The sequence below is a fragment of the Streptomyces sp. A0958 genome, assembly GCF_004795035.1.
GTDB lineage: Bacteria > Actinomycetota > Actinomycetes > Streptomycetales > Streptomycetaceae > Streptomyces.
In genome coordinates this window covers 1-110929 of the sequence record NZ_SSBK01000001.1, presented here as the reverse complement: position 1 = coordinate 110929, position 110929 = coordinate 1, and the positions used below count along the sequence as shown (strand labels likewise).

The following is a 110929-nucleotide window of genomic DNA, read 5'->3' as shown; positions in this document are numbered from 1 at the left end:
AGCAGACCGCGGACCTCACGGCCATGCTGCGGACGGCGGAAGGGATGTGGGTCGGCTGGCGTCGTATGGAACGAGCCGGACTCAAGCAGGCGCAGGAAGCGCGGCTACCGCTGTACGAGCGCACCCGCCGCTTCCGGGCGTACTCGTCGTGGCTCGTACCAGGCATGCTCCAGACGCAGCCGTACACCACGGCGGCACTTCACGCGATCCAAAAGCGGCGCGGGCTGGTGGACGACGTCGCGGGCGCGGTTGCCGCGCGAATGGACCGCCAGCACATCCTGTACACGGGCGACCGCCGGTTTGCGTTCCTGGTTGAAGAGTCGGTGTTGCGAGCCGGGATCGGCGGAGCCGAGGTCATGACCGGGCAACTGGGCCACCTTGTCTCAATCGCCTCACTTCCCAATGTCAGTCTGGGAGTCGTCCCCATGAAGCCCGATCGGGAACGCTGGCCGGCAGAAGGGTTCTGGATCTACGACACAGCGCAGGTCAACGTCGAATTGATCTCCGGCTACCTCACGATCACACAGCCGAGCGAGGTAGGCATGTACGCCGATACGTTCGCAGAACTGGCAGCACTGGCCGTCTACGGGGCGAACGCTCGTGCGTTGATCACCTCGGCCACGGGCGCAATCGGATAACTGGCGTGCAACCTTGTGCACGCCGCTGTGCGTTGGGATTCCCGTCTCCCTAGCGTAACTGTCAGCGATCCACGCCAGGGGGCGTCCCGGTGGGGCCGCCACCACGGAAACGTGGGCGTGACTCGCGCCCAACGCCACAGGTTGAACCAGTCGCAAGTGTTCAACGCTTGCCCTATCGAAAGGGTGCGCATGAAGCGAATCGTTGCCCGACTGTGGAAGCTCATTCGCGGCCCTCTGCAATGGCGCGTCCTGTGGTTCGCCCACGCGAAGTTCATGATCGGCGTGCGGCCAGCCCAGCGCCTCGCTCCAGAAGTAGCCGACCGCCTGGGTGCCGTCGCAGGCGACCGCCCCGATGAAGCCGGTGTCGGCGAGGAACTTGTTGCCGGCCTCGATCACGCAGAACTCGTTGCCGTCCGGATCGGCGAGGACGATGTGGCCGTCCTCCGGGGTCTGGCCGACGTCGATGTGCCGCGCGCCGAGTTCCAGTGCCCGGTCCACCGTCTCCCGCTGGGCCTCCGGGGTGGCGCTGGTCAGGTCGAAGTGCGCTTGGTTCTGGCGGGACTTGGGCTCCCGGCTCGGCGTGAAGCGGAGCCCGAAGCCGTGGGCGTCGGGGGCCAGGAGCCTGAACTCCGCGGCTGCGGGGCCCGGTTCGGGCTGTCCCCAGTTCAGCAGGTTGGCCCAGAAGCGGGCCAGGTCCGCCGGGTCGGTCGCGTGGAAGCCGATCGCTGACAGGTGGGGCGTCATGTTCCGTACGTCTCCGAATCGTTGGCGGGGCGCCCGCGCAGCCTAGGGACGGGGTGCGGGGGGCGCACCCCGTTTTTGGGGGTCTCCATGACCTCCTGGCGGGTGCAGCCGACGTTCAACGCGCCCCCGGGCGGAAAGAGGCGCGGAGAACACCCACCGCTCAGCCGTCGCAACCGTCGATGTCGTCGTCACACCCCTCCACCGCATCCCGGGCGATGGTGTCCAAGCGCCACAGGATCAGGCCCGTGCCGTCCTCGACCGGCTCGACCTGTGCGGTGAACGGCTCACCGGCGGGGATGTTGAACTGGTCGGCCTCCCGGTCTCCGCACTCGATCCCGTATGCCTGTTCCTGGTCGCGCCTCGACAACGTGAGGGTGAGTTCGTCGATCCCCTCCGCGTCGCAAGTGATACTGAGCAGGTACGGCCGATCACCGGGCGCCTTGTACTTCTTGCTCATACCACTCGCCGCGAACGCGCTCGCGGTGTCGACGAGTGCCGGACGCGCGTCGCTGTCGGTGGCCCGTCGCAGGGCCCGTCCCGCCCGCTGCATCGCGTCGTCCGGCTCCCAGGTCCGGCCGCCGTCACTCGGCAGCTTGCTCTGCTGACCTGCAGACGCCGATGAACGGTCCGGCGTGCCATCGGGCTCTTCCTTGCCCTCTGCGCAGCCTGCAGTCAGTGTGATCGTTGCGACGCAGACCGGAAAGAATTGACGTATACGCATGTATCCACCGTGGGTACAGGCCGGTGCTGGGGCCATCACCCCACCACCGGTCGCTCGCCTGGCCGGGTGGTTCGTCCCGTGCCGCAATCGGCCCGCCGTGGCAGTAGCGGCCGGACGGGTGGGCAGAAGTGAGCGCGTACCGGGTCTCGGCCGAGTGACCACGCCGAATACTCAAGCCGATGACAGTCGGCCCGGATACGCTGAGCCATGATGTTCCGCTCACGGTCGGACGCGTACCTCTCGCGAGGGAAAGCCGTCCGTCGCACCCACTCGATAGGTCCCCCATGCCCGGCCGTCTCCTCGAACTGCATGTCGAGAACTTCCGCAGCCTACGCGACGTGACCGTGCCGCTCGGTCCACTCACCGTGTTGGTGGGCCCGAACGGCGCAGGTAAGTCCAACGTACTGAAGGTGTTCGACTTCCTGGCCGACATCATCCGTACCGACCTCCAGCCGGCGCTCGACGCGCGTGGCGGATTCGACGAGGTGGCCTTCTGGGGCGGGAACAGGCCACCGACCTCCATGCGCATTCATCTCAAGGCGACATGGACGACCAACTCCACCCGAAACGCGCCGGACGAATACGACCTTACGATCCGCCGCCGCTCCCTGCGGTCGAAATCGTCGGGCGAGCGTTCGCCCTACTTCGCGCTCTCCCGGGAGGAGAGCTTCGCCTTCAAGCGCAGGCAGGGGCGCGGCCGACGCATCACCATCAAGGGTGAGGAGGCACGCATCCACGACGTACGGGCGGGCGAGAGCAAGGACAGCGGCAACTTCAGCATTCGGAGGCTGAGCAGCGGCTTGTCCACGCTCCCCCGTCTCGGGCCCGCCGACGGCGGCGACGAGGTGACCCGGGTCGCCGACCGGCTGTCGTCGTTTCGGGTCTTTGACGTGGACGTGGCTGCCGCCCGGCAACCGACCCGCCTGCGGGGTGCGGACTTCAGCACCCTCTCGCCGCACGCCGAGAACCTGGCCGGGTTCCTGATCCACCTGAGCGGCCGTGAGGAGACTTGGGACGATCTGGTCACCGATGCCCGTGAGGTTCTGCCGCAGCTGGAGAACATCGAGTTCGAAGAGGTCGGCGGGGCGACCGACCAGCTGACCGTCGTACTGCGCGAGCGCGGCCTGCGCCGTCTGACCCCGCTCGCCGACGCCTCCTACGGAACCGTCCGGCTTCTCGGGCTGCTCGCCCTGCTGTATGACCCGAATCCCCCGGCGTTCACCTGCATCGAAGAGATCGATCACGGGCTGCATCCGCAGGCGCTGGAACTCGTCGTGCAGCGATTGCGCGAGGCTGCTGAGCGAACCCAGTTCATCGTCGCCACCCACTCCCCCGCCCTGGTGAACCGGCTGCGCCCGGAAGAGTTCGTCGTGTGCGACCGCGTCGACGATGGGGCCTCGATCATCCCTGCGCTCACTGTCGGCGAGGTGAGGGACATCGTCGAAGAGTCCGGTGAACAACCGCTCGGGGAGCTCTGGTTCTCCGGTGTGCTGGGTGGAGACCTCACCGGGAGTGAGCTATGACGCCAAAGGGGCGGCAGGGAGGCGGGCGTGGGTCCCGGGCACAGGAACGGGGCGTCATCGTACTGGCCGGCGAGGACCGGAACGACTGCGAGATCCTCGCCGCGCTCATACGCGCGCATCGGCCCGACCTGAGCGATGCGGCCAAACTCGTCCGCATCAACGACCCGGTACGGCTGCGCCGGAAGTCCGGACCAAAGCTGGCGGCTGCCGTGGAAGCCCTGGTCGGCAAGGCTCGGGCCAAAGCGCGTCAGCAGCGGGCCGAGCTGCACGGCTTCGTCGTCCACGAAGACCTGGACGGCTACACCGACGTCCACTACGAGCGCATCCGCAGATCGCTGACCGACGAGCTCGCACGCCAGTGCCATGGGTTCCGGAGCGCGTTCGCACTCGCTGCCTGGGAGAGCGAGGGCTGGTTGCTGCTCTTCCCGGACGCCTTCCCTCACGTCCGCCCGCGCTGGAAGGTCCCCGCCCACCTGCTCGACAAGGACACCGGGCGTGTCAAAGACGCCAAGGAGGAGCTGAAACGAGGGCTTGGCCCGCCGGTCTTCCGGGAGAGCGACGGCCCAGCGGTCGCCCGCGAGGCCCAGCAACACGGGCTGATCCCCTCCCCACGTGGCACCAACCGCTCGTACGAGGACTTTGTCGGGGATCTCACCGGCTGGAACTGACGGCCGGCCCGTATCCCCCAGGCGGGAGCAGGACCTGGCCGTAATCACCTCGAACGGGCAGCTCTTATGAGCTCGGACTGTTTCCGCGCTCGGGTCCTACAGCCCCACGGTCTACCACCGGCTTCGCGAGCGGACGCCAGCGTTCCCGGCACCGGGTAGCCCCTCAGTCCAGCGACACCCGTGCCGTCACCGGCAGGTGGTCGCTGCCCGTCGCCGGGAGGGTGTGGATGCGGCCGACCGTGGCTCCGCGGGCCATCACCTGGTCGATCCTGGCCAGCGGGAAGGACGCCGGGAAGCTGAACGCGAAGCCGCGTTCCGAGACGTTGAGCCGGGAGGTCAGGGAGGTCAGGCCGCGGTCGTCCACCGTGGCGTTGAGGTCGCCCAGCACGATCACCGCGTCCGTCTCCTCGGCGGCCAGGGCGTTGCCCAGCAGGCGGGCGCTCTCGTCGCGTCGGGCGGAGGCGAGACCTCCGGGGCCGATCCGGATGGACGGCAGGTGGGCGACGTACGCGGCGACCTCGCCGTGCGGGGTGTGGGCGAGCGTGCGCAGGCCCCGGCTCCAGCCCTCCGTGATGTCCTTGGGCTTGATGTCGACCACCCGGGTGCCGGAGAGGCGGTGCCTGGACCAGATGCCGACCGTGCCCCGGACCTCGTGGAACGGGTAGTGCGGGGCGAGGACCTGCTCGTAGTGCGGCAGCGCCTGGGGGACCAGCTCCTCCAGCGCGATGAGGTCGGCGCCCGCGGCGTCCAGCGCTCGGGCCGTCCCCGCCGGGTCGGCGTTCACATCGCTGACGTTGTGCTGGACGACGACCAGGTCGCGCGGGCCCGGGTCCGGCGCCGGGAGGAGGAGGCCGCCGAACGCGTACGCCCAGGCCGTCACCGGCAGGAGCAGCGCCAGCAGTGCGAGGAGGGACCGGCGGAGCACGGCGAGGGTGAGCAGGGGGACGACGGCCAGGCCCAGCCAGGGCAGGAACGCCTCAAGGAGGCTGCCCAGGTGGCCGGGGGTGTTGGGCACCGCCCGGTGGGCGACGAGCAGGAGTGCCGTCAGGGCCGCCAGCGCGGCGAGGACCCTGCCCCGCCGCCATCTGCCGGAGCGGGGCCGGGCCGCCCGCCAACTGCCGGAGCGGGCCGGGGACCGCCGCCATCTGCCGGAGCGGGGCCGAGCCGCCCGCCAACTGCCGGAGCGGGCCGGGGACCGCCGCCATCTGCCGGAGCGGGGCCGAGCCGCCCGCCAACTGCCGGAGCGGGCCGGGGACCGCCGCCATCTGCCGGGGCGATCCCACGCCCGCCGGGAGACGACGGACCTCACCGCCGCAGCCGCACCGCTGACCGCCCGCTTCACCATGCGTCCCGCCCGTCCCTGCCGTTGCTCCCGAGGACGGGTCTACGGGTGCGCCCGGTTACCCCCGGCGCGGCGCAGCCTGGACCGTACGGCGCGCTGCGCGACCGGGCCGAGGTCGTCCAGCGCGGCGGCGAGCGCGGCGAGCTGGTCCAGCGCGGCCAGCGCCTGGCCGGCCCCGTCCGGGTCGACGCCCTCGTACAGCTCCAGGCCGACGAAGGCCGCGGAGGCCGCCTTCGCCAGGCCGGTCACGTCCACGAACCCGGCGAGCGGCGAGTCGGCCAGGACCCGGCCCAGCACCCGCTCGATCTCCTCGGTCCACAGCGTGAGGCCCGCGGCCGTGGCGGTCGCGAGGCGCGGCTGCGTCTGGCCGCCGACGAGCAACTGCCCCAGGACGGCGACCTGGCCGCCCGCGCGTTCGGAGGCGTTCAGCTCGCGGGCCACGGCGAGGAGTTCGCCCAGTGATCGCACCCGGCCCAGGCGTTCGCGGTAGGTGGCGAGCCGTTGCTCCGCCCCGTGGCGGCAGGCCGCGGCGAGCAGTTCGTCCACGGTGCCGAAGTGGTAGAAGACCAGCGCCTGGTTGACCCCGGCGGCAGCGGCGATGCTCCGCGCGGAGGTCTTGGCGATGCCCTGCTCGGTGAGCGCGGCGAGGGCGCCGGCGAGCAGCTTCGTGCGCGTGTCCTCGCCGGAGGGCGTCCGGCCGGAGGACGTACGGCCGGTGCCCGTCCGCTCCCCCTCGCTCACGCCCGTGCCTCCTCGCGTACCGGGCGCAGGTCAGGGCGTACGCCGTGCCCCTTGGCGTCCGCGTACTCGGCGGTGAACGAGCCCTCGTAGCCGAACAGCGGGCCGAAGCGGCGGTTGGTGACCGAGACCTGGATGCGGAAGCGGCCCGCCGCCTCGTCGAACGACTCCCTGACCACCGCGTCGCCCCCGATCAGATCCGGCACCCGGACGTCCACCGGGCCCTCGCGGAAGCGGTGTTCGCCGGAGCGGATGACCAGGGCGCCGGCCCCGTCCACCGCGAGGTGCAGGTCGGTGGCCAGGTGCTGATGCGTACCCAGGTAGTCCACCACACAGCCGCGCTCCGGGCTGTGGACCATCGTCGCGTCGAACCGCCGGGGCCCGTCCGGGAAGGCGAACGTCCTGACGAAGGTGACCGTCTCGCGGCCGAAGGAGTCCGTGAAGGGGACGTTCTCGATGGTGAACGGGACATCGCGGCCGGTGCGCGGGACGAGGATGTGGCGTATCCCGCCCAGCGCGAGGAACGGCCGCACCCAAGGGCCGCCGTGCCAGACCCGGTCCATCACCCCGCGCCCCGTACAGGCCTCGCCGCTGTCGAGGCCGACGGAGAAGCGGCGCCGTACGCGCGGGTGGAGGCGGTCGAAGTCGGCCACCAGGGCCTGCTGGAAGATCGAGGTCACGGGCGCTCCAGGCGGTGGAGAAGGGCGGGCGGTGCGGGGGTGGTGCGCTCGGGCGGGCGGCGCAGGCAGCGGGCGGCCGAGGGGGTGGAGGGCAGCGGTGGCAGGAGGACGGCGGCGAGCAGGACCGGTACGGCGGCGAGGGGGGCCGCCCACCCCGTCAGGGCGACTGCCGCCAGCCGGAACGCCACCTCCGCGAGGCCCCGCCGCAGCGCGCGCTCGGGCGTGATCCCGCGCTCGCACCACAGCCGCAGCCGGTCGAACGACCAGGCGGTGGCCCAGCCCATCAGCGGGCGGAAGACCAGGCGGTCGGCGAGCCGGCCGGGGCGGCCCCAGCGGGGCTCGTAGTCGTAGCCGGTGAGGAAGCGGATGCCGTCGTCCTCCGGGCCTCCCTCGCAGGGCACGTAGCGCCAGTAGCCCCGGCCCTCGGTGAGGAACGACAGCGGGTGCGCGCAGGCGAAGCGGAGGGCGGAGGTCCGGGTGCCGTCGGGGCGGTGCCGCTCACCGGCGCTGGTGCCGGTCCCGGCGACGAGGAGACCCGGCAGGACCCGTACCCCGTAGGTGAACCGCTGCGACTCCCCCTCCGCGCGGGGCAGGTACGCGATGTGCGTGAACCGCAGGTCCCAGCGCTGGTGCTGCGCCGGGTCCTGGGTGCGTTCCCAGACGCACTCCAGGCCGGCACGTATCCGCGCCTCGATGTACAGGCCACCGCCCACGTTCCCCCACCCCTCCAGCGGTTTGAGCATTCGCTCAAATCGCGGTGCAGCAGAGAGTAGAGGAGTTTGAGCGACTGCTCAAGTGGGTGGGTGGGCGGCTGCCGGCGCCGGTGTCTTCCCGCTCAGGCGCCGGCCGAACCACCACCAACGGCTCAGCGGTCCGGGAAGCGTTCCCCGCACGCGCCGCAGTACACCGGCGCCGACTCCTGGGACATCCGGCCGCACTCGGGGCAGACCCGGTCCAGCGCGCAGGGCGCCTCGCCGCCCTCCCGCACGGACACCGCCGGCTTGATCGCCAGCCCCGGGCGGCGGCGGTGCACCGTCAGATAGGCGAGGCCGTCCGGGCCCGCCGTCAGGGAGCGCCGGGAGGTGCGCGGCAGCCAGGTGGCCGTGGTCGGGGTCAGCGTCAGGGGCGTACCGCCGTCGCCGGGGACGAGGCGGCCGCCACCGGCGAGGACCACCAGGAGGACGTCGAGCACGTCCTCCTGGTGCTCCCCCACCTCCGCGCCCGGCGGCAGCCGCACCAGATTCGCGTCCAACTCCCTCCCCTGCCGGTCGAGTTGCCACAGCGCCCCGCGATCGTCGGGGGCTGCGGCGGCGAGCAGATCGTCCAGTACGGCCAGAACCTCGGGAGTGGCATTCACGAAGCCAGGCTACGACCGCGTGAGCTTAAGCTGTACGCCGCTGAACGAGGGAGACACCGTCATGGGGCGCCTGCCCGATGAGAAGTACCCGCCGATCGAGCCGTACGACCGGGGCATGCTGGACGTCGGCGACGGCGACCTCGTGTACTGGGAGGTGTGCGGCAACCCGGCCGGGAAGCCCGCCGCCGTCGTCCACGGCGGCCCGGGTTCGGGGTGCACCCAGCGGCCCCGGCAGTACTTCGACCCGGAGCGCTACCGCGTCGTCCTCTTCGACCAGCGGGGCTGCGGCCGCTCCACCCCGCACGCGAGCGACCCGGCCGTGGACCTGCGGCACAACACCACGGACCACCTGATCGCCGACATGGAACGCCTCCGCGTCCACCTCGGCATCGACCGGTGGCTGCTGTACGGGGGCTCCTGGGGCTCGACGCTGATCCTCGCGTACGCCGAGCGGCACCCGGAGCGGGTCACCGAGATCGTGATCCCGGCCGTCACGACGACCCGGCGCTCCGAGATCGACTGGCTGTACCGGGGCGCGGGCCGCTTCTTCCCCGAGGCGTGGGACCTCTTCCGGGCGGGCGTCCCGGAGGCCGCGAGCGACGCGACCCCGGACGTGCTCGCCGCGTACGCCCGGCGGACCGTGGACCCCGACCCGGCCGTACGGGCGCGGGCGACGGCCGACTGGTGCGCCTGGGAGGACGCGGTGCTCTCGCAGGAGGCGTACACGGGCCCGCCCCCGTACAGCGGCCGGCCCGGCCGGGCGCAGGAGGCGCTGGTGCGGATCTGCGCGCACTACTTCTCGCAGGGGGCGTGGCTGGAGGAGGGTCAGCTGATCCGGGACGCGGGGCGGCTGGCCGGGGTTCCGGGGGTGCTGGTGCACGGGCGGGGCGACATGGGCGGGCCGCTGGTCACCGCGTGGGAGCTGGCGAAGGCGTGGCCGGACGCGGAGCTGACGGTGATCGAGGACGCGGGCCACCTCGGCGGGGCGGCGACCAGCCAGGCGGTGCTGGCGGCGCTGGACCGGTTCGCGGGCGCGTAGAACGGGCTCCGGCGGATCATGACCGGGGCAGCGCTTGCTTCGAGCGCGCTCGAAGGAGTTGGCTTGGGGTCCATGAAGTACACGCAGCTCGGACGCACCGGACTCAAGGTAAGCCGCCTCGTCCTGGGGACGATGAACTTCGGCCCCCAGACCAACGAGAGCGACAGCCACACCCTCATGGACGCCGCCCTGGACGCGGGCGTCAACTTCTTCGACACCGCGAACGTCTACGGCTGGGGCGAGAACAAGGGCCGTACCGAGGAGATCCTCGGCACCTGGTTCGCGCAGGGCGGCGACCGCCGCGACAAGGTCGTGCTCGCCACCAAGGTCTACGGCAACATGGGCCCCGACGGCGAGGCCTGGCCCAACCACGACAAGCTCTCCGCCTTCAACATCCGCCGGGCCGTCGACGCCAGCCTGAAGCGGCTGCAGACGGACCACATCGATCTGTACCAGTTCCACCACGTCGACCGGTCGACCCCGATCGAGGAGATCTGGCAGGCCATCGACGTACTGATCCAGCAGGGCAAGATCCTCTACGCCGGTTCCTCGAACTTCGCCGGCTACAAGATCGCCCAGGCCAACGAGCGGGCCCGGCAGCGGGGCAGCTACGGGCTGGTCAGCGAGCAGTGCATCTACAACCTGATGGAGCGCGGCGCCGAGATGGAGGTCATCCCGGCCGCCCAGGAGTACGGCCTCGGGGTCATCCCCTGGTCGCCGCTGCACGGCGGGCTGCTCGGCGGCGCGATCCGCAAGGAGCGCGAGGGCGGCGGCGCCCGGTCCGTCTCGGGCCGCTCCGCCGACGCGCTGGCCGACCCGAAGGTGCGGGCCCAGGTCCAGGCGTACGAGGACCTGCTGGACAAGCACGGTCTGGAGCCCGGCGAGGCGGGCCTGGCCTGGCTGCTGACCCGCCCCGGCGTCACCGGCCCGATCACCGGCCCGCGCACGCGGGAGCAGCTCGACTCCGCGCTGCGTGCGGTGGAGCTGGAGCTGTCGGCGGAGGTGCTGGAGGCCCTGGAGGAGATCTTCCCCGGTCCGGGCCCGTCGCCGGAGAACTTCGCCTGGTAGGTCCGCCCCGGTAGGTCCGTGGGGCCGCCCCCGGTCAGGTCAGCCGAGGGCGGCCGCCACGGCGACGACGGCGAACATCAGCACGAGCACGGCCGCCATGATGCGGTTTCTGGTCTTCGGGTCCACCCGACGAGCGTAACCGGACCGGCATCCGTGAACGCGACGCGGCCCCGTCCCGGTACTCCGGGCGGGGCCGCGTCGGCTGCGTACGGGGGGCGGCGGGCGTCAGGCCGCCGTCGCCAGTCGTTCGCGCGGGACGAAGCGCACGTGCGGGCGGCCCGGGCGCAGGTCCACCTTCAGCCGCAGCCCGCCGACGCGGGCCAGGATCACGGCGACGCCGATCGCGGCCGCCAGGGACAGCGCACCGCCGACCACCATGCCGGTGCGGACGCCGTACGCGTCGCTGATCCAGCCGACGATCGGGGCGCCCACCGGCGTACCGCCGGCGAAGACCATCATGTACAGGCTCATCACCCGGCCGCGCATGGCCGGGTCGGCCGCCATCTGGACGCTGGTGTTGGCGCTGATGTTGGTCGTCAGGCCGATCATGCCGATCGGCACGAGCAGGATCGCGAACATCCATACGGACGGCGCGAGCGCCGCGACGATCTCCAGCAGGCCGAACACCGTACCGGCGCCGACCAGCATCCGCAGCCGCGAGGAGCGGCGGCGGGCGGCGAGCAGCGCGCCGGCCAGGGAACCGGCCGCCATGAGGATGTTGAAGAACGAGTACATCCCGGCGCCGCCGTGGAAGACCTCGTCCGCGAAGGCCGTCAGCCAGATCGGGAAGTTGAAGCCGAACGTGCCGACGAAGCCGACCAGGACGATCGGCCAGACCAGCTCGGGGCGGCCCGAGACGTAGCGCAGCCCCTCGCGGAGCTGGCCCTTGGCGCGCGGCACGACGACGGCCTTGTGCAGCTCGCTCGTCCGCATCATCATCAGGCCGACCAGCGGCGCGAGGAACGACAGGCCGTTGAACATGAAGGCCCAGCCGCTGCCGACCGTGGTGATCAGCACACCCGCGACGGCGGGCCCGATGAGCCGGGCGGACTGGAAGTTCGCCGAGTTCAGGCTGACCGCGTTGCGCAGCTGGGCGGGGCCGACCATCTCGGAGACGAAGGCCTGTCTGGCCGGGTTGTCCACGACGGTGACCATGCCGAGCAGGAATGCGATCAGGTAGACGTGCCACACCTGGACCACGCCGGAGAGCGTGAGTACCGCGAGCACGACACCGCAGGCACCGAGGGCCGCCTGGCTGACGAGCAGGAGCTTGCGCTTCGGCAGCCGGTCGGCGATGACGCCGCCGTACAGGCCGAAGAGAAGCATCGGGAGGAACTGGAGGGCCGTGGTGATGCCGACGGCGGCGGCGGACCCGGTGAGGCTCAGGACGAGCCAGTCCTGCGTGATGCGGGACATCCAGGTACCGGTGTTGGAGATCACGGCGCCCGTGGCGAACAGGCGGTAGTTGCGGATCTTCAGCGACGAGAAGGTCCCGCCGGGCTTGCTCTCGTGGGTGGAAGTCGGTGCGGGGGCGGAGTCTGCTCCGGGTCCCGTACTCAAAAGGGTTCGCCTCCTCGGCGTGGACATTGCGCTGGCTGACGGGGATGCGGCGGTGGGGGGCGGGGCACCGGGCGCTGCCCGGCACGTCCCCTTCCGCTACAGGTGGGCGAGCTTCTCCAGCACGGGCGCCGCGTTGCGCAGCGTCTCCCACTCGTCCTCGTCCAGGCCTTCGGCGAGGGTGGTCAGCCAGGCGTTCCGCTTGTCGCGGCTCTCGGCGAGCATGGCCTCGGCCTGCTCGGTCTGGCTGACCATCTTCTGACGACGGTCATCGGGGTGCGGTTCCAGCCTGACCAGACCCTTCGATTCCAGCAACGCGACGATGCGGGTCATCGACGGCGGCTGCACATGCTCCTTGCGGGCCAGCTCACCGGGGGTGGCGGAACCGCAACGGGCGAGTGTTCCGAGCACCGACATCTCGGTCGGGCTCAGCGACTCGTCGACGCGCTGGTGCTTGAGGCGCCGGCCGAGCAGCATGACGGCGGAACGAAGGGAGCTCACGGCGGCGGCACTGTCGCTGTCGTGGATCAGGTCAGGCATGTTTGTTAGCGTAACTCATTACCTACCCTAAATACCACTTGGTGGTACACGCGCGAGAGCCGGATCACAATCGATCACCCAAACGAGTGAGTGTGCGGCGGAAAATGACGCACGGCGGGCCCGCGGGACGTAACCCTGCTTGGCATGGGATCGACAGTGCTCAGCCTGCGCATAGACGGTGAGCTGCTCGACCGGCTCAAGCAGCACGCCGCCAAACGCGGAATGAGCGTCCAGGACTACGTGGTCCGGACGCTCATTCGTGACGATTTCGACGAGCGCTTCCAGGCGGCCGTCGACGAGACGGAGAAGTTCTACGGGACGGAGGGGTTCTCCGGCACGGAGGGGTTCTCCGGCACGGAGGGGTTCTCCGGGCCGGAGGGGTTCTCCGGGCCGGAGAAGTTCTGCCCGGCGGAGGGGGTGCCGGCCGAGGAGGTCACCTGACCTCCCGGGCCGGCCCCCGCGCCGCCCTTACGTGAGGCCGAGCGCCGGCATCATGTAGTAGAAGACGAAGACCGCCGACACCGCGTACATGGCCGCCGGCACCTCGCGACCGCGCCCGGAGGCCAGCCGCAGCACGCTGAACGCGATGAAGCCGATGCCGATGCCATTGGTGATCGAGTACGTGAACGGCATCATGACCATGGCGAGGAACGCCGGGATCGCGAGCGTGAAGTCGCTCCAGTCGATGTCCCGCACCGAGCCCGCGATGATCAGGAAGCCCACCGCCAGCAGGGCCGGAGTGGCCGCCTGCGAGGGGACCATGGTCGCCAGCGGCGTGAGGAACAGCGAGACCGTGAACAGCAGCCCCGTGACGATGCTCGCCAGGCCCGTACGGGCACCCTCGCCGACACCCGCCGTGGACTCCACGAAGCAGGTCGAGGCGGAGGAGGAGCTGGCGCCGCCCGCGGCGACGCCGATGCCGTCGACGAACAGCACCCGGTTGATGCCGGGGAAGTTGCCGTCCTTGTCGGTCAGCTTCGCCTCGTCGCCGACGCCGAGGATGGTGCCCATCGCGTCGAAGAAGCAGGACAGCAGCACGGTGAAGACGAACAGGATGCCGGTGAGGACGCCCACCTTGTGGAAGCCGCCGAACAGGCTGAAGTGACCGAGCAGCCCGAAGTCCGGGGTGGCGACCGGATTACCCGGCCACTCCGGCACGGTCAGCCCCCACGCCTCGCCCGGCAGGCCGGCGACCGCGTTGATGATCAGCGCGAGGACGGTCATCGTCACGATCGAGATCAGGATCGCGCCCGGCACCCTGCGGACGATCAGCACGAGGGTCAGCAGCGCGCCGAGGACGAAGATCAGGACCGGCCAGCCGTTGAGGTGGCCGTCGGCGCCCAGCTGGAGCGGGACCGTGGTCTCCGCCTTGTCCGGCATGCGCGAGACGAAGCCCGAGTCGACCAGGCCGATCAGCAGGATGAACAGGCCGATACCGATCGCGATGCCCTTGCGCAGCGAGCCCGGTACGGCGTTCATCACGCGTTCCCGCAACCCGGTCGCGACGAGCAGCATGACCACGATGCCCGCGAGGACGACCATGCCCATGGCATCGGGCCAGGTCATCCGGGGGGCGAGCTGGAGGGCGACGACGGTGTTGACGCCGAGCCCCGCGGCCAGCGCGATCGGCACGTTGCCGATGACACCCATGAGCAGGGTGGAGAACGCGGCGGATAGCACGGTTGCGGTGACCAGCTGGCCATGGTTGAGGTAGTGCTCGTTGATGTCCTTCGCGCTGCCCAGGATAATCGGGTTCAGCACGATGATGTAGGCCATCGCGAAGAAGGTCGCGAGTCCGCCGCGGATCTCGCGGGCTACCGACGACTTCCGCTCGGAGATCTTGAAGAAACGGTCCAGGCCGCCGGTGGGCCGAGGAGCCGGGGGAGGCGTGGCGTCGACCGGAGCGGTGGCCGAGGGGGACATGTATGACCTCAGTCGTACGTAGAGGGGATTAAAACTGGTCAGCCTTGGACGTTCACACGAATAATTCGAGCCAGTCTTGAGCAGATTCAGTATGAATACATGAGGCGAAGATCGCTATCTCCGCGCGTAGACCCTTGGGCCGACTGGCCCGGCGGCCCCTTCATACGCGCCGCATACACTGACGGCATGGCGAAGTGGACACCGAAGCACGAGGCACCGGAGCCCCTGGAGGGGCCCGTCGTCGCGACCATCACCGGCGGCACGATCCTCTGGTTCGTCCTCTTCCTGGTCCAGATCCCGTTCTACGGCTGGTTCGACGACCACGGGCACCTGTGGTGGGTGTGGACCTGCCTGGCGGGCGCGGGCCTCGGCCTGATCGGCATCTGGTACGTACGGGGACGCGACGCGGCCCTCAAGCGGGCTGCGGCGGAAGCGGAAGGCACCGGCTCCGGATCAGCGGAAGCGCCGGGCGCCACCGCCTGAGCGGGGACCTCCGCGCCTCTCCCGTACGACCAGGGGACCATCTCGCTCCTCCCCCGGTCTGATCTTCACACCCCCGGCGGGTGCGCCGGACGTTCCGCCCGTACCGTCTGAACCATGACTCAGCGGGCATCCGACCCCTCCGGAGAACAGCGAACCGGTCCCTCCGGGAGGCCGGCGGCGATCGACGCCGGGGCGGAGCTCGACCCGGTCCACCCGGTCGAGCTGCCGGACCCGCCCGCCGCAGGCGGGCTGACCTCGGCAGAGGTCGCCGAGCGGATCTCCCGGGGCGAGGTCAACGACGTACCGGTACGCTCCTCGCGGTCCCTGACCGAGATCGTCCGGGCCAACGTCTTCACCCGGTTCAACCTGATCATCGGCGTGCTCTGGCTGATCATGCTGTTCGTCGCGCCGATCCAGGACAGCCTGTTCGGCTTCGTGATCATCGCCAACACCGGCATCGGCATCGTGCAGGAGTGGCGGGCCAAGAAGACGCTGGACAGCCTGGCGGTCATCGGCGAGGCGAAGCCCACGGTCCGGCGCGACGGGACGGCGGCCGAGATCCACACCTCGGAGATCGTCCTCGGCGACCTGGTCGAGATGGGCCCGGGCGACAAGGTGGTCGTGGACGGCACGGTCGCCGAGGCGGACGGCCTGGAGGTCGACGAGTCCCTGCTCACCGGCGAGGCGGACCCGGTCGTCAAGCGGGCCGGCGACGCGGTGATGTCCGGGAGCTTCGTCGTCGCGGGGGGCGGGGCGTTCACCGCCACGAAGGTGGGGCGCGAGGCGTACGCCGCGCAGCTCGCCGAGGAGGCGTCCCGCTTCACGCTCGTACGGTCCGAGCTGCGCACCGGCATCTCCACGATCCTCAAGTACGTCACCTGGATGATGGTGCCGACCGCGATCGGCCTGGTCATCAGCCAGCTGGTGGTCAAGGACAACAACGTCAAGGACTCGATCGCCCGGACCGTCGGCGGCATCGTCCCGATGATCCCGGAGGGCCTGGTCCTGCTGACCTCGGTCGCCTTCGCGATCGGGGTCGTACGTCTCGGCCGCAAGCAGTGCCTCGTCCAGGAGCTGCCCGCCATCGAGGGCCTGGCCCGGGTCGACGTCGTCTGCCTGGACAAGACCGGCACGCTCACCGAGGGCGGCATGGACGTCAGCGAGGTCCGCGCGCTGAACGGCACCGACGAGCCGTACCTGCACCGCGTGCTGGGGGCCTTCGGCGCGTCCGAGCCCCGGCCCAACGCCAGCCTCCAGGCCATCATCGACGCCTACCCGGCCCCGGAGGACGGGGGCTGGGACGTCACGGGGACGCTGCCGTTCTCCTCCGCCCGCAAGTACAGCGGCGCCGCGTTCACGGAGGGCGGGGGCACGTCCTCCGCCTGGCTGCTCGGCGCCCCCGACGTGCTGCTGGCCGAGGACGACCCGGCCATGGCGGAGGTCGAGCAGCTCAACGAGCAGGGGCTGCGGGTGTTGCTGCTGGCCCGGGCGCGGGGCGAGCTCGACGCCCCGGACGCCGCCGAGGGGGCCGAGCCGGGCGCCCTGGTCGTCCTGGAGCAGCGGCTGCGGCCCGACGCCGGGCAGACCCTCGCCTACTTCGGTGAGCAGCGGGTCGCCACCAAGGTGATCTCCGGCGACAACGCCGTCTCGGTCGGCGCGGTCGCGGCCAAGCTCGGCATGCCGGGCGCCGAGCACGCCCTGGACGCGCGCCGAATGCCCACGGACAAGGACGAGATGGCCACCGCGATGGAGGAGAACGCGGTGTTCGGCCGCGTCACCCCGCAGCAGAAGCGGGAGATGGTCGCCGCCCTCCAGTCACGCGGCCACACCGTGGCGATGACCGGCGACGGGGTCAACGACGTCCTCGCGCTGAAGGACGCCGACATCGGGGTCTCGATGGGCTCGGGCTCCGAGGCGACGCGCGCGGTCGCCCAGATCGTGCTGCTGAACAACAGCTTCTCGACGCTGCCGTCCGTGGTCGCCGAGGGCCGCCGGGTGATCGGCAACATCACCCGGGTCGCGACCCTGTTCCTGACGAAGACCGTGTACTCGGTGCTGCTGGCCGTCCTGGTGGTCTGCTTCCAGGTCGAGTACCCGTTCCTGCCCCGCCATCTGACCCTGCTGTCCACGCTGACGATCGGCATCCCCGCGTTCTTCCTGGCGCTGGCCCCCAACAAGGAGCGCGCGCACCCGCACTTCGTGCGGCGCGTCATGCGGTACGCGGTGCCCTCGGGCGTCATCGCGGCCGCCGCGACCTTCGCGACGTATCTGATCGCCCGCCACCACTACGCCGGGGCGGGCGCCCTGGACGCGGAGACGAGCGCGGCGACGCTCACGCTGTTCCTGGTCTCGATGTGGGTCCTGGCGATCATCGCCCGCCCCTACACCTGGTGGCGGATCTGCCTGGTGGCCTCGATGGGCCTGGCCTTCCTGATCGTGCTCGTGGTGCCGTGGCTCCAGGACTTCTTCGCGCTGAAGCTGGTGGGCGCGCAGATGCCGTGGACGGCGGTGGCGATCGCGGTGGCCGCGTCGGCGGTCCTGGAGTACGCCTGGCGGCTGGTGGGCCGCCGCTTCCCGGTGTAGCGGCGGCACTCCCCCGGCGCGTCGCTCAGTCGAACCAGCGGTCCCGGGCCAGTTCCTCCGTGCGGGACGGGTCCTCCAGCAGGGCGGCGACCTCGAAGCGGCGGGGCCACTGGCCCGCCGCCCAGGCCAGGCCCGCCGCGACGCCCTCCAGCGTGGCGGCGTGCACCACGCCTTCCGGGGTGCGGCGCCAGTCCAGTTCGACGCCGCCCGCGCGCAGCTCGCCGTGCTCGACGTACGTGCCCGGGGTGCCGGCGCCCAGCAGGGCGCGGACCGGCTCGGGTACGTCGTGCTCCTCGCCGTCGCTCGTGACCTCGGCCTCGACGCTCTCGCCGAGCCGCCGCACCTGGAACAGCTCGGCCAGCTCCGCCGCGTGCGCCGGGGCCACGGGCAGCAGCGGCAGCCCCCCGGTGAGCGGCAGCAGGTCCGGCGCGTCCGCGATCACCGCGTCCGCCGCGTCGACCACCCGCACCTCGCCGTCCACGACCGCCCGCAACTCGTCCGGCAGCGTGACCTGTTCCGGGTCGAGCGCGGCCAGCGCCGTGTACAGGGCGTGCAGTTGTACGGGGCCGACCGGGCGGTCCTCGTCGGCGAGCCGGCCGAGGAGTTCGGCCGCGCCGCCCGGCTCGTCCAGGAGGGCGTCGAGCGAGGTCCGTACGCCCAGGGCGCGCAGCACCTCGGCGTCCTCGAAGCCGGTCGCGTCGACGGAGTCGTACAGGCCCGCCAGCCGGGGGTCGCCCCCGTCGGCACGCAGTCCGGCCGGGCGGCGGCCGCCGAGGACCGGGTGGCCGCGCAGCCACCAGGCGGTGTACGGGCGCACGGACCGCGTGGTGCCGTCCGGGAGCAGCACCCGCACCGGCTGGGTCAGGGCGTCGCGCAGCGGGGGGCGGGCGAGGAGGGCGAGGGCCTGGGGCCAGGCGTCGTCGTCCACGAGGTCGAGGTCGCGGACGGCGACGAGTTCGGTGGCGACGGGCGGCACGGGGCTGTCCGGCAGCTGGTCGAGGATGTCCTCGCACCACACGTCGACGGCGTCGAGCAGCCCGGCGTCGTCGGGTTCGGCGAAGTCGCCGTCGCGCGGCTCCAGTTCGTCCGGGTCCAGGACGACGTCGGTGGCGCGTACGAGGGCGAAGGTGGCGAGCACCCCGCAGGCGGTGAGCGGCTGCTCGCCCCAGCGTTCGGCCAACTCGACGTCGCACAGGGCGAGTTCTTCCTCGCGCATGACGGCGGCGAACGCGCTGCCGGGCAGCACCAGTTCACCGGCCGGGGCAGGTTCACCGTCCTCGTCGGGCAGCGCGAGCGCGCCGAGCCAGGGCTCGTCGCCCGGCTCCAGGCCAGCGTCCCGGACCAGGGTGAGCACGGTCTCGGCCAGCTCGTCGCCGTCGAGCGCGTCCTCGTCCCAGATCTCGCCCGCGTCCAGCGAACCGGCGACGGCGGCCCGCACCTGCGGGGTCGTCAGCACGGCGCGCGGGGTGGCGGGCAGGGCGCCCAGCTTCTCCAGGAGCGGATGCGCGGCGTCCGGGTGGGCGACCTTCAGCCCGAGCCGGGCGAGCCGGTCCAGGACCGGTCCTGTCAGCGCGTCCGGGAGCGGGAGGAGGACCTGCCGGGGCCCGATCGTGGTGCGGGGCAGGGCCGGGATCTGCGGGTCGGGCCCGGGGGACGCCGTACCGGCGAGCGGCACGGGCAGCCCGGACAGCCGGTCCGGGTCGACCCCGGCCAGGCTCTCGTAAAGCCGCCGCCACCAGGCCGGATCGCGCTCCAGACCGGCGAGGCGGTCGATCGCCTCGGTCAGCGGGACGCGGGCGACGCCGAGCGTGCGCAGTTCGACGCGCCGCTCCAGGCCGGCGGGCAGCAGGCAGGGCAGCACCTCGGCGAGCACCGCGACGGTCTGCGCGCCGACGCCCTCCACCACCTCGGCCTCGACCGGCCGCAGGGCGACGCCGTCCTTGCCGACGCCCTCCTCGCCGTCCCAGCCGTCCCACCGGTCCGGTTCGGCGGCCGGGTCGCGCGGGGCGGCCGGCTCCAGGAACGCCACGCGCGGCAGCCGCTCCAGGACCGCGCCCCGCAGCGCGCCGTCCAGCCCGCCCTGCCCGAGCGGCCCCGGCACCAGGGCGATCGTCGCGACGGACACCGGTTCCCAGGCGCCGAGCAGTTCCGCGTACGCGTCGGCCGCGCGCTCGACCAGGAAGTCGGTGAGCGGTCCGGGCGCCGGGTGCCTGCGGGTGGTGTCCAGCGGCAGCGAGGCGATGAGCAGCGCGGGCAGACCGAGCGGTTCGTCGGTGGGCGTCGGCGCGTGCACGACGGGGGCGGTACGGGGAGGGACCGGGGCGCCGTCCGCGTCCACCGGGACGGCCCAGGTCACCGACCAGTGCGGGCGCAGCCGTTCCTCCAGCGGACGGTCGGCGAGCAGGGCCGGCTCGACGGGGCCGTGGTGGGCGACGGTACGCCAGCGGTTCGTCCCGTGCGTGGAGTCCTCGATGTGCGTGTACGGGCCGTGCTGCGAGCGGCGCAGCGTCCGTACGGCCCCCGGGGTCTCCACGACGACCTCGTCGAGCCCGGCCAGGGTGAGCAGCAGCGCGTCGTCCACGGCGGCCAGCAGCCGGCCCACCAGGTCCTCGGCGACGCCGTCGCGCAGGGGCAGGACGACGACGGTGTCGTAGCCGTCGGGTGCGGTGCCCTCGGCGGGCAGCGGGAGCCGCAGCAGCGGTACGTGGCCGTCGCGGCGGCGCAGCTCGTCGCCCAGGCCGGGGCTGCCGACGGCCGCCGCACGGGCCAGCTCGCGGGCCTCGGCGAGGGACCAGCGCACGCCGCCGTGCCGGCCGACGACGGCCGGCTCGTCGCTCACCGCGAGCACGGCGGCGAACCCGACACCGAACCGGCCCACGGCCCCCTCGTGCCCCTCGCGCTTGGCGGAGGCGCGCAGCGTCGACAGCGACTCCACGCCGGTGGCGTCCAGCGGCGCGCCGGTGTTCGCGGCGGCGAGGACGGCGGGGGCGCCGTCGGCGGCCGGGTGCAGGGTGAGGCGGAGCCGGCCGGGGACGTGGGCGCGGGCGGCGGCGTCGGCGGCGTTCTGGGCCAGCTCCACGACGAGGCGGTCGCGGTAGCCGCCGAGCGCGAGGTCCTCCTCGGCGTTGGCGTCCTCACGGAAACGGGCGGGACCGGCGCCCCAGGCGTCGAGTACGCCGCGCCGCAGCCGCGCGGTGCCGAATGGGTCGGCGCCCTCGGTCGCATTGATGCCCACGCGCGTACTCCCTCTGCCGACTTCCAGTGTGCGCCCGAAGCTACCGGGTGCGCGGGGGTGCGGGTCGCGGCCCCCGGCGGTCCCCCCTGGGCGAACGGCCCCCACCCGAGGGCTCCCGTCCTCAAACGCCGGACGGGCCGGGGTTTCGCCGGCGCCCGGCCGCACTCATCGAGACCGGCCGGCCAAACCAAGCCCGTCCGGCGATTGAGGACGGAACCGGCACGCCGGAGCACGGCAAGCACAACCAAGCCCGTCCGGCGATTGAGGACGGAACCGGCACGCCGGAGCGCCCGAGGCCGCAGGGGCCCCGGGCCCAGGTCCGGCTAAGCGTGCCCCAGGTCCTCCGAGACCCCTTCGGCCTCCGCCTCCGCGCGCAGCGAATACTCATCCACCCGCATCGTGTCCAGCGCATGCGGCGCCGGCTTCGGCGGCGTCGGCATCACCGCCGCCTCCGAGTGCCCCCCGCACCCGTACGACAGCGACACCACATGCCCGTCCGCCGGGCTGAACTCGTTCGCGCACACCCCGAAGGCCTGGCGCAGCGAGCCCGCCAGCGGCATCAGGAAGGCGCACGACACGCACGAGGCCGGCGCCGCCTGCGCCATCGGCGTCTTCGCGCCGAACTCCTCGTCCCAGCGGTCGGCCGCCACGTGCAGCCCGTAACGGGACAGCACCCGCGCCCGCCGCACGCCCAGCTCGTCGGCCACCGCCGCGATCGACCCGCGGCGCGGCGGCTCCGGGCGCGTCGTCAGCTCCGCGTCCTCCACGTCGACGAGGTCGGCCAGCTCATCGGTGACCGCGGAGTTCGGCAGCGGCTCGTCCGCACCGGTGAACCCGGGCTCCAGGCGCAGGTCGTCCGCCTCGGTGGGCAGCAGGTCGCCCGGCCCCATGTCGCCCGGCCGCAGCCGCTCGCTCCACGGCACCCACTCCGGCGCGAGCAGCGCGTCGTCGCCCGGCAGCAGCACCGTCTCGTCCAGCGTGACGTTCTTCGCGCGGGAGGCCCTGGCGACCGTCACGGCCCAGCGCCAGCCCCGGTAGCCGGGGTCCTCGCACTCGAAGTAGTGCGTGACGACCCGGTCCCCCTCGGAGACCACGCCCGCATGCTCACCCACGACCCCTGGCGCGGCCGCCTCCTCGGCCGCCGCGCGGGCGAGGTCTACCGCCTCCGCGCACAAACGGTCGGGGACAGGGGTACGGGCGGTACGGGCCGTACGGCCTCGCGTCGTCGCAGCACTCACAGGTCTCGCTTCTCTCCTACGCCAGTCTCACGAGCGCGCCAGCACATCCATCGGTTTCGGCCATACGGTCGCGGACGGAGCGGACCTGGGGGCCGCGTCGACGTCCACACCCGTTGGGCCAGCCTCGGGCACGCCTTCCGCAATCCATTCTGCGGGATCGCCGAGAGGCGCGCGGCCGAGAACAACCGCCGGTGGCGCGCTACGCACGCTACCCTCTCCGCCGCTCCCCGCCCACCTGCCCGTCCCGAACGACGCCGTATCCGGCACGGTGACGCGCCTTCGCGAGGCCGCCTCCGCACCCGCGCCGCCCCCCTCCGCACCCCCCGCCACCTGGTCGATCACTGACCCGACGGGGCGGTCCCGCTCGCGCCCCGCCCCGATCCCGGTTCGCATCGCCCGGTCCTGGGGCACTATGACCAAGTGGCTTCTGCCAGGTCGCACGACGGTCCCGGCCCGCTCCGCAGGACGGGGCGGTCGATCGGCCGTGCCCTGAGGTCCCCGTTCACCGCCGCCGCCCGCTCCATCCGCAGGGCGACGCACGCGCACGGCGCCGGAGAGAGCGGCCTCGGCAAACTGATCGAGCTGCACGCGGTGAACGGCGCGGGCGACGTGATGATCACCGTCGCCCTCGCGTCCACCGTGTTCTTCTCCGTACCGACGGACCAGGCGCGCGGCCGGGTCGCGCTGTACCTCGCCGTGACGATGGCGCCGTTCATCCTGCTCGCCCCGGTCATCGGCCCGCTCCTGGACCGCCTGCCGCACGGCCGCCGCGCCGCGATGGCCGGTTCCATGCTGGCCCGCGCGCTGCTGGCGCTCACCATGTCGGGCGCGGTCGCCACCGGCGGCCTGGAGCTGTACCCGGCGGCGCTCGGCGTCCTGGTCTGCTCGAAGGCCTACGGGGTGGTGCGCAGCGCCGTCGTACCGCGGTTGCTGCCACCGCGCTTCTCGCTGGTGAAGGCGAACTCCCGGGTGACCCTCGCCGGACTGCTGGCCACCGGTGTCGCCGCGCCGATCGGGGCGGGGCTGCAGACCATCGGCCCGCCGTGGCCGCTGTACGGGGCGTGCGCGATCTTCGTCGGCGGCACGGTCCTCGCGTTCACGTTGCCGCCGAAGGTGGACTCGGCGAAGGGCGAGCGCAGGGCGCAGCTGGTGCCGCCGCACGGCGAGGGCGCGCCCCGGCCGCAGCCGCCGCGGTCCTCCTCCCGGCAGAGCGGGCCCAAGGAGCGGAAGAGGAAGGAGAACGGCGAGCGGCGTCCGGGGCTGCGGTCCGTCGGCCCGTCCGTCCTGCACGGGCTCCAGGCCAACGCCTCGCACCGGGCGCTCTCCGGCTTCCTGATCTTCTTCCTGGCGTTCATGCTGCGCGAGCACCCGCTGTCCGGGCAGAGCGCCGCGATCTCGCTGGGCATCGTCGGCGTCGCGGCCGGCGTGGGCAACGCGCTGGGCACGGCGGTGGGCTCCTGGCTCAGGGCCCGCGGCCCCGAGGTCATCATCGCCTCGGTGCTGGGCCTGGCCCTGGGCGTCGCCGTCCTTGCGGCCATCTTCTTCAGCACGGTCATGGTCGCCGCGCTCGCCGCGACGGCGGGCCTCACGCAGGCCCTGTCGAAGCTGTCGCTGGACGCGATGATCCAGCGCGACGTGCCGGAGGAGGTGCGGACCTCCGCGTTCGCCCGCTCCGAGACCCTGCTCCAGATGGCCTGGGTGGCCGGTGGCGCGATCGGGATCGCCCTCCCCCTCAACGGCGTACTGGGCATGTCGGTCGCCGCGGGCCTCCTCGCGCTCGGCGCGTCCACCTCCGTACGGGGGCTGCTGGGCGCCGCGCGGCGCGGCTCGCCGCACCCCCGCGTGGCGTGAGCCGGGGCGACCGATAGCCTTCGGCCCATGACCGTTGCGTTCTTCTCCGGTAAGGGCCGTCGAATCGGCGTCGCTCTTGGTGCCGTGTCCGCGGGACTCCTCGTCCTCTCCGCCTGCGACAAGCCGACGCCGCTCGCCACCGTGACGGTCGGCGACAACTCGGTGAGCACCGAGGCCGCCTGCTACAACGACGGCAAGGCCCTCAAGGAATCCGAGTACAAGAGCTGCCTCAACAAGGAGGCGGAGAAGACCGTCAAGGTCGCGATGGACGACAAGGTCCACTTCGGCGTCGACCCCACCATCGCGGACCACGGCTGGACGCTGTTCATCAACGGCCAGCAGGCCGAGCAGGAGCCGTACAAGAAGACGTACCGCTCCATCCCGGGCAGCGCCTTCTTCTCCAGCCAGACCGGCGAGACCGCGGACAAGACGCAGGTCAGCGTGGTGGAGACGAAGGGCAAGGACCTGGTCGGCATCTGGCACTTCGAACTGAAGAAGACCGACTGACCCCCTCCCGACCTCGAAGGACCCCTCTTCGTGCGTGTGCTCGTCGTGACCGCTGTCCCGGTGGAACGGGACGCGGTCACGCGTGCGTACGGGGATGCCTCCGCCCTGTCCGTGCGTACGGTGCCGGGTGCGGAGATCCACCGGGCGGGCCCGCTCGACGTGCTGGCGGGCGGTGCGGGACCGGCCGCGGCGGCGGCCTCGGCCGCGTACGCCCTGGCGGCGGAGCGCTACGACCTGGTGGTCTCGGCGGGCATCGGCGGCGGCTTCGTCCCGTCCGCCCCGCTCGGCTCGCTCGTCGTCGCGAGCGCGATCGTGGCCGCCGATCTGGGCGCGGACACCCCGGACGGCTTCCTGCCGGTGACGGCGCTCGGTTTCGGCCGCGACCGGTTCGCGCCGCCGCCCGCGCTGGTACGGGAGGCGGCCACCGCGACGGGCGCCCGGACCGGCGACGTCCTCACCGTCTCCACCGTCACCGGCAGCGCCGAACGCGCCGCCGCCCTCCTCGCCGCGCACCCCGGCGCCCTCGCCGAGGCCATGGAGGGCTTCGGAGTCGCGGAGGCGGCCGGCCTGCGGGGCGTGCCCGTCCTGGAGATCAGGGCCGTGTCGAACGCGGTCGGCCCGCGCGACCGCGCCGCCTGGCGCATCGGCGACGCGCTGTCCGCGCTGACCGAGGCGTTCGGGAAGCTCATACCCGTACTGGAAGGCTGGACCCGCCATGACCGAGACGACACCGGCAGCTGACGCGCTGCGCATCGCTTTCTCGCCGTGCCCGAACGACACGTTCGTCTTCGACGCCTGGGCGCACGGCAGGGTTCCCGACGCGCCCGCGCTCGACGTCACGTTCGCCGACATCGACCTCACCAACGGCATGGCCGAGCGCGGCGAGCTGGACGTGCTCAAGGTGTCGTACGCGGTGCTGCCCTGGGTCCTCGACGAGTACGCGCTGCTGCCGTGCGGCGGGGCGCTGGGCCGGGGCTGCGGCCCGCTGGTCCTCACGCGCGAGGCGGGCACGGACCTGACGGGCAAGACCGTGGCCGTACCGAGCGAGCGCTCGACGGCCTATCTGCTGTTCCGCCTCTGGGCGGCCGACGTGGTGCCGGGCGGGGCCGGCGAGATCGTCGTCCTGCCGTTCGACGAGATCATGCCGGCGGTCCGGGACGGCAAGGTGGACGCCGGTCTCGTCATCCACGAGGCGCGCTTCACGTACCAGAACTACGGCCTGCACAACCTGGCCGACATGGGCCGGCACTGGGAGGACACCACCGGCCTGCCGATCCCGCTCGGCGCGATCATCGCCAAGCGCTCCCTGGGCGCGGACACGCTGAAGCTGCTCGCCGAGTCGGTGCGTACGTCGGTCCGGATGGCCTGGGACGACCCGGAGGCGTCACGGCCGTACGTGCTGGAGCACGCCCAGGAGATGGACCCGTCCGTCGCGGACCAGCACATCGGTCTGTACGTCAACGAGTTCACCGCCGACCTGGGCGAGGACGGCTACGCGGCGATCCGCGGCCTGCTGACCCGCGCCGCCGCCGAGGGCCTGGTCCCGCCGCTCGGCCCGGACGCGCTGTCGTTCGTCTGACGTGTCCGGACACACCGGTGCGGTCGACGTCGCCCACGCGGAACGCGGGTGCGGGCGGCCCCGGTCGGGGCGTCCGCTCCCGCGCCGCGCCACGGCTCAGACGTCGAGCTGGTCCGCGACCGCCCTCAGCAGGCCGGCGATCTTGGCGCCTGCGGCCTTGTCGGGGTAGCGGCCGCGCTCCAGCATCGGCGTGATGTTCTCCAGCACGGTGGTCAGGTCCTGGACGATCGACGCCAGCTCGTCCGGTTTGCGGCGCTGGGCGGCCGCGACGGACGGGGTGGGATCGAGGATCACCACGGAAAGCGCCTGGTCGCCGCGCTGGCCGGCGACCACGCCGAATTCGACGCGCTGACCGGGCTTGAGAGCGTCGACCCCGGCCGGGAGCACGGACGAGTGCACGAAGACGTCGCTGCCGTCGTCGCGGGAGAGAAAGCCGAAGCCCTTCTCACTGTTGAACCACTTGACCTTGCCAGTCGGCAAAGCACGCACCCCATCTCAACCCGTATGCCGGAACAAAGCCCTCAGCAGGTCAGGCCGTCCTGTGGTCGTGCTCCCCTGCTGGCTGAAGCCTCCACAGGTGAAGTACCCCTCGTCAAGCCTGGTCATCCGGACTGTGTCCGGAAACGGCACCTGCTTCACCCGCAGGGCGCCCGGGCACGGTTTCGCCGCACCCGGCAACTACCCTGGCGGGGTGAGCACTCCATCTTCTGGCCCGGGTGACCGGCTCGTCCGGATCGGCGCGATCGTCTTCCTCGTCGGCGCCCTCTCCACCCTCGCCACCATGGCCCCCCTCTTCCTCGGCACCCACCCGCTGCCGTCCGTCTTCTGGTCCCTGTGCATGCTGATGGGCGTCGGTTTCCTGATCGCCGCGGCGGGCGTGGTGCGGTCGGTACGGGCGGGGGCGCGGGCGCGGGCAGCGGACTAGCCCGCGTACGTCTCCAGCCACGCCGGCAGCTCCGCGAGCGACGACAGGACGGTGTCCGCCCCCGCCGCACGGAGTGCGTCCGCGTCGCACGGGCCGGTCGTCACGCCCACCGAGACCGCGTTCGCCGCGCGGGCGCCGCGTACGTCGCCTATGTGGTCGCCCACGTAGACCGTGGCGCCGTGCTCGCGCAGGGCCACCGCCTTGCCCTCCGCCCAGAGGTCGCCCACGATCACGTCGGGTTCGATGCCCAGGTGCGACAGGTGCAGCTTGGCGTTCGGCTCGTACTTGGCGGTGACGACGACAGTCCGCCCGCCCCTCTCCCGGATCGCCTCGACCGCCTCCCGGGCGCCCGGCATGGCGAGCGTCGGGGTGATCGCGTAGGCCGGGTACATCTCCCGGTACCGGTCCGCCACCGCGGGCACCTCGGCGGACGGGAACCAGTTCGCCAGCTCCTCCTCCAGCGGCGGGCCGAGGCGGCTCACCACCAGGTCGGTGTCGATCACGGCGCCCGTCTCGGCGACGAGCGCCAGGTAGGCGGCCTTGATGCCGGGGCGGGAGTCGATGAGCGTCATGTCCAGGTCGAAGCCGACCGTGAGCGGATGCGGAGCCATGACGTCCATTGTGCCGGGTCGGCCTGCGGCCGGGGGGTGGGGCGGTTACGGGCCTCGGCTCGTCCGCGCACGTGAGCCCGGGTTCCCCCCGGCGGACGGTCCCGTCCTCGAACGCCGGACGGGCTGGGGCAGGTCGCCGGGCTACCCGCGCCTCGCTCGCCACACCAGGAACACCGCCGATGCCACCGCCGCCGTGCGAATCGTCACCGGCCATACGTCGCTCAGCGCGTCCGCCATGCCGTGTTCCGGGATGGGGGCGCCCCAGCGGCCCTCCATGCGGCCCCACAGCCAGACCGCGGCGCCCGCCGCGACCACTCCGGGCAGGCCCAGGGCGGCCCACTTCGCCTCCGCGCGGGACAGTTTGCGGGAGCCGTACGCGAGCAGCCAGCCGCCCCCCAGGGCCAGCAGTGAGCCCATCACCGCTCCGGTGACCAGCAGGGCCGCCGCCAGCAGGAGCAGGGGGTGGGAGAAACCCCGGCGGGAGGCGGGGGCCGCCGCCTCGGTGGAGCGGGAGCGGCGGGACACCTTCGGCAGCCATCGCCTCCGCCTCCGCTCCGGGAGCGCGGCCTCCTCGTCCTCCGGGACCTCGGACTCTTGGAACGCCTCCGGTTCCTCGTCCTCCGCTTCCTCCTCAGGCGCCGGAGGTCTCAGGAGTGCCGGGATCTCGATCCCGCCCCGGAAGCCGGGGACCTCCGTCCCCGCCCCGAACTCGTCGAACGGGCCCGGCTCGACGCGCCACCACTCCGTTTCGCCGCCGTCGGGACTCAGCTCGTCCGTGCCGGCCCGGTGCGGGGCGGAGGTCTGCGGCGGTGCCGGTGCCGGCTTCCGCTCCTGCGACGCGCCCTTGCGGAGGAGGTCCTTCCGGCGGAGCTTCGGCCGGCGGGGGCCCGGGATGCCGGTGGCCTCCGGCCGGTCCTCCTCCCGGGCCTGCGGCACCGGCGCCGCCACGCCCGTCCTCGACGCCGCCTCGACCAGTTCGTCCGGCGTGCCGAGCGCCCCGATGATGCGGCGTACCGCCCCGGGCGTGTCCGCCGCCTGCGCCCTGCGCTGCCGTTCGATCTCGCCCCGGAGCTCCGACACGAGCCGCATCCGGGTGCCCGAGGACAGCTGTTGCTGCTGTGCCAGGTCGCCGATCCGGCTCAGATAGTCGTAGACCAGCTGGTCGCTCTCGATCCCCACGCGATGGTTCCCCTCTACCGCCCTGCACCGACGGTAGCGCCCTCGCGGCTGTCCGGAGCGACTACCGTGGGGCGGATGGGGACGACCACACCACCGCGCACGCTCGCCGAGGCTCTGCGCGCCCGGGACGACGAGTCACTGGCCGGGCTGCTGCGGGCGCGGCCCGATCTCCTCTCCCCCGTGCCGGGCGACATCACCCAGCTCGCCACGCGGGCCGGCACCCGTGCGTCCGTGGTCCGCGCCCTGGAACACCTCGACCGGTTCGCCCTGCAGGCCGCCGAGGCGCTGGCGGTCGCGCCCGACCCCGCCCCGTACGCGACCCTGCTCGGCCTGCTCACCGGTGACGGGCAGGACGACGGCGAGCAGCGCGACGACGCGGGCGCCGCGATCGTGGCCGCGCTGCCCGGCGCCCTCGGGACCTTGCGCGAACAGGCCCTGGTGTGGGGCGAGGACGACCGGCTGCGCCTGGTGCGTACGGCCAGGGAGCTGCTGTCGCCGTCGCCGCAGCACCCCTCCCCCACCGGTCTCGGGCCGACCGTCGCCGAGGCCACCGCCGGTATGTCGCCGGGCCGGCTCCAGGAGATCCTGGCCGCCGCCGGGCTGCCCGCCACCCACGACCCGGTCTCCGCGGTGACCGCCCTGACCACGCTGTTCACCGACCGCACCCGGATGGGCGAACTCCTCGACACCGCCCCCATGGAGGCCCTGTCGGTACTCGACCGGCTCGTGTGGGGTCCGCCGTACGGGGAGGTGACGCCGAACCCGACCCCGCCCGTGAAGTGGCTGCGCGACCGGGGCCTCCTGCTGCCCGTCTCGACCCGCACCGTCGTGCTGCCCCGCGAGGCCGCGCTGCACCTGCGGGCCGGGCGCGCCCACCGGGTGCCCGAGCCGCGGCCGCCCGCCGTGGCCGCCGCCGCCGAACGCGATCCACAGGCTGTGGACAGCGCCGCGGCCGGCCAGGCGTTCCTGGCGGTCACCACCGTCGAGGAACTGCTCAAGACCTGGAACGGCGGCGGTCCCACCGTCCTGCGGGCCGGCGGGCTCAGCGTCCGCGAGCTGAAGAAGACCGCCACCGCGCTGGACGTCTCCGAACCCGTCGCCGCGTTCTGGGTCGAACTCGCCTACGCGGCCGGGCTGCTGGCCTCCGACGGCGAGACGGACGAGCGGTACGCGCCGACCCCCGCGTACGACGACTGGGCCGAGCTGCCCGCCCAGGACCGCTGGGTCTCCCTCGCCACCGCCTGGCTCACCGCCACCCGCACCTCCGGCCTGGTCGGCGGCCAGGACGCGAAGGGCCGGGCCCTGTCCGCCCTCGGCTCCGACCTCGACCGCTCCGCCGCGCCCGAGGTCCGCCACCGCGTCCTCGCCCTGCTCGCCGAGCTGCCCGCCGGCACCGCACCCGACCCCGAGACCGTGCTCGCCCGGCTCCGCTGGGAACGCCCGCTGCGCGGGGCCGCCGCGACCGCCGGGGACGCCATGGACCTGCGGTCCCGGCTCGCCCTGTGGACGCTGAACGAGTCCGAACTCCTCGGCATCACCGGGCGCGGCGCGCTCGCCTCCCAGACCCGCGCGCTGCTCACCGGCGGGCCCGCCGAGGCCGCCGCCCGGCTCGCCCCGCTCCTCCCCGAACCCCTCGACCACGTCCTCCTCCAGGCCGACCTCACCGCCGTCGCCCCCGGCCCGCTGGAACGCCCCCTCGCCGAGATGCTCGGCGCGCTCGCGGACATCGAGTCGAAGGGCGGCGCGACGGTGTACCGGTTCACGCCCGGGTCCGTGCGCCGCGCCCTGGACGCCGGGCAGACCGCCGCCGACCTGCACGCCTTCCTCGCCGCGCACAGCCGTACGCCGGTGCCGCAGCCGCTCAGCTACCTGATCGACGACGTGGCCCGCCGCCACGGGCACCTGCGGATCGGCGCCGCCTCCGCGTACGTGCGCTGCGACGACGAGGCCGTCCTCAACGAGATCCTCGCCGACAAGCGGTCCGCCGCGTTGCGGCTGCGCCGGCTCGCGCCCACCGTCCTGGCCGCCCGCACCGATCCGGCGTCCCTCCTCGACGGGCTGCGCGACATGGGCTACGCGCCCGCCGCGGAGTCCGCCGACGGCGACGTCCTGATCACCCGCGCCGGCGCCCACCGCACCCCGCCGCGCTCCGCCCCCGTCCCCGTCCCCGAGGGCCCGCCCGTGCCCGACCCCACGCTCCTCGGCGCGGCGGTCCGGGCGATCCGGGCCGGGGACACCGCCGCGACGGTGGTCCGCAAGGACGCCGAAACCACCGCGTCGCCCGGCGGCGCCCTGCCCCGCACGACCCCCGCCGAGACCCTGGTCACCGTCCAGGCCGCCGCGATGACCGGCTCCGCGGTCTGGATCGGCTACGTCAACGCGGAAGGCGCCGCGAGCCAGCGCGTGATCGCCCCGGTCCGGGTGGAGGGCGGCTTCGTCACCGCGTACGACCACACGGCGGACGAGATCCGCACGTACCCCCTCCACCGGATCACGGGGGCGGCGGAGCTGGCGGAGTAGGGCGCGCTGCCCTGACCCTGGGCGCGGGGTTCCGTCCTCAATCGCCGGACGGGCGTGGCCCTTGGGCGGGCGGCGTCCTCGGTGCCTCCCCGGTCCGGGGCGGAGGGTTCCGTCCTCAAGCGCCGGACGGGCTCGGATGTGCGGGTGCCCCGCGGGGTGCGGGTCGCCTTTTCCCGGTGGGTGGGGTCCGGGGTCCCTCCGGGGAGACTCCTCGGACGACGAACGTTCGGCGGGTACGCAGCGGCACCCGGGTATCCGTTCGTCGTCCTGCGGGGACTCCCCTGCACGCCCCCGAACACCCGTCGCGCGCCTGCGACAGACGTACCACCGGCGTCAAGACGCACAACCGGCCGGGTGGGGGCGTGCAGGGCAGTCCCCGCAGAAAATGGCGTACGACCCGGGTCCTCCACGTACCCGGGCGAACACGCCGTTTTTGAGGAGTCTGCCCGGAGGGCCCCCACCCCCACCCACCGGACAGGAGGCGACCCGCACCCCGCGGAGGCGACCCGCACAAACCCAGCCCGTCCGGCGCTTGAGGACGGAACCCCGCACCCCGGAAAGGCGCAAGCCCAAGGATGCCGCCCGCCCAAGGGCCCAGCCCGTCCGGCGATTGAGGACGGAACCCCCCGCCCCGGACCGGGGCAAGCCCCGACACGCCCGCCCCCACATACGGCACACTGGACGTTTCCCCCAACTGAAAGGGCCGAAGCGCGTGAGCGGACCCCTCATCGTCCAGAGCGACAAAACGCTCCTTCTGGAGGTCGACCACGAGCAGGCCGACGCCTGCCGCAGGGCCATCGCGCCGTTCGCGGAGCTGGAGCGCGCGCCCGAGCACATCCACACCTACCGGCTGACCCCGCTCGGGCTGTGGAACGCCCGAGCGGCAGGGCACGACGCCGAGCAGGTCGTGGACGCGCTCGTGAAGTACTCCCGCTACCCCGTACCGCACGCGCTGCTCGTCGACATCGCCGAGACGATGGACCGGTACGGCCGCCTCACGCTGTCGAAGCACCCCGTGCACGGCCTGGTGCTGACGACGACGGACCGGCCGGTGCTGGAGGAGATCCTCCGGTCGAAGAAGGTCCAGCCGCTGGTCGGGGCGCGGATCGACCCGGACACCGTGGCGGTGCACCCGTCCGAGCGCGGGCAGGTCAAGCAGACGCTGCTGAGGCTGGGCTGGCCGGCCGAGGACCTCGCGGGGTACGTGGACGGCGAGGCGCACCCCATCGAGCTGGACGAGAGCGGCTGGGCGCTGCGGCCGTATCAGCAGCAGGCCGTGGAGGGGTTCTGGCACGGCGGGTCCGGGGTCGTCGTGCTGCCGTGCGGCGCGGGCAAGACGCTGGTCGGGGCGGGCGCGATGGCGCAGGCGAAGGCGACGACGCTGATCCTGGTGACGAACACCGTCTCGGCCCGGCAGTGGAAGCACGAGCTGGTGAAGCGGACGTCGCTGACCGAGGACGAGATCGGCGAGTACAGCGGGACGCGGAAGGAGATCCGGCCGGTCACGATCGCCACGTACCAGGTGCTGACGACGCGCCGGAAGGGCGTCTACCCGCACCTGGAGCTGTTCGACTCCCGTGACTGGGGGCTGGTGATCTACGACGAGGTGCACCTGCTGCCGGCGCCGGTCTTCAAGTTCACGGCGGATCTCCAAGCGCGCCGCCGGCTCGGGCTGACGGCGACGCTGGTGCGGGAGGACGGGCGCGAGTCGGACGTCTTCTCGCTGATCGGGCCCAAGCGGTTCGACGCCCCGTGGAAGGAGATCGAGGCGCAGGGCTACATCGCCCCGGCGGACTGTGTCGAGGTCCGGGTCAATCTGACGGACTCGGAGCGGCTGGCGTACGCGACCGCCGAGACGGAGGAGAAGTACCGGTTCTGCGCGACGACCGCGACGAAGCGGAAGGTCACCGAGGCGCTGGTGCGCAAGCACATGGGCGAGCAGACACTTGTCATCGGGCAGTACATCGACCAGCTCGACGAGCTGGGTGAGCACCTGGACGCCCCGGTGATCAAGGGCGAGACGAGCAACGCCCAGCGCGAGAAGCTGTTCGAAGCCTTCCGGCAGGGCGAGCTGAACGTGCTGGTGGTGTCGAAGGTGGCGAACTTCTCGATCGACCTGCCGGAGGCGACGGTCGCCATCCAGGTGTCGGGGACGTTCGGTTCGCGCCAGGAGGAGGCGCAGCGCCTGGGCCGGGTGCTGCGGCCGAAGGCGGACGGGCACGAGGCGCGGTTCTACTCGGTCGTCGCGCGCGACACGATCGACCAGGACTTCGCGGCGCACCGCCAGCGGTTCCTGGCCGAGCAGGGCTACGCGTACCGGATCGTCGACGCGGACGAGCTGCTGTCGGAGAGCTGAGGGGCGGGGCGGGGGCGCTTCAGCGCGTACGCCGTACCCCCGCCTCCTGCGCGTACTCGCCGAGGACGACGACGCCGAACGCGGCCCGGGCGAGGACCTTGACGGCGCGCAGGGCGCCGGAGGCGCGGTTGCCGTGGGGGTGACCGGGGGCCGCGGTGGCGCCGGTCCTTCGCGGGTTCAGGGTGACGGTACTCATGTGTCCATGGTGCTCCGGGCGGGCGGGCCGGGGCGTCGGCCCGGAGTCGGAAGCCCGGGGCGGCGTGCGTACGCCTGGGGTCGCACGGTGTCCCCTACGGGACGGACGGGGCCGCGGGAGGGCCGTAATCCGTTCGCGCGCGGGACGGCCCGCCGGTACACTCGCCGCTCTGCCCGCCTCCCGCACCGTGGTACCGGCGGCCCGTGAGGGCCCGCGCCGGCAGCCGGGGGAGCGCCGCCGACCGGACGGAAACCGGCCGACAACCGTACGTGCGCCCCCGTACGTACCAGTGATCGATCCCCGAGCGGACCGCATCGCCCCTTGCCGGGGCGGGCTGCGGTCCGCCGTCCTGCGTTGAATGCCGGAGGCAACACCGTGCCCGCGCACGAATTCGAGAGCGACACCACCACCGACCCCCTCGCGCACGAGCGCGCCCATCTCGCGGCCTCGCGCGCCGCGCTGCGCGCCATGCGGGAGGACGCCCAGGCCCTGGACATCACCGATGTCACGGCGAACTGGGTGAACGCGGCCGTACTACAGGCGCAGATCGACGAGCGGATCAAGTCGCTCGCCGACCTCGCGCACACCCCGCTGTTCTTCGGACGCCTGGACTACCTCCACGTGGTCGGGGCCGAGGAGGCGGAGGGTGCGGAGGGCGAGCAGTTCTACATCGGGCGCCGCCATGTCCATGATGCCGTCGGGGACCCGATGGTCATCGACTGGCGTGCGCCGGTCTCGCAGCCGTTCTACCGGGCGTCCCGCAACGACCCGCTGGACGTCGGCCGCAGGCGCCGTTTCGGTTACACGGGCGGTGACCTGACCGCGTACGAGGACGAGCACCTGACCGACCCTGCGGAGGCCGAGCAGACGAGCAAGCTGCTCCAGGCGGAGATCGAGCGGCCCCGTGTCGGCCCGATGCGGGACATCGTGGCGACGATCCAGCCGGAGCAGGACGAGATCGTCCGCAGCGGGCTGGGCGGCACGGTCTGTGTGCAGGGAGGGCCCGGCACCGGGAAGACGGCCGTGGGCCTGCACCGGGTGGCGTATCTGCTGTACGCGCACCGCGAGCGGCTGGCCCGCACCGGCACCCTGGTCGTCGGGCCGAACCGGTCGTTCCTGCACTACATCGAGCAGGTGCTGCCGGCCCTCGGTGAGCTGGAGGTGAAGCAGGCGACCGTCGAGGACCTGGTGGGCGCGCAGGTCGAGGTCCGGGGCACGGACGAGGCGCGGGCCGCCGTCGTGAAGGGCGACGCGCGGATGGCCGAGGTGCTGCGGCGGGCGCTCAGGTCGCATGTGACGCTGCCGACGGAGCCGGTGATGGTGGTGCGCGGCTCGCGGCGCTGGCGGGTTCCGGCGTACGAGATCGAGGAGATGGTCCAGGAGTTGCTGGCCCGCGACATGCGGTACGGGGCGGCGCACGAGGCGCTGCCGCAGCGCATCGCGCACGCGGTGCTGGTGCGGATGGAGGAGGCGGGCGAGGCGCCCGACGACCGGGTGCAGAACGCGGTGGCCCGCACCCCCGCGGTGAAGGCGGCGGTGAAGGCGGTCTGGCCGGCGGTGGACCCGGCGAAGCTGGTGCTGCGGCTGCTGTCGGACCCGGAGTTCCTGGCGGCGCACGCGGAGGGGCTGCTGTCCGAGGACGAGCAGAAGGCGATCCTGTGGACGAGGCCGGCCCGCGGCGTGAAGTCCGCGAAGTGGTCGGCGGCGGACGCGGTGCTGATCGACGAGGCGGCGGACCTGGTGGCGCGTACGCACTCGCTGGGCCATGTCGTGATCGACGAGGCGCAGGACCTGTCCCCCATGCAGTACCGGGCGGTCGGCCGCCGCTGCTCGACCGGTTCGGCGACCGTGCTCGGCGACCTGGCGCAGGGCACGACGCCGTGGTCGACGCAGAGCTGGGAGCAGGCGCTGCACCACCTGGGCAAGGCGGACGCGGTGGTGGAGGAGCTGACGGCGGGCTTCCGCGTGCCGCGCGACGTGATCGCGTACGCCTCCCGGCTGCTGCCGGTGATCTCGCCGGGGCTCACGGCGGTGGAGTCGGTGCGTGAGTCGCCCGGTTCGCTGTCGGTGCGGCGGGTGGCGGACGCGGAGGCGCTGGACGCGGCGGTGGTCGCGGCGTGCGAGGAGTCGCTCGGGCACGAGGGGTCGATCGGCCTGATCGCCGCGGACGCGCGTATCCCGGCGCTGGCCGGGGCGCTGGCGGCGGCCGGGCACTCCTGCCTGTCCCCGGGCCAGGAGACGACCGCCGAGTCCCGGCTGACCCTGGTCCCGGCGTCGCTGGCGAAGGGCCTGGAGTACGACTACGTGGTGCTGGACGAACCGGCGGCGGTGGTCGACGGGGAGCCGGACGAGCGCACGGGCCTGCGCCGGCTGTACGTGGGGCTGACCCGTGCGGTGTCCGGCCTGATGGTGCTTCACTCGGCGCCGTTGCCGGAGGAGTTGGCGTAGAGGGGAGCGGGGGCGGGGGGTCGCTCGTCCACCCCCGCCCCCGCCCCGGTCAGCCGGCCGTGCAGGCCCTCCCGTTCAGCTTGACCGTGCCCGGGTCGGCCGCCGGGCCCGAGAGGCTGCTGTTGAACCCGAAGTCGACCGAGGCGCCGGGCGCGATGCTCCGGTTCCAGGACAGCGGCGTGGCCGTCACGGTCCGCCCGTACTGGGTGAGTTCGGCGCTCCAGGTGTGGCTGAGCTTCTGGTCGCCGGGGAGCAGCCAGGTCAGGGACCAGGGGGTGACGGCCTCGGTGCCGGTGTTCTTCACCGTGACCGTGGTGGTCGAGCCGGTGCTCCACGGGTGCGAGGAGTACGTGACCCGGCAGGCGCGGTCCGGGCCCGCGCCGTCGCCGGCATCGTCCAGGTAGGAGGCGACGAAGGCGAGCGGGGCGTTCCAGTTGATGGCGACCTCGTTGGTGGCGTACGAGCCGTTGTCGTCGAGGTAGCACATGGCGGCGGCGCAGCCCTTGAGCTTCGCCGCGGCCTCGGGGTCGCCGGAGGTGGGGGCGGTGAGGTTGGGGCCGCCCGCGAGGGAGCCGGCCGGCGGGTGGGGCAGGGCGGGGTCGGACTCGTGCGCCCAGAACCGGTGGTGCTGGTTCTGGGAGGAGCGCTCGCCGTACCCGGTGACGTAGGACTGGTTGAGCGGGTTGCGCCCGAACAGGTAGTCCGCGCCGCGCAGGACGGCGTCGCGGTAGGTGGCGTCGCCGGTGAGGTCGGCGGCGGTGGCCAGCACGATCATGTTGTTCAGGACCTGGCTGTTGGAGCCCCAGGTGTAGTTCTGGCCCGCGGGGGCGTACGGCACGCCGTACAGCTGGTCCCGGGTCTGCCGTGCGTAGCGGTCGGCGGCGGTGGTGACCACGGAGCGGACGTCGGCGAGCTGGCCGGCGGTCAGGTCGTTGGGCACGGTGGCCAGGGTCAGCACGCCGAGCCCGGCGGTCCCGCCCCACCACATGCCGCCGTCGGCGGGGAAGGCCGCGTCGGTGTCGCCGTGCAGCGGGGAGTCGAGCAGGGCCCGGCGGTAGGTGTCCTTGCCGGTGGTGGTGAACAGCTCGGCGGCGGCCCAGTAGAACTCGTCGCTGACGTCGTTGTCCTCGTAGGTGCCGCCTCCGACGCCGTCGGCCGGGTCCGCGAGCACGTCCGGGTGGGCCTTCGCCGCGGCCCACGCCGTCTCGGCGGCGGTGCGGCAGCGGGCCGCGAAGTCCGCGTCGAACGGGGCGTAGAGCCGGGCGCACTGGGCGGCGGTCGCGGCGAGGTTGAGGGTGGCGGCGGTGGTCGGCGGGTGCAGTTCGCGCTGCTCGGGGTCCAGTTCGGGCCGCATCGGCAGGCCGGTCCACTGGGCGTCGTGCACCTTGTGGTGGACCATGCCGGCCAGCGGGTTCCCGGCCGGGACCTGCATGCGCAGCATGAAGTCCAGCTCCCAGCGCGCCTCGTCCAGGATGTCGGGCACGCCGTTGCCGTGCTCGGGCACCCGCAGCGCGCCGTCACCGAGTTCGGCGGACTCCGCCCCGTCGGCGGTCAGGGTCCGCTCGTAGGTGTCCATGAGCTCGGCCACCGCGATGCCGCCGTTGACGACGTACTTGCCGTGGTCACCGGCGTCGTACCAGCCGCCCCGCACATCGAGCCGGTAGTCGCAGACCCCGGCCTGACACGGCACGTCCGTGTCGCCCTTGTTGGGCGCGACGTCCAGGTGGCCCGCCGGGCGCGCGTACTCCTCACCGACGAGGGCCGCGTCGATCTCGATGCCGCTGCGGTTCTGGTAGAAGTACGCGAGCGAGTCGGAGCGCAGGCTGTCGTAGAGGTCGGCGCGGATCGAGAAGGGCTCGCTGACCTGCCCGTCCGCCTCGACGGTGAAGCCGTCCCCGGTGGCGGTGACGTCGCTGAAGTCGAAGGTGTGGACGTTCTGCCGGGAAGTCGGGTCCTCCCCGCCCGGCGCGGTCGTCCCGCTCGCGACCGTCGAGCCGTCGGTCGCCTTGAGCTTCCACGGCAGCGGGTCGGTCGCGTCGGTGACCAGGGTGCCGGTCTTGGGGCCCTTGGGGAGGTAGCCGACCTGGTTGACGCGGACCGGCGAGCCGGTGTCGGGCTCGTACACGGGCGGTTCGGCGCCGCCGCGCAGGGACACGTCGTCCACGCAGAAGGTGGCCGCCTCGGCGCTGCCGCCGATCTGGAAGGCGACCTGGGCGGCGTCCCGGTCGGCGGTCGCGGTGAAGACGTGGGTGACGGGGACCGCCTCGGCGCCGATGCGGTCGGTCGCGGAGAGGTCGGTGGTGTACGGCTCGGTGGCCATCTGCACGTTGGTGTGGATGGACAGCGGGACGGTGGAGGTGGCCGTGTAGGTGAGGGTGTACGTCTCCCCGGCGATGAGCGGGATGTCGTTCTGGCCGACGATCGCGTCCCACGGGTTGGCGGTTCCCGCCTCCACGTCGGCGCAGAGCCGGCCGTCGACGACCGCGGCGGGCGCGTTGGCCGTCCACCACCAGGGCGCGGTCCCGGCGGAGAAGTCGCCGTTGGTGATCTGTTCCGGGGGGTCGTCGTCCGCGGCGGCGGCGCCGGGCGCGGTGAGGACGCCGCCGAAGAGCGCGGCGAGGGCCAGTACTCCGAGCGCGCGGTGTCTGCGGCGTGCGGGGGACGGGGGTGGGGAGGCGTTCACCGGGGGCCTTTCGTCAGAGCGGGTGGGGTGTGACGGGCAGCCGAGCGGAGGCAGGGCAATGGGAGCGCTCCCACGACAGACGGGCATGCCGGGGAGGCGCATCATGGGAGCGTTCCCATCGCCGCGCAGCCATTGTGGAGCGGGGTGCCGCTGTTGCGCCAGGGTCATGACAGCCAGACCTTGAAACCGCACCCGGGCCGCATCGCGCGACAGCCATGCCCCCCGGCGTGCACCCGCGAGCGAGACCGGGTGGGGGCGCGCAGGGAAGTCCCCGCAGAAAATGGCGTACGACCCGGGCCCCCCACGTACCCGGGCGAACACGCCATTTTTGAGGAGTCTGCCCGGAGGGCCCCCACCCCACCCACCAGGTGGAGGCGACCCGCACCCCGCGGAGGCGACCCGCACAAACCCAGCCCGTCCGGCGCTTGAGGACGGAACCCCGCGCCCCGGAAAGGGGCAGGCCCAAGATGCCGCCCGCCCAAGGGCTACGCGTCGAGCACGTCCCGCCACTCGCGTACCGCCGCCGCGTCCACCGGTCCGGACCAGCCGCCCGGGCGGGCGGCGCCGCCGATGTGCACGGCGTCGATGCCCGCGTCCAGCAGCTCCGGCAGGTGGTCCAGGCGCAGGCCGCCGCCGACGAGGATCTGCGGCTCGTATCCCGGCTCACCCTTGCGTGCGGCCTCGACCAGCAGCGTGGGAATGCCCTCGTCCACCCCGGCGGCCGACCCCGCGGTGAGGTACGTGTCCAGTCCGGGCAGGTCCGCGAGGGCCTTGCGCAGGGCGTCCCGGTCGGCGGCGCGGTCGATCGCGCGGTGGAACGTCCACTGACAGCCCTCCAGCTCGGCGACGAGCCGTTCGACCGCGACCAGGTCGGGGTTGCCGTCCGCGTCCAGGAAGCCGAGCACGAACTCCTCCGCACCCTCGCCCCGCAGCTCGCGCGCCTTGCGTACGAGTACGTCGACGTCGCCGGCCGCGAAGCCCTCGGCGACCCTGAGCATCACGCGCAGCGGAATGTCCACCGCGGCGCGGATCGCCGCGAAGGTCGCACAGGACGGGGTCAGGCCGTCCGCCGCCATGTCGGTGACCAGCTCAAGCCGGTCCGCACCACCCGCCTGGGCAGCGACCGCGTCCTCCGCGTCGAGAGCGATCACCTCCAGGACTGCACGGTTGCTCATGGGAACCCAATCCTCCAGGAAGCAGCTACAGGTCTAGTCCAATGGCCAGCCTACGGGGCGGTAGGCCGGGGGCGCAGCCCTCACCGTGAACGTGAAGATACGCGAGGTCAAACGCACGCCGAGCGACCGGCCACGCGCGGCCCGCGCTCAGACGAAGGATCACCCTTGCGTTCACATAGGGCCCGGGGGTATACCTGAATCGGAAGCAGGTACCCCCAGGGGGTATAAAACCAGTCCGCATCGATCGCGAGGAGGGCCCCGTGTCCGCACAGACCGCAGCCACCACCGGCCCCACCACGCCGGACGCCACCGGTGCCGGCGTCGCCGCAGAGGTCGAGCTCGCCATCGGGGGCATGACGTGTGCCTCGTGTGCGGCCCGTATCGAGAAGAAGCTCAACCGGATGGACGGCGTCACCGCCACCGTCAACTACGCCACCGAGAAGGCCCGCGTCAGCTACCGGGACGCCGACGTCTCCGTACAGGACCTCATCGCCACGGTCGAGAGGACCGGCTACACCGCGCACGAGCCCGCTCCCCCGGCGCGTGCCGAGGACGCGTCCGCCGCCCCGGCCGAGGAGGCGGACGAGCTGCGTCCGCTGCGGCAGCGGCTGGTCACGGCCGTCGTGCTCGCGGTGCCGGTGATCGCGATGGCGATGATCCCGGCGCTCCAGTTCGACTACTGGCAGTGGCTCTCGCTCACCCTCACGGCGCCCGTCGTCACTTACGCCGCCTGGCCCTTCCACCGGGCCGCGTGGACCAACGCCCGGCACGGCGCGGCCACGATGGACACGCTGATCTCGGTCGGCACCTCGGCCGCGTTCCTGTGGTCGGTGTGGGCGCTGTTCTTCGGCACCGCCGGGATGACCGGCATGACGCACCCCTTCGAGCTGACCATCGGCCGCGGCGACGGCGCCGGGAACATCTACCTCGAAGCAGCAGCAGGCGTCACCGCGTTCATCCTCGCCGGGCGCTGGTTCGAGGCCCGCTCCAAGCGGAAGGCGGGCGCCGCGCTGAAGGCGCTCCTTGAGCTCGGCGCGAAGGAGGTCACCGTCCTGCGCGGCGGCCGTGAGGTGACCGTGGACACGGCGGACCTCCGGGTCGGCGACCGCTTCCTGGTCCGTCCGGGCGAGAAGATCGCCACGGACGGCGTGGTCGTGGAGGGCAGTTCGGCGGTGGACGCGTCGATGCTCACCGGCGAGTCCGTGCCCGTGGAGGTCGCCGCCGGCGACGCGGTGACCGGTGCCACGCTGAACGCGGGCGGCCGGCTCGTCGTCGAGGCGACCCGAATCGGCGCCGACACGCAGCTGGCCCGGATGGCGAAGCTGGTCGAGGACGCGCAGAACGGCAAGGCCGCGGCGCAGCGGCTGGCCGACCGGATCTCGGCGGTGTTCGTCCCCGTGGTGATCGTGCTCGCGCTCGGCACGCTGGTCTTCTGGCTGAGCAACGGGGCCGGGCTGACGGCCGCGTTCACGGCAGCCGTCGCCGTCCTGATCATCGCCTGCCCGTGCGCCCTGGGCCTCGCCACACCGACCGCCCTCATGGTCGGTACCGGGCGCGGCGCCCAGCTGGGCATCCTGATCAAGGGCCCCGAGGTCCTGGAGTCCACCCGCCGCGTCGACACGATCGTCCTCGACAAGACGGGCACGGTCACCACCGGCCGGATGACGCTCCAGGCCGTCCACACCGCCCCCGGCACCACCGAGGCCGACGTCCTGCGCCTGGCCGGCGCCCTGGAACACGCCTCCGAGCACCCCATCGCCCAGGCCGTCGCCACCGGCGCCACCGACCGCACCGGCGCCCCCCTCCCCACCCCCCAGGACTTCACCAACATCCCCGGACTCGGCGTCCGGGGCACCGTCGAAGACCACGCCGTCCTCGTCGGACGCCCCCGGCTGCTCACCGACACCGGAATGAACCTCCCCGACACACTGACCGTCGCACTGACGCAGGCCGCCACTCAGGGACGTACGGCAATCGCGGTCGCCTGGGACGGCGAGGCGCGCGCGGTGCTGGAGGTGGCCGACGCGGTGAAGGACACCAGCGCGGAGGCGATCGGGCGGCTGCGCGGGCTCGGCCTGACCCCGATCCTGCTGACCGGCGACAACCGGGCGGTGGCCGAGGCGGTCGCGGCCGAGGTCGGGATCGACCAGGTGTACGCGGAGGTCATGCCGCAGGACAAGGTCGACGTCGTCAAGCGCCTTCAGGCCGAGGGCCGTTCGGTGGCGATGGTCGGTGACGGGGTGAACGACGCGGCGGCCCTGGCCCAGGCCGACCTGGGCCTGGCGATGGGCACCGGCACCGACGCGGCGATCGAGGCGGGCGACCTGACCCTGGTGCGCGGGGACCTGCGGGCGGCGGCGGACGCGATCCGGCTGGCGCGCCGGACGCTCGGCACCATCCGGACGAACCTGTTCTGGGCGTTCGCGTACAACGTGGCCGCGCTGCCGCTGGCCGCGGCGGGGCTGCTGAACCCGATGATCGCGGGCGCGGCGATGGCGTTCTCGTCGGTGTTCGTGGTCGGCAACTCGCTGCGGCTGCGGGGGTTCCGGGCGGGGGTTTAAGGCCTCTCCGGGCGGCCGGGCTCAGCCTCCGAGAGGGAGCCGGGGCCCCGGCCGCCCGCCGCCGCGTCCGCGTGCGATGCGCTCCTCCAGGCGGGCCCGTACGTCCGGCCATTCCTGCGCCGTGATCGAGAACATCGCGGAGTCCCGCAGCCGGCCGTCCTCGCCGGGCGCCCATGACCGGGACCAGTTGCGCAGGGCGCCCTCGAAGCGCGCGCCCACCGATTCGATCGCGGCCCGCGACCGGCTGTTGCGCGCGTCCGTCTTCAGGTCGACCCGCGCCACCCCCCATACCTCGAACGCGCGCCGGAACAGCAGGTACTTGGCCTCGGTGTTCACGCCGGTGCCCTGGGCGGACGTTGCCGGTGAGCTCCCGATGTCGCGTTCCCTCGGTCAGACGAGATGGTGCCGCCGACGAAGCTCCGGGCGGCCGTCGATCCAGTAGACGTGACCCTCCGGGGATTCCCGAGGCGACATCGTGGACGGCGCACGCTCTGCACAGCCGCCGCGACCTGGTTTCCGCGCGCGGATGGACACCGCACTGGGCTACGGCCCGGTCAACTGCCGCCGCCTTGGTTTGGCTTGGTGATCAGCAGCCGCTACTGGACTTCATCGAGAGGGGCTTGGCGGGAGACGACTGCGCCGAGAACGCAAACCTCAACTACTGGGCATACTGGCTCGGTTCGATCCAGGAGCCGCAACCGGACGACGACTTCATGCGGCATGGGCCGACCGGCTGGGACCCCGTACGGCTCCTGCGCGGGCTCGCCGCCGGCCTCCACCAAGCCCCGGCGTACATGGACCTGTACGTCCATTCCCTGTGGGCCCTGCTGAGTGCCAACCCCTGGCTCCCCCTGGCAGACGCCGTCCTGACGGGCAGGCTGGCCACACACACCGCCAGGCTCCTCGACCACGGCGGGATCTCTCGGCGGGCGAGTCGAGAACTCAGCGCGGTGCATTACGTTCTACGCAAGAACCGCACATGACACATCGGAGGGCGCATTTCATGGCGGATGCAGAGCAGGAGCAGGCAAAGGGCACCGCGGGCTTCCTGCTGGAGATGGGGATGCTCAAGCGCGCCAAGCGGAGCGGCTGGTGGATCGCCGGGGTGAAGGACCCCGAAACCATCGCCGAGCACAGCTTCAGAGTCGCGCTCATCGGCTCCGTGCTCGCCATGATGGAGGGCGCAGACCCGGCGAAGACGGCCCTCCTCGGCCTGTGGCACGACACCCAGGAGACCCGCGTCAGCGACATCCCGCACATCGGCCGCCGCTACCTAGAAGCCGCCGGCAACGAAAAGGTCACCGCTGACCAGGTATCCGCCGCGCACCCGGCCGTGAAGGCCGGCGCCCAGCGGATCGTTGAGGAGTACGAGAACGGCGACTCCCTCGAAGTCATCTGCGCGCACGACGCCGACAAGCTCGAATGCCTCATCCAAGCCGTCGAATACCGCGAACAGGGATGTTCGAACGTTCAGCCCTGGATCGACAGCAGCATCGCCAAGCTCAAGACAGCGTCCGCCCAGTCCCTCGCCGACGCCGCGCTCACCATGACCTCGATCGAATGGCAGAAAACGTACCTGCCCTGACCGCAGGAGTGGCCGACCCCGCGTTCAACGCGGACGGCGCCGTGACGATGCGGATCATCGCCGACCACTTCGGCCTGCCCGCCACGGGATGAGCGCCACGGGATGAGCGCCACCGGGTGAACGCCACCGTGCAAGGGCCGGGCAGGCCGGGCAGGCCGGGCGGGCCGGGCGGGTCTCAGCCGAAGATGTTCAGCTCGCTCTCGCGCGCCCCGTCCAGCTCGTACCGCGTGCCGGTCAGCGGCCGTCCCGCGTACAGCCGGATCAGGGTCGCGCCGTCCCCGGTGTACCGGGCGGGCTCCCGGTCGTCCTGCCGCGCGCCGAGCGTCAGCTCCGTCGTGGCGCCGGTCAGCCGGGCGGTGAGCGGGAGCGTCTTCCGGCTGCGGGTCACGGCCGCGAGGAGGGCGAGGGCGGGGGCGAGCCCGGGGCCCTCGTAGGCGCCCTTCAGGCCGAACGCCTCTCGTACGTCCCCGGCGTGCACCCACTCGCCGAGCGCGATCGCGTCCATCGGCCCGCCCGCCGCCGCGATGACCGGTCCGGCCTCGGTCATGCCGCGCTCCAGCTCGTCCACCACCTGCGCATTCGTCCAGCCGGCCCGGTCCGCGATGTCACGGTCGTTTGCCTCGGGGCTGAACACCCCCCGCTCGAACCGGCTCTCCACCACCCTGTTCAAGGCGGCCCCGCAGTGCGCGAGGACGTCCCGCACGGTCCAGCCGGGGCAGGCGGTGCGCAGCTCGAAGTCGCGGTCGCAAGCGTCCCGAAGCAGCGGTACGAAGAGATCGCGCTCGGTGCGCAGAAGGAGTCCGGGCAGTTCGGGATCGCGCGCGTCAGCCATGCACCCAACATAACCTCCGCGCCAGGGCGGGGACTTGGGAAGGCCCGTGCCGGCAGCGCCTGCCGGGCCTACCCTCGTACGCATGACGGACGACAACCCGAAGACGGGTGCCGGGACCCCCTCCGGCGGCGCGGACGCGCTCCGCGCGCGCTGGCGCGAGGCGCTGGTCGCGGCCCGGGGCGGCGAGGCCGGGCCCGACCCGCTGCCGTACGCCGACAACCTCCTGGCGCGCTGGGCCGAGCCGCAGCGCAGGTACCACACCACCGCCCATCTGGCGGCGGTCCTCGACCGGGTCGACACGCTCGCCGGTCATGCCGCCGACGCGGACGCGGTGCGCCTGGCGGCCTGGTTCCACGACGCGGTCTACCGGCCCGACCGCTCGGAGAACGAGGAGCGCAGCGCCGCCCTCGCCGAGCGCGCGCTGCCCGAGGCCGGGGTGCCGGACGCGGTCGTGGCGGAGGTCGCCCGGCTCGTCCGGCTCACCGTCACGCACGACCCGGACGCCGGCGACACCGACGGCGAGGTGCTGTGCGACGCGGACCTGGCGATCCTGGCGGCGGCGCCGAAGGAGTACGCGGAGTACGCGGCCCAGGTGCGCGAGGAGTACGGCTTCGTCCCGGACGAGGCGTTCCGGGAGGGTCGGGCGGCAGTGCTGCGGCAGCTCCTGGGGCTGCCCCGGCTGTTCCGTACGCCGTACGGGACGGCCGAGTGGGAGCCGAGGGCGCGGCAGAACCTGCTGACCGAGCTGGAGCTGCTGACCGGCGTGTGACCCCGGCGGGAGTAAGCGCCGTCGGGAATGCCAGGGATGTTTTCGCTGTTGGCAGCTGTCATGCCCGACTCTGCCGCTCGCAGCCGCTCCCGTATGCCCTTGGCCGTCTACATCCTCGGCCTCTCGGTCTTCGCCCTCGGAACGAGCGAGTTCATGCTCTCCGGGCTGCTGCCGCCGATCGCTGATGACATGAACGTGTCGATCCCGCGGGCCGGGCTCCTGATATCCGCCTTCGCGATCGGCATGGTGATCGGTGCCCCGCTGCTCGCCGTGGCGACGCTCCGGCTGCCGCGCCGCACCACGCTCATCGCGCTGATCTCGGTCTTCGGCCTCGGGCAGGTCGCGGGCGCGCTCGCGCCGACGTACGAGGTGCTGTTCGTGTCCCGGGTGGTCAGCGCGTTCGCGTGCGCCGGTTTCTGGGCCGTCGGCGCGGCCGTCGCCATCGCGATGGTGCCGGTGAACGCGCGGGCCCGCGCCATGGCAGTGATGATCGGCGGGCTGTCCATCGCCAACGTGCTGGGCGTGCCGCTCGGAGCCTTCCTCGGGGGGAACCTCGGCTGGCGTTCGGCGTTCTGGGCGGTCGGCGCGGCGTCGGCCGTGGCCCTGGCCGGCGTGATGACGCTGATCCCGCGCATCCCGGTCCCGGACGAGAAGCCGCAGCTGAGGCGCGAGGTGGGCATCTACCGCGACCGGCAGGTGTGGCTGTCGATCGTGATCACGGCGCTCGCGGCGGGCGGTGTGTTCTGCGCGTTCAGCTATCTCGCGCCGCTGCTGACGGATGTCGCCGGACTCGACTCGGGCTGGGTGCCGACCGTGCTCGCGCTGTTCGGGATCGGGGCGCTGATCGGTACGACGATCGGCGGCCGGGTCGCGGACGCGCACCTCTTCGGGGTGCTGCTGAGCGGGATCGCGGCGTCCACGGTGTTCCTGGCCGCGCTCGCGCTGTTCGCCTCGAACCAGGCGGCCGTCATCACGCTGTCGTTCCTGCTGGGCCTGTCGGCGTTCTACACGGCCCCGGCCCTGAACGCCCGGATGTTCAACGTGGCGGGCGCCGCCCCGACCCTCGCGGGGGCGACGACGACCGCCGCGTTCAACCTGGGCAACACCGGCGGGCCCTGGCTGGGCGGCGCGGTGATCGACGCCGACTTCGGGTTCGGGGCGACCGCGTGGGCGGGGGCGGCGATGACGGTGGCGGCGCTGGTGGCCGTGGTCGTCTCCCTGCGGCTCCAGCGGGCGCGCGGCGCGGCGACCCGGCTGATCGCGACGGGTGCGGTGGTGCAGGACGCGGCGATGGAGGGCACGGCGGCGCAGGGCGCTGCGATGGAGGGCACGGCGGCGCAGGGCACGGCGGTGGAGGGCGCTCCGGCGCAGGGCGCTCCGGCGCAGGGCACGGCGGTCGAGTCCGCCGACTGCGCGACCGGCTGAGCCGGAGTCTCACGCGCCCGGGGCGGGGCGTCCCTTCGGGCGGCGCAGGCCGGCCTCGGTGATGCGGCGGACCAGTTCCTTGGAGCCGATCTGCCGGGCGCCCGCCCGCACCGCGTCCTCGTACCGGGCGGCCGGGATGTCGTAGTGGTCCCGCTCGAAGGCCCGGGGCGGGCAGCCGATGGACGCCGCGAAGGCGTGCAACTCGTCGAACGACACATCGCTGACCAGGTGCGACCAGAACCGGCCGTGTCCGGGCCAGTCCGGCGGGTCGATGTAGAGCGTCACGGCCGCAGTATCCCGCTGAGACCGCCGACCGGGGCGACCGCGACCGCGGCCTTGGTGCAGACCCAGTGCGGGTGCGGGCCGAGCTCCGGCTCGACGTCCAGGGCGTGCGGGTCGCCCGCGTCGCAGACCGGGCACAGCGGCCAGCGGCCGTACCGCTCCAGCAGCGCGTCCTGCACGTCCTGGGCGACCAGGCCCACGACGAACTCGGCGCCCTCCGGCCACTGCTCCACCCACCAGCGGCGGTGCGTCACCGCGTCCTCGACCATCGAGACGATCTGCGCCTCGGCGACCTCCCCGGCGGCGAGGTCGGCCATGACGAGTGCGCGGGCGGTGTGCAGCGCCTGCTCCAGACGGTTCGGCTCCATGCAGCCATTGTCCACCTGCCCGGCGGGGATACCGCGGCTTCTGCCACAGGTAGGGACCAAAGGGGGGTTGACGGACTCCGGGATTGAAAATATCTTTCAAAGATGACCAATGACCTGAAGGAAAGTTTCAGCCCGGACTCGCCGCCGGCCCCGGCCGCCCTGGCCGCCAAGGTGCGGACGCTGTCGCCGTCCATGACCCGTTCCATGCAGCGGGTCGCCGAGGCCGTCGCCGGCGACCCGGCCGGCTGCGCCGCCCTGACGGTCACCGGTCTCGCCGAGCTCACCGGCACCAGCGAGGCCACCGTGGTCCGCACCGCCCGCCTCCTCGGCTACCCCGGCTACCGCGACCTGCGCCTCGCGCTCGCCGGTCTCGCCGCCCACCAGGAGTCCGGCCGGGCCCCCGCCGTCACCGCGGACATAGCGGTGGACGACCCGATCGCCGATGTGGTCGCCAAGCTGGCCTACGACGAGCAGCAGACCCTCGCCGACACGGCCGCCGGGCTCGACACCGTGCAGCTCGGCGCCGCCGTCGCCGCCGCCGCCACGGCCCGCCGGATCGACATCTACGGGGTGGGCGCCTCCTCCCTCGTCGGCCAGGACCTGGCCCAGAAGCTGTCCCGGATCGGCCTGATCGCCCACTCCCACATGGACCCGCACCTCGCGGTGACCAACGCCGTGCAGCTGCGCTCCGGTGACGTGGCCATCGCGATCACGCACTCCGGCTCGACGGGCGACGTCATAGAGCCGCTGCGGGTCGCCTTCGACCGGGGCGCGACGACGGTCGCGATCACCGGCCGCCCCGACGGCCCGGTCACGCAGTACGCGGACCACGTCCTGACCACGTCCACGGCCCGCGAGAGCGAGCTGCGCCCAGCCGCCATGTCGAGCCGCACCAGCCAGCTCCTGGTCGTGGACTGCCTGTTCATAGGGGTCGCGCAGCGTACGTACGAGACGGCGGCCCCGGCCCTCGCCGCCTCCTACGAGGCGCTGGCCCACCGCCACAACCCCCGCACCCGCTGACCCCCACCGAACCACTCCGACACCCGCACCCGCTGACCCTCACCGAACCACTCCGGCACCCGCACCCGCACCCGCACCCGCACCCGCAGAACCGCACGCGTTTCGAGAAAGCAGAGCCGCCCTCCATGACCTCCCTCACCGACGCCGACACCGCCACCCCCGACGGATACGGGGAGCTGCGCGCCCAGCTCGCCACCCTCACCACCGAGGCGTTCCGCCCGGAGTTCGCCGAGATCGACCGGCTGGCCACCCCGGAGATCGCCCGGATCATGAACGGCGAGGACGGGACCGTTCCCACCGCCGTCGCCGCCCGGCTCCCCGAGATCTCCGCCGCGATCGACGCCACCGCGGAGCGCATGGCCCGCGGCGGCCGGCTGATCTACGCGGGCGCCGGCACCGCGGGCCGGCTCGGCGTGCTGGACGCCAGCGAGTGCCCGCCCACCTTCAACACCGACCCGGCCGACGTCATCGGCCTCATCGCGGGCGGCCCGTCCGCGATGGTCACCGCGGTGGAGGGGGCCGAGGACAGCAAGGAGCTGGCCGCCGCCGACCTCGAAGCGCTGGGGCTGACCGCGAAGGACACGGTGGTCGGCATCTCCGCCTCCGGCCGCACCCCGTACGCGATCGGGGCCGTCGAGCACGCCCGCGCGAAGGGCGCCCTGACCCTCGGCCTGTCGTGCAACGCGGACTCCGCGCTGGGCGCCGCCGCCGAGCACCCGCTCGAAGTCGTCGTCGGCCCCGAGCTGCTGACCGGCTCCACCCGGCTCAAGGCGGGCACGGCCCAGAAGCTCGTCCTCAACATGATCTCCACGATCACGATGATCCGGCTCGGCAAGACGTACGGGAACCTCATGGTCGACGTGCGTGCCTCCAACGAGAAGCTGCGCGCCCGTTCGCGGCGGATCGTCTCGCTGGCCACCGGTGCGACGGACGAGGAGATCGAGACGGCCCTCGCCGCCACCGACGGCGAGGTGAAGAACGCCATCCTGACCATCCTCGGCCAGGTCGACGGACCCACCGCCGCCGCGCTCCTGTCCGCGTCGGACGGCCACCTGCGCGCCGCGCTCGCCGCCGCCCCCCGTACCACCTGACCCACCCCCGCACCACCCTCCCCCGCACAGCAAGGCACCACGCACCATGGCTACAGAAGACAAGAACCGCGCCACTGCCGCCGCGATCCTTCCGCTCGTCGGTGGCGCCGCGAACGTCAGCTCCATCGCTCACTGCATGACCCGGCTCCGGCTGGGCCTGCACGACCGTTCGCTCGTCCAGGACGAGGCGCTGAAAGCCGTGCCCGCCGTCATGGGCGTGGTCGAGGACGACACGTACCAGATCGTGCTCGGTCCCGGTACGGTCGCCCGCGTCACCCCGGAGTTCGAGAAGCTGGTCGAGGAGGGCAGGGCCGAGGCCCCCGCCCCGGCCGCCGCCCCGCTCACGGCCGAGGAGCTGGCCGCGCAGGGCGCCGAGATGAAGGCGGCCCGCAAGGCGAAGAACGCCACACCGTTCAAGCTGTTCCTGCGCCGGATCGCGAACATCTTCGTGCCGCTGATCCCGGCCCTGATCGGCTGCGGCATCATCGCCGGCCTCAACGGCCTGCTGGTCAACCTCGGCTGGCTGCCCTCGGTCACCCCGGCGCTCGCGGCGATGGCGTCCGGCTTCATGGCGCTGATCGCGGTCTTCGTCGGCTACAACACGGCGAAGGAGTTCGGCGGCACACCGATCCTCGGCGGCGCGGTCGCGGCGATCATCGTCTTCCCGGGCGTCGCGAACATCGAGGCGTTCGGCCAGAAGCTCTCCCCCGGCCAGGGCGGCGTCCTCGGCGCACTGGGCGCGGCGGTGCTCGCGGTGTACGTGGAGAAGTGGTGCCGCCGCTGGGTGCCGGAAGCCCTGGACGTGCTGGTCACGCCGACGCTGACGGTCCTGATCTCCGGCCTGGTCACGATCTTCGGCCTGATGTACGTGGCGGGCGAGGTCTCCACCGCGATCGGTACGTTCGCCGACTGGCTGCTCTCCAACGGCGGCGCCGGCGCGGGTCTCGTCCTCGGCGGCTTCTTCCTCCCGCTGGTCATGCTGGGCCTGCACCAGGCGCTGATCCCGATCCACACGACGCTGATCGAGCAGCAGGGCTACACGGTCCTGCTCCCGATCCTCGCCATGGCCGGGGCCGGCCAGGTCGGCGCGGCCATCGCGGTCTACTTCCGCCTCCCGCGCAACGAGTCGATCCGCAAGACCATCAAGTCGGCCCTGCCCGCGGGCTTCCTGGGCGTCGGCGAACCGCTGATCTACGGTGTCTCGCTCCCGCTGGGCCGCCCGTTCGTCACGGCGTGCGTGGGCGGTGCGTTCGGCGGCGCGTTCGTCGGCTTCTTCAACCAGCTCGGCGACGCGGTCGGCTCCACCGCGATCGGCCCGTCCGGCTGGGCCCTGTTCCCCCTGCTCGACGGCAACCACGGCCTGGGCGCGACGATCGCGATCTACGCGGGCGGCCTGGTCGTCGGCTACCTGGCGGGCTTCGTCGCCACGTACTTCTTCGGCTTCAGCAAGGATCTGCTGGCGGAGTTCAACGTGTCCCAGGAGGCGACGGCCTCCCCGGCCCCCGCTCCGGACCCGGCCACGGCGTCCGCCACGCCGAAGGAACCGGCGGCGGTCTGACGGGCGGAGCACGTACGCACGGAACGGCGGCACCCGATGGGGTGCCGCCGCTCTGCCGTAGGGCCTCAGCCCGGGAAGCCGTCCGTGGGCAGCGTGACGTCGAAGGGTGCGGGCCAAACGAGCGGCTTGCCGAACGGCACCGGGTCGGACTGCTTGTACGTGCCGTCGTCGTTCGGCTCGGTGAACAGGGTGGCCGTGGCCCCGCGGGTGTCGAACCGGTCGATCAGCAGGTACATGGACACGCCCGCGCGGGCGTAGGCGCGGTACTTCTTCGTACGGTCCTCGCCGGCGTTCACCTTCGAGGTGATCTCGGCGATGAGGAGGGCTTCCGACGCGTCCATGGGGATGCTGGTGTCGGGATCGGCGGAATCGATCAGCTCGGACGGCATGACCACGAGGTCCGGAACGTACAGCTTGCCGAGGGGTGCCACCTGCACACCGAGGGTCTGGTAGATCTCCAGCTCGTCGGGCAGATTGGCATAGAGGCAGCGCTGCACCTTGGCGGCGATCCCGTTGCGATGCGCATGCGGCGGCGGTACCAAGGAGCTCCGTCCTTCGTCGATCTCGGCGCGCCACCCCTCGGGCACGTCCAGTTCCTGCCAGGTGTGCAGCAGGTACTCCCACTGGCGGCCTTCAGGGTCCTGCTGGTGCTCGACCATCGCGGCGGTCATCGCGGGTTCCTTCTTCTGAAGCCTGTCGGGGGAGCGTAGATCGACGGTTTCGCGGCGCGGGGCCGCTTTCCTCAGCGTCCCACGTCCGTGTGGGCGGCGCACCGAGCACCGCGGGCGCTTCACTCCCCGGCTGCGGCCTGCTTCCTCGCCATCGCCAGCAACGCGTCGTGCGTCTCGCGGTCCGCCGCCACGATCAGGCCGCCCGCGCCCGTGTGCACGGGCTCGCCGTCGATACCGGTCACGACGCATCCGGAGGCTTCGCAGAGCGCGATGCCCGCGGCGCAGTGGACGCTTTCGAGGCGCAGACCCGGGGTCCCGTCGGTGACGTACGCGGCCCGACGGCCGGCGGCGACCCAGGCGACGGCCAGCGTGCTGGAGACGACGCGCGGCCGGAACCCGGCGACGAACTCCGGTGCGGCCAGGAGGTCCACCGCGCGGAAGCCGGGGGCGTGCGGGAACGGCGGGTCGAGGTTGACGTCGACCAGCCGTGACCCGGCCGAGGGTATGAGCTTCTCGTCGGCCCCGTCCCCCGCCCGCACCCACGCCTGCGCACCGTCGGTCCAGAAGACCTCGCCGCTGAACGGGTCGGCGGAGGCAGCCGCCGTGATGCCGGAGCCCGCCCGCAGGGCGACGTTCACCGCGACCAGCATGTTGCCCACCGCGTAGTTCAGCGTGCCGCACAGCGGATCGACCAGCCACCTGCGCTCAGCGCCCGCGTCCCCGCTCGCCCCGCTCTCCTCCCCCGTCACCGCGTCATCGGGCCGGGCAGCGCGGAGCACGCCGAGTATGGCCTCCTCGGCCGCGATGTCCGCCGCCGTAGCGAAGTCACCGGCGGACTTCTCGAACCGCGCCAGCGGCTCCCCGTACATCTCGCGCACGACGGCCGCGCCCGCGCGGGCCGCCCTGACGGCCAGTCGGGCATCGCTTTCCATGCTCATGTCCATGGTCACCATGCCCGCAGGCTACCGACCGCCCCGAGTCCCGGCAGCCGTGTGCAGGAACCGTACGAGGTCGTCCACGCCGTACCCGAGCTTCGGTCCGCGTTCCGCGGCCATCAGGAGCAACTGGCCCACGATCTCCGCATCCCACCCGTCGGTGCCGTCCGCCGACCACTCCCACAGCTTCTCGATCCCGAGATCGGTCATCAGCAGACCGTGTCCCGTCCGGATCTCGGCACACACCTCGGCCACCGCGTCGAGCAGTGTCGCCCCCTGTCGCTCGCAGACGAGCCCGAAACACTCACCGCCATCCTCGACCCTGCACCCCTGCGGTGGGCTGGACCTGATTCCGTCGTACTCCGGGCCGTCCACGCGTGGACGCTTCCCCACCGGGCAGTGGATCAGCGTGAACCGGTGCCATCCGGGCGGCAGCGCAGGCGACGGCCGATGAGCGGGCAGCCCGAACGCCTCGTGAACCAACGCCACCGCCTCCTCGTACGTGTCCGCCGCAGCACTGTGCGACCTGCTGCCGTCGTCGCCAACGGCAGTCCACAGTCCCGTCGCCTCATCGGCACTCGCCCGGATCGAAAGTCCCATGCCTCACCGTCCCGCCCATCGCTGACAGCCCGCCCCCCTCACCGGGGCAGCTGGCCCTCCCGGTTGAGCTCCGTCACCCGCGCCCGCAGCACGACCCCCGGCGGGGCCGGCCGGACGGAGTCGGGCGGGCAGTCCCACTCCGGCCCACCACCCGGCGGCCGAAGCTGCACGTACGGCCCGACGCGCCCCATCACCCGGCCCACCCGCCCGTCCCGCACGTCCACGGCGAACGACCCCGGCTCCGGCGTACACGCCTCCAGTCCGCCGCACTCACCCGCCATGACCCGCCGCCTTCCCGTCCAGCACACCGCACAGGCGCAGCGCCGTGTCGAGGTTGCAGCGACCCAGGTCGACCAGCACGTTCGCCTCGTCGGCCGCACACGAGACCGGGTCGACCCGCAGCGACGGCAGCGTGACCCCGACCCCCGCGAACCCTTCTCTCAGCCGCGCCACCACCTCCTCGGCCTCCCGCACTCTGCCCGCCGCCCTGCGCCGTTCCGTAGTCGTCATGATCCATTCCTTCCACGCTGAGTAATGACAATGCATACCCAGAGTGGTAATTCTCTCGTTAGCCTGGAAGAGGTGCGGGCCCAACAACCGCACGTGTGCAACCGGGAGTTGTCATGCCAGGTCCCAATACCCACTCGGCTCCGAGGCGTCGCCGCGGTGCACGGCGGGAATCCCCCAGGACGCGAGCAGTGCGACGCGGCCCGCGAGGCAGTCACTCGTACAGGACGCCCCAGGCAGAACGCACCGGCGTCGTACGGGGCTGAACGCTCGTCACCCACATCCCCGGCCACAGCGCCGTAGCGCGTGCGCGTGCGCCTGCGCCTGGGTTGGCTCGCCATCAGCACCGGCAGTCGGGCGTCGGCATCGGGCCTTCTCCGTTGTGGCACGGCCAGTCCCAATGGCAGTTCAGCTCTCCAGGTGGGCACCTGCGGGCATTGGGGCTGCCCTGCTCTTGTCGGCGTCCGCGAAGAGGAGGGTGGGTTCGGCCAGGATGTCCCGACCGGCCTCGCTCCTGTAGATCTCATCGACGCTGCCAAAGCGGGCTTCGGAGTAGTCGAGTTCGAGCAGTGCGGCTGCCTGTCGAACCGATGCCTCGTCGGGCCCTTCGATCTCGATGAAGGTGGGGAGGTCCGGCCAGGTGTCGAAGTCGAAGGCAACCTCGCCGAGCCGCCACTCCTCGCGGTAGTTCTCCTGGTACCGGACCTCGCGCATACCGAGGCCGCGAAGGATCTCAGCCATGGCGTGCAGGTCCGTGACCTCGGTTTCGATCTCGGTTGTGCCGTCGATCGTGCTGGCGTCGGTGACCTGCTTGAGAGTCAGCGTCGAGCGGGTGCCCTCGTCGCGCAACCGCACCCATGCACCTCCTTCGAGGGCCTCGTTCTCGAAGATCTTGCGGGTGAGAAGGGTACGCGGGAACGCTTGGGCTGCGCCCAGGGTCGTCAGCTTGGCCTGAATGCCGACGACGTCGATGGCGAGGAACTTGGCCTCGTACTCGTGCTTCATGGGTTCTTCCTTAGCGCTGCGAGGACACGCGGCCCGCAAGAAGCAGGCCCATTCGGTGGGTGTGGTCCTGGAGCTGACCGATGTGCGCCCGCTCGGCGAACTCACTCGTGCTCAGGGTCAGCAGAACGTCCCAGTCGCCGATGAAGTGACACCTGAGTTCCTCAGGGGACGTGTAATGCTCGATCAGGCTCTGGCGCTGGGTGACAGGCATCATGAACTCCGCGCCGAACAGCCCGCCCCGGCGTACCGACGACTGCATGCGGGTGAGGAACTCGGCGAGCGGGCGATGGTGGTTGGCACTGTAATGCCACGAGCAGCTCGTCCAGATCGCGTCGCAGGGCATGTCCAGAGGCTCCCCTTGAAGGAAGTCCCCCTCCACGACCTGCACTCGGTCGTACAGCGATTCGAGCTTGAGCCGGTCGATGAGGCCCATCGCGTGGGTCCGGTTGTCACCCGGGAGCGTGACCTCACCACCGTGAAGTGCAAGAGCGTCGCGTTCTACGGCGATCACCCGGTAGCCGGCGGCGGCCAGCGGCAGGACGAACTTGCCGTCGCTCGCGCCGATGACCGCGACAGTGGCGTCAGGAGTGGCACGCTCGTTCAGCGCGGCGAGGAAATGGGGAAAGAAGGTGAGTGTGTGCTCCCACAGGCTCCGCGTTTGCACGGTGGTGGGCTCCTTGCGTATCGATGGCGAGAACCGCCTGGACGACCTCGTCGGGGTCCAGACGCGTGGTGTCCACGCGGTGCATCGGGAACTGGGCATAGGCGTCATCGACCCGGTCGCCAGATCCCTCGATGAGAGCGTCCCAGCGGGAACCCGGCTTGGTCCGCTCAGCGAGCCGGCGTCGGCGCTCGTCTTCGCTGCACGTCAGCTGGTAGCTAACGGGCTGCGGCAGATCGGGCGGCAGACCAACGTTGAGACGGACGCCGAGAGCGCTGTGGGTGGCGAGGCAGCGAGCGAAGTAACTCTCCACTACGACCGGAACGCCTGAGCACAGGTAGCGCCGAATCTCATCAGCCGCAGTGAACAGTGCGGACAGGTAGAAGCACGCAAACCCCATCCTGCACCTGAAGCGCTATGAGACTGCAGGATGGTTCGACAACTACGCTCAGAGTTTCGAAGCCGTGTGGGCCACCGCGCGGCCTTGGACGCCAAACCAGGAGGGGTCCTCGTCACATGGGCAGGACTGAGTACTACAACGACCCCGAAGCCCCCAAGGCGAACACGCTCATTCCCGCCAACAACCTGCTCGTCGTCGACGACAGCGGCGCCATCCTTCTCCAGCGTCGTCGGGACACAGGCCAGTGGGCGTTGCCGGGCGGCGCCCAGGACATCGGCGAGACGGCAGCACAGTGTGCGGTGCGCGAGTGCCTGGAAGAGACCGGCATCGTCGCCGAGATCACCGGCTTCCTCGGGGTCTATACGAACCCCAACCACATCGTTGCCTACACCGACGGCGAGATCCGGCAGCAGTACGAGAACACGTACATCGGGCGCCCGGTGGGTGGTGAGCCCACCATCAACGACGAAGCCGACGGAGTCCGCTATGTCCAGCCGACCGACCTGGACCGGTACGACATCCATCCCAGCATGCGCCAGCAGATCGGCGACTACCTCGCCGGCACGTACCCCTACCTGGGCTGAGCCGCCAAAGCCGCCTCTACCCGCTCCACAGTGGCAAGAATCTCCGGCGATGCCCGACGGATGAACCGCCCCACCAGACTGTCGGTACCGTAACGGACGGCAATCTCCGCCAGCCGAGCCACGACGGAAGTGTTTTCTCCGCTGGGTGCGGTTGTCATGTCGCAGTAGATGAGGGCGTCCACGAGCCGCCGGTCTTCGAGCAGGGGAAACTCAGCCTCCAACGCGCCACGCAACCCGCGCTCCTCAGCTTCCAGCAGTGCCAGCGAGTGGTTCGCCACCAGCCGCACCAGCCTCTGATCAGCAGCATGGATGTCGCGAAGAAACCGGGCCCCATCCAGTGGATGAAAGCCGGTTGCCGCCAACCGCGGGGCGTGGCCCACATCGTGCAAGACAGCCGCAGAGATCAGCAGTTCCCCGTCGCATCCGACGATTGCAGTCAGTTCGGCCGCGCGCTGAGCGACCCCTTGCGAGTGCGCCCACCGGCGGGGGAGCGATTCACTCAGCTCTGCCTCGGCCACGGCGTACGCCCACTTCACCATTGATACGTGCATGGGTTGATGTTCCCTCCCGCGAACGGGTCACGGCAGGACAGTCACCGATCCCGGCAAGAACATGCGCCCCCGGGGCTCAAGTTCCGAGGTCCGAGCGCTCTTTCAGTGGAATGGTCGGTGGGCTTGAAACCCACCCGCCCACCCTCGTGACCCGCAAGGGTTCACTTTTCGCGATCAAGTTGCGACGGAAGGTAGTCGCGCTCTAGCTTCAGCGAGGACACAGACCAAGACGGCCCCTGCCGGTGCGGAAACACCGGCAGGGGCCTGACCACCTCGATCGAAGGTCAAGTGAGCGATCTGATGGCTGCCAGCCAGTTTAGTGGTGCCCCCGCGCCCGACCACCCGATGGCCAACCCCGGCTACGGCAAGCGCTCGGCCCCGGACCAGCGCCCCCGTACCGGCGCGGACTTCACCCATCTCGTCCCCCGTGACGCCGCCATCGCCGCGTACGTCGACGGGCTGTGCGACGGCGCCGACATCTCCGTGAAGACGTTGGCGAAGGCGCTCCCGTACGGGCAGTGCGCGATCCGCACCACGCTGAACCGGCTCCAGGAGGCGGGACACCTGCGCCGGGGCAGCGAGTGCGTGGCGAGCGGCGAGAGCCTGCTGTGGGTGACGCGTACGTTCTTCTCCCGTACCGCGCGGGACGACGCGTGGTGGGCGGCGTTCAGCAGGGGTGACGTACCTATGGACACCCAACGGCCCACCCGCTCGCGGGCGTTCATCCTGCTCGCCGCGCTCGGCCGCACCGCGCCCGCGCTGTCGCTGTCGCACAGGGACTGCGTGGCGCTGGAGCCCCAGGTCGGGGAATGGCTGACGCGGGGCGCCACCGAGAGCGAGATCATGCACGCGCTGACCGCCGGGCTGCCGGAACGCGTCCACCACGCCGCCGCGTTCGTCGGCAAGCGGCTGCGGACCAAGCTGCCGCCCGCCCGGGATGCTCTGACGCCTCGCACCGTGCTGCGCTCGCTGGAGTGCAGCCAGTGCCAGGTGCCCGGCAGCCCCGAAGCGCTGGCGGGCGGCAAGTGCGGGGCCTGCCGGGGCAAGCCCGGCCGCGTCCCCGAGGGGCGGAGGCGGCCCCTGCCCGAGCAAAGGGTGCGGGCGAAGGCTCGCGCGGTTCGGGCGGGAATGCTGCCCAAGTCGGAGCGGCCCAAGCGGTGACGGCCCACACGGCCCACACGGCCCACGAGGACATGCGCATCATCGGCACCAAGACCAAGGCACAGGCCGTGAGCCTCGCCATGGAGGACGCGGTCAAGCGTCACCTGCGGCAGGAGGGTTTCGATGCCATGGAGGCCGGCGAGTTCGACTTCAGCGAGATCGTCGAGAGCACCGGCCCCCGTAACGCCGATGGAAGCATCAAGCTCGGCGGTGGCCAAGCCCCCTGACCCAGGGCCGCTCCCGCCTCCTACGCCGTACGCAGCACCGCGAAAGCCCCCCGCACCTCCGCATCGTCCGACGTGCGCCAGGGGCCTGCCACATGGCCCGTCGCGCCCTCCGGGAGCGGGTCGCCCTCCCCGGCCGGGTGCAGGACCCGGTTCAGGTGGAGGGTCGCGCCGGCGGCGGCGATGTCCGTGCCCTCGTGGTCGTCGGTCACCGTGGCGGTGAAGGTGCCGGAGGGCAGGCTCGGGGCGGTGCAGGAGCGGGTGATGGTGGGGTCGGGGGCGTCGCTGGTGCTCTGGGCCTGGGCCTGGGCGCGGCCCTCGACCAGGGCGAACAGCTGCTCGGCCAGGACCGGGTCCTGGCAGCCGTCGTACACCCAGCGCCGGCCCAGCACGCCGTGCTCCATGGTGCCGACGAGGGCGGCCTCCGCGCCTTCGAGCGGGGCGCCGCGGTAGGTGAGGGGGACGAAGTAGGTGACCGGGGCGGGGCCCGAGGTGTCGGTGGTCACCATGAACTCGATGCCCACCTCGCCCTGCGGGTCGTCGAGCCGGAAACCGCCGGACTTCGCCAACCCCGGCCGCGCCTCCCCGCCTTGGTACCAGGGGCGGGTGGGGAGCCAGGTGGTGAGCAGTTCGAGCTTGGTCGGCTGAACGGTGGTGTGGTGGATGACGGCCATACCGAAGTCTCTCCCGCTGGTCGAGTGGACGGCTGGTTGCCGCGCGCTGTGTCGAGCGTATGCAACGGGAGCGTGCGCCGGTGCGGCCGGTCCGCGAGGACCGGCCGCACCGATGACCGCCGTCAGGGCGTCAGGCCGTCAGGGGTGGTCACCACGCGCCCGGGGCCGGGGGCGGGACCACCTCCGGGCGGTCGTCGCAGGTGATCGTGTTGGGCAGCAGCCAGGGGGCGAGCCAGTCGCCGTCGTTGCCGCCCAGGTCCGTGAGGGCGAACTCCGATCCCGTGGAGGGGAAGTTGAACGAGCCGCAGTTGTTGACGCCCACCGCGCCGACGTTGCGCGCGTCCACGTTCTCGAAGGTGGCGCCGCCCGCCGCGCGGGCGCTCAGCACCGAGGTACCCGTGCCGTCGACCCGGATGTCCTTGAAGTGGATGTTCTCGATGACGTACTGGTCCTTCACCGCCCAGTCGGAGACGAGCATGATCGCGTTGTAGGTGCTGTCCAGGAAGTCGTTGCCGGTGACCCGGATGTCGGCGGCGTCGATGCTCCGGTCCAGGGCGTAGACCCACAGGGCGCCGAGGCCGATGTTCCAGTTCAGTTCGTACGTGCCCGCGCGGGCCGTCGTGTTGCCCGTGACGTTCAGCTTCCCGGCGAAGGGCTCGGCGCCGAAGCGGGAGCCGATGTGCAGGGCGCTGCCCTCGCGGACCGGGTCGGCGACGAGGTTGTCCGAGACGGTGGTGTCGGTGCCGCCGTAGATCGCGATGCCGTTGGCGAGGACCGGGGTCTGGACGGTGTTGTGGGCGAAGGTGTTGCGGGCGTTGGTCGTCTTCTCGGCCCACATGGCGAGGCCGTCGTCGCCGGAGTTGCGTACGAAGGTGTCCGTGACCCGTGAATCGGTCACGCCGGTGTGGAAGTTGATGGCGTCGGCGATCTGGTCGACGATGATGTTCCCCGAGATCCGCAGGTTCTTCATCGGGCCGTCGAACCACATGCCGACCTTGGTGTGGCTGATGTGCAGCCCCTCGATGGTCGAATCGCTCATCGCCCCGCCGATGGCGTTGACCTGGTCGGTGTCGACGCGTTCGCGTACGTCGCCCTCGATGGCGAAGCCGGACAGGTGGACGTTGCGGCTGCCGCCCTCGGCCGCGGACTTCCCGTAGAAGCCGACGCCGGTGTGCACCGAGCCGTCGGCGGCGGGCTTGTCGAGCGCGACCTCGCTGCCCTTGATCTTCGTGTACCAGTTGCCCGCGCCGACGATCGTGACGTCGTCCACGACGATGTGGCGGTCGACCCGGTACGTCCCCGGCGGGATGTACACCTTGAGGTGGGTGCGCCGGGCGAAGGCGATGGCCTTGTCGATCGCGTCCGCCGCGTCCCGCCGACCGGTCGGATCGGCCCCGAACGCCCATACGTTGGCGGCGAGCAGTTCCACGTGCGGAAGCCCGACCAGCTCCGAGTCGAGGAGGTCGATGGCCGTCCACGCGGCCCGGCTGCCGGCCGGCACGGTCAGCCGTACGGTGTCGCCCGCGCGGTAGGTCCGGCCGAGCAGGAGGCGCTGCTCGTCGTAGAAGTGGCTGGGCCGGTACGGCTTGTCGATGACCGGGGCGGGGGTCGTCTCGGCGGGCACGCAGGAGCACTCGGTGATCCACCAGTCCGGGTGGAGGAGCCCGGCGCCGGGGTCGTTGGAGAACGGGTACTGGTTGTACAGCCACGCGTACTGCGAGGTCAGCGTCATCGTGGAGCGCTTGGCGCCGTTCACCGAGACGTCGAGCGGTGCGGTGATCCCGCCGCCGCCCGGGGCGTCCGGGATGCTGTAGCGCACGGTGATGGCGTTGGCCGACGCGGGCAGCGTGAACTCGACGTGCTGCCCCGGCGCCAGCTTGACCGCCTTGCGGCCCGAGGCCTCGGACGGCAGCGTGTACGCGCTGCGGTCCGGGCCGATGACCGTGCCGTCGGTGACCGCGTTCTCGGCCTCCTGCTCGGCGAAGGCCACCTTGGCACCCTTCCCCGCGACCAGTGCCGGGTCGAGGGCGGCCCGGGTGACGACCGGGGCCGGGGCGGCGGCGCGGGGGCCGGCGACCGCGGGCGTACCGGCCAGCACCCCGAGCCCGACGGCCGCCGCGGTCACCGAGGCGACCGCGGTCGCGTACAGCCCTGTCCTGCGCGGTCTTCGCGCCCTCACCGAAGCGTCGGTGGTCATCCGTGACATCGCGTGCCCGTTTCTCTCAGGGGGTCAACGGCCGTGCGCGCGTGGGGAGTCGCCGCCGTCATGAGTGAGGTGACAGTAGGACCCCCGGCTCCCCGTCCACAAGACTCCTGCGATCAGTTTCCAACTTACTGGCGCACAGGTGCGTCGGCTCGTCATTTTTTTGCGTAACGCGGCGCAAGTACCCGCATGCGCATGCCGGTCACCCCGTGGGCAGGATCAGCTCCGAGTCCGCGTGGACGGTGACCCGTACCGGTACGGATTCCGTCGCCTCCGCCCGCGACTCGCCGGTGCCCGGGTTGGGCGCGAAGCGCGGGTGCGCGCCGCCGCTGATCTGCCAGCGGACGCGGTGGCCGACGCCGAACCGGTGGGCCGTGTGGCTCATCGGGACCGTCACCCGGACCGGGTCCGGGCCCGTGGTGCGCAGCTGGGCCAGGCCGTCGCAGACGTTGGTGGAGCGCCCCTCGGGGTCCACGTCGCACAGGCGGGTGAACACGTCCCCGTACCCGGTGTCCGTGGACGCGCTGATCCGGGCGGAGACCGGGCCGAGGACGGTGAGGGGTTCGGTGAGGACCGGTCCGGTGAACGTGAGGACGTCCTCGCGGGCTTCCAGCGCGCCGTTGTCGCGCGCCCCGGCGGTACGGGAGAGGAGGGGGCCGCCCAGCGAGGGCGTGGGGTCGGCCGGGTCGTGGCGGAAGGACGCCAGGGGCGCCGCGTCGGTGGGCGGCTCGGCGGTGAGGTGGCCGCCGGGGGCCGGGAACCACGAGGCGGTGGCCGCCGTGGCCGGGGGCCACGCTTCGAGGTCCCGCACGGCCGGTTCCGTACCGCCCGTGTGTACGCGTACGGGGGTGGGACGCAGGCCGGAGGGGTCGGCGCACAGGTGGGCGCGGAGCCAGGCGAGTGATTCGGCGAACACCTCGGGCCAGCCCTTCTGCAGGGCCGAGGTGTGGGTCCACGGGCCGACGAGCAGGGTGGCCTCGGCGCCCGCCCGGCGCAGCCGGTCGTACTGCCCGAAGGTCTGGTCGGCGAGGGCGTCGTGCCACCCGGTGATCAGCGCGGTGGGGACGGCCGCCCGGTCCGCCGCACCGGCCAGGGACGCGCCGCCCCAGTACGGGTCGTCCGCGTCCGGGTGGGTCATCACCCCGTCCAGCCAGGGCACTTCGCCGCCGAGCGCGTCCGCGTACGCGCCGCGCAGCGGGCGTGCGGCGACGAGGGAGCGCATCCGGCGCTGGAGCCGCAGCGTCGCGCGGACGAACGGCCCCATGCCCCGGTGCTGGTACGTCATGCCCGCGCCGACGGCGAGCGCGGTCTCCAGGTGGAGCACGCCATCGGTGTGGAAGAGGGCGTACGGGTCGTGCAGCCCCACCTGCACCACCATCGCCTTCAGCTCCGGCGGCGGTTCGAGGGCCAGCGCCCACTGGACGTACCCGAGGTAGCTGGGTCCGACCGTCCCCAGGTTCCCGTCGAACCAGGGCTGCTCGCGCAGCCAGTCGACGGCGGCCAGGCCGTCGGCGGCCTCGTTGCGCCAGAGGTGGAAGTCGCCGCCCGAGCCGCCGGTGCCCCGGCAGCTCTGCAGGACGACGTGGAAGCCCTGTTCGGCGAAGAGCATCCCGTACTGCGGGGACCACGGCACGCCCCGCCCGTAGGGCGAGCGCACCAGGAGGGTGGGGAAGTCGCCCTGGGTGCGCGGGAAGTAGTGGTCCGTGACCAGCGGGCTGCCGTCGGCGGCGGGGACGGTCAGGCTCCGCTCGACGCCCGCCTTGTGGCGTGCGGCCGGGAGGTCGCGCCAGGTGGAGCGCATCAGCCGGGAGGCGAGCGGCGGCCTCGCGGACGACGGCGTCCATGCGGGCCCCGGTCGGGCTTCGGGCGTGGGTGGTGTCATCGTTCGCCTCCATGAGCCATCATTCTCGTACTGTGTACGAGAATAGTAGATGCTTGGATGGGACAGTGGAACGACCCAGGTGAGAGGGGCTGAGACCGTGACCCGCACCGAGGGGCCCGGCGCCGGCGGCGTCGACCCGCGAGAACTGTGGCTGGCCCCGGACCGGCCCCGCCGGGGGCGCAGGCCCGCCTTCAGCCGGGAGGCGATCACGGCGGCGGCCGTCGCCGTCGCGGACGCCGAGGGGCTGGACGCGGTCACCATGCGCCGGGTCGCCGCCGAGGTCGGCGCGGGCGTCATGTCGCTGTACAGCTACGCCCCCGACAAGGAGACGCTGCTCGACCTGATGATCGACCACGTCTCCGGCGAGCTGCCCACCACCGGCCCGCTCACCGGCGACTGGCGCGCCGACCTCAAGACCATCGGCCGTCTCCAGCGCGCCCACATGCTCCGCCACCCCTGGCTGCCCGCCGCCGTGCAGGACCGCCGCACGCTCGGCCCCCGGGCCCTCGCCTTCCTGGAGCACGCCCTGACCGCCCTGCGGCCCATCGGTCTCGACGGGGCGGCACGACTGGAGATCTTCGCCCAGCTCACGGCGTTCGTGGCGGGCCATGTGGCGTACGAGGTCGGCCGGGCGCGGGTCGCCGAGGCGCCCGGCCGGGCCGCCGCCGAGGCCCGCTACCTCGCCGAGGTCGCGGGCGACGGCCACCATCCGGAGCTGGCCGGGGCGCTGGCCGCGGCCGGGCGGCCCGTCACCCCGGACGCCACCTTCGACCGCTTCCTGGGCCGCCTGGTCGACGGACTCGACGCAGGCCGACTCGACGCAGGCTGACCGGGCCGGAAACCGCCTCGGCCCCGACCCGGTGGCCGCGCGGGGAACAGGCGGGCCGAACCACCTCGGACCCCGCCCGGCGGCCGCGCGGGAAACGCCTCGCGCCCCGCCCGACGTCTGTGGAACAGTCCGGATCATGGACACCACAGCACACGACGACGGCATCCTGATCACCCCGCTCTCCGAACGGCCCGCCCTGATCACCCGGATATACGAGATCGACAACACCTGGCCGCCCTTCGTCCCGCACGACCTGGTCGGCAACGCTCTGGTGGGCCGGGTGGCGGGCGAGTTCCCCGCGTACTGCGTGGTGGCGACCGACGCCGACCGCGTGGTGGCACGCGGCCTCGCCGTGCCCTTCGACGGCACGACGGAGGGCCGCGAAACGACCCCCGACCAGGGCTGGGACCGGGTGCTGAGCTGGGCGTTCCAGGACCGCTGGAACGGGCGGGCGGTGTCGGCGGCGAGCGCGCTGGAGATCACCGTGGACCGGGCACACCTCGGGCGCGGCCTGTCGTACCGGATGCTGGAGGCGCTGCGGAACGCCGCCGCCCAGCAGGGACATGACGCGCTGTTCGCTCCGGTCCGCCCGACGTCCAAGCATCTTCACCCGCACGTCCCGATGGCCGCCTACATCGGCCGCCGGCGCGACGACGGGCTGCCGGAGGACCCGTGGCTGAGGGCGCACGTCAGGGTCGGCGGCACGATCGAGAAGGTCGCCCCGGCGTCGATGACCGTCACCGGTTCGCTCGCGCAGTGGCGGGAGTGGACGGGCCTGCCCTTCGACCGCGACGGCGACACCGAAGTGCCGGGCGCCCTCGTCCCGGTGCGGTGCGAACTCGCGCACGACCTGGCGGTCTACGCCGAGCCGAACGTCTGGGTACGTCACCGGACGGGCCGCCGACTCCCCTGAGACGCACGGCATGTGACGTCGTTCTTCGACCGCCGGCCGCGCGGCCACGACGACCAGTTGCTCGACGGCCCGTCCGACCGGTTCCCGGAGACGGTCTTCAGCCGGTGACGGGCGCGAGGCGTGGACGGTACGGCACACGTCTGTACGGCACACGAGCCGCGCCGCGCACACGCCAACGGCACCGGCCCCCGGGGATCTCTCCCCGGGGGCCGGTGCCGTGCACAGCCGAACAGGAACTACCGATCCGTCAGGATCAGAAGTCCATGTCACCGCCCGGCATGCCGCCCGGAGCGGCCGCGGCGGCCTTCTCCGGCTTGTCGGCGATGACGGCCTCGGTGGTGAGGAACAGCGCGGCGATCGACGCGGCGTTCTGCAGGGCGGAGCGCGTGACCTTCGCCGGGTCGAGAATGCCCTCGGCGATCATGTCGACGTACTCGCCGGTCGCGGCGTTGAGGCCGTGACCGATCGGCAGGTTGCGCACCTTCTCCACGACGACGCCACCTTCGAGACCACCGTTGACGGCGATCTGCTTCAGCGGGGCCTCAAGGGCGAGCTTGACGGCGTTGGCGCCGGTCGCCTCGTCACCCGAGAGCTCCAGCTTCTCGAAGACGGCCGAGGCCTGGAGCAGAGCCACGCCACCACCGGCGACGATGCCCTCCTCGACGGCGGCCTTGGCGTTGCGCACCGCGTCCTCGATGCGGTGCTTGCGCTCCTTGAGCTCGACCTCGGTGGCGGCACCGGCCTTGATGACGGCCACGCCGCCGGCCAGCTTCGCCAGGCGCTCCTGGAGCTTCTCGCGGTCGTAGTCCGAGTCGGAGTTCTCGATCTCGGCACGGATCTGGTTGACGCGGCCCTGGACCTGGTCGCTGTCACCGGCACCGTCGACGATCGTCGTCTCGTCCTTGGTGATGACGACCTTGCGGGCACGGCCGAGCAGGTCGAGACCGGCGTTCTCCAGCTTGAGGCCGACCTCCTCGGAGATGACGGTGCCACCGGTGAGGATGGCGATGTCGCCGAGCATGGCCTTGCGGCGGTCACCGAAGCCCGGGGCCTTGACGGCGACGGACTTGAAGGTGCCACGGATCTTGTTGACGACCAGGGTCGACAGGGCCTCGCCCTCGACGTCCTCGGCGATGATCAGCAGCGGCTTGCCGGACTGCATGACCTTCTCCAGCAGCGGAAGGAGGTCCTTCACGTTGCTGACCTTGGAGTTCACGATCAGGATGTACGGGTCGTCGAGGGACGACTCCATGCGCTCCATGTCCGTGGCGAAGTACGCCGAGATGTAGCCCTTGTCGAAGCGCATACCCTCGGTGAGCTCCAGCTCCAGACCGAAGGTCTGGGACTCCTCGACGGTGATGACGCCTTCCTTGCCGACCTTGTCCATGGCCTCGGCGATGAGCTCGCCGATCTGGGTGTCGGCGGCGGAGATGGAGGCGGTCGAAGCGATCTGCTCCTTGGTCTCCACGTCCTTGGCCTGCTCCAGGAGGGCGGCGGAGACGGCCTCGACGGCCTTCTCGATGCCCCGCTTGAGAGCCATCGGGTTCGCACCCGCGGCCACGTTGCGCAGACCCTCGCGGACGAGAGCCTGGGCGAGAACGGTGGCGGTGGTCGTACCGTCGCCGGCGACGTCGTCCGTCTTCTTGGCGACCTCCTTGACCAGCTCCGCACCGATCTTCTCGTACGGGTCCTCCAGCTCGATCTCCTTGGCGATGGAAACACCATCGTTGGTGATCGTGGGGGCGCCCCACTTCTTCTCGAGGACGACGTTGCGGCCCTTGGGGCCAAGGGTGACCTTGACGGCGTCGGCGAGCTGGTTCATGCCGCGCTCGAGACCGCGCCGGGCCTCCTCGTCGAACGCGATGATCTTGGCCATGTGAAGTGGTCCTCCCGGACAGGGGTGGATTGCTCCGGACCGAGTGGCGCCCGCGACGGACGGCCTGCGTGCCTGGCGGTTCCTTGCCCCGCCACGCCTGCGGGCCTCACCGGCCCGGTCCAAGTTCTGTCACTCTCACCTGGAGAGTGCTAAGCCCAATGATTAGCACTCGACCCCCGAGAGTGCAAGCGCCTCGGACTCCTTGAGGGTGGCGTCCGGGCGACGGGCGGGCACGAACGCCCGTGGACATCGCGGGCGCGCCCCGGACGCGCGAAGGGCCCGTACCCCTCGGTACGGACCCTTCGTGCGTGAGTGGTGTCGTGGCCGACTGCGTCGTGACCGTGCCGGGCTCAGCCGACGGCGAGCTTGACCATGTCCGCCTGCGGCCCCTTCTGGCCCTGCGAGATCTCGAACTCAACTCGCTGACCCTCTTCGAGGGTGCGGTACCCGTCCATCTGGATCGCGCTGTAGTGGACGAAAACATCCGCACCACCGTCGACCGCGATGAAGCCGTACCCCTTCTCCGCGTTGAACCACTTGACGGTGCCCTGAGCCATGCCTAACTCCCCTATTACTGGCCCTTGCACAGGCCCGCACTTCGCGGACCCGGGTCAGAATCCACCCTCCGACAGGAGAGGGTGTGTGCGCCGGAACGCGCCGACCGCGGCTGAATGTATCTGCCCAACTGCCCTCTGCAACAGGTCAATCGGACGACAATTCTGCGCAGCACCGATCGCCCGAATATGAGGAATTCGCGAGATTGCAGGGCAAGTCGGGCCCGACAAAGGCGACTTATGGCGCAAGAGGATCAGGCACTTTGGCTGCATCTAGTCGTGGCGCGGCGCATTCTCATATGCGAGCGGCACGGGCAGCGAGGGGGACTTCCCACACTCTACCGCGCTCAACCATGCAGAATTGCCCCCTCCGCTTCTCTCGCAGAGGGGGCAATTTTGGTGACACGGTGAAGTCGGGGCCGATCTTGAAAGGCCCCCGGGGCTCAGCAGCCGCCGGCGACCGCGGGAATGATCGAGATGCCGGCGCCGTCCGGGGTCGCCGTGTCCAGGCCGCCCTCGAAGCGCACGTCGTCGTCGTTGACGTACACGTTGACGAAGCGGCGCAGCTTGCCCTGGTCGTCCAGGACGCGGGCGGCGATGCCCGGGTGGTCCTTCTCCAGCGACGTGATGACCTCGGAGAGGGTCGCGCCCTCGGCCGGGACCTCGGCCTGGCCGCCCGTGTAGGTGCGGAGGATGGTGGGGATGCGGACCTTGACGCTCATGGGGTGCCCTTCCTGGAGACTGGAGTGGGTCGGAGGCTGCTCAGCTGGTGGCGAGTCCGGCGGCGCGGAAGGCGTCCAGGCTCGGGCGGATCGTGGCGGTCGCCTGCGAGGTCTCGGCCACCGCGTCCAGCGTCTTGAGGCCGTCACCCGTGTTCAGGACGACGGTGGTGAGCGCCGGGTCGAGCAGGCCGGCCTCGATCAGCTTCTTCGTCACGCCGACCGTCACCCCGCCCGCCGTCTCGGCGAAGATGCCCTCGGTGCGGGCCAGCAGCTTGATCGCGTCGACGACCTGCTCGTCGTTCACGTCCTCGACGGCGCCGCCGGTGCGGCGGGCGATGTCCAGGACGTACGGGCCGTCGGCCGGGTTGCCGATCGCCAGGGACTTGGCGATCGTGTTCGGCTTCTGCGGGCGGACCACGTCGTGACCGGCCTTGAAGGCGGTGGAGACCGGGGAGCAGCCCTCGGCCTGGGCGCCGAAGATCTTGTACGGCTTGTCCTCGACCAGGCCCAGCCTGATCAGCTCCTGGAGGCCCTTGTCGATCTTCGTGAGCTGCGAGCCGGACGCGATCGGGATGACGATCTGGTCGGGCAGCCGCCAGCCGAGCTGCTCGCAGATCTCGTACGCCAGGGTCTTGGAGCCCTCGCCGTAGTACGGGCGCAGGTTGACGTTGACGAAGCCCCAGCCCTCGCCGAGCGGGTCGCCGATGAGCTCCGAGCAGAAGCGGTTGACGTCGTCGTAGTTGCCCTCGATGCCGACCAGCTCACCGCCGTACACCGCGGCCATGACGACCTTGCCCTGCTCCAGGTCGTGCGGGATGAACACACAGGACCGCAGCCCCGCGCGGGCGGCGGCGGCGCCGACCGCGCCGGCGAGGTTGCCGGTGGAGGAGCACGACAGGGTGGTGAAGCCGAAGGCGCGGGCGGCCTCGACGGCGATCGCGACGACGCGGTCCTTGAAGGAGTGCGTCGGGTTGCCGGAGTCGTCCTTGACGTACAGGCCGCCGGTGACGCCCAGCTCGCGGGCGAGGTTGTCGGCCTTGACCAGCTTGGTGAAGCCGGGGTTCAGATTGGGCTTGTCCGCGACATCGGAGGGCACCGGCAGCAGCGGCGCGTAACGCCAGATGTTGTCCGGACCGGCCTCGATGCGCTTCTTCAGCTCGTCGGGGGAGCCGCTCGGCAGGTCGTACGCCACTTCGAGCGGCCCGAAACAGGACGCGCAGGCGAAAATGGGGCCGAGTGCGAACCGCTCACCGCACTCGCGGCAGGAAAGCGCCGCGGCGGGACCCAGGTCCACAGTGGATTCGGTGTGTGCTGCGACAGTCTCAACAGCCATGATGGCGAGGCCCTTTCTCCTCATCTTCCTTGCGACGCGTTTCGCCGCAAGACGGAATTGGCACCTTCCCCACCTGACCTCGCGGTCGGCAGGAGGGTTGCCGGGACTTCAACGGGCCGTTCCCTCTGTCCCTCTGGATGAGCGCTGTGGCACTGGACCATGGATCCAGGCGTTTGTTCGCGGACCGACCCCGGCATGCGACGGTCGTCCGCGTTGTTCAAGACTGTAACCGAAGCCTCGGACTGTTGAGATAGTCGTCCGAACCGCGAGATGGATCACATACAGGGAGTATCGACCGTGCTCGAAGAGGTCGAACGCTGGCTGACCAGGCGTTCCTGGTCGGCCGCCGACCGCCCGCCGGCGCATCCGCAGGCCACCGCGATCGGCGCGCACGGTACGGGCGGTACGGGCGGTACGGGCGTGAGCGTCGTTCTGCCCGCCCTCAACGAAGCCGAGACCGTCGGGGACATCGTCGCGACCATCCGCCGCGAGCTCATGGAGAAGAACCGGCTGGTCGACGAGCTCGTCGTGATCGACTCCGGCTCCACGGACGCCACCGCCGAGGTCGCCCGCCGCGCCGGGGCCCGGGTGGTCCACCGGGACGCGATCCTGCCCCGCCTCCCGGCCGTCCCCGGCAAGGGCGAGGTGCTGTGGCGCTCGCTCCTGGTGACCAGCGGCGACATCCTGTGCTTCATCGACGCGGACCTCAAGGACTTCTCCGCCGACTTCGTCTCCGGCATCGTCGGCCCGCTGCTCACCGACCCCGAGGTGCAGTTCGTCAAGGCCATGTACGACCGGCCGCTCGGCGAGGTGGCGGGCCAGGGCGGCCGCGTCACCGAACTGGTGGCCCGGCCGCTGCTGAATCTGCACTGGCCGCTGCTGGCCGGCTTCGTCCAGCCGCTGGGCGGCGAGTACGCCGTACGCCGCTCACTGCTGGAGCGGCTGCCCTTCCCGGTCGGCTACGGGGTGGAGCTGGGCCTGCTCGTCGACGCCCTGCACACCGTCGGCCTGGACGCCCTCGCCCAGGTCGACGTCGGCGTCCGCGTCCACCGCCACCAGGACGGCCAGGCGCTCGGCCGGATGGCCGCCGCCATCTACCGCACCGCGCAGGTGCGGCTCTCCCGCGGCCACCTGGTCCGCCCCTCCCTCACCCAGTTCGAGCGCGGACCGCACGGATTCGTCCCGCACACCTACCCGGTCGACACCCAGGAGAGGCCGCCGATGCGGGAGATCGAGGAGTACGCGGCACGCCGCGCGGCCTGATCACTCCCCGTCCCCGTCCGACTTCGTACGTTTGGGCGGTTCCGGATCGGGCTAGATTCCGGCCATGGTCTCCGAGCACGCACCCCAGCCCGCTGCCCAGGTCCTCGTCGCGTCCAACCGCGGCCCCGTGTCGTACACGGTGCACGAGGACGGCTCACTCGAAGCGAAACGGGGCGGGGGCGGACTCGTCTCCGGCCTGAGCGCCGTCGACGACAAGATGTGGGTCTGCGCCGCCCTCGGCGACGGCGACCGCGAGGCGGTGCGGCGCGGGGTCGGCGAGCCGGGCGTCCGGATGCTCGACATCGACGCCGACGTGCACGCCGACGCGTACAACGGCATCGCGAACTCGGTGCTGTGGTTCATCCACCACCTGCTCTACCAGACGCCCGTCGAGCCCGTCTTCGACACGGAGTTCCGCAGGCAGTGGGCCTCCTTCGAGGCGTACAACCGGGCCTTCGCCGAAGCGCTCGCCGAGGAGGCGGGCGAGGGCGCGGCCGTCCTGGTGCAGGACTACCACCTGTCGCTGGTCCCCGGCATGCTCCGCGAGCTGCGCCCCGACCTGAGGATCGGCCACTTCTCGCACACCCCGTGGGCGCCCGTCGACTACTTCCGGCTGCTCCCGGACGACATCGCCGAACAGCTGCTGCGCGGCATCCTGGGCGCCGACCGGGCCGCCTTCCTGACCCGCCGCTGGGCGGACGCCTTCATCGGCTGCTGCACGGAGATCCTGGGCGGCACCGGCCGGACCAGGATCGGGGTGCACGGGCTGGGCGCCGACGCCGACTTCCTGCGCCGCCGCGCGCACGAGGCGGACGTGGACGAGCGGATGGCGGCCCTGCGCGAACAGGTGGGCCCCGGCCGCAGGACCGTGGTGCGGGTCGACCGCACGGAGCTGTCCAAGAACATCGTCCGGGGCCTGCACGCCTACCGCACCCTCCTCGACGAGCGGCCCGAGTGGCGCGAGCGCGTCGTGCACGTCGCGTTCGCCTACCCCTCGCGGCAGGACCTCGCCGTCTACCGCGAGTACACCGCCGAGGTCCAGCGCGTGGCCGACGCGATCAACAAGACGTACGGGACGGCGGACTGGACGCCGGTCGTCCTGCACGTCAAGGACGACTTCGCCCGCTCGCTCGCCGCGTACCGGCTGGCCGACGTGGCGCTCGTCAACCCGATCCGGGACGGGATGAACCTGGTCGCCAAGGAGGTCCCGGTCGTCTCCGACGAGGGCGTCGCGCTGGTCCTGTCACGGGAGGCGGGCGCCTACGAGGAGCTGGGCGAGCACGCGTTCACGGTGAACCCGTACGACGTGTCCGCCACCGCCGACGCCCTGCACGAGGCGCTGACCCTGCCCGACGACGTACGGGCCGCCCGCTCGGAGCGCCTGGCCGAGGCGGCCACCGCGCTGCCGCCGCAGCAGTGGTTCCTGGACCAGCTGGAGGCGTTGCGGCGGGGGTAGGACGGGCGGGGGCCGGTCAGCCGGTCCCGGCCGCCAGCCGGCGGGCCAGCGACTGAAGGAACTCCACGACCGCTCCGGGCCCCGGCACCAACAGGTCGGCGTGCTCGGCGAGTTCGTGCACCTCGGCACTTCCGCTGCAGACCAGCAGGCCGGGGACCGGATCGGCCTCGTCGCCGCGCAGCTTCTCCACGGCGGCGTAGGCGGCGAGGTCGCCCAGGTCGTCGCCCGCGTAGAGCACGGACCGGGCGCCGATCTCGCGCGCGTACTCGGTGAGCGCCACGCCCTTGTCCATGCCGGGCGGGCGCAGCTCCAGGACCATGCGGCCCGGCTCGACGATCAGCCCGTGCCGCGCGGCGAGCTCGGCGAGGGGTTCGCGCAGCGCGTCGAACGCGGCCTGCGGGTCGGCGGCGCGGCGGGTGTGCACGGCGAGCGCCCGGCCCTTGTCCTCCGTCCAGGTGCCCCGCCAGGAATCGAACCGGTCCAGCACGCCGGGGAGTTCGGCCCGTACGGCGGCGACCCCGGGGTGCGGGGCGGGGGCCCGGACGGTCCCGGTCACGGCGTCCCAGCGCTCGGCCCCGTAGTGCCCGAGAACGACGAGGTGGTCCAGCCCGGCGACCCCGGCGAACCCGCCGTACCGCACCGCGACCCCGGCCGGCCGGCCGGTGATCACGGCGACCGATGCCACCTGCGGCGCGAGTTCGGCCAGCGCCTCGACGGCCCCGGGGTGGGCCCGGGCCTGGTCCGGGTCCGGCACGATGTCGGCCAGCGTCCCGTCGAAGTCGAGCGCGACAAGGGCCTCGGCCGGCCGGGCGAGTAGCGCGGCGAGGCCGTCCCGGCCGGCGGGGGTGGTCGGGGTGGGGGTGTGCGGATGGCTGCCCATGCGTCGAGCGTAGCGGCGCGGCGCGCCGGGTGCGGCTCAACCCCTTGTGGGGGCGCTGCCCCCGTACCCCCGCTCCTCAATCGCCGGAGGGGCTTGAAAGGCGGCGCTTGAGGCGCGGGGTCCGGGCGGAGCCCCGGTTTCGGGAAGGGCGGGTAGGGAACAGGCCCGCCGCAGGCGGAACGCGCCCGCACCGCACCCCCTACCGCCGCCCCCGCCGAGCCTCCCGCACCCGCCGCAGGCGGTTCACCGTCACCGGGTCCTCCTCCAGCGCCCGCCGGTCGTCGAGCAGCGAGTTCAGCAGCTGGTAATAGCGCGTGGGTGAGATCCCGAGCCGTTCCCGGATCGCCCGTTCCTTCGCTCCCGGCCCCGCCCACGACTGCCGCTCGACCGCCAGGACCGCGCGGTCGCGGTCGGACAGCGGGGCGGGCTCGTCGGGGCCGGGGGGGCCGTTCGGGGGGAGGGCGGTCATATCAGCCAATATATGGCGCGTCCTCTCCCCACGAAACGGCGAGCCGCCACGGAACCGACCGCTCCGGCTACTCCGCCGCCTCCGCCGCGGTCGACTCCCGCGCTATCTTCGCGAGCACGGTCTCCGGGTTCGCCCCCGGCTCCACGGCCTTGCCGATGTTCTCCTTGATCGACTCGCTCGCCTGTGCCCAGGACGTCTTGCCGAACGGGTAGAACTCCGCCTCCGGCAGCGCCGCGAGGAACTTGTGGAGCGGCTTGAAGTCGGGGTTGTCCTCCATCGACGCCGACGCGCTGTCCGTGACCGGCAGCATGTCGTACGTGTCGGCGAACGCGATCACGTTCTTGTCGTCGAACAGGAAGTCGAAGAACTTGCCGATCTCGGCCCGGTGGTCGTTCTGCTTGAACCCCATGATCCAGTCGGCGACGCCCATCGACCCCTCGGTCGGGCCCTTCTCTCCGGGCAGCGGCACCATGCCGACGTCGACGCCCTTCTGCTGCGCCTCCTCCATCAGCGTGGGGTGGCCGTTGAGCATGCCGACCTGCCCCTTGGTGAACGCCTTGAAGGCATCCGCCCGGTTGAGCTTGCCGGGGGCGACGGGGCCGACGAGGCCCTTGTCGACGAGGTTCGACTTCAGCCAGTTGAACGTCTTGGCGTTCTCCTCCGAGTCGATGTCGTACGCGCCGACGTCGTCGGTGTAGGCGCCGCCACCGCTGAGCATCCACATCAGGGTCTCGGCCTGGGACTCCTCCTGGCCGAGCGGCAGCGCGAAGGGGTACGCCACCCCGCGCTGCTTGAGCGTCGCGGCGTCAGCGGCGATGTCGCTCCAGGTCTGCGGGGCTTGGAGGCCCGCCTGGCTGAACAGCTTCTTGTTGTAGAAGAGCAGCCGGGTGCTGGCGGCGAAGGGCAGCCCGTACTGGATGCGGTTGACGCGGCCGGCGTCGGCGAGCTTCGGGAGGAAGTTCGCCTGGGTGGGGATGGTGAGCATCTGGTCGGCGGAGTAGAGCTTCCCGGCCTTGGCGTAGTCCGCGTAGGCGCCGATCTGCGCTATGTCGGGGGCCTTGCCCGCCTTCACCATCTCGGCGACCTTGCGGTCGATGTCCGTCCAGGGGTAGATGGTGACCTCGACCTTGATGCCGGGGTGGGACGCCTCGAAGCCGCGGGCGACACCGTCCCAGTACTTGTCGGACTTGTTCGCGTCACTCGTGCCGTAGTCGGCCGCGACCAGCTTCAACGTGACGTCGCCCGAGCCGCCGCTGCCACCGCAGCCCGACAGTGTGGCCGTCATCCCCAGTGCGGCGACAGCCGCTGTCAGTCCCAAGTAACGCCGCTGCACAGCCCTGTCCGTCCTCGTCGTCTACGCCTCCCGCGGGCTCCCGCATCCGCGCGGGGCCCTTCGGGTGAGCTGCGATTTTCCCCGCCACCGGCGCAGAGGTCTACACCAGGGAGGTATCGCTTCCACAACGCAGCAGCATTGCACGGGACGCGCGGCGGCTGCTAAGTAGGTCTCGACGTACGGAGCTTAATGGTCCAGACCTTTAGCCCGGGCGTCACCGATACCGCCGAGTCGTCCCTCCCGCAGCCCCACCCGCCCAGCCGCAAGGAGCCGTCCCGCATGTCCCGTACCGCATCTGAAATTGCCACCCAGCCCAGCTGCTGGCGGCGCGCCGCGCAGGCGGGCGCGGAGTTCGAGGGGCTGCCGCGGCCGGGCGAGCGGGTCGCCGTCACCGGGTGCGGCACCTCCTGGTTCATGGCCATCGCCTACGCGGCGCTGCGGGAGGCCGCCGGTCAGGGCGAGACCGACGCGTACGCCTCGTCGGAGTTCCCCGCCGGGCGGCCGTACGACCGGGTGGTGGCGATCACCCGTTCCGGTACGACGAGCGAGGTGCTGGCGCTCCTGGGCGAGCTGCGCGGGAGGACGGCCACCGTCGCGCTGACCGCCGACCCGAAGACGCCCGTCATGGAGGCGGCCGACGTGGTGGCCGTGCTGGACTGGGCCGACGAGGAGTCGGTGGTCCAGACCCGGTTCGCCACCACCGCGCTCGCCTTCCTGCGGGCGGGCCTGGAGGCGGCGGGTCCGCTTCCAGCGGGCGTGAAGACCGTCGCCGAGGCGGCCGTGGACGCGGAGCTGGCGGTGACCGAGCCGCTGGACGAGGCGGTGGTCGCGGCCGAGCAGTGGACGTTCCTGGGGCGCGGCTGGACGTACGGCCTGGCCCAGGAGGCGGGGCTGAAGATGCGCGAGGCGGCGGGCGCCTGGACCGAGTCGTACCCGGCGATGGAGTACCGCCACGGCCCGATCTCGATCACCGGGCCGAACCGGGTGGCCTGGGTCTTCGGCGCCCTGCCCGAGGGGCTGGCGGGCGAGGTGGCGGCGGTCGGCGGGACACTGGTCGCCCACCGGTCGGCGGACCCGATGGCCGACCTGATCCGGGCGCAGCGGCTCGCGGTGGTGCTGGCCGAGTCGAAGGGGTACGACCCGGACCATCCGCGCAATCTGTCGCGCAGCGTGATCCTGCCGGGCTGAGCCGGGCCCCCGACCGGACCGGGGGCCGTTCTCGACAATCCGGGCCGATCCCCGTAACCGGTACCGGGGATTTTGTATGGATGCGCAACAAACAGCGATAGTGGACTAGACCTTTTGGGGTTCCTCGGGCGAAACTGTCTCCCGTGAAACACGTCATCGCCCTCGATGTGGGCGGCACCGGAATGAAGGCCGCACTGGTCGGGGCCGATGGCGCCCTGCTCTACGAGGCACGGCGCGCGACCGGCAGAGAGCGCGGGCCCGACGCCGTCGTGGAGTCGATCCTCGCCTTCGCCGCCGACCTGCGCGCCCACGGCGAGAAGCACTTCGGCGAGAGCGCCCTCGCGGCCGGCGTCGCCGTGCCCGGCATCGTGGACGCCGAGCACGGCATCGCCGTCTACGCCTCCAACCTGGGCTGGCGTGACGTACCCATGCGCCGGCTCCTCGGCGAACGGCTCGGCGGGGTGCCCGTGGCACTCGGCCACGACGTCAGGACCGGCGGCCTCGCCGAGGGCCGGATCGGCGCCGGCAAGGGCGCCGACCGCTTCCTGTTCATCCCGCTCGGCACCGGGATCGCCGGGGCCATCGGCATCGCGGGCGCGATCGAAGAGGGCGCCCACGGCTACGCCGGAGAGATCGGTCACATCGTGATCCGGCCGGACGGCCCGGACTGCGGCTGCGGCCAGCGCGGCTGCCTGGAGACCCTGGCCTCCGCCTCCGCCGTCAGCCGCGCCTGGGCGGCCGCCTCCGGCGACCCGAAGGCGGACGCCGCCGACTGCGCCAAGGCCGTCGAATCGGGCGACCCGAAGGCCGTCGCGGTCTGGCGCGACGCCGTCGACGCGCTCGCCGCCGGCCTCGTCACCGCGCTCACCCTGCTGGACCCGCGCACGCTCATCATCGGTGGCGGGCTCGCCGAGGCCGGGGAAACCTTGTTCACACCACTCCGTGCGGCCGTCGAGGAACGCGTCACGTTCCAGAAGCTGCCCCACATCGTCCCGGCGGCCCTCGGGGACACCGCCGGATGCCTGGGCGCAGGGCTGCTCGCCTGGGATCTTCTCTCCACGGAGGTATCCGCCTGATGGCCGGACGCGCAGACAGCACCGTTCTCGCAGGAGCCCGGGTGGTACTGCCCACCGGCACCGTCGAGGACGGCCGGGTGACCGTAGAAGGCACCCGCATCTCCGGCAGCCGGGCCGAGGACGCCCCCACCCTGGACCTCTCCGGCCACTGGATCGTCCCCGGCTTCGTGGACATGCACAACCACGGCGGCGGCGGCGGCTCCTTCACCTCCGGCACCGTCGAGGACGTCCTCACCGGCGTCCGCACCCACCGCGAGCACGGCACCACCACCCTGGTCGCCTCCACCGTCACCGGCGAGATGGACTTCCTCGCCGAGCGCGCCGGCATACTCTCCGAACTGGTCGAACAGGGCGACCTCGCCGGCATCCACTTCGAAGGCCCCTTCATCTCCCCCTGCCGCAAGGGCGCCCACAGCGAGGCCCTGCTGCGCCACCCGGACCCGGCCGAGGTCCGCAAGCTGATGGACGCCGCGCGCGGCACCGCGAAGATGTTCACGCTCGCCACCGAACTGCCCGGCGGCATCGACTCCGTACGCCTGCTCGCCGAGCACGGCGTCATCGCGGCCATCGGCCACACCGACGCCACCTACGAGCAGACCGTCGAGGCGATCGACGCCGGCGCCACCGTCGCCACGCACCTCTACAACGCGATGCCCGGACTCGGCCACCGCGCACCCGGCCCGATCGCCGCCCTCCTGGAGGACGAGCGGATCACCGTCGAGCTGATCAACGACGGCACGCACCTGCACCCCGCCGCACTCGGCCTCGCCTACCACCACGCGGGCGCCCACCGCGTCGCCCTGATCACCGACGCCATGGACGCGGCCGGCTTCGGCGACGGCCGCTACCAGCTCGGCCCGCTCGCCGTGAACGTCGAGAACGGCGTCGCCCGGCTCGTCGAGGGCAACTCCATCGCCGGCTCCACCCTCACCCTGGACACCGCCTTCCACCGGGCCGTGACCATCGACCGCATCCCGGTCGAGGACGTCGTGCAGTCCATCTCCGCCAACCCCGCCCGGCTCCTCGGCGTGTACGACAAGGTCGGCTCGCTGGAACCCGGCAAGGACGCCGACCTGGTCGTCCTGGACGAGGACTTCCGGCTCAAGGGCGTCATGCGCAAGGGCGAGTGGATCATCCAGCCGCAGACCGCCTGACACCCGCACAGACCGGAGCGGACCAGGGCGAGTTGAACACGTAACGAAGAGACGGCGGTTGGCCCGGAAGTCTGGGCCGACCGCCCCTCCCTTTGGCATGATCGCCTGGGAAACCAGCACGGAAAGCGCATTCCGGCAAGGAATCAGCGCTCAGCACGGATCGAAGGGGCGGCCGAGGTGATCCTCACGGTCACGCTGAACACGGCACTCGACCTGACCTACGGCGTCCCCGCCCTCGTCCCGCACTCCAGCCACCGCGTCACCGACCTCTCCGAACGCCCCGGCGGCAAGGGCCTCAACGTCGCCCGCGTCCTCACCGCCCTCGGCCACGACACCGTCGTCACCGGCTTCGCCGGCGGCACCACCGGAGCCGTCCTGCGCGACCTGCTCGCCGCACTCCCCCGGCAGAACGCCGACCTCACCGACGCGCTCGTCCCCGTCTCCGGCGACACCCGCCGCACCCTCGCGGTCGTCGACGGCACCACCGGCGACACCACCCAGTTCAACGAACCGGGACCGCACGTCACCACCGACGAGTGGACCGCCTTCCTCGGCACGTACGCGGGGCTCCTGGACACCGCCGACGCCGTCGCCCTGTGCGGCAGCCTCCCGCCCGGCATCCACGTCGGCGCCTACGCCGAACTCGTCCGGCTCGCCCGCACCGCCGGCGTCCCCGTCCTCCTGGACACCAGCGGCGAACCACTGCGCCGGGGCATCGCCGCCCGGCCCGACCTGATCAAGCCGAACGCCGACGAGCTCGCCCAGCTCACCGGCTCCCGCGAACCCCTGCGCGCCACCCGCGACGCCCGCCGCCGCGGCGCCCACGGGGTCATCGCGTCGCTCGGCCCGGACGGCATGCTGGCCGTCACCCCGGACGGCGTCTGGCGGGCCTCGCCGCCCGCCCCCGTCAAGGGCAACCCGACCGGAGCGGGCGACTCCGCGGTGGCCGGGCTGCTGTCCGGCCTCGTCGAGTCCCTGAGCTGGCCGGACCGGCTGCGCCGGGCGGTGGCACTGTCGACGGCGACCGTCCTGGCCCCCACCGCGGGCGACTTCGACCGCACGGCGTACGAGGAGCTGCTGCCGCGCGTCGCCATCGAGGAACACGGACCAGGAGCGGCCTGACGGCCGCACCAGCAAGCGGGAGCGGCCCGTACGCCGCGCCCCGCCCCGCACCGGGACCGCCCGCCGGGCCCGGGGAAACAACAGAGGTCAGCCATGCCGCTCGTCAGCACCGGTGAACTCGTCTCCGCCGCCCAGGCCCAGGGACGCGGGATCGCCGCCTTCAACGTCATCACGCTGGAACACGCGGAGGCCATCGCCACCGGCGCCGAACGCGCCGGAGCCCCCGCCATCCTCCAGGTCTCCGAGAACGCCGTGAAGTTCCACGGCGGCCGGCTCACCGCCATCGCCGCCGCGGCCGCCGCCGTCGCCCGCACCTCCAGCGCCCCGCTCGCCCTGCACCTCGACCACGTCGAGTCCGTGGACCTGCTGCACCGGGCCCACGACGAGGGCTTCGGCTCGGTGATGTTCGACGCCTCCAAGCTCGCTTACGAGGACAACGTCCGGGCCACCGCCGAAGCCGTCGCCTGGGGCCACAAGCGCGGTATCTGGATCGAGGCCGAACTCGGCAAGGTCGGCGGCAAGGAGGGCGAGGCCCCGCTCGACGCCCACGCCCCCGGTGTGCGCACCGACCCGGCCGAGGCCGCCGCGTACGTCGCCGCCACCGGCGTGGACGCCCTGGCCGTCGCGGTCGGCTCCTCGCACGCCATGACCGAGCGCACCGCCGCCCTGGACCACGAGCTGATCGGCCGGCTGCGCGACGCCGTCCCCGTCCCCCTCGTCCTGCACGGCTCCAGCGGCGTCCCGGACGGCGAGATCCGCCAGGCCGTCGCCTCGTCCGGCATGGTCAAGATCAACGTCGGCACCGCCCTGAACACCGCGTTCACCGGCGCCGTACGCACCCACCTGGCCGAGAACACCACCGGCGTCGACCCCCGCAAGTACATCGCCCCCGGCCGCGAGGCGATGGCCGCGACCGTGGCCGGCTTCCTCGCCCTGATGGGCTGAGCCGACCCCGTACGGCCGGAGACCGGAGCGGCCCCCTCGCCCGGAGGCGAGGGGGCCGCGATGCCCGGATGCGAAGGCCGGTCAGCGGGTCTGGTGACCCGCCTTCAGCGACAGCTGGTCGAGGTTGGCGTCGCACTCGTCACCCTCGTTGCACGAGATCGCCAGCGTGTTCTCGCCCTTGACGAGGTTGACGTAGGCGTACGTCGTCGTCCAGCCCTTCTCCAGATCGCCCTCGGGGGCGTTGGCGTAGTTCTTCATGTTGATGCCGCGCGGGTCCTCGGAGTTGACCGTCAGGGACGTCTTCGCGTCCTTGCCCGGCACGCCGTACGTCACGAACAGCGTGTACTCGCCGGCCTCCGGCACCTCCACCGACCAGGTCGCCGACCGGCCCACCTCGTTGAGGTTGATGTACTGGCCGCTGGCGCTCTTGGCACCCTTCACCGAGTTGTCGAGCTGCGCCGTGCCGCCCAGCTTCAGCGACGCCGCGTCCTGCTCCGGCAGCTCGACCGGGGCCGATGAGCTCGAGGACGGCTCGGGCGTCGGGGACTCCTCGACCTGCGAGCCCGGACCCTCGGACGACGTGGCCTCGGCCTTCTTGTCCTTGTTGCCGTCGCTCGTCAGCAGCGCCGCACCGATGCCGACGAGCACCACCGCGACCACCGCGACCGCGGCGATCAGCAGACCCTTGGTGTTCGGACCGCCCTTGCCGGAACCGCCACGTCCGCCCTGCTGCGGCGCCTGCGCCCTGGCCGCACCCCCCGGATACGTCTCCGGGGCCGCGTACTGCGGGCCGGGCTGGCCGTACTGGCCGTTCGGCTGGCCGTAGGGCGCCTGCGGCTGCCCGTACGCCTGCTGGTGAGGCACCTGCTGCCCGTACTGGCGCTCGCCGACGGTCCGCACCTGGTTGTACGAGGTCCGGGGCACACCCGGCTGAGCGGCGGGGCCCGGGTAGCCGTAACCGCCCTGCCCCGGCGGCTGCGCACCGGCCGCCTGCCCGTCCTCGTAGAGGTAGCCGAACGGATCGTCGTCCTCGGGTGTGCTCGCGCCGTTGTTCCCGGCCATCCCTGGGTCACTCCTCACCATGTCGCCGGCCGTCGCCGAATATCGCCAGCCGTCGCCGACCGGCCGAGCCTACCCCGAATGGACCACGCCAAGAATTGCCGCAGGTGGCGGCGGGAACCGGGGCGGGGAAGGGGCGGCAAACGTCAGCCGGCCCTGCGGTGAACCTTCGAACGCGACCGCTTCTCGATGTACATCCGCTGGTCGGCGGAGCGCAGCACCTCTTCGGCCGTCATCCCGCAGGCCGCCCAGCCGATGCCGAAACTCGCCCCGACCCGCACCGCGCGCCCGTCGACCCGGATCGGCGGAATGATCGCGTTCCGCAGGCGTACCGCCAGGTCCGCGGCGTCCGCCGCGCCCAGACCGTCCGCGAGGACGACGAATTCGTCACCCCCGAGCCGGGCGACGGTGTCCCCGTCCCGTACACACGTGGTGAGCCGGCGGGCCACCTCGATGAGGACCGCGTCACCCGTGTGGTGCCCGAAGCGGTCGTTGATCGACTTGAAGCCGTCCAGGTCGCAGAAGAGGACCGCGAGCCCCTTCGCGCCGTCGTCGTGCGCCGTGTCCGGCGCCACCGCGTGCACATGGTGGTCGAACGGGCCCGCGCCCGGACCGCCCGGCGCGAAGCCCTGCGCCCGCGCGTCGTCCACGTCCCCGTACGCCGCGTCCAGCGCCTCCACGTCGGTGGTCGCCACCGCGTGCGGGCGGTTGCACAGCCGGGCCCCGAGCCGGGCCCGCAGCTCCGCGCTGTTGGGCAGCCCGGTCAGCGCGTCGTGCGAGGCGCGGTGGGCGAGGTTCAGTTCGTGGCGCTTGCGTTCCTCTATGTCCTCGACGTGCGTCAGCAGGAAGCGCGGCCCGTCCGCGGTGTCCGCGACGACGGAGTTGCGCAGCGAGACCCAGAGATGGGTGCCGTCCCGGCGGCCTAGGCGCAGCTCGGCGCGGCCCCCCTCGGCGGAGGTGCGGAGCAGGGTGCCGATGTCCTCGGGGTGGACCAGGTCGGCGAAGGAGTAGCGGCGCAGCACCGAGGCGGGGCGGCCCAGCAGCCGGCACAGCGCGTCGTTGGTCCGCAGCAGCCGCCCGTGCTGGTCGCCGCCCATCTCGGCGATCGCCATGCCGCTGGGGGCGTACTCGAATGCCTGGCGGAAGGACTCCTCACTGGCCCGCAGCGCCTGCTGTTCGCGCTCCAGGCGGACCAGGGCCCGCTGCATGTTGGCCCGGAGCCTCGCGTTGCTGATCGCGATGGCGGACTGCGAGGCGTACATCTGAAGGGCCTCGCGCCCCCAGGCGCCCGGACGGCGCCCGTTGCGGGGCCGGTCGACGGATATGACGCCCAGGAGGTCCGAGCCGCCGCCGGAGGCGTACATCGGGGCGTAGAGCCGGTCCTGCGGGTGCCACTCGTCCTCGAAGCGGGGCTCGGGGCCCTCGGTGTGCCACTGCGGTACGTCGTCGTCGAGGAGGACCCAGCCGTCGGTGTGCGGTATGAAGCGCAGTTCGTCCCATGTCTCGCCCATGGCGAGCCGGCGTTCCCATGAGGCGCGGGAGCCGACCCGGCCGGTGATCAGGGCCTCGGCCGCGTGGTTGCCGGCGAAGGCGGCGACGACGAGATCGCCGTCGGGGCGGACGAGATTGACGCAGGCCAGCTCGTAGCCGAGACCGGCGACGATTCCGTCGGCCACGGTCTGCAGTGTGTCGGCCAGGCTCCGCGCCGTGTTGAGATCGGCGACGGCCTGGTGCAGCTGCCGCATCGTCGCAAGGCGGACGTACGGCTCCGACTCGGCCTCCATTGCTCGCACTCCCCGAGACCTCGACAGCACTCCAGGTTTCATATCGACGTACGTGACGTACTTACTGCAGTGTCACGGCCACTGAATCACAGCGAGCTGTGCACCCGGTACACAGGGTCAACAAATATTGCGCTCTGTGACTCAAGTCACAAGAGATGGCAAAGAGGCCGGGGACGGGCCCGTCCGCAGGTCGGGCCGTCGGCCGGTCCTGGGACCTGTCGTCAAATTCCCGTCGTTCGCCCGGAGGGCGGGCCGCGCGGCGTCAGGTGTGTGCTCTCGGCGTGCCGGGCCCAGACCCTCGTACTGGATGTACTTGGGTCTGGGCCCGGTGCGGCGAGAGTGCGTGCATGGCGTCGCGCGGCAGACGGGAATTTGACGGCAGGGCCTAGGACCCGGCTGGTCCCCTGGTCCGATGCGGGGGCATACCGGGCGCGGCTACCGTTCCCGGTGTGTTGCAGACGAAGCCCCCCACCCCGCGTACCGAGCCCGTCCCCCATGCTGAGGGGGTGAGCAACGAAGAGTTCCGCGGTGCCCTCGCCCGGCTGGCGGCCGGCGTGGTGCTGATCACCGCCCAGGAGCCGCCGCTCGACGAGGACGGGCGCGGCGAGGACGTCGGCATGACCGCGACCGCCTTCATGTCGGTGTCGCTGGACCCGCCGCTGGTGATGGTGAGCCTGCGCAACGACTCCCGGATGGACGACCTGCTGGCGGAGCAGCCGCTGTGGGCGGTCTCGGTGCTGGCGGAGAGCCAGCGGCACATCGCCGGGCGGTTCGCGATGAAGGGCCGGATCAGCGACCGGCTGCTGTTCGAGGACATCCCGTACACGCGCGGCGAGATCACCGGGGCCCCGCTGGTCGGTGGCGCGCTCGCGACGCTGGAGTGCCGGACCGAACAGCGGGTCCTGGCGGGCGACCACACGCTGGTGATCGGGCGGGTGCTGGGTGCGCGGGTGCCGAGCGGGGAGAGCGGTCCCCTGACGTACTTCCGCGGGCGCTACCGGCAGTTGGGCTGACCGCGCCCTTCGGGGGTTCCCGACTGTTGCCTACCAGTCGCGGCCCGAGCGGCCGCGCTTGGTGTCGCCGCGCTGCTTCTTCTCGCGCAGCCGCCGCTCGTTGATGCCGCGGGGCACCTTGCGCTTCACGCGCGGTTTGGGGGGCGGGGCGGTGGCCTCCGCCAGCAGGGCGGTGAGCCGTACGACGGCCGTCTCGCGGTTGCGCCACTGGGAGCGGTGCTCCGATGACCGGACCGAGATCACGCCGTCGGTCAGCCGGCCGGCCAGGCGGTCGAGGGCGCGTTCCTTCCACACCTCGGGCAGCGCCTCGGTGGCCGCGAGGTCGAAGCGCAGCTCCACCTGGGAGTCGCTGGTGTTGACGTGCTGCCCGCCGGGCCCGGAGGACCGCGAGAAACGCCACATGAGCTCGGCCTCCGGCAGGGAGACCGAGCCGCGGATGACATAGGGCCCGGACATGACACCCATGTTCCCCGTCCCCGCGGGTGTTCGTCACCTCTTTTTGCCGCGACCCGAACCCCCTTTCGGCAAAGAAAGTAAAGGCGGACGGAACCTCCCGGTCCCCTGTCGGCGTTATGAACGGTGACGGTAGCTTCGTGATGGCACGAAGCCCGCACCCGAAGATGAAAGGGACTTCCCATGGCAGTAAGCCTGTCCAAGGGCGGCAACGTCTCCCTCACCAAGGAGGCCCCCGGCCTCACCGCCGTCACGGTCGGCCTCGGCTGGGACGTCCGTACCACCACCGGCACGGACTTCGACCTCGACGCCTCGGCCATCGCGGTCAACGCGGAGGGCAAGGTCTACTCGGACGCCCACTTCGTCTTCTTCAACAACAAGTCGACGCCGGACCAGACCATCGTGCACACCGGTGACAACGTCACGGGTGAGGGCGAGGGCGACGACGAGCAGATCAACGTCAACCTGGCGGGTCTGCCGGCCGACGTCGACAAGATCGTCTTCCCGGTCTCCATCTACGACGCCGAGACCCGCAGCCAGAACTTCGGCCAGGTGCGCAACGCCTACATCCGCATCCTGAACCAGGCCGGCGGCTCGGAGATCGCGCGCTACGACCTGAGCGAGGACGCCGCCACCGAGACCGCCATGGTCTTCGGCGAGCTGTACCGCAACGGCGCCGAGTGGAAGTTCCGCGCCGTGGGCCAGGGTTACGCCTCCGGCCTGCACGGCATCGCGCAGGACTTCGGCGTCAACCTCTGACGCTCCGTACGCCACTGGAGGCCGTCGACGCCGCCTGGAACGGCGTCGACGTGAAGTAACGCGCCTCGCCCCAGGAGCCGGTCAGCCGTCCGCGGCAGGCCGGCTCCTGCCGTACAGCCACGCCTTCCACAGCCCCGACAGGTCCTGCCCGGTCTCCTCCTCCACGTACGCGGTGAAGTCCGCCGTCGACGCGTTGCCGTGCCGGTGCGCCTTCGTCCAGCCCTTCAGCAGCGCGAAGAACTCCTCGTCGTCGTCCACCGCCTCACGGATCTTGTGGATGACCATCGCCCCGCGCCCGTACACCGGCTGCTCCGAGATGTCCGCGGCGGACGGCGGATCGGCGGGCGGGAACGCCCAGTTGTCCTCGTCCTCGTAGGCGTCGTCGAACGACTCATCGGCCGGGGTGTCCTCCTTCTCCTCCGCCCACAGCCACTCCGCGTACGTCGCCGGCCCCTCGTTCAGCCACATGTCGCGCCAGCTCTCCGGCGTCACCGAATCACCGAACCACTGGTGCGCCATCTCGTGGACGAGCGTCTCCATGCCCGGCGGGCCGGGGAAGACCGGCCGGTTCTGCGTCTCCAGCGCGTACCCGGCATCTTGCTCGCGTTCCACGATCGCGCCCGTCGCCGAGAACGGGTACGGCCCGAAGTGCTCCGCCTCCCACGCCACCACCTCCGGCACCCGGGCGACCGTCCGCGCGCTGGCCTTCGCCACCTCCGGGTCCACGGCGGTGAACACCGTGATGCCGCCCGCCATCGTCGACGTCTTCGTGTCGAACCGCCCCACGGCCAGCGTCGCGAGATAGCTCGCCATCGGCTCGGCCGTGTGCCAGCGGAAGGTGGTACGGCCCTTCTCCGTCGTCGGCGGCCCGGCCAACACCCCGTTGGAAACCGCCGTCAGCCCCTTCGGAACGGTGACCGTCAGGTCGTACGCGGCCTTGTCGCTCGGGTGGTGGTTGCCCGGGAACCAGGCCATCGAACCGGTCGGCTCACCGAGCGCGAGCGCACCGTCGTCGGTCGGCAGCCAGCCCTCCTCGGACTCGTCCGGATCGGTGATCGTCTTCGGGGAGCCGGAGTAGCGCACGACGGCACGGAACGTCTCGCCCCGGCGCAGCCGGTCCTCGACCTTCGCGTCCGTGCGCAGCGTCAGCTCGTCGCCCGCCCGGTTGACGGCGGCCGGACGCCCCTCCACCGTCGCCGAGTCCACGGTCAGCCCGGCCAGGTCCAGGTTGAACGAGCTGAGGTCCTGGGTGGCCCGCGCGGTGATCTCCACGCTCCCGCGCAACCGCTGCTCGTCCGGGTCCACGTCCAGCGTGACGGCGTAATGCGTCACGTCGTAGCCGCCGTTGCCCAGCTTCGGGAAGTACGGGTCACGCACCCCGGACGCACCCGGCTTCCCAGCCACCCCGCCGGAACAGGCGGGCGCGAGGAGGGCGAGGGCGAGCAGCACGACAGCCGCGCCGCCCGACCTTCGCGAGGTGCGGGGCGTTACGGCCGTCCGAGGGGTACGGGACGTGCTGGCCGTCCGGGGGACGCGGGCCGTTCCGGCCGTCCGGGAGGTGCGGGACGTGCCGCGTGCCGGGGTTCGTTGATCCACACCGATGATCCTATGTGCGGAATGTCGGATTCCGAGCCCTGTGGCCGCCGCACGCTCTCACCCTCACCCCGGACCCGCCCCCGGCCGCTGATGCCGGGCCGACACGCCGGGCATGACACCATCGAACCGTGCTCGACATCGGCTACTCCCTCTCCCGCCGCTTCCCCGACCCCCCGCAGACCGACTACCGCCGGGCGGACGTCCGCGCCCTGCGCCACGACCTGTTCTCCGGGGACGTCTACCTCGCGGACACCAAAGAGGACCGCGAAGTATCCACAGCCTGGGGATGGGTGCCGGTGCTCGACTTCGCCTGGGCCCTGTGCGACATCGTCGAACAGATCGACCAGGACCCTCGCGGCAACCGCTCGCACCGCCGCCAGTTCGCCGAACTCGACTTCACCGAGTCCTCCGACCGCATGCTCTTCGAACGCCGCTTCGGCTGGGTCGACATCGAAGCCGACTGGATGCCCCCCGAAGAAGCACCCCTCACCTTCAGCCACTCCCTCCTTCGCCGCGAAGCCCGCGACTTCCTGCACGACCTGATCGCCGACCTCGCCGACATGCACGAAGGCCTCGCCGACAACCCGGCCATCTGGGACATCCAGGCCCGCTTCCCCCGCCTCTGAAATGGCGCCCCCGGCTCCCCCGCCTCTGAATCACCCCGAGGCGGTGGCCCCTCACGCCTCCACCCGCACCCCGATCTGCGCCGCGAACGCCGGAGCCAGCTCCATCAGCTGCGCCGGACTGATCACCGCACCCGCCAGCCGCTCCACACCCCGCGCGATGTCCAGCTCCGCGACCGCCCGCAGATCCACCGCCTCCATCCGCACCGCACTGAAGTCCGCCCGCTTCAGCACACAGTCCCGGAACTCCACCCGGGTCAGCTGCGCGCCCCCGAAATCCGGCTCCGCGAGCACACAGCCCTCGAACACCACATCCTTCAGCCGGGCCTTCCGCAGGTTCAGGTAATCGATCTTCCCGCCCCGCACCAGCACCCTCTCCAGCACCGCCCCGTGCAACTGCACCCCGCCCAGGCGCGCGTCCACCACCTCCACGTCCCGCAGCGACGCCGACGCCAGATCGGTCCCCACCCCCCGCACCCCCGTGAGCACCGAGTCGATGAACCGTGCCCGGCCCAGCTCCGTACGGTCCAGGGAGCAGCCCTCCAGCGCACAGTCCATGAACCGCGCACCCGGGCCCGACTCGTCCGCCAGGTCGACGGACCCGAACCGCACCCCGTCGTAATCCCCGTCCGGTTCGAGCCCGCCCCCCTCGAACTCGGTCAGCGGCGGCAGCCGCACCTCGGGCCGCCGCGCCACCGCGATCCCGCCACCACTCCGACCACCACTGCGCACCATGCCCCCATCGTGACGCACCCCACTGACAACGCCCCGGGGGCCCGCATCCCCGGCGCGGTCAGGCCCCCGCCCCACCCAGCTCCGCCAACGCCCCGTCCGTCAGCCGGTACACCGTCCACTCGTCCTGCGGGCGCGCACCCAGCGACTCGTAGAACGCGATCGACGGGGCGTTCCAGTTCAGCACCGACCACTCCAGGCGCCCGTAACCCCGCTCCACACAGATCCGCGCCAACTCCGTCAACAGCGCCTTCCCGTGCCCGCCACCACGCCGCTCCGGACGCACGTACAGGTCCTCCAGGTAGATCCCGTGCGTCCCGCGCCACGTGGAGAAGTTCAGGAACCACAGCGCGAAGCCCACCACCCCGCCGTCCTCGTCCGACTCCGCGATGTGCGCGAACACGGCCGGCCGCTCCCCGAACAGCGCCTCGCGCAACTGCTCCTCGGTCGCACGGGCCTCGTGCAACAACTTCTCGTAATCGGCCAGCTCACGCACCATCGCGTGCAGCACAGGGACATCGGCGGCAGTAGCAGTACGAATCATGAGGGCAGCGTAAACAGCACCCGGCCACCGCCCGCCCCCCTACCCCCGGCCCAGCAGCACCCGGGCGATCTCCGCGTGCTCCGGCACCAGCCGCCGCTCACCGCCCTCGACGGTCCAGCACGCGTTCTGCAACACCCGCCCCAGCGTCCACGCCGCCGCCCGCCCCCGGTCCAGCCCCAGCACCCCGGTCATCGCATCGAACCGCGACCCCACCGCATCCGCGTCGAACCGATTCCACAACGCGGGCAGCAACTCGAACCCCGCATCCCCCACCAACGGCTTCGGATCAATCGCCACCCACCGCCCGCCCGGGCCCGCCAGCACATTGCCGAAGTGCAGATCCCAGTGCAGCAACCGGTCCCCCGGCTCCCCCGCCACCTCACGCACCGCCGCCACGCAGTCCCGCACCAACCGCCGCTCGCCCTCGTCAACCAGGGCCTCCACAACCCCCGGCGCGGCAGCCATCATCCGCTCCACCGCCTCCCCCAGCCCCCGAAGCCCGCACCCCGCCCCGGGCCGCACCGCCGTCAGCCCCACCAGCAACTCGGCGATCACCCGCACCGCCCGGCCCGCATCCCCCATCCCCGCCGGCGAACGACTCCCGTCCAGCCGCTCCAGCAACATCGTCCCCGTCACCGGATCGTGCTGGAGCAACCCCACCGCCCCGGCCGACGCCTCCCCCCACAACCGCAGCGCGACCGGCTCCCCCACCGTCTCCGCATCCACCGGCTGCAACTTCAGCACCGCCGGCCGCCCGTCCCCCACCCGCACCACCGGCAGGACCAGCGCGCACACCCCGCACATCGCCTCACCGTCCCGCCGCAGCCCCCACCGCTCCAGGAAATCCGCCGCCATCCCCGGCAACGCCGCGAGGAACGCCCGCCCGGCCTCCCCGTTGTAAGCGGTCTGAGTAGCGACGAGCGCGTCCGGGATGTCGATCACGCCCCCGATCGTAGGAGCGTGCGTCAATCGGCTATGCCCACCGGCCACCCAGCCCCGCCCACCCGGCCCCGCACCACCCCCGCCACGTGGCTCCGCGCCACCGGCTCCTGGATCAGCAGCGCCCCCGGCACCTACGTCTGGCTGACCGCCCTCTTCGTCACCACGGTCATCGTCCACCAGATGTCACCGGCCTTCGAGGAGGAGTTCCTCCGCCAGCGCTCCACCAACATCCACGAACTGTCCCAGAACCCCGTCCGCGTCCTCATCAGCAGCGCCTTCTGGATCGACGGCGGCCAATGGCTCCCGTACGCCGTCCTCTACACCGTCTTCCACGCCCCCGCCGAGCGCCGCCTCGGCACCCTGCGCTGGCTCACCGTCGCCGCCACCGCCCACGTGCTGGCCACCCTCGTCAGCGAAGGCATCCTCGCCTGGGCCATCCGCCACGGCCACGCCCCCCAGTCCGCCGCCAACACCCTCGACGTCGGCGTCAGCTACGCCCTCGCCGGCGTCGTGGCGGTCCTCACCTACTACGTCCCCCGCCCCTGGCGCCCCGCCTACCTCTTCGCGGTCCTGGTCATCTACACCGTCCCCCTGATCACCACCCCGACCTTCACGGACATCGGCCACCTCACGGCGGCTCTGATCGGTCTGGCGTGCTACCCGCTGACGCGACGCGGGACATAAAAAAACCAGGTCAGCGAGCCGCTGACCTGGGGTTTTGAGCCGCCTGTCGGAATCGAACCGACGACCTGGAGCTTACAAGGCAACCGCTCTGCCAACTGAGCTAAGGCGGCAACGCGCACGCCAAACCAGCCACGCGCGCGAGCCCTCACTCTACACAGCGCCCCACTCCCCCATCCACGAAGTCCGGCCCCCCCGCCATCCCCCGCCCACCTGCAAGATTTTCCTCCCCCAAGAACTACTGACAGATCCGAAACCGCCAGGTAGCGTCCTTGCAGGTTCACTCCGATGGACCAGACCACTCCCTTACGACGGATCGTCCGGCACGTACCTGCCGGTGGAGGAGAAGAACCAGCATGGCCAGTGTCACGTTCGACAAGGCGTCCCGTGTCTACCCCGGCTCCACGAAGCCCGCGGTCGACCAGCTCGAGATCGACATCGCGGACGGTGAGTTCCTCGTCCTCGTCGGCCCCTCCGGTTGTGGCAAGTCCACCTCGCTGCGCATGCTCGCGGGTCTCGAGGACGTCAACGGCGGTGCGATCCGCATCGGTGACCGCGACGTCACGCACCTGCCGCCGAAGGACCGGGACATCGCCATGGTGTTCCAGAACTACGCGCTCTACCCGCACATGACCGTCGCGGACAACATGGGCTTCGCGCTCAAGATCGCCGGTGTGAACAAGACCGACATCCGGGCGAAGGTCGAAGAGGCCGCCAAGATGCTGGACCTCGTCGACTACCTGGACCGGAAGCCGAAGGCGCTCTCCGGTGGTCAGCGTCAGCGTGTGGCGATGGGCCGTGCGATCGTGCGTGAGCCGCAGGTCTTCCTCATGGACGAGCCGCTGTCGAACCTCGACGCCAAGCTCCGTGTCTCCACCCGTACGCAGATCGCCTCGCTCCAGCGCCGTCTGGGCATCACGACCGTGTACGTCACGCACGACCAGGTCGAGGCCCTGACCATGGGTGACCGTGTCGCGGTCCTCAAGGACGGTCTCCTCCAGCAGGTCGACTCGCCGCGCAACATGTACGACAAGCCGGCGAACCTCTTCGTGGCCGGCTTCATCGGCTCGCCCGCGATGAACCTGATCGAGGTCCCGATCACCGACGGTGGCGTGAAGTTCGGCAACAGCGTCGTCCCGGTCTCCCGCGAGGCGCTGACCGCTGCCGCCGACCGCGGCGACACGACCGTCACGGTCGGTATCCGCCCCGAGCACTTCGACATCGTCGAGCACGGTGGCGCCGCCGCGAAGACCCTCACCAAGGACTCCTCGGAGGCCCCGGCCGGTCTGGCCGTGTCGGTCAACGTGGTCGAGGAGCTGGGTGCCGACGGCTTCGTCTACGGTGCCGCCGAGGTCGGTGGCGAGCACAAGGACCTCGTGGTCCGTGTCGGCGGCCGTGCCGTCCCGGAGAAGGGCACCAAGCTGCACGTCGTGCCGCGCCCGGACGAGCTGCACGTCTTCGCCACGTCGACGGGTGAGCGCCTCACCGCCTGATCCCGCACACGCTGTACGGTGGCCCCGCACGATCTTCGTGCGGGGCCACCGCGCGTCGTAGGCGCGTCGGGGGTTTGAACGGGCGAGGGCAAAATCCCCGGCACAACGGTCATTTCACTCCGCTTCGTCAACACGCGATTCGAAAAACCCACTCGAACCGTCCCCCGCGAGAGTGACGTAATGTCGCCATGCCATCACCGCCCGCTACGCTCGCTGCGTGACCCACTCCGTGCGCCGTATCGGCCGAACTCTCGCTCTCGTACTGCCCGTCGTCCTGGTCCTGTCCGGGACCCTCGCGGTCACCGCCGTGCCGTGGGCAGCCAGTAACTCCGACTCGCAGCTGCTCGCCGCGTCGGCTCGTACCGTCTCCGACGCCAAGGGCGCCAAGGAGGTCAAGGCACGTGCCCCGCAGGACATCCTGCGCGACCGGCTCCTCGTGGAGCTCCGGGAGAAGGACCCCGGTGTCGCGCTGACGGAACTCCAGCGTGCCGTCGAGGGGCGGCCGTCGCTCGCCCGGCACTGCATGTCGATCGCGAAGGCGCTGGGGAAGGCGGCCGTCGAGCAGTACGGCCCGACGCGGGCGCACCGCTTCTCCCGCCCCGTGTGTGACACGTCGTTCGCCTCGGGTGTCGCCCAGTTCAGCTGACCGACAAGGGCCAGGCACGGCATATCGTGCCTGGCATGCATACGTTTCCGACGCAGGCCGTGATCCTGGCTGGTGGCCAGGGGTCACGGCTGCGCCCGTATACCGATGACCGCCCCAAGCCGATGGTCGAGATCCCGGGTACCGGGACTCCGATCATCGGCCATCAGCTTTCCTGGCTGGCCGCCGAGGGCGTGACCGACGCCGTGGTGTCGTGCGGGCATCTGGCCGAGGTGCTGCAGGAGTGGCTGTCCGACGCGGTGCTGCCGCTGCGGGTGACGACGGTGGTGGAGTCCGAGCCGCTGGGGCGCGGGGGCGGGCTGAAGTACGCGGCGGCCCGGCTGCCGGCGCCGGGCGAGCCCTGGTATGCGACCAACGGGGACATCTGGACGCGGTTCTCGTTGCGTGAGATGGCGGCGTTCCACGCGGAGCGGGACGCGACCGCGACGCTGGCGCTGGCTCGTCCGCGTATTCCGTGGGGTGCGGTGGAGACGGACGCATTCGGGCACATCACGGACTTCATCGAGGCGCCGCCGTCGCCGTATCTGATCAATGCGGGGGTGTACGTGTTCTCGCCGGCGTTCACCGCGATGCTGCCGGACCGGGGGGATCACGAGCGGACGACGTTCCCGCGGCTGGCGCGGGAGCGGCGACTGGCGGGGTATCCGCTGCCGCACGGGGCGTACTGGCGGGCCATCGACACGGCGAAGGACCTGACGGAGGCCGCCAGGGAGCTGGAAGGGCGGTAGGCGGTACGGAGAAGGGGGGCGGGCCCGGAGGAAAACCTCCGGGCCCGCCCCCCTCTCCGTTGCTTGCCCTCGGGTCAGCCGAGGAGGCCGCCGATGGGGTTGCGGCCGCTGCCGTCCCCGCTGCCGCCGGTGGTGCCGGTGGCGGGGTCGGGGTCGGTGCCGCCGGTGGTGGAGCCGCCGCCGGTGCCGGTGGTGCCGGAGGAGCTGGGTCCTGAGCTGGTGGCGGGGGGCTGCTGGGGGGTGGTCTGCTGCGGGAGCTGCTGGCCGGTGCCCTGGGTCTCGCTGGGCTGTCCGGCGCCCGCGCCTGCCGCCTGGCCGGTTTCGCGGACGCTGTCCGTGGTGGGGGTGGAGGCTTCGGCGGACGGGGTGTGGGGGGCGGTGCTGTGGGAGGGGCTGGGCTGGTCGCCGGTGGGACTCTTGGAGGGCTTGCCGCTGCGGGACTTGTCGGGGAGCGGGGAGCCGGGGAGCTGGTTGGTGGGGACGCCGTGGGGGCCGGGGACGGTGACGACCTCGGAGGAGCGGACGGCGCCGCCGAGGATGGAGCCGATGAGGAGGGTGAGGCCGACGACGACGCTGGCGACGACGGCGCCGCGGCGCAGGACGCGGCGGCGCAGGTCCCAGATCTCGGAGCGGGGGCCGAGCTTGCGCCAGGCTTCTCCGGCGAGGCGTCCGTCGATGGAGTAGACGGGGGCGCCCGCGATGATCAGGGGGCTCCAGGCGGCGAGGTAGATGATGTCGGGCGTGTCGTAGGCGGCGGTGGTGCGCCAGCTGACGGTGACGAGGAGGGCGGCGGACAGGAGTGCGCCGACGGTGGCGGCGACGCGCTGCCAGAGGCCGAGGACGGTGAGGACGCCGACGACGACCTGGAGGAAGGCGATGGAGAGGCCGGCGCCGACGGGGTGGGAGAGGGCGAAGTCGCGCAGGGGTTCGGCGAGGGCCCAGGGGTGGAGGGAGTTCAGCCACTTGACCATGGAGCCGCGTTCGCCGCCGTCGAAGTAGACGGGGTCGCAGAGTTTGCCCATGCCGGCGTAGATGGAGATGAAGCCGAGGAAGACGCGCATGGGCAGGAGGACGACGCCGAGGTTCATGCGGCGGCCGGGGTAGTACGCGTGGCGGACGTCGTCGGTGCCGTTCTGGCGTCGGCCTCGGTCGCCGGTCTCCTCGTCGGTGAGGTCGACGGCGAGTTCGTCGTCGTACGGTTCCGGGTCGTCGTGGCGGTCCGGGTGGTACGAGCCGGGGTCGACGGGGTCGTAGGCGCCGACGGCCCGGCGCATGGGGGGCAGCAGGGGGCCGCCGGGGCGGGGTGCGCCGATGACGGGGTTGGGCTGGGTCTCTTCGAGGGGCAGCTCGTCGAGGCGCGGGATGACCTGGGTGCCGGCGCCGCCGCGTCCGCCGTCGAACTCGTAGGTGGCGTACGGCTCGTAGGGGTCGTACGCGGTGTCCGGGCGGGGTGCGGTGGAGTTCCGTACGGCCTGGAGGAGTCCGGTGGCGCCGGGGTCGCCGGGGGCGGACTTGCCGCTCCAGACGACGGGGGCGCGCCGGCCGCGTCCGGCTCCGGCGCCGCTCATGGCGGGAATCCTGGGCGCGCCGGCGGGGGTCACACCGCGCAGCCGTGCGCGCTGGCCGGGGGCGAGCTGCACCCGGAAGCTGGCGTGGTTGACGATGACCTGCGCAGGGTCGCAGTCCACCTTGGTCATGCTCAGGGCGGGTAGTTCGTCGAACCGAGGCGTTCTGGTGTCCACACTCATCTAACCGAGTGATGTGTGATTAGGACACTGCCTTGACGGTGTCGAAGTGTCCGAGACCCGTCAACAGGTGGTGGGGGGTCGCGCGGGGGCGCGCGCACGTGCGTGTGCGCCCCCGCGCGGCCCGTCCGGGCCGGGCGGTCAGGCGCGGCGGCGGGCGACTTCGTACATGACGATTCCGGCGGCGACACCGGCGTTGAGGGATTCGGCGCCGCCGGGCATGGAGATGCGGACGCGGTAGTCGCAGGTCTCGCCGACGAGGCGGCCGAGGCCCTTGCCCTCGCTGCCGATGACGATGACGACGGGGCCGCCGAGGGCTTCGAGGTCCTCGACGGTGTGTTCGCCGTCGGCGGCGAGGCCGACGACCGCGATGCCTTCCTTCTTGTACGCCTCCAGGGCCCGGGTGAGGTTGGTGACCCGGGAGACGGGCGTACGGGCGGCGGTGCCGGCGGAGGACTTCCAGGCTCCGGCGGTCATGCCGGCGGCGCGGCGTTCGGGTACGACGACGCCGTGGCCGCCGAAGGCGGAGACGGAGCGGACGATGGCGCCGAGGTTGCGGGGGTCGGTGACGCCGTCGAGGGCGACGATGAGGGGTTCCTCGCCGTTGTCGTAGGCGGCGGCGGTGAGGTCCTGCGGGTCGGCGTACTCGTAGGGCGGGACCTGGAGGACGAGGCCCTGGTGGTTGAGCCCGTTGGTCATGCGGTCGAGTTCGGGGCGGGGGGCTTCCATCAGGTGGATGTTGCCGCGTTCGCCGGCGAGCTGGAGGGCTTCGCGGACGCGCTCGTCGTTGTCGATGTACTGCTGGACGTAGAGCGTGGTGGCGGGGACGCCGTCGCGCAGGGCCTCGTAGACGGGGTTGCGGCCGACGACCATCTCGGAGGTGCCCTTGACGCCGCCGCGGCGGGGTGCGGGGCGGCGGGCGGCGGCCTGCTTGGCCTGGGCGTTGGCGACGCGGTTCTTCTTGTGTCCCTTGCGGGCGGAGGCGGGCGGCGTCGGTCCCTTGCCTTCGAGACCACGGCGTCGCTGGCCACCGCTGCCGACCTGCATGCCCTTCTTGTTGGACGTGCGGCGGTTCCTGCGCTGGCTGTTCCCGGCCATGACCTACCTGTTTCGTTGCTTCAGACGTGCATACGTATAAGTGAGAGTGTGCCGCCCGGCGGGCCGGGCGGCACTTGGAGGGACTACTGGCGCGGGCCGAGTGTCCATCGGGGTCCGGCCGGGCTGTCCTCGATGACGAGGCCGGACTGGTTGAGCTGGTCGCGGATGGCGTCGGCGGCGGTCCAGTCCTTGCGGGCGCGGGCGGACTGGCGCTGGTCGAGGACGAGGCGTACGAGGGTGTCGACGACGCCGTGGAGGTCGTCGCCGCGGTCGCTCTCGCCGGCCCAGTGGTCGTCGAGCGGGTCGAGGCCGAGGACGCCGAGCATGGCGCGGACCTCGGCGAGGCGTGCGACGGCGGCTTCCTTGTCGTCGGCGGCGAGGGCGGAGTTGCCCTGGCGGACGGTGGTGTGGACGATCGCGAGTGCCTGCGGGACGCCCATGTCGTCGTCCATCGCCTCGGCGAAGGCGGGCGGTACCTCGGCGGCGGGGACGACGGTCTCACCGGCCTTCTCGGTGACGCGCTGGCAGAAGCCCTCGATCCGCGCGAACGCGGACTCGGCCTCGCGCAGGGCCTCCTCGCTGTACTCGATCATGGACCGGTAGTGCGGGGTGCCGAGGTAGTAGCGCAGGACGATCGGGCGCCACGCCTTGACCATCTCGCTGACGAGCACGGAGTTGCCCAGCGACTTCGACATCTTCTCGCCGGACATGGTGACCCAGCCGTTGTGCACCCAGTACTTCGCGAACTCGTCGCCGTAGGCCTTGGCCTGGGCGATCTCGTTCTCGTGGTGCGGGAAGATCAGGTCGATGCCGCCGCCGTGGATGTCGAAGGCGGTGCCGAGGTACTTGTGCGCCATGGCGGAGCACTCCAGGTGCCAGCCGGGGCGGCCGCGGCCCCAGGGGGTCTCCCAGCTGGGCTCGCCGGGCTTGGACGCCTTCCACATGGCGAAGTCGCGCTGGTCGCGCTTGCCGGTCTCGCCCTCGCCGGAGGGCTGGCGCAGGTCGTCCAGGTCCTGGTTGGAGAGCTCCAGGTAGCCGGGGAACGAGCGCACGTCGAAGTAGACGTTGCCGTCGGCGGCGTAGGCGTGGCCGCGCTCGATGAGGCCGCGCATCATCTCGATCATCTCGGGGACGTGGCCGGTGGCGCGGGGTTCGTACGTGGGCGGGAGGCAGCCGAGCGCGTCGTAGCCCGCGTTGAACGCGCGCTCGTTCTCGTAACCGATGGCCCACCACGGGCGCCCCTGTTCGGCGGACTTCGTGATGATCTTGTCGTCGATGTCGGTGACGTTCCGGACGAACGTCACGTCGTAGCCGCGGTAGGCGAACCAGCGGCGCATGATGTCGAAGTTCAGTCCGGACCTGATGTGCCCGATGTGCGGGGCGGCCTGGACGGTCGCGCCACAGAGGTAGATCGAGACGCAGCCCGCTGTGAGCGGGACGAAGTCACGGATCTGCCGGGCGCTGGTGTCGTACAGGCGAATAGTCACCCCTCAAGGGTAGTAGGCCCGCACCAGTGCCCCGCGCCCCTTCCGCTGATTGCGGGGCAGTTGTTATGGCCTCGGGGCCTTTCCCCCGCTTCGCGTCCGCGCCGGGGGCGGGGCCGGGGCGAGAGCGGCGCCGGTGGGGATGCGGAGGTGGGGGGTGGTGCCGGTGCTCATGCGGTGGCTCGGCCGGTGCGGCGGCTCAGCCGGTGCGGTAGACCAGGGCGGTCGCGAGGCCGGCGATGCCCTCGCCCCGGCCGGTGAAGCCGAGCCCGTCGGAGGTGGCGGCGGACAGCGAGACGGGGGCGCCCACCGCGGCTGAGAGCACCTGCTGCGCCTCGTCGCGCCGCTTGCCGATCTTCGGGCGTACGCCGACGACCTGGACGGCCACGTTGCCGATCTCGAAACCCGCCGCGCGGACGATGCGGGCGGCCTCGGTGAGCAGGGTGACGCCGGAGGCGCCGGACCACTCGGGGCGCCCGGTGCCGAAGTGCTGCCCGAGGTCGCCGAGGCCGGCGGCGGAGAAGAGGGCGTTGCACGCGGCGTGTGCGACGACGTCGGCGTCGGAGTGTCCGGCGAGGCCGGGGCCCTCACCGTCCCAGCGCAGGCCCGCGCACCACAGCTCGCGACCCTCCTCGAAGGCGTGGATGTCCGTGCCGATGCCGACGAGGGGGATGACGGGCGCGGGGCGCTGTCCGGGGCCTTCGAGGCGCGGGGCGCGGTCTTCGGCCCGGTGCGCGGGGCCTTCGGCCCGGTGCGCGGGTTCGGGGGTCTCAGAAGCCATCGTTCGCCCTCCTGCGTGCGAGAACCGCCTCGGCCAGGACGAGGTCCAGCGGCCGGGTCACCTTGAATGCCTCTTCGTGTCCGGGTACGACGACGACGGGCGTGCCCAGCTGTTCGACCATGCCGGCGTCGTCGGTCGCGCCCTCGCCGCTGACGGCGACCTGTTCGTGGGCGCGGACGAGGGTGTCGCGGTCGAAGCCCTGGGGGGTCTGTACGGCCCTGAGCCGTGCGCGTACCGGGGTGGAGAGCACGGGTTCGGGTGTGCCGGGCGTCCCGGGCTCGACCTCCTTGACGGTGTCGGCGAGCGGGAGGGCGGGGACGACGGCGGGTGCGCCGTCGCGTACCGCGTCCACGACGGCGTCGACGGTGTCGACGGGGACGAGCGGGCGGGCCGCGTCGTGGACGAGGACGGCGGAGATGGAGTCGGGGAGCGCGTCGAGGCCCCGCCTGACCGATTCCTGGCGGGTCTCGCCACCCGGTACGACGACGAAGTCGGTGCGTTCGGGCAGGGCGTGTTCGTCGAGGAGGTTGCGGACCTCGGGGGCGCCGTCGGGCGGTGCGACGACCACGACCAGGGAGACGTGGCGGGAGGCCGCCATGGCCCGTACGGCGTGGATGAGCATGGGCGTCCCGTTGAGCGCGCGCAGCGCCTTGGGGGCGCCGGGGCCGAGTCGTACGCCGCGGCCGGCCGCGGGAATCACGGCGGCCGTGCGGTAAGGACGCGGTTGTTCAGACATCGGTTGCACTCCGAGGCTTCGGCATGTTTGTGTCCACGGCCGACGTGGGTATGGCCACAAGCGAGCCGGGCGCTGCGCCTTGACTCGACCGGGACCCTTTCCGTGACCCCGGGCGCGTCGGGACATGCTCCGGTCGCTCGGGATCGGCCTCACCCGCCGACTTCAGCAAGATCGCGAGCAACGTACCAAGGACACATACCGGGGGATCATCGGCAGGCAACCGGATAGAGCCGGTATCCGACCGGAAGTGGCTGGAACTGATAACCGGCCCGACGAGGACTGGCTTGAATTCGCCGTTCCTGCTTACCCGGACGCCCGGACGCGGACTTCGGCTCCGGAGATGCCCTTCAGGTCCGGACATGCCGCAGCGCCCGACGACACACCGTGAATACGGCTGGTCAGCGGGCACCGCAGCACATTTCTACGACCGGTACGATCCGGCCGCTACGACCGGTGCCGTCCGGTTCAGGATGCGAGGACCTCGTCGAGAAGAGCCTCGGCCTTGTCCTCGTTGGTGTTCTCCGCGAGGGCGAGCTCGCTCACCAGAATCTGCCGCGCCTTGGCGAGCATGCGCTTCTCACCTGCGGAGAGGCCGCGCTCACGCTCACGACGCCACAGGTCACGAACCACTTCGGCGACCTTGATGACATCGCCGGAGGCGAGCTTCTCGAGATTTGCCTTGTAGCGCCGGGACCAGTTCGTCGGCTCCTCGGCATACGGTGCGCGCAGCACCTCGAAGACGCGGTCCAGCCCTTCCTGCCCGACTACGTCGCGCACACCCACGAACTCCGCATTGTCCGCCGGTACACGCACCGTCAAGTCGCCCTGAGCGACCTTGAGCACCAAGTAGGTCTTGTCCACGCCTTTGATCTGGCGAGTTTCGATAGCCTCGATCAGCGCGGCCCCGTGATGGGGATAGACCACGGTGTCGCCAACCTTGAACGTCATGTGACAGGTACCCCTTCCGTGGCTATCAAGCGTAACACGAGAATCGCTTCTCCTGAATGGCGTTTTCGCAGGTCAGGGCATATCTCGGGGCTTGACAACTGCGACACGGACGTGCTGCGAACGACCTCCGGAGGACGGTATTCGCAGGTCGGAGCGGCTGTACGGGGACGGAGAAACACGGACGTTACACGCACTCCGACCCACTCCGAAGGGGCTGAACGTCCCGTTTTGTCGGGTTCCGGTTGGTGAACTTTCCGTACTCCGTTCGGCGATGGATCACTCGTACGGCGGTAAGTGCCGATGGCCAATGAAATTGATCAACGTGCGGCGCGGCGCGGATTATGCGCAAGGAATGCGCCACCGTCCGTGAACAGCCGTGGAAGCGGCGGACGAACGCCCGGGCGGAATTGATCAAGCGCGTTATGTGAAGGCCCTGCGAATGTGCGCACACGCTCCGGCCCGTGATCCCGGGGCCCGTCAGGGGCGGGTCGGGTGCGGGACGGCGAGGGGGGCTCGGTACCCTGACGGCTGACAGACCCTTAGGGCGGCTTTACACCGCTCGCCCGACCCGTCCGTACCCGTCCGCTCGTTCAAGGAGTTGCCGCCGCCGTGAGCCGCAGCCTTCGACACGGCGCCCTCGCCGCCACTGCCATCGCGTTCTCCATCACCGCGCTCACCGCGTGCGGTGCGGGCAACAACGCGCAGACGCTCGAAGTCAGGCCTGACAACGCCGCCACCTCGTCCGGCGACATCAAGATCCAGAACGTCAACGTCATCACCCAGCCCGAGCGCGACACCAAGGGCCCGGCGGTCGTCTCCGCCACGGTGTTCAACACCGGCACCAAGGCGGAGACCCTGGACTCCATCACCCTGACGGGCAGCAGCGGCTCCGTGGCGCTGCACGCCGCCAAGGGTTCCGGCCCGGTCGTCGTCCCGGCCGGTGGCCGGGTCGTTCTCGGCGGCAAGGGCAACGCCGCCGCCGTGATCGAGAACGGCGACGAGGCCACGAAGACCGGCAACGTGCAGCCGCTGGTCTTCAAGTTCAGCCGGACCGGTGAACTCTCGCTGGGCGCGTCCGTCGTCCCGGCCAAGAGCTACTTCGAGGAGTTCGGCCCCAGCGCGCTGCCCGAGGCGCCGAAGACGCCGCAGGCCTCGGCGACCGCCTCCGCCTCCGCCTCCGGGACGGCGGGCGCTTCCGGCGAGACGGCGGGCGCCTCGTCCGAGACCCCGTCCGGTTCGGCGTCGACGACGAGCGAGTCCGAGCAGCCCGGCTGAGCGGCACGCCCGCAGGACGCGGCACGCCCGTGAGAGACAGGGCACTCTCGTAAGAGACAGGGCACGCCCGTAAGAGATACGGCTGAGGCGCCTCCCCGCGTGGGGAGGCGCCTCAGCCATGTGCGGGCCGGTCTACGGCTCGAACTTGTAGCCCAGGCCGCGCACCGTCACGAGGAACCGGGGGGCGCCCGGGTCCGGCTCGATCTTGGCGCGCAGCCGCTTGACGTGGACGTCGAGCGTCTTGGTGTCGCCCACGTAGTCCGCGCCCCAGACCCGGTCGATCAGCTGCATGCGGGTGAGCACCCGGCCGGCGTTGCGCAGCAGCATCTCCAGGAGGTCGAACTCCTTGAGCGGCAGGTCGACCTTGCCGCCGGAGACGGTGACGACGTGCCGGTCCACGTCCATGCGGACCGGGCCCGCCTCCAGGGCGGCCGGCGTGACCTCCTCGGGCTCCCCGCGGCGGCGCAGCACCGCGCGGATGCGGGCGACGAGTTCGCGCGAGGAGAAGGGCTTGGTGACGTAGTCGTCGGCCCCTATCTCCAGGCCGACGACCTTGTCGATCTCGCTGTCCTTGGCGGTGACCATGATCACGGGGACGTTGGACCTGCTGCGCAGCTGCCGGCAGACCTCGGTGCCGGGCAGGCCGGGCAGCATCAGGTCGAGGAGCACGAGGTCGGCGCCGTTGCGCTCGAACTCGTCCAGGCCGTCGGGTCCGGTGGCCGCGATGGCGACCTCGAAGCCTTCCTTGCGGAGCATGTAGGACAGGACGTCGCTGAAGGATTCCTCATCCTCGACGACAAGCACTCGGGTCACGGAAGGGCCTCCGGGGCGGGGAATGGTTCACAGGTGTCGGGTGCGGCGTCCGGGCCGGACGCCTCGTCGCCGTTGACGATGAGCGGGCCGCCCGACGGGCGGTCGCGGTCCCGTGCGGAGCCCGCTTCGGGCAGCCGCAGGGTGAAGGTGGAGCCCTGTCCCTCCGAGCTCCACACGGTGACCTCCCCGCCGTGCGAGGCGGCCACGTGCTTGACGATGGCGAGGCCGAGGCCGGTGCCACCGGTGGCGCGTGAGCGGGCCGGGTCGACGCGGTAGAAGCGTTCGAAGACCCGTTCGCGGTCTGTCTCGGAGATGCCGATGCCCTGGTCGGTCACGGCGATCTCGATCTCGTCCCCGCCGGTGACGACGACGCGGCGGGCGGCGATGCCGACGCGGGTGCGGGCGGGGCTGTAGTTGACGGCGTTCTCGACGAGGTTGCCGAGGGCGGCGGCGAGCTGGCCGCGGTTGCCCCAGATGCGCAGGTCGGCTGTGCCGCCGGAGGCCATGGTGATCTGCTTGGAGCCGGCCTGCTGCCGGCAGCGGTCGATGGCCTCGGCGACGAGTTCGTCCACGCGGACCGGTTCGGCGTCCTCCAGCGGGTCGTCGTTCTGCACCCGGGAGAGGTCGATGAGCTCCTGGACGAGGTTGGTGAGCCGGGTGGCCTCGATCTGCATGCGGCGGGCGAAGTGCTCCACCGCCTCCTGGTCGTCGGAGGCGTCGAGCACGGCCTCCGAGAGCAGGGACAGGGCGCCGGTCGGCGTCTTGAGCTCGTGGCTGACGTTGGCGACGAAGTCGCGCCGGACCGCTTCGATGCGGCGGGCCTCGGTGAGGTCCTCGACCAGCAGCAGCACGAGCCGGGAGCCGAGCGGGGCGACCCGGGCGGAGACGGCCAGGGCCTCGCCCCGGCCCGTGCCGCGGCGCGGGAGGTCCAGCTCGACCTGGCGTATCTCCCCGTCCCGGCGGGTGTCCCGCGCCAGGTTCAGCATCGGCTCGACGGCGAGGCGGCCGCCGCGCACCAGTCCCAGCGCGTACGCGGCGGAGCTGGCCTTGACGACGCTGTCGCTCTCGTCCAGCACGACGGCGGAGGAGCTGAGCACGGACAGGACCGTGTCGACGCCGGGGGGCAGCGGGGCGTTGCCGTCGGGCCGCAGGGAGGTACGCGTCGGCTTCTTCTGGTCGCGCTCGCTCCAGCGGAACGCCAGCATGGCGATCACACCGGTACCGACCCCGGCGATCGCGGCAGCTGCGGCGACCGCCGCGTTCACGTCCATGTCTCCAGGTTATGCGGCGCCTCGGACACTCTCCCAGCGGTGCAGGGGCCCCCTCGGACACTCGTCGCCCAGAGTTCACCGAGGGGCAAGCACCGGTTCACTTGGCCGGTCGGAATCCGACGCGTACGGCCGTCACGGTGGCTTCGTGGGGTTCGGCGCCGGCCCTCAGCGGGCTTCGGAGCCGGTGCGCAGCCGACCCCGGCCTCGGTTCAGGACTGGAGAGGGACATCCCATGCGTGACGCGTACCACGAGGAACTCGACTCGATCGGCGAGGGGCTGGTCGAGATGGCCCGGCTCGTCGGGTCGGCGATAGGCCGGGCGACGACGTCCATGCTCGACGCCGATCTCAAGCTCGCGGAGTCGGTGATCGCCGCGGACCAGAAGGTGGACGATCTCCAGCACGACCTGGAGGCGCGGGCCATCGCGCTGCTGGCGCGCCAGCAGCCGGTGGCGACCGACCTGCGGATCGTGGTGACCTCGCTGCGGATGAGCGCCGACCTGGAGCGCTCGGGCGACCTCGCCCAGCACGTCGCCAAGCTGGCCCGGCTGCGTTTCCCGCAGTCGGCGGTCCCGCACGACCTGCACGCCACCATCCTGGAGATGGGCCAGCTCGCGCAGCGCCTGATGGCGAAGGCGGCCGAGGTGATCATCACGAAGGACGTCGACCTGGCGCTCCAGCTGGAGCAGGACGACGACGAGATGGACCTGCTGCACCGCACGCTGTTCCAGCACCTGATGGACGACCGCTGGAAGCACGGCATCGAGACAGCCGTCGACGTGACCCTGCTGGGCCGCTACTACGAGCGGTTCGCCGACCATGCGGTGTCGGTGGCCAAGCGGGTGGTCTATCTGGTGACGGGTGAACACGCGGACGAGATCCAGCAGCCGGTGCCGGTGGAGGGCGCGTAAAGCGGGCGGGGCGGCGCGGGGAGGCCGGGGCGTGTACGAGGCCCCGGGCGGCGCGGGAAGGCCGGGGCGTGTACGAGGCCCCGGGCGGCGCGGGAAGGCCGGGGCGTGTACGAGGCCCCGGGCGCGGGAAGGCCGGGGCGCGGAGGGTCGGGGCGCACGCCCGCGCGCACGGCTCGTACATACGTTCCTGCACATGTGCGCCGTTGATGCGCCCGTCCGGGTGGGCATGCAATGGGGCGGGGCGGCGCGACCTGTCCGTACGCCGTCCCGGTCGCGGGCCCCGTGCGGGCACGCGGCCCTGTCGTACGCCTTGAGGAGGAACCATGGCCGATTCCCCCATGACCGACCCCCAGCAGGAGGCCCCCGCCGAGGTGGTGCACCTGACCGTTCTGGGCGCCTGCGGCTGCGGCTCGGGCTGCGGGTGCGGCTGCCAGTCCGGAGCGCCGTGCCAGTGCGGGGGCTGCTCGGGCTGACGGGGTACCGCACCGGCCGTACGGGGTGCGGGGGCGGCGCCTGAGCCCCCGTACCCCCGCGCGGTCTCAGCCGGCCTGCTCCACGGCGGGCGGAGCCGCGGGGGCGTCGGTGGCCCGGGGAGCCGCGATGCTCTCCGCCGCGACCTCCGCACCGTCCTCCGCCCCGGTCGGCAGGTCGCGCATGAGCAGCCAGTACCCGAAGGCCGCGGCGGTGCCCAGGAGTGCGCAGGTCCCCCACAGCCACCCGGCTCCGAAGTGGTCGATGACCACGCCGGACATCAGGGGGGCGACGAGCGCGGCGGCCGACCAGGACAAGGTGTACATGCCCTGGTAGCGGCCCCGGCCATGGGCGGGCGACAACTGGACGACCAGGCCGTTCTGCACGGGTGCGTTGATGATCTCGGCGACGGTCCACACACAGATGGTCAGCGCGTACAGGCCGACGGAGCCCGCGAAGGCGGTCAGCCCGAATCCGTACCCGGCCAGCAGCGAGGACGCGATGAGCAGCCGGCGCGGGTCGCGGCTCCGGATGAACCGGGTGACGGGGATCTGGAGCACGACGATGAGCACCCCGTTGACCGCGATCGCCGTGCCGAAGTCGGAGCTGCTGAACCCGTCGGCGCCCATGGCCACCGGCAGGCCCACGTACCCCTGCTGGAAGATCAGCGCGATCACGAACGACAGCCCGACGACCCCCATGAACCGCCCGTCGCGCAGCACGGTGGTCAGCCGTACGCCGTCGTCGGACGGCACCCCGGCGGCCGAGCGCGCCGCCGCGGCCTTCTGCGGCCGGGACTCCGGCACCTTCAGGAATACGACGACGGCGCAGATCAGGGTCATCGCGGCCTCGCCGACGAAGCCGGCGAGGTAGCTGTACTCGGCGACGAACCCGGCCCCGGCGGACGAGACGGCGAAGCCGAGGTTGATGGCCCAGTAGTTGAGCGAGAAGGCCCGCACCCGGTCCTTCGCGGGGACGATGTCGGCGATCATCGCCTGGACCGCCGGGCGGGACGCGTTGCTCGCCATGCCGACGAGGAAGGCGACGGCGGCGATGGCGACCGGGTGGACCATGAACCCGAGCACGGCGACCGACACCGCGGTGGAGAGCTGGGCGGCCAGCATGGTGGGCCGCCGCCCGAACCGGTCCGTCATCACCCCGGCCCCGAGCGAGGACACGACCCCGCCGAGCCCGTGCAGGGCGGCGACGAGACCGGCGTACGAGGCGGAGTAGCCGCGCTCCATGGTCAAGTACAGGGCCATGAAGGTGGCGACGAACCCCCCGAGGCGGTTGACCAGGGTGCTGGTCCACAGCCACCAGAACTCCCTGGGGAGACCGGAAACCGTTTCCCGGGTGGCCCGGGTGGCCCATCCGAGACCGGCGGCGGCAGACATACGGGTTCCCCCCAGGACGTACGACGGATGGCATCGGAACAGGACCGCGAAGGTAAGTGGCCCACCGACGATCCGAACGTTACGAACCCGCGAGGAGCCCCTGCCACTCAATTGACACCCGCCGTCAATCGAAAACCGGCACCGTCCTCCCCTCCCCTCCCCCGTCCGCCCCCCTCTGTCCGCTCTATGACCGGTCGCGCGCGGCCCGGACGGGTTCGATTACGCTCGGACCCATGGCCGACGCACCGTACAAGCTGATCCTCCTCCGCCACGGCGAGAGCGAATGGAACGCGAAGAACCTGTTCACCGGTTGGGTGGACGTCAACCTCACCGAGAAGGGCGAGAAGGAGGCGGTCCGCGGCGGTGAGTTGCTGAAGGACGCCGGCCTGCTCCCCGATGTCGTACACACCTCCCTCCAGAAGCGCGCCATCCGCACCGCCCAGCTCGCGCTGGAGTCCGCGGACCGCCACTGGATTCCCGTCCACCGCTCCTGGCGCCTGAACGAGCGCCACTACGGCGCCCTCCAGGGCAAGGACAAGGCCCAGACGCTCGCCGAGTTCGGCGAGGAGCAGTTCATGCTCTGGCGCCGCTCGTACGACACCCCGCCGCCCGCGCTGGAGGACGGCACCGAGTTCTCCCAGAGCGACGACGCCCGCTACGCGACGATCCCGCCGGAGCTGCGCCCGCGCACGGAGTGTTTGAAGGACGTCGTCATCCGGATGATGCCGTACTGGTACGACAGCATCATCCCGGACCTGCTGACCGGCCGCACGGTCCTGGTCGCCGCCCACGGCAACAGCCTCCGCGCCCTGGTCAAGCACCTCGACGGCATCTCCGACGCCGACATCGCGGGCCTGAACATCCCGACGGGCATCCCGCTCACCTACGAACTGGACGCGGACTTCCGCCCCCTGAACCCGGGCGGCACGTACCTCGACCCGGACGCGGCGAAGGCGGCCATCGAGGCCGTGAAGAACCAGGGCAAGAAGTAACGGCCCACCTCGCCGGTCGGCCCCCGCCTTGCGCCTTCCGCACGGGGCGGGGGCTTTTCGCGTGGTGGCGCCCCTCGGACGCCGTTTTCGGGCGGGCACCCGCACCGGGCCGCTTCCCTCACGAAGGCCAGGCGTCGGCCACCACGAAGGCGACCAGCGTTCCGCCGAGAGGACTGGGCCCGCAATGCCACGACTCGGCGATGGAGTCGACCAGGAGTAATCCACGCCCGTGCGCGTCACCGGCATCCGGCCGACGAAGACACACACCCGCTGGAGTCCCGGGGTTGTGCACCTCCACGCGAAGCGATGTTCCGTCCCTGAACCACTCCACGCGTACGACCCACTCGTCGTCGGACCGCCCGTAGAGAACCGCGTTGGTCACCAACTCGGAGATCATCAGGACGCAGTCATCGACCGAACAGGCCGGGTTGTAGGGCGCGATGAACTTCCGGAACCAGCGCCGAGCCCGGGGCACGGACTCAGGAATCGGATGCAGGGTCATCGCTCCGAGGCGAGGAGAGTCCTCGCAGGGGTAGCGGTCGATCACGAAGGTCACTCGCGCACACTCCTTGCCGCTGCCGCTGCCGTTGCAGTCGAGGCAGCACCGCTTCGTCATGGCCGTAGCTTCACCACACCATCCAGCAAGTGGCCTTGGCCACTTTACTGGATGGTGGCATTAGCCAGTTTCGATGCGCAACCGCTTCTTCGTAACGGGGCCGACTTCAGGACAGCGGGTAACCCTGTTCGAAGGCCCAACGGTGCGGCGGGTAGGTGGCTTCGGTGAACTCCAGGGGGTGCCCACGGAGGTCGTACACGACATGGTGAACGATCAGCACCGCCGCCGCCGGGGCGAGATGGAGTTCCTCCGCCTCCTGGTCCGTGGCATGCCGGGCGCTCATCCGGTCTTCCGCGTAACTCCCTTGGCGCCCCGTCATGTTCTCGACGTACAGCAGGGTTCCCTCTTGGATGCGCTCGGACTCCACGAGCTTGGGGGCCCTTCGCCCTACGTCCGGAGTGAACCACGACGTGGACAGGTTGATCGGACCATCCTGGTCGTTCGTCACGCGCCGACGATGGACGGCCCGCCGGTCTTCGCCGAGTCCCAACGCCTCGACCACGTGGTGCGGCGCGTCCAACCAGCCTGCCGACGCGATCACCGCATACTCGCCGGCGGTGTAGATCTTCCCGGTCTCACGAGCACGCCCGTACAACTCACGAGCACGACGGTTGACTTCGAGATCCCGCACGTAGGTACCCGAGCCTTGACGCTTCTCAACCAGGCCCTGATGACTCAGCGCCTCCAGAGATCGGGCGGCCGTGGGCCGGGACACGGACCAGTCCACCGCCAACTGCCGCTCCGAAGGCACCTCGTCGCCCGGTCGTAGATCCCCGCGCAGGATCTGGTCACGGATGTAATGAGCGATCTGGAGATACTTCGGTTGCGTCTCCTCGATCTGCGGCATGCACCCTCCTAGGTCAACAAGTGGCTATGGCCGCTAGCCACTATAGGGTGACCGATCAACCTCAAACCCTCGGTCAAATCCGTACGCTGGCCTCATGACACGGTTGATCGTCGCAGCGGGAGGCGGAGGCGACGCGGTGGCCTCCGCGATGCTCGACGCCGCCCTGTACGGTCCCGAGGAACCGGCAGTGGTCCTCACGTACGCGTGGGACCGCCTGCTGATCGACCCGCTGCCGGGCCCACGTGGGGCCGACAACTTCACTGGCCTAATCTCGACGACTTCCGCCGTGAAAGTAGTACCGGCCGAAGCCCGCCCCCTCGCTCCGGCAGGCTCGACCCTCCCCAGACTCGCGGCAGAGCTACCGCACACCTTCGCCCTGATCGACCCGCACCACGGCGTGGAAGGAGTCACCCGCCAACTCGAAGAACTGCTCAGCTACTTGTCCCCCACGTCGATCGACCTCCTAGACGTGGGCGGCGACATCCTGGCCCGGGGCGACGAACCCACACTGAAAAGCCCCCTGGCCGACGCGCTCACGCTCGCTGCGTGCTGCCGGGTCAACGCCCCCGTCCGACTCCTGGTCGCCGGCCCCGGCCTGGACGGCGAACTCCCCCCGGACGACTTCCGCCCCATGCTCGGCGGCCTAGTCCACACCTTCACCGCGGCAGACGTGAGCGCACTCGGCACGGTCCTGGACTGGCACCCCTCCGAAGCGACCGGCATGCTCGCCGCGGCTGCCCGAGGCGCCCGCGGAACCTGCGAGATCCGAGACGTCGGCCTGCCCGTCCCCCTCACGGACGAGAGCCCGACCGTCCACGAAGTCGACCTGGACGACGCCGTCACCCGCAACCAGCTCGCCCGCGCCCTCATGACGACCGAAACCCTTGATGAGGCCGAGGCACACAGCCGCGACATCTGCGGCTACTCGGAGATCGACTACGAGCGCAACAAGGCCGCCCGGCTCAAGGCCCAGCCTCCGACGGACCTGAACCCGGACACGGTCCTGGCCCAACTCGCAGCGTTCGAGGCGGAGGCCGCCGGCCGCGGAGTCACCCACACGACGTTCCGCCGCCTCACCGAAGCCCTGAACTACAGCGGCACCCAACGCGAGAGCCTGCGGGAACTGCTGATCAGCAGCCGCCCGGAGCAGTACGAAACGCCCCTGTGGCGCATCACAGCCAAGCCCGAGTAACAACCTCTCTGCTGTTTCAAAAGGGCCCGCTTCGCACGCCGCGCACGGCCCCGGTCGGCCTGCGCCGCTGAAGCCGGCGTGGGTACAGCGAGGCACACGCGCATCTGATCGATCGGCCGGCCCGCCGTCGTGGCTGGCTGTTGCTGGCTGAGGACCAGGCGCACCGCGTCAGAGACAATCACCGTCAACGGAAAGACAGGGCTTACTGGCCTCTGCCACTCCGCCCATGGGGCGTTGTGCTGGAGTGACACGACGAGGGCAGGCATGCAGGAACACGTCGGGATGGAACGGGTTCTGCCACCTGCACGGGGGCGGAGGGCGAGTCCAGGCGCCCAGGCTTCGCACCCGGCCCGTGCGCCCCGCACGCTCACATGCGCAATACAGTCCGGTGTCGGCGGCGGCTGAATCCTGACCCGGTTTGGGCGGTCGAACTTTGACCCACCGGGTCTGGTTGCTGGTGTTCAGTCGGTGTCGTGTGTGGCGGTGGGGACGCGTCCGAGTTGGCGTCCGCGCATG

The 110929-nt window shown here is 71.7% G+C and carries 105 protein-coding genes, 1 tRNA gene, 4 pseudogenes and 1 riboswitch (1 of these 111 cut by a window edge); of the genes and pseudogenes, 51 read left to right on the top strand and 59 right to left on the bottom strand.

The window, feature by feature from the left end; all coding sequences use genetic code 11:
• Together E6P78_RS00565 and E6P78_RS00560 are read left to right on the top strand one after the other, a co-directional pair.
• Positions 1-638, top strand: the 3' portion of a protein-coding gene (locus E6P78_RS00565) for a helix-turn-helix transcriptional regulator (protein WP_136201512.1). It extends 211 nt beyond the left edge of the window; the window shows 638 of its 849 coding nt (coding positions 212-849); the start codon falls outside the window, past its left edge; its stop codon occupies positions 636-638.
• Between the two features lie 189 nt (positions 639-827).
• Positions 828-923, top strand: a pseudogene (locus E6P78_RS00560) (NUDIX hydrolase); the annotation flags it as partial.
• Here E6P78_RS00560 and E6P78_RS33800 read toward each other — a convergent pair.
• A pseudogene (locus E6P78_RS33800) lies at positions 924-1382 on the bottom strand (VOC family protein); the annotation flags it as partial.
• A 160-nt stretch (positions 1383-1542) separates the two neighbouring features.
• The gene (locus tag E6P78_RS00550) at positions 1543-2139 is read right to left on the bottom strand and encodes a hypothetical protein (RefSeq protein WP_136201511.1); all 597 of its coding nucleotides are present in this window, start codon (positions 2137-2139) and stop codon (positions 1543-1545) included.
• Positions 2140-2387: 248 nt separating this feature from the next.
• Between E6P78_RS00550 and E6P78_RS00545 the strand changes: the two genes are divergently transcribed.
• Positions 2388-3626 carry an AAA family ATPase gene (locus E6P78_RS00545; RefSeq protein ID WP_136201510.1) on the top strand — a complete coding sequence of 413 codons (1239 nt, stop codon included), beginning with the start codon at positions 2388-2390 and terminating at the stop codon, positions 3624-3626.
• A complete protein-coding gene (locus tag E6P78_RS00540) occupies positions 3623-4294 on the top strand; it encodes a hypothetical protein (RefSeq protein ID WP_240798984.1) in 672 nt (223 codons plus the stop codon). The genes E6P78_RS00545 and E6P78_RS00540 overlap by 4 nt, the downstream gene beginning before the upstream one ends.
• 163 nt (positions 4295-4457) lie before the next feature.
• Here the strand turns inward: E6P78_RS00540 and E6P78_RS00535 are convergent, their stop codons facing one another.
• The 5 genes from E6P78_RS00535 to E6P78_RS00515 form a co-directional block, all read right to left on the bottom strand.
• The gene (locus tag E6P78_RS00535) at positions 4458-5351 is read right to left on the bottom strand and encodes an endonuclease/exonuclease/phosphatase family protein (RefSeq protein ID WP_136201749.1); all 894 of its coding nucleotides are present in this window, start codon (positions 5349-5351) and stop codon (positions 4458-4460) included.
• Between the two features lie 327 nt (positions 5352-5678).
• Positions 5679-6377: a TetR/AcrR family transcriptional regulator gene (locus E6P78_RS00530; protein WP_136201509.1), complete on the bottom strand. Its 699-nt coding sequence runs from the start codon at positions 6375-6377 to the stop codon at positions 5679-5681.
• Positions 6374-7054 carry a DUF4166 domain-containing protein gene (locus E6P78_RS00525; RefSeq protein ID WP_136201508.1) on the bottom strand — a complete coding sequence of 227 codons (681 nt, stop codon included), beginning with the start codon at positions 7052-7054 and terminating at the stop codon, positions 6374-6376. Before E6P78_RS00525 ends, E6P78_RS00530 begins: the two co-directional genes overlap by 4 nt.
• Positions 7051-7797, bottom strand: a complete 747-nt coding sequence (locus E6P78_RS00520) for a hypothetical protein (RefSeq protein WP_136201507.1) — start codon at positions 7795-7797, stop codon at positions 7051-7053. Before E6P78_RS00520 ends, E6P78_RS00525 begins: the two co-directional genes overlap by 4 nt.
• Before the next feature lie 122 nt (positions 7798-7919).
• Positions 7920-8411 carry a hypothetical protein gene (locus tag E6P78_RS00515; protein WP_136201506.1) on the bottom strand — a complete coding sequence of 164 codons (492 nt, stop codon included), beginning with the start codon at positions 8409-8411 and terminating at the stop codon, positions 7920-7922.
• Positions 8412-8472: 61 nt separating this feature from the next.
• On the opposite strand from E6P78_RS00515, the gene pip reads away from it, so the two are divergent.
• Complete coding sequence (gene pip, locus E6P78_RS00510) at positions 8473-9450, top strand: prolyl aminopeptidase (protein ID WP_136201505.1); 978 nt, start codon at positions 8473-8475, stop codon at positions 9448-9450.
• Between the two features lie 72 nt (positions 9451-9522).
• Entirely contained in the window at positions 9523-10518 is a 996-nt protein-coding gene (locus E6P78_RS00505; RefSeq protein ID WP_136201504.1) for an aldo/keto reductase, read from the top strand.
• A gap of 225 nt (positions 10519-10743) precedes the next feature.
• On the opposite strand, the gene E6P78_RS00500 is transcribed toward E6P78_RS00505, so the two are convergent.
• Positions 10744-12078, bottom strand: coding sequence for an MFS transporter (locus E6P78_RS00500; protein ID WP_136201503.1), 1335 nt, complete (start codon positions 12076-12078; stop codon positions 10744-10746).
• Between the two features lie 96 nt (positions 12079-12174).
• Positions 12175-12615, bottom strand: coding sequence for a MarR family transcriptional regulator (locus E6P78_RS00495; protein ID WP_018554360.1), 441 nt, complete (start codon positions 12613-12615; stop codon positions 12175-12177).
• Between the two features lie 144 nt (positions 12616-12759).
• Here E6P78_RS00495 and E6P78_RS00490 point away from each other — a divergent pair, with 144 nt between their 5' ends.
• Positions 12760-13056 (top strand): BrnA antitoxin family protein, encoded by a 297-nt coding sequence (locus E6P78_RS00490; RefSeq protein ID WP_240798983.1) that lies wholly within the window; start codon positions 12760-12762, stop codon positions 13054-13056.
• Between the two features lie 27 nt (positions 13057-13083).
• On the opposite strand, the gene E6P78_RS00485 is transcribed toward E6P78_RS00490, so the two are convergent.
• Positions 13084-14538 carry an NCS2 family permease gene (locus E6P78_RS00485; RefSeq protein WP_136201502.1) on the bottom strand — a complete coding sequence of 485 codons (1455 nt, stop codon included), beginning with the start codon at positions 14536-14538 and terminating at the stop codon, positions 13084-13086.
• A 186-nt stretch (positions 14539-14724) separates the two neighbouring features.
• Between E6P78_RS00485 and E6P78_RS00480 the strand changes: the two genes are divergently transcribed.
• Positions 14725-15021, top strand: coding sequence for a DUF2530 domain-containing protein (locus E6P78_RS00480; RefSeq protein WP_136201501.1), 297 nt, complete (start codon positions 14725-14727; stop codon positions 15019-15021).
• 114 nt (positions 15022-15135) lie between these two features.
• On the top strand, positions 15136-17604 hold the full coding sequence (locus E6P78_RS00475; protein ID WP_136201500.1) for an HAD-IC family P-type ATPase: 2469 nt from the start codon (positions 15136-15138) through the stop codon (positions 17602-17604).
• A gap of 25 nt (positions 17605-17629) precedes the next feature.
• Here the strand turns inward: E6P78_RS00475 and E6P78_RS00470 are convergent, their stop codons facing one another.
• Positions 17630-20839: a molecular chaperone Hsp90 gene (locus E6P78_RS00470; RefSeq protein WP_136201499.1), complete on the bottom strand. Its 3210-nt coding sequence runs from the start codon at positions 20837-20839 to the stop codon at positions 17630-17632.
• 323 nt (positions 20840-21162) lie between these two features.
• On the bottom strand, positions 21163-22077 hold the full coding sequence (locus tag E6P78_RS00465; protein ID WP_206307681.1) for a DUF3027 domain-containing protein: 915 nt from the start codon (positions 22075-22077) through the stop codon (positions 21163-21165).
• A gap of 420 nt (positions 22078-22497) precedes the next feature.
• On the opposite strand from E6P78_RS00465, the gene E6P78_RS00460 reads away from it, so the two are divergent.
• Genes E6P78_RS00460 through E6P78_RS00445 form a run of 4 tightly spaced genes read left to right on the top strand, consistent with a single transcriptional unit; the run spans position 22498 to position 26014 of the window.
• Positions 22498-23928 carry an MFS transporter gene (locus E6P78_RS00460; protein ID WP_136201498.1) on the top strand — a complete coding sequence of 477 codons (1431 nt, stop codon included), beginning with the start codon at positions 22498-22500 and terminating at the stop codon, positions 23926-23928.
• Between the two features lie 27 nt (positions 23929-23955).
• Entirely contained in the window at positions 23956-24435 is a 480-nt protein-coding gene (locus E6P78_RS00455) for a DUF2771 domain-containing protein (RefSeq protein WP_136201497.1), read from the top strand.
• Positions 24436-24465: 30 nt separating this feature from the next.
• Entirely contained in the window at positions 24466-25176 is a 711-nt protein-coding gene (locus E6P78_RS00450) for a futalosine hydrolase (protein ID WP_136201496.1), read from the top strand.
• On the top strand, positions 25151-26014 hold the full coding sequence (locus tag E6P78_RS00445) for a 1,4-dihydroxy-6-naphthoate synthase (protein WP_136201495.1): 864 nt from the start codon (positions 25151-25153) through the stop codon (positions 26012-26014). Before E6P78_RS00450 ends, E6P78_RS00445 begins: the two co-directional genes overlap by 26 nt.
• Positions 26015-26110: 96 nt before the next feature.
• Here the strand turns inward: E6P78_RS00445 and E6P78_RS33795 are convergent, their stop codons facing one another.
• Positions 26111-26494: a cold-shock protein gene (locus E6P78_RS33795; protein WP_018554372.1), complete on the bottom strand. Its 384-nt coding sequence runs from the start codon at positions 26492-26494 to the stop codon at positions 26111-26113.
• A 211-nt stretch (positions 26495-26705) separates the two neighbouring features.
• Here E6P78_RS33795 and E6P78_RS00435 point away from each other — a divergent pair, with 211 nt between their 5' ends.
• Positions 26706-26939 (top strand): hypothetical protein, encoded by a 234-nt coding sequence (locus E6P78_RS00435; protein ID WP_136201494.1) that lies wholly within the window; start codon positions 26706-26708, stop codon positions 26937-26939.
• On the opposite strand, the gene E6P78_RS00430 is transcribed toward E6P78_RS00435, so the two are convergent.
• On the bottom strand, positions 26936-27559 hold the full coding sequence (locus tag E6P78_RS00430; RefSeq protein ID WP_168712526.1) for an HAD family hydrolase: 624 nt from the start codon (positions 27557-27559) through the stop codon (positions 26936-26938). The two genes, E6P78_RS00435 and E6P78_RS00430, sit on opposite strands and share 4 nt — an antisense overlap.
• Before the next feature lie 132 nt (positions 27560-27691).
• Positions 27692-28729, bottom strand: coding sequence for a hypothetical protein (locus E6P78_RS00425; protein ID WP_136201492.1), 1038 nt, complete (start codon positions 28727-28729; stop codon positions 27692-27694).
• Between the two features lie 75 nt (positions 28730-28804).
• Between E6P78_RS00425 and E6P78_RS00420 the strand changes: the two genes are divergently transcribed.
• Positions 28805-31249: a helicase C-terminal domain-containing protein gene (locus E6P78_RS00420; RefSeq protein ID WP_136201491.1), complete on the top strand. Its 2445-nt coding sequence runs from the start codon at positions 28805-28807 to the stop codon at positions 31247-31249.
• A 712-nt stretch (positions 31250-31961) separates the two neighbouring features.
• Complete coding sequence (locus E6P78_RS00415) at positions 31962-33605, top strand: DNA repair helicase XPB (protein ID WP_136201490.1); 1644 nt, start codon at positions 31962-31964, stop codon at positions 33603-33605.
• Between the two features lie 19 nt (positions 33606-33624).
• On the opposite strand, the gene E6P78_RS32590 is transcribed toward E6P78_RS00415, so the two are convergent.
• The gene (locus E6P78_RS32590; RefSeq protein WP_168712525.1) at positions 33625-33801 is read right to left on the bottom strand and encodes a hypothetical protein; all 177 of its coding nucleotides are present in this window, start codon (positions 33799-33801) and stop codon (positions 33625-33627) included.
• 375 nt (positions 33802-34176) lie between these two features.
• Here E6P78_RS32590 and E6P78_RS00410 point away from each other — a divergent pair, with 375 nt between their 5' ends.
• Positions 34177-36249, top strand: coding sequence for a UvrD-helicase domain-containing protein (locus E6P78_RS00410; RefSeq protein WP_136201489.1), 2073 nt, complete (start codon positions 34177-34179; stop codon positions 36247-36249).
• A gap of 49 nt (positions 36250-36298) precedes the next feature.
• On the opposite strand, the gene E6P78_RS00405 is transcribed toward E6P78_RS00410, so the two are convergent.
• On the bottom strand, positions 36299-38932 hold the full coding sequence (locus E6P78_RS00405; protein WP_136201488.1) for a glycoside hydrolase family 9 protein: 2634 nt from the start codon (positions 38930-38932) through the stop codon (positions 36299-36301).
• Between the two features lie 485 nt (positions 38933-39417).
• Positions 39418-40107, bottom strand: coding sequence for a copper homeostasis protein CutC (locus tag E6P78_RS00400; protein WP_136201487.1), 690 nt, complete (start codon positions 40105-40107; stop codon positions 39418-39420).
• Positions 40108-40367: 260 nt separating this feature from the next.
• Between E6P78_RS00400 and E6P78_RS00395 the strand changes: the two genes are divergently transcribed.
• On the top strand, positions 40368-42668 hold the full coding sequence (locus E6P78_RS00395) for a heavy metal translocating P-type ATPase (protein ID WP_206307680.1): 2301 nt from the start codon (positions 40368-40370) through the stop codon (positions 42666-42668).
• 21 nt (positions 42669-42689) lie between these two features.
• Here the strand turns inward: E6P78_RS00395 and E6P78_RS00390 are convergent.
• Positions 42690-43043 (bottom strand): annotated as a pseudogene (locus E6P78_RS00390) (GNAT family protein); the annotation flags it as partial.
• Between the two features lie 245 nt (positions 43044-43288).
• Here E6P78_RS00390 and E6P78_RS00385 point away from each other — a divergent pair.
• Both E6P78_RS00385 and E6P78_RS00380 read left to right on the top strand, forming a co-directional pair.
• The gene (locus tag E6P78_RS00385) at positions 43289-43651 is read left to right on the top strand and encodes a hypothetical protein (RefSeq protein ID WP_136201486.1); all 363 of its coding nucleotides are present in this window, start codon (positions 43289-43291) and stop codon (positions 43649-43651) included.
• Between the two features lie 20 nt (positions 43652-43671).
• Complete coding sequence (locus E6P78_RS00380) at positions 43672-44253, top strand: HD domain-containing protein (RefSeq protein WP_136201485.1); 582 nt, start codon at positions 43672-43674, stop codon at positions 44251-44253.
• Positions 44254-44428: 175 nt separating this feature from the next.
• Here the strand turns inward: E6P78_RS00380 and E6P78_RS00375 are convergent, their stop codons facing one another.
• Positions 44429-45085, bottom strand: coding sequence for a maleylpyruvate isomerase family mycothiol-dependent enzyme (locus E6P78_RS00375; protein ID WP_136201484.1), 657 nt, complete (start codon positions 45083-45085; stop codon positions 44429-44431).
• Between the two features lie 82 nt (positions 45086-45167).
• Between E6P78_RS00375 and E6P78_RS00370 the strand changes: the two genes are divergently transcribed.
• Entirely contained in the window at positions 45168-45854 is a 687-nt protein-coding gene (locus tag E6P78_RS00370; RefSeq protein WP_136201483.1) for a hypothetical protein, read from the top strand.
• Positions 45855-45947: 93 nt separating this feature from the next.
• A complete protein-coding gene (locus E6P78_RS00365) occupies positions 45948-47279 on the top strand; it encodes a Cmx/CmrA family chloramphenicol efflux MFS transporter (protein WP_168712524.1) in 1332 nt (443 codons plus the stop codon).
• A gap of 9 nt (positions 47280-47288) precedes the next feature.
• Here E6P78_RS00365 and E6P78_RS00360 read toward each other — a convergent pair whose 3' ends face one another.
• The gene (locus E6P78_RS00360) at positions 47289-47564 is read right to left on the bottom strand and encodes a DUF4031 domain-containing protein (RefSeq protein WP_136201481.1); all 276 of its coding nucleotides are present in this window, start codon (positions 47562-47564) and stop codon (positions 47289-47291) included.
• Positions 47561-47929 (bottom strand): hypothetical protein, encoded by a 369-nt coding sequence (locus E6P78_RS00355; RefSeq protein ID WP_136201480.1) that lies wholly within the window; start codon positions 47927-47929, stop codon positions 47561-47563. The genes E6P78_RS00360 and E6P78_RS00355 overlap by 4 nt, the downstream gene beginning before the upstream one ends.
• A 102-nt stretch (positions 47930-48031) precedes the next feature.
• Here E6P78_RS00355 and E6P78_RS00350 point away from each other — a divergent pair, with 102 nt between their 5' ends.
• The 3 genes from E6P78_RS00350 to E6P78_RS00335 all read left to right on the top strand — a co-directional run bounded on the left by E6P78_RS00350 (position 48032) and on the right by E6P78_RS00335 (position 51598).
• Positions 48032-48949 (top strand): MurR/RpiR family transcriptional regulator, encoded by a 918-nt coding sequence (locus E6P78_RS00350; RefSeq protein WP_136201479.1) that lies wholly within the window; start codon positions 48032-48034, stop codon positions 48947-48949.
• Between the two features lie 125 nt (positions 48950-49074).
• On the top strand, positions 49075-50040 hold the full coding sequence (gene murQ / locus E6P78_RS00340) for an N-acetylmuramic acid 6-phosphate etherase (RefSeq protein WP_136201478.1): 966 nt from the start codon (positions 49075-49077) through the stop codon (positions 50038-50040).
• A gap of 46 nt (positions 50041-50086) precedes the next feature.
• Complete coding sequence (locus E6P78_RS00335; RefSeq protein WP_136201477.1) at positions 50087-51598, top strand: PTS transporter subunit EIIC; 1512 nt, start codon at positions 50087-50089, stop codon at positions 51596-51598.
• Positions 51599-51663: 65 nt separating this feature from the next.
• Here E6P78_RS00335 and E6P78_RS00330 read toward each other — a convergent pair whose 3' ends face one another.
• From E6P78_RS00330 to E6P78_RS00300, 7 genes are all read right to left on the bottom strand, one after another.
• Positions 51664-52269, bottom strand: a complete 606-nt coding sequence (locus E6P78_RS00330; protein ID WP_136201476.1) for a Uma2 family endonuclease — start codon at positions 52267-52269, stop codon at positions 51664-51666.
• A gap of 119 nt (positions 52270-52388) precedes the next feature.
• The gene (locus E6P78_RS00325) at positions 52389-53222 is read right to left on the bottom strand and encodes an inositol monophosphatase family protein (RefSeq protein WP_136201475.1); all 834 of its coding nucleotides are present in this window, start codon (positions 53220-53222) and stop codon (positions 52389-52391) included.
• Between the two features lie 9 nt (positions 53223-53231).
• Complete coding sequence (locus E6P78_RS00320) at positions 53232-53804, bottom strand: hypothetical protein (RefSeq protein ID WP_240798982.1); 573 nt, start codon at positions 53802-53804, stop codon at positions 53232-53234.
• Between the two features lie 38 nt (positions 53805-53842).
• Entirely contained in the window at positions 53843-54085 is a 243-nt protein-coding gene (locus tag E6P78_RS00315; protein WP_136201474.1) for a hypothetical protein, read from the bottom strand.
• Entirely contained in the window at positions 54075-54314 is a 240-nt protein-coding gene (locus E6P78_RS00310) for a hypothetical protein (protein WP_136201473.1), read from the bottom strand. Before E6P78_RS00310 ends, E6P78_RS00315 begins: the two co-directional genes overlap by 11 nt.
• 405 nt (positions 54315-54719) lie before the next feature.
• Complete coding sequence (locus tag E6P78_RS00305) at positions 54720-55316, bottom strand: class IV adenylate cyclase (protein WP_136201472.1); 597 nt, start codon at positions 55314-55316, stop codon at positions 54720-54722.
• 10 nt (positions 55317-55326) lie between these two features.
• The gene (locus tag E6P78_RS00300; protein ID WP_136201471.1) at positions 55327-55980 is read right to left on the bottom strand and encodes an SAM-dependent methyltransferase; all 654 of its coding nucleotides are present in this window, start codon (positions 55978-55980) and stop codon (positions 55327-55329) included.
• A 13-nt stretch (positions 55981-55993) separates the two neighbouring features.
• Here E6P78_RS00300 and E6P78_RS32585 point away from each other — a divergent pair, with 13 nt between their 5' ends.
• From E6P78_RS32585 to E6P78_RS00285, 3 genes and pseudogenes are all read left to right on the top strand, one after another.
• Complete coding sequence (locus tag E6P78_RS32585; protein WP_168712523.1) at positions 55994-56308, top strand: hypothetical protein; 315 nt, start codon at positions 55994-55996, stop codon at positions 56306-56308.
• A 42-nt stretch (positions 56309-56350) separates the two neighbouring features.
• A pseudogene (locus E6P78_RS33150) lies at positions 56351-56507 on the top strand (XRE family transcriptional regulator); the annotation flags it as partial.
• Positions 56494-56961, top strand: coding sequence for an NUDIX domain-containing protein (locus E6P78_RS00285; protein WP_136201470.1), 468 nt, complete (start codon positions 56494-56496; stop codon positions 56959-56961). The pseudogene E6P78_RS33150 and the gene E6P78_RS00285, both read left to right, overlap by 14 nt.
• Here the strand turns inward: E6P78_RS00285 and E6P78_RS00280 are convergent.
• Positions 56949-57512, bottom strand: a complete 564-nt coding sequence (locus E6P78_RS00280; protein ID WP_136201469.1) for an HD domain-containing protein — start codon at positions 57510-57512, stop codon at positions 56949-56951. The two genes, E6P78_RS00285 and E6P78_RS00280, sit on opposite strands and share 13 nt — an antisense overlap.
• 300 nt (positions 57513-57812) lie before the next feature.
• Here E6P78_RS00280 and E6P78_RS00275 point away from each other — a divergent pair, with 300 nt between their 5' ends.
• Complete coding sequence (locus E6P78_RS00275; RefSeq protein WP_136201468.1) at positions 57813-58673, top strand: hypothetical protein; 861 nt, start codon at positions 57813-57815, stop codon at positions 58671-58673.
• 32 nt (positions 58674-58705) lie between these two features.
• Entirely contained in the window at positions 58706-58900 is a 195-nt protein-coding gene (locus tag E6P78_RS00270) for a type II toxin-antitoxin system VapB family antitoxin (RefSeq protein ID WP_136201744.1), read from the top strand.
• A gap of 20 nt (positions 58901-58920) precedes the next feature.
• On the opposite strand, the gene E6P78_RS00265 is transcribed toward E6P78_RS00270, so the two are convergent.
• The 3 genes from E6P78_RS00265 to E6P78_RS00255 all read right to left on the bottom strand — a co-directional run bounded on the left by E6P78_RS00265 (position 58921) and on the right by E6P78_RS00255 (position 63656).
• On the bottom strand, positions 58921-59571 hold the full coding sequence (locus tag E6P78_RS00265; protein WP_136201467.1) for a 1,4-alpha-glucan branching protein: 651 nt from the start codon (positions 59569-59571) through the stop codon (positions 58921-58923).
• Positions 59572-59719: 148 nt separating this feature from the next.
• Positions 59720-61777, bottom strand: a complete 2058-nt coding sequence (locus E6P78_RS00260) for a glycosyl hydrolase family 28-related protein (RefSeq protein ID WP_136201466.1) — start codon at positions 61775-61777, stop codon at positions 59720-59722.
• 199 nt (positions 61778-61976) lie between these two features.
• Entirely contained in the window at positions 61977-63656 is a 1680-nt protein-coding gene (locus tag E6P78_RS00255; protein ID WP_136201465.1) for a CocE/NonD family hydrolase, read from the bottom strand.
• A gap of 97 nt (positions 63657-63753) precedes the next feature.
• On the opposite strand from E6P78_RS00255, the gene E6P78_RS00250 reads away from it, so the two are divergent.
• Positions 63754-64485, top strand: coding sequence for a TetR/AcrR family transcriptional regulator C-terminal domain-containing protein (locus tag E6P78_RS00250; protein WP_136201464.1), 732 nt, complete (start codon positions 63754-63756; stop codon positions 64483-64485).
• A gap of 136 nt (positions 64486-64621) precedes the next feature.
• Positions 64622-65398, top strand: a complete 777-nt coding sequence (locus tag E6P78_RS00245; protein ID WP_136201463.1) for an N-acetyltransferase — start codon at positions 64622-64624, stop codon at positions 65396-65398.
• A gap of 253 nt (positions 65399-65651) precedes the next feature.
• On the opposite strand, the gene groL is transcribed toward E6P78_RS00245, so the two are convergent.
• The 4 genes from groL to thrC all read right to left on the bottom strand — a co-directional run bounded on the left by groL (position 65652) and on the right by thrC (position 69883).
• On the bottom strand, positions 65652-67274 hold the full coding sequence (gene groL, locus E6P78_RS00240) for a chaperonin GroEL (RefSeq protein WP_136201462.1): 1623 nt from the start codon (positions 67272-67274) through the stop codon (positions 65652-65654).
• Between the two features lie 350 nt (positions 67275-67624).
• Positions 67625-67831, bottom strand: coding sequence for a cold-shock protein (locus E6P78_RS00235; protein WP_003967346.1), 207 nt, complete (start codon positions 67829-67831; stop codon positions 67625-67627).
• A 440-nt stretch (positions 67832-68271) separates the two neighbouring features.
• On the bottom strand, positions 68272-68550 hold the full coding sequence (locus E6P78_RS00230) for a MoaD/ThiS family protein (RefSeq protein WP_136201461.1): 279 nt from the start codon (positions 68548-68550) through the stop codon (positions 68272-68274).
• A gap of 40 nt (positions 68551-68590) precedes the next feature.
• The gene (gene thrC / locus E6P78_RS00225; protein ID WP_136201460.1) at positions 68591-69883 is read right to left on the bottom strand and encodes a threonine synthase; all 1293 of its coding nucleotides are present in this window, start codon (positions 69881-69883) and stop codon (positions 68591-68593) included.
• A 17-nt stretch (positions 69884-69900) separates the two neighbouring features.
• Positions 69901-70027: riboswitch (SAM riboswitch) on the bottom strand.
• Between the two features lie 153 nt (positions 70028-70180).
• On the opposite strand from thrC, the gene E6P78_RS00220 reads away from it, so the two are divergent.
• Positions 70181-71146: a glucosyl-3-phosphoglycerate synthase gene (locus E6P78_RS00220; protein WP_136201743.1), complete on the top strand. Its 966-nt coding sequence runs from the start codon at positions 70181-70183 to the stop codon at positions 71144-71146.
• 64 nt (positions 71147-71210) lie between these two features.
• Complete coding sequence (locus tag E6P78_RS00215) at positions 71211-72602, top strand: trehalose-6-phosphate synthase (protein WP_136201459.1); 1392 nt, start codon at positions 71211-71213, stop codon at positions 72600-72602.
• A 16-nt stretch (positions 72603-72618) separates the two neighbouring features.
• Here E6P78_RS00215 and otsB read toward each other — a convergent pair whose 3' ends face one another.
• The 3 genes from otsB to E6P78_RS00200 form a co-directional block, all read right to left on the bottom strand.
• Complete coding sequence (gene otsB / locus E6P78_RS00210; protein WP_136201458.1) at positions 72619-73482, bottom strand: trehalose-phosphatase; 864 nt, start codon at positions 73480-73482, stop codon at positions 72619-72621.
• 199 nt (positions 73483-73681) lie between these two features.
• A complete protein-coding gene (locus E6P78_RS00205) occupies positions 73682-73951 on the bottom strand; it encodes a DUF3263 domain-containing protein (protein WP_136201457.1) in 270 nt (89 codons plus the stop codon).
• Positions 73952-74018: 67 nt separating this feature from the next.
• The gene (locus E6P78_RS00200) at positions 74019-75236 is read right to left on the bottom strand and encodes an extracellular solute-binding protein (protein WP_206307679.1); all 1218 of its coding nucleotides are present in this window, start codon (positions 75234-75236) and stop codon (positions 74019-74021) included.
• Between the two features lie 327 nt (positions 75237-75563).
• On the opposite strand from E6P78_RS00200, the gene E6P78_RS00195 reads away from it, so the two are divergent.
• From E6P78_RS00195 to E6P78_RS00175, 5 genes are all read left to right on the top strand, one after another.
• A complete protein-coding gene (locus tag E6P78_RS00195) occupies positions 75564-76472 on the top strand; it encodes a sugar isomerase (RefSeq protein ID WP_136201455.1) in 909 nt (302 codons plus the stop codon).
• A gap of 143 nt (positions 76473-76615) precedes the next feature.
• Positions 76616-77548 (top strand): ROK family protein, encoded by a 933-nt coding sequence (locus E6P78_RS00190; protein ID WP_136201454.1) that lies wholly within the window; start codon positions 76616-76618, stop codon positions 77546-77548.
• Positions 77548-78702: an N-acetylglucosamine-6-phosphate deacetylase gene (gene nagA / locus E6P78_RS00185; RefSeq protein WP_136201453.1), complete on the top strand. Its 1155-nt coding sequence runs from the start codon at positions 77548-77550 to the stop codon at positions 78700-78702. Before E6P78_RS00190 ends, nagA begins: the two co-directional genes overlap by 1 nt.
• 177 nt (positions 78703-78879) lie before the next feature.
• Positions 78880-79824 (top strand): 1-phosphofructokinase family hexose kinase, encoded by a 945-nt coding sequence (locus E6P78_RS00180; RefSeq protein WP_136201452.1) that lies wholly within the window; start codon positions 78880-78882, stop codon positions 79822-79824.
• 93 nt (positions 79825-79917) lie between these two features.
• Positions 79918-80769, top strand: coding sequence for a class II fructose-bisphosphate aldolase (locus E6P78_RS00175; protein WP_136201451.1), 852 nt, complete (start codon positions 79918-79920; stop codon positions 80767-80769).
• A gap of 81 nt (positions 80770-80850) precedes the next feature.
• Here the strand turns inward: E6P78_RS00175 and E6P78_RS00170 are convergent, their stop codons facing one another.
• Positions 80851-81831 carry a carbohydrate-binding protein gene (locus E6P78_RS00170; RefSeq protein WP_136201450.1) on the bottom strand — a complete coding sequence of 327 codons (981 nt, stop codon included), beginning with the start codon at positions 81829-81831 and terminating at the stop codon, positions 80851-80853.
• 143 nt (positions 81832-81974) lie between these two features.
• Complete coding sequence (cdgB, locus tag E6P78_RS00165; protein ID WP_136201449.1) at positions 81975-83612, bottom strand: diguanylate cyclase CdgB; 1638 nt, start codon at positions 83610-83612, stop codon at positions 81975-81977.
• A gap of 506 nt (positions 83613-84118) precedes the next feature.
• Between cdgB and E6P78_RS00155 the strand changes: the two genes are divergently transcribed.
• Positions 84119-84625, top strand: coding sequence for a flavin reductase family protein (locus E6P78_RS00155; RefSeq protein ID WP_136201448.1), 507 nt, complete (start codon positions 84119-84121; stop codon positions 84623-84625).
• A 30-nt stretch (positions 84626-84655) separates the two neighbouring features.
• Here the strand turns inward: E6P78_RS00155 and arfB are convergent, their stop codons facing one another.
• A complete protein-coding gene (gene arfB, locus E6P78_RS00150; RefSeq protein ID WP_136201447.1) occupies positions 84656-85090 on the bottom strand; it encodes an alternative ribosome rescue aminoacyl-tRNA hydrolase ArfB in 435 nt (144 codons plus the stop codon).
• Between the two features lie 171 nt (positions 85091-85261).
• Between arfB and E6P78_RS00145 the strand changes: the two genes are divergently transcribed.
• Positions 85262-85837 (top strand): TerD family protein, encoded by a 576-nt coding sequence (locus E6P78_RS00145; protein ID WP_136201446.1) that lies wholly within the window; start codon positions 85262-85264, stop codon positions 85835-85837.
• 81 nt (positions 85838-85918) lie between these two features.
• Here E6P78_RS00145 and E6P78_RS00140 read toward each other — a convergent pair whose 3' ends face one another.
• Positions 85919-87283 (bottom strand): M1 family metallopeptidase, encoded by a 1365-nt coding sequence (locus tag E6P78_RS00140; protein WP_136201742.1) that lies wholly within the window; start codon positions 87281-87283, stop codon positions 85919-85921.
• A gap of 278 nt (positions 87284-87561) precedes the next feature.
• Here E6P78_RS00140 and E6P78_RS00135 point away from each other — a divergent pair, with 278 nt between their 5' ends.
• Entirely contained in the window at positions 87562-88059 is a 498-nt protein-coding gene (locus E6P78_RS00135) for a hypothetical protein (RefSeq protein WP_136201445.1), read from the top strand.
• Positions 88060-88110: 51 nt separating this feature from the next.
• Here the strand turns inward: E6P78_RS00135 and E6P78_RS00130 are convergent, their stop codons facing one another.
• From E6P78_RS00130 to E6P78_RS00120, 3 genes are read right to left on the bottom strand one after another with little or no spacing between them, the layout of a single operon-like run.
• Entirely contained in the window at positions 88111-88791 is a 681-nt protein-coding gene (locus tag E6P78_RS00130; protein ID WP_240798981.1) for a pentapeptide repeat-containing protein, read from the bottom strand.
• Positions 88792-88849: 58 nt separating this feature from the next.
• Positions 88850-89332: a GNAT family N-acetyltransferase gene (locus E6P78_RS00125; RefSeq protein ID WP_136201443.1), complete on the bottom strand. Its 483-nt coding sequence runs from the start codon at positions 89330-89332 to the stop codon at positions 88850-88852.
• 39 nt (positions 89333-89371) lie between these two features.
• Positions 89372-90274 (bottom strand): aminoglycoside phosphotransferase family protein, encoded by a 903-nt coding sequence (locus E6P78_RS00120; protein ID WP_206307678.1) that lies wholly within the window; start codon positions 90272-90274, stop codon positions 89372-89374.
• 33 nt (positions 90275-90307) lie between these two features.
• Here E6P78_RS00120 and E6P78_RS00110 point away from each other — a divergent pair, with 33 nt between their 5' ends.
• Positions 90308-90958, top strand: a complete 651-nt coding sequence (locus tag E6P78_RS00110) for a rhomboid family intramembrane serine protease (protein WP_206307693.1) — start codon at positions 90308-90310, stop codon at positions 90956-90958.
• A 37-nt stretch (positions 90959-90995) separates the two neighbouring features.
• Here E6P78_RS00110 and E6P78_RS00105 read toward each other — a convergent pair.
• Positions 90996-91068 (bottom strand) — tRNA-Thr (locus E6P78_RS00105).
• A gap of 243 nt (positions 91069-91311) precedes the next feature.
• Here E6P78_RS00105 and ugpC point away from each other — a divergent pair.
• From ugpC to E6P78_RS00090, 3 genes are all read left to right on the top strand, one after another.
• Entirely contained in the window at positions 91312-92448 is a 1137-nt protein-coding gene (ugpC, locus tag E6P78_RS00100; RefSeq protein ID WP_136201441.1) for a sn-glycerol-3-phosphate ABC transporter ATP-binding protein UgpC, read from the top strand.
• Positions 92449-92665: 217 nt separating this feature from the next.
• A complete protein-coding gene (locus E6P78_RS00095) occupies positions 92666-93094 on the top strand; it encodes a hypothetical protein (RefSeq protein WP_136201440.1) in 429 nt (142 codons plus the stop codon).
• Positions 93095-93129: 35 nt separating this feature from the next.
• On the top strand, positions 93130-93840 hold the full coding sequence (locus E6P78_RS00090; protein ID WP_136201439.1) for a nucleotidyltransferase family protein: 711 nt from the start codon (positions 93130-93132) through the stop codon (positions 93838-93840).
• Between the two features lie 74 nt (positions 93841-93914).
• Here E6P78_RS00090 and E6P78_RS00085 read toward each other — a convergent pair whose 3' ends face one another.
• The 6 genes from E6P78_RS00085 to E6P78_RS00055 all read right to left on the bottom strand — a co-directional run bounded on the left by E6P78_RS00085 (position 93915) and on the right by E6P78_RS00055 (position 100632).
• Positions 93915-95588: a DoxX family membrane protein gene (locus tag E6P78_RS00085; RefSeq protein ID WP_240798980.1), complete on the bottom strand. Its 1674-nt coding sequence runs from the start codon at positions 95586-95588 to the stop codon at positions 93915-93917.
• A gap of 138 nt (positions 95589-95726) precedes the next feature.
• Entirely contained in the window at positions 95727-96683 is a 957-nt protein-coding gene (rlmB, locus tag E6P78_RS00080; RefSeq protein WP_136201438.1) for a 23S rRNA (guanosine(2251)-2'-O)-methyltransferase RlmB, read from the bottom strand.
• 83 nt (positions 96684-96766) lie between these two features.
• A complete protein-coding gene (gene cysS / locus E6P78_RS00075) occupies positions 96767-98170 on the bottom strand; it encodes a cysteine--tRNA ligase (RefSeq protein ID WP_136201437.1) in 1404 nt (467 codons plus the stop codon).
• A 196-nt stretch (positions 98171-98366) separates the two neighbouring features.
• Entirely contained in the window at positions 98367-98948 is a 582-nt protein-coding gene (gene ispF / locus E6P78_RS00065) for a 2-C-methyl-D-erythritol 2,4-cyclodiphosphate synthase (RefSeq protein WP_240798979.1), read from the bottom strand.
• Complete coding sequence (gene ispD, locus E6P78_RS00060; RefSeq protein WP_136201436.1) at positions 98938-99684, bottom strand: 2-C-methyl-D-erythritol 4-phosphate cytidylyltransferase; 747 nt, start codon at positions 99682-99684, stop codon at positions 98938-98940. Before ispD ends, ispF begins: the two co-directional genes overlap by 11 nt.
• 465 nt (positions 99685-100149) lie before the next feature.
• Positions 100150-100632: a CarD family transcriptional regulator gene (locus E6P78_RS00055; RefSeq protein WP_006380568.1), complete on the bottom strand. Its 483-nt coding sequence runs from the start codon at positions 100630-100632 to the stop codon at positions 100150-100152.
• 609 nt (positions 100633-101241) lie between these two features.
• Between E6P78_RS00055 and E6P78_RS00045 the strand changes: the two genes are divergently transcribed.
• Positions 101242-101907, top strand: a complete 666-nt coding sequence (locus tag E6P78_RS00045; RefSeq protein ID WP_136201435.1) for a copper chaperone PCu(A)C — start codon at positions 101242-101244, stop codon at positions 101905-101907.
• Between the two features lie 132 nt (positions 101908-102039).
• Here E6P78_RS00045 and E6P78_RS00040 read toward each other — a convergent pair whose 3' ends face one another.
• Together E6P78_RS00040 and E6P78_RS00035 are read right to left on the bottom strand one after the other, a co-directional pair.
• Positions 102040-102720: a response regulator transcription factor gene (locus E6P78_RS00040; RefSeq protein ID WP_136201434.1), complete on the bottom strand. Its 681-nt coding sequence runs from the start codon at positions 102718-102720 to the stop codon at positions 102040-102042.
• A complete protein-coding gene (locus E6P78_RS00035) occupies positions 102717-103991 on the bottom strand; it encodes an ATP-binding protein (protein WP_136201433.1) in 1275 nt (424 codons plus the stop codon). Before E6P78_RS00035 ends, E6P78_RS00040 begins: the two co-directional genes overlap by 4 nt.
• 232 nt (positions 103992-104223) lie before the next feature.
• On the opposite strand from E6P78_RS00035, the gene phoU reads away from it, so the two are divergent.
• Positions 104224-104901 (top strand): phosphate signaling complex protein PhoU, encoded by a 678-nt coding sequence (gene phoU / locus E6P78_RS00030; RefSeq protein WP_018553681.1) that lies wholly within the window; start codon positions 104224-104226, stop codon positions 104899-104901.
• 323 nt (positions 104902-105224) lie between these two features.
• A complete protein-coding gene (locus tag E6P78_RS32580; RefSeq protein WP_168712519.1) occupies positions 105225-105374 on the top strand; it encodes a hypothetical protein in 150 nt (49 codons plus the stop codon).
• 66 nt (positions 105375-105440) lie between these two features.
• On the opposite strand, the gene E6P78_RS00025 is transcribed toward E6P78_RS32580, so the two are convergent.
• Positions 105441-106766, bottom strand: coding sequence for an MFS transporter (locus tag E6P78_RS00025; RefSeq protein ID WP_136201432.1), 1326 nt, complete (start codon positions 106764-106766; stop codon positions 105441-105443).
• 233 nt (positions 106767-106999) lie between these two features.
• On the opposite strand from E6P78_RS00025, the gene E6P78_RS00020 reads away from it, so the two are divergent.
• A complete protein-coding gene (locus E6P78_RS00020; protein ID WP_136201431.1) occupies positions 107000-107758 on the top strand; it encodes a phosphoglyceromutase in 759 nt (252 codons plus the stop codon).
• Positions 107759-107876: 118 nt separating this feature from the next.
• Here E6P78_RS00020 and E6P78_RS00015 read toward each other — a convergent pair whose 3' ends face one another.
• Together E6P78_RS00015 and E6P78_RS00010 are read right to left on the bottom strand one after the other, a co-directional pair.
• The gene (locus tag E6P78_RS00015) at positions 107877-108314 is read right to left on the bottom strand and encodes an ATP-binding protein (RefSeq protein WP_136201737.1); all 438 of its coding nucleotides are present in this window, start codon (positions 108312-108314) and stop codon (positions 107877-107879) included.
• A 166-nt stretch (positions 108315-108480) separates the two neighbouring features.
• Positions 108481-109221 (bottom strand): GntR family transcriptional regulator, encoded by a 741-nt coding sequence (locus E6P78_RS00010; RefSeq protein WP_136201430.1) that lies wholly within the window; start codon positions 109219-109221, stop codon positions 108481-108483.
• A gap of 94 nt (positions 109222-109315) precedes the next feature.
• Between E6P78_RS00010 and E6P78_RS00005 the strand changes: the two genes are divergently transcribed.
• Positions 109316-110413: a DUF1152 domain-containing protein gene (locus E6P78_RS00005; protein WP_136201429.1), complete on the top strand. Its 1098-nt coding sequence runs from the start codon at positions 109316-109318 to the stop codon at positions 110411-110413.
• The last annotated feature ends 516 nt before the right edge of the window (positions 110414-110929 follow it).

Bases quoted from the DNA above. Each gene is read 5' to 3' on its own strand.
- E6P78_RS00550 (WP_136201511.1), bottom strand. From the start codon at position 2,139: ATGGCCCCAGCACCGGCCTGTACCCACGGTGGATACATGCGTATACGT.
- E6P78_RS00545 (WP_136201510.1), top strand. From the start codon at position 2,388: ATGCCCGGCCGTCTCCTCGAACTGCATGTCGAGAACTTCCGCAGCCTA.
- E6P78_RS00540 (WP_240798984.1), top strand. From the start codon at position 3,623: ATGACGCCAAAGGGGCGGCAGGGAGGCGGGCGTGGGTCCCGGGCACAG.
- E6P78_RS00520 (WP_136201507.1), bottom strand. From the start codon at position 7,797: ATGCTCAAACCGCTGGAGGGGTGGGGGAACGTGGGCGGTGGCCTGTAC.
- pip (WP_136201505.1), top strand. From the start codon at position 8,473: ATGGGGCGCCTGCCCGATGAGAAGTACCCGCCGATCGAGCCGTACGAC.
- E6P78_RS00505 (WP_136201504.1), top strand. From the start codon at position 9,523: ATGAAGTACACGCAGCTCGGACGCACCGGACTCAAGGTAAGCCGCCTC.
- E6P78_RS00495 (WP_018554360.1), bottom strand. From the start codon at position 12,615: ATGCCTGACCTGATCCACGACAGCGACAGTGCCGCCGCCGTGAGCTCC.
- E6P78_RS00490 (WP_240798983.1), top strand. From the start codon at position 12,760: ATGGGATCGACAGTGCTCAGCCTGCGCATAGACGGTGAGCTGCTCGAC.
- E6P78_RS00485 (WP_136201502.1), bottom strand. From the start codon at position 14,538: ATGTCCCCCTCGGCCACCGCTCCGGTCGACGCCACGCCTCCCCCGGCT.
- E6P78_RS00480 (WP_136201501.1), top strand. From the start codon at position 14,725: ATGGCGAAGTGGACACCGAAGCACGAGGCACCGGAGCCCCTGGAGGGG.
- E6P78_RS00475 (WP_136201500.1), top strand. From the start codon at position 15,136: ATGACTCAGCGGGCATCCGACCCCTCCGGAGAACAGCGAACCGGTCCC.
- E6P78_RS00455 (WP_136201497.1), top strand. From the start codon at position 23,956: ATGACCGTTGCGTTCTTCTCCGGTAAGGGCCGTCGAATCGGCGTCGCT.
- E6P78_RS00445 (WP_136201495.1), top strand. From the start codon at position 25,151: ATGACCGAGACGACACCGGCAGCTGACGCGCTGCGCATCGCTTTCTCG.
- E6P78_RS00430 (WP_168712526.1), bottom strand. From the start codon at position 27,559: ATGGACGTCATGGCTCCGCATCCGCTCACGGTCGGCTTCGACCTGGAC.
- E6P78_RS00420 (WP_136201491.1), top strand. From the start codon at position 28,805: ATGGGGACGACCACACCACCGCGCACGCTCGCCGAGGCTCTGCGCGCC.
- E6P78_RS32590 (WP_168712525.1), bottom strand. From the start codon at position 33,801: ATGAGTACCGTCACCCTGAACCCGCGAAGGACCGGCGCCACCGCGGCC.
- E6P78_RS00400 (WP_136201487.1), bottom strand. From the start codon at position 40,107: ATGAGCAACCGTGCAGTCCTGGAGGTGATCGCTCTCGACGCGGAGGAC.
- E6P78_RS00380 (WP_136201485.1), top strand. From the start codon at position 43,672: ATGGCGGATGCAGAGCAGGAGCAGGCAAAGGGCACCGCGGGCTTCCTG.
- E6P78_RS00375 (WP_136201484.1), bottom strand. From the start codon at position 45,085: ATGGCTGACGCGCGCGATCCCGAACTGCCCGGACTCCTTCTGCGCACC.
- E6P78_RS00370 (WP_136201483.1), top strand. From the start codon at position 45,168: ATGACGGACGACAACCCGAAGACGGGTGCCGGGACCCCCTCCGGCGGC.
- E6P78_RS00365 (WP_168712524.1), top strand. From the start codon at position 45,948: ATGCCCTTGGCCGTCTACATCCTCGGCCTCTCGGTCTTCGCCCTCGGA.
- E6P78_RS00355 (WP_136201480.1), bottom strand. From the start codon at position 47,929: ATGGAGCCGAACCGTCTGGAGCAGGCGCTGCACACCGCCCGCGCACTC.
- E6P78_RS00350 (WP_136201479.1), top strand. From the start codon at position 48,032: ATGACCAATGACCTGAAGGAAAGTTTCAGCCCGGACTCGCCGCCGGCC.
- murQ (WP_136201478.1), top strand. From the start codon at position 49,075: ATGACCTCCCTCACCGACGCCGACACCGCCACCCCCGACGGATACGGG.
- E6P78_RS00335 (WP_136201477.1), top strand. From the start codon at position 50,087: ATGGCTACAGAAGACAAGAACCGCGCCACTGCCGCCGCGATCCTTCCG.
- E6P78_RS00330 (WP_136201476.1), bottom strand. From the start codon at position 52,269: ATGACCGCCGCGATGGTCGAGCACCAGCAGGACCCTGAAGGCCGCCAG.
- E6P78_RS00325 (WP_136201475.1), bottom strand. From the start codon at position 53,222: ATGGTGACCATGGACATGAGCATGGAAAGCGATGCCCGACTGGCCGTC.
- E6P78_RS00320 (WP_240798982.1), bottom strand. From the start codon at position 53,804: ATGGGACTTTCGATCCGGGCGAGTGCCGATGAGGCGACGGGACTGTGG.
- E6P78_RS00315 (WP_136201474.1), bottom strand. From the start codon at position 54,085: ATGGCGGGTGAGTGCGGCGGACTGGAGGCGTGTACGCCGGAGCCGGGG.
- E6P78_RS00310 (WP_136201473.1), bottom strand. From the start codon at position 54,314: ATGACGACTACGGAACGGCGCAGGGCGGCGGGCAGAGTGCGGGAGGCC.
- E6P78_RS00305 (WP_136201472.1), bottom strand. From the start codon at position 55,316: ATGAAGCACGAGTACGAGGCCAAGTTCCTCGCCATCGACGTCGTCGGC.
- E6P78_RS00285 (WP_136201470.1), top strand. From the start codon at position 56,494: ATGGGCAGGACTGAGTACTACAACGACCCCGAAGCCCCCAAGGCGAAC.
- E6P78_RS00280 (WP_136201469.1), bottom strand. From the start codon at position 57,512: ATGCACGTATCAATGGTGAAGTGGGCGTACGCCGTGGCCGAGGCAGAG.
- E6P78_RS00275 (WP_136201468.1), top strand. From the start codon at position 57,813: ATGGCTGCCAGCCAGTTTAGTGGTGCCCCCGCGCCCGACCACCCGATG.
- E6P78_RS00270 (WP_136201744.1), top strand. From the start codon at position 58,706: ATGCGCATCATCGGCACCAAGACCAAGGCACAGGCCGTGAGCCTCGCC.
- E6P78_RS00265 (WP_136201467.1), bottom strand. From the start codon at position 59,571: ATGGCCGTCATCCACCACACCACCGTTCAGCCGACCAAGCTCGAACTG.
- E6P78_RS00260 (WP_136201466.1), bottom strand. From the start codon at position 61,777: ATGTCACGGATGACCACCGACGCTTCGGTGAGGGCGCGAAGACCGCGC.
- E6P78_RS00255 (WP_136201465.1), bottom strand. From the start codon at position 63,656: ATGACACCACCCACGCCCGAAGCCCGACCGGGGCCCGCATGGACGCCG.
- E6P78_RS00245 (WP_136201463.1), top strand. From the start codon at position 64,622: ATGGACACCACAGCACACGACGACGGCATCCTGATCACCCCGCTCTCC.
- groL (WP_136201462.1), bottom strand. From the start codon at position 67,274: ATGGCCAAGATCATCGCGTTCGACGAGGAGGCCCGGCGCGGTCTCGAG.
- E6P78_RS00235 (WP_003967346.1), bottom strand. From the start codon at position 67,831: ATGGCTCAGGGCACCGTCAAGTGGTTCAACGCGGAGAAGGGGTACGGC.
- E6P78_RS00230 (WP_136201461.1), bottom strand. From the start codon at position 68,550: ATGAGCGTCAAGGTCCGCATCCCCACCATCCTCCGCACCTACACGGGC.
- thrC (WP_136201460.1), bottom strand. From the start codon at position 69,883: ATGGCTGTTGAGACTGTCGCAGCACACACCGAATCCACTGTGGACCTG.
- E6P78_RS00215 (WP_136201459.1), top strand. From the start codon at position 71,211: ATGGTCTCCGAGCACGCACCCCAGCCCGCTGCCCAGGTCCTCGTCGCG.
- otsB (WP_136201458.1), bottom strand. From the start codon at position 73,482: ATGGGCAGCCATCCGCACACCCCCACCCCGACCACCCCCGCCGGCCGG.
- E6P78_RS00205 (WP_136201457.1), bottom strand. From the start codon at position 73,951: ATGACCGCCCTCCCCCCGAACGGCCCCCCCGGCCCCGACGAGCCCGCC.
- E6P78_RS00200 (WP_206307679.1), bottom strand. From the start codon at position 75,236: ATGACGGCCACACTGTCGGGCTGCGGTGGCAGCGGCGGCTCGGGCGAC.
- E6P78_RS00195 (WP_136201455.1), top strand. From the start codon at position 75,564: ATGTCCCGTACCGCATCTGAAATTGCCACCCAGCCCAGCTGCTGGCGG.
- nagA (WP_136201453.1), top strand. From the start codon at position 77,548: ATGGCCGGACGCGCAGACAGCACCGTTCTCGCAGGAGCCCGGGTGGTA.
- E6P78_RS00175 (WP_136201451.1), top strand. From the start codon at position 79,918: ATGCCGCTCGTCAGCACCGGTGAACTCGTCTCCGCCGCCCAGGCCCAG.
- E6P78_RS00170 (WP_136201450.1), bottom strand. From the start codon at position 81,831: ATGGCCGGGAACAACGGCGCGAGCACACCCGAGGACGACGATCCGTTC.
- cdgB (WP_136201449.1), bottom strand. From the start codon at position 83,612: ATGGAGGCCGAGTCGGAGCCGTACGTCCGCCTTGCGACGATGCGGCAG.
- arfB (WP_136201447.1), bottom strand. From the start codon at position 85,090: ATGGGTGTCATGTCCGGGCCCTATGTCATCCGCGGCTCGGTCTCCCTG.
- E6P78_RS00145 (WP_136201446.1), top strand. From the start codon at position 85,262: ATGGCAGTAAGCCTGTCCAAGGGCGGCAACGTCTCCCTCACCAAGGAG.
- E6P78_RS00130 (WP_240798981.1), bottom strand. From the start codon at position 88,791: ATGGTGCGCAGTGGTGGTCGGAGTGGTGGCGGGATCGCGGTGGCGCGG.
- E6P78_RS00125 (WP_136201443.1), bottom strand. From the start codon at position 89,332: ATGATTCGTACTGCTACTGCCGCCGATGTCCCTGTGCTGCACGCGATG.
- E6P78_RS00110 (WP_206307693.1), top strand. From the start codon at position 90,308: ATGCCCACCGGCCACCCAGCCCCGCCCACCCGGCCCCGCACCACCCCC.
- ugpC (WP_136201441.1), top strand. From the start codon at position 91,312: ATGGCCAGTGTCACGTTCGACAAGGCGTCCCGTGTCTACCCCGGCTCC.
- E6P78_RS00090 (WP_136201439.1), top strand. From the start codon at position 93,130: ATGCATACGTTTCCGACGCAGGCCGTGATCCTGGCTGGTGGCCAGGGG.
- E6P78_RS00085 (WP_240798980.1), bottom strand. From the start codon at position 95,588: ATGAGTGTGGACACCAGAACGCCTCGGTTCGACGAACTACCCGCCCTG.
- rlmB (WP_136201438.1), bottom strand. From the start codon at position 96,683: ATGGCCGGGAACAGCCAGCGCAGGAACCGCCGCACGTCCAACAAGAAG.
- ispF (WP_240798979.1), bottom strand. From the start codon at position 98,948: ATGGCTTCTGAGACCCCCGAACCCGCGCACCGGGCCGAAGGCCCCGCG.
- ispD (WP_136201436.1), bottom strand. From the start codon at position 99,684: ATGTCTGAACAACCGCGTCCTTACCGCACGGCCGCCGTGATTCCCGCG.
- E6P78_RS00055 (WP_006380568.1), bottom strand. From the start codon at position 100,632: ATGACGTTCAAGGTTGGCGACACCGTGGTCTATCCCCATCACGGGGCC.
- E6P78_RS00035 (WP_136201433.1), bottom strand. From the start codon at position 103,991: ATGGACGTGAACGCGGCGGTCGCCGCAGCTGCCGCGATCGCCGGGGTC.
- phoU (WP_018553681.1), top strand. From the start codon at position 104,224: ATGCGTGACGCGTACCACGAGGAACTCGACTCGATCGGCGAGGGGCTG.
- E6P78_RS32580 (WP_168712519.1), top strand. From the start codon at position 105,225: ATGGCCGATTCCCCCATGACCGACCCCCAGCAGGAGGCCCCCGCCGAG.
- E6P78_RS00025 (WP_136201432.1), bottom strand. From the start codon at position 106,766: ATGTCTGCCGCCGCCGGTCTCGGATGGGCCACCCGGGCCACCCGGGAA.
- E6P78_RS00020 (WP_136201431.1), top strand. From the start codon at position 107,000: ATGGCCGACGCACCGTACAAGCTGATCCTCCTCCGCCACGGCGAGAGC.
- E6P78_RS00010 (WP_136201430.1), bottom strand. From the start codon at position 109,221: ATGCCGCAGATCGAGGAGACGCAACCGAAGTATCTCCAGATCGCTCAT.
- E6P78_RS00005 (WP_136201429.1), top strand. From the start codon at position 109,316: ATGACACGGTTGATCGTCGCAGCGGGAGGCGGAGGCGACGCGGTGGCC.